This window comes from Ideonella benzenivorans (genome assembly GCF_020387415.1).
Taxonomy (GTDB): domain Bacteria; phylum Pseudomonadota; class Gammaproteobacteria; order Burkholderiales; family Burkholderiaceae_C; genus Ideonella; species Ideonella benzenivorans.
Genome location: NZ_JAGWCB010000006.1, coordinates 334,143 through 443,448, shown reverse-complemented (window position 1 = coordinate 443,448; position 109,306 = coordinate 334,143). Strand labels below are relative to the sequence as shown.

Annotated in this window: 104 protein-coding genes, 1 tRNA gene and 1 pseudogene (1 of these 106 running past the window's edge); 45 read left to right on the top strand and 61 right to left on the bottom strand. The window is 71.3% G+C overall.

Features of this window, described 5'->3' with window-relative positions; all coding sequences use genetic code 11:
- The first annotated feature begins 275 nt into the window (after positions 1-275).
- Positions 276-2,966: a TonB-dependent receptor gene (locus KGA65_RS02925; RefSeq protein ID WP_225861638.1), complete on the top strand. Its 2,691-nt coding sequence runs from the start codon at positions 276-278 to the stop codon at positions 2,964-2,966.
- A gap of 58 nt (positions 2,967-3,024) precedes the next feature.
- On the opposite strand, the gene KGA65_RS02920 is transcribed toward KGA65_RS02925, so the two are convergent.
- From KGA65_RS02920 to KGA65_RS02905, 4 genes are all read right to left on the bottom strand, one after another.
- A complete protein-coding gene (locus tag KGA65_RS02920) occupies positions 3,025-4,083 on the bottom strand; it encodes an ABC transporter substrate-binding protein (protein WP_225861637.1) in 1,059 nt (352 codons plus the stop codon).
- Between the two features lie 76 nt (positions 4,084-4,159).
- Positions 4,160-5,023 (bottom strand): SDR family oxidoreductase, encoded by an 864-nt coding sequence (locus KGA65_RS02915; RefSeq protein ID WP_225861636.1) that lies wholly within the window; start codon positions 5,021-5,023, stop codon positions 4,160-4,162.
- 106 nt (positions 5,024-5,129) lie between these two features.
- Positions 5,130-5,933 (bottom strand): ABC transporter permease, encoded by an 804-nt coding sequence (locus KGA65_RS02910; RefSeq protein ID WP_225861635.1) that lies wholly within the window; start codon positions 5,931-5,933, stop codon positions 5,130-5,132.
- On the bottom strand, positions 5,926-6,717 hold the full coding sequence (locus tag KGA65_RS02905; protein ID WP_225861634.1) for an ABC transporter ATP-binding protein: 792 nt from the start codon (positions 6,715-6,717) through the stop codon (positions 5,926-5,928). Before KGA65_RS02905 ends, KGA65_RS02910 begins: the two co-directional genes overlap by 8 nt.
- A gap of 38 nt (positions 6,718-6,755) precedes the next feature.
- Here KGA65_RS02905 and KGA65_RS02900 point away from each other — a divergent pair, with 38 nt between their 5' ends.
- Positions 6,756-7,619, top strand: coding sequence for an AraC family transcriptional regulator (locus KGA65_RS02900; protein WP_225861633.1), 864 nt, complete (start codon positions 6,756-6,758; stop codon positions 7,617-7,619).
- Positions 7,620-7,628: 9 nt separating this feature from the next.
- On the opposite strand, the gene KGA65_RS02895 is transcribed toward KGA65_RS02900, so the two are convergent.
- Entirely contained in the window at positions 7,629-8,543 is a 915-nt protein-coding gene (locus tag KGA65_RS02895; protein ID WP_225861632.1) for a LysR family transcriptional regulator ArgP, read from the bottom strand.
- Between the two features lie 96 nt (positions 8,544-8,639).
- Here KGA65_RS02895 and KGA65_RS02890 point away from each other — a divergent pair, with 96 nt between their 5' ends.
- From KGA65_RS02890 to kdpE, 9 genes are all read left to right on the top strand, one after another.
- On the top strand, positions 8,640-9,314 hold the full coding sequence (locus KGA65_RS02890) for a LysE/ArgO family amino acid transporter (protein ID WP_225861631.1): 675 nt from the start codon (positions 8,640-8,642) through the stop codon (positions 9,312-9,314).
- A 51-nt stretch (positions 9,315-9,365) separates the two neighbouring features.
- Positions 9,366-10,337 carry a DMT family transporter gene (locus KGA65_RS02885; protein ID WP_225861630.1) on the top strand — a complete coding sequence of 324 codons (972 nt, stop codon included), beginning with the start codon at positions 9,366-9,368 and terminating at the stop codon, positions 10,335-10,337.
- Positions 10,338-10,418: 81 nt separating this feature from the next.
- The gene (locus tag KGA65_RS02880; RefSeq protein WP_225861629.1) at positions 10,419-11,456 is read left to right on the top strand and encodes a GGDEF domain-containing response regulator; all 1,038 of its coding nucleotides are present in this window, start codon (positions 10,419-10,421) and stop codon (positions 11,454-11,456) included.
- A 122-nt stretch (positions 11,457-11,578) separates the two neighbouring features.
- On the top strand, positions 11,579-11,671 hold the full coding sequence (gene kdpF / locus KGA65_RS02875; RefSeq protein ID WP_225861628.1) for a K(+)-transporting ATPase subunit F: 93 nt from the start codon (positions 11,579-11,581) through the stop codon (positions 11,669-11,671).
- The gene (gene kdpA / locus KGA65_RS02870) at positions 11,668-13,461 is read left to right on the top strand and encodes a potassium-transporting ATPase subunit KdpA (protein WP_225861627.1); all 1,794 of its coding nucleotides are present in this window, start codon (positions 11,668-11,670) and stop codon (positions 13,459-13,461) included. Before kdpF ends, kdpA begins: the two co-directional genes overlap by 4 nt.
- Before the next feature lie 10 nt (positions 13,462-13,471).
- Positions 13,472-15,547 carry a potassium-transporting ATPase subunit KdpB gene (gene kdpB / locus KGA65_RS02865; RefSeq protein ID WP_225861626.1) on the top strand — a complete coding sequence of 692 codons (2,076 nt, stop codon included), beginning with the start codon at positions 13,472-13,474 and terminating at the stop codon, positions 15,545-15,547.
- A 15-nt stretch (positions 15,548-15,562) separates the two neighbouring features.
- Positions 15,563-16,198: a potassium-transporting ATPase subunit KdpC gene (kdpC, locus tag KGA65_RS02860; RefSeq protein ID WP_310740928.1), complete on the top strand. Its 636-nt coding sequence runs from the start codon at positions 15,563-15,565 to the stop codon at positions 16,196-16,198.
- A 6-nt stretch (positions 16,199-16,204) separates the two neighbouring features.
- A complete protein-coding gene (locus tag KGA65_RS02855) occupies positions 16,205-18,922 on the top strand; it encodes a DUF4118 domain-containing protein (RefSeq protein WP_225861625.1) in 2,718 nt (905 codons plus the stop codon).
- Positions 18,919-19,620 carry a two-component system response regulator KdpE gene (gene kdpE / locus KGA65_RS02850; RefSeq protein ID WP_225861624.1) on the top strand — a complete coding sequence of 234 codons (702 nt, stop codon included), beginning with the start codon at positions 18,919-18,921 and terminating at the stop codon, positions 19,618-19,620. The genes KGA65_RS02855 and kdpE overlap by 4 nt, the downstream gene beginning before the upstream one ends.
- Positions 19,621-19,623: 3 nt before the next feature.
- Here the strand turns inward: kdpE and KGA65_RS02845 are convergent, their stop codons facing one another.
- The 3 genes from KGA65_RS02845 to KGA65_RS02835 all read right to left on the bottom strand — a co-directional run bounded on the left by KGA65_RS02845 (position 19,624) and on the right by KGA65_RS02835 (position 21,982).
- Complete coding sequence (locus KGA65_RS02845; protein WP_225861623.1) at positions 19,624-19,986, bottom strand: 6-pyruvoyl trahydropterin synthase family protein; 363 nt, start codon at positions 19,984-19,986, stop codon at positions 19,624-19,626.
- Positions 19,987-20,024: 38 nt separating this feature from the next.
- Entirely contained in the window at positions 20,025-20,657 is a 633-nt protein-coding gene (queE, locus tag KGA65_RS02840) for a 7-carboxy-7-deazaguanine synthase (RefSeq protein WP_225861622.1), read from the bottom strand.
- A gap of 89 nt (positions 20,658-20,746) precedes the next feature.
- A complete protein-coding gene (locus tag KGA65_RS02835; RefSeq protein WP_225861621.1) occupies positions 20,747-21,982 on the bottom strand; it encodes a hypothetical protein in 1,236 nt (411 codons plus the stop codon).
- A gap of 209 nt (positions 21,983-22,191) precedes the next feature.
- On the opposite strand from KGA65_RS02835, the gene KGA65_RS02830 reads away from it, so the two are divergent.
- Positions 22,192-23,079 carry a hypothetical protein gene (locus tag KGA65_RS02830; protein WP_225861620.1) on the top strand — a complete coding sequence of 296 codons (888 nt, stop codon included), beginning with the start codon at positions 22,192-22,194 and terminating at the stop codon, positions 23,077-23,079.
- Between the two features lie 27 nt (positions 23,080-23,106).
- On the opposite strand, the gene KGA65_RS02825 is transcribed toward KGA65_RS02830, so the two are convergent.
- The 12 genes from KGA65_RS02825 to KGA65_RS02770 all read right to left on the bottom strand — a co-directional run bounded on the left by KGA65_RS02825 (position 23,107) and on the right by KGA65_RS02770 (position 35,501).
- Entirely contained in the window at positions 23,107-23,727 is a 621-nt protein-coding gene (locus KGA65_RS02825; protein WP_225861619.1) for a glutathione S-transferase family protein, read from the bottom strand.
- A 58-nt stretch (positions 23,728-23,785) separates the two neighbouring features.
- Positions 23,786-25,075 carry a glycolate oxidase subunit GlcF gene (gene glcF / locus KGA65_RS02820; protein ID WP_225861618.1) on the bottom strand — a complete coding sequence of 430 codons (1,290 nt, stop codon included), beginning with the start codon at positions 25,073-25,075 and terminating at the stop codon, positions 23,786-23,788.
- A gap of 22 nt (positions 25,076-25,097) precedes the next feature.
- On the bottom strand, positions 25,098-25,817 hold the full coding sequence (locus tag KGA65_RS02815; RefSeq protein WP_225861617.1) for an LrgB family protein: 720 nt from the start codon (positions 25,815-25,817) through the stop codon (positions 25,098-25,100).
- The gene (locus KGA65_RS02810) at positions 25,814-26,188 is read right to left on the bottom strand and encodes a CidA/LrgA family protein (RefSeq protein WP_225861616.1); all 375 of its coding nucleotides are present in this window, start codon (positions 26,186-26,188) and stop codon (positions 25,814-25,816) included. The genes KGA65_RS02815 and KGA65_RS02810 overlap by 4 nt, the downstream gene beginning before the upstream one ends.
- A gap of 12 nt (positions 26,189-26,200) precedes the next feature.
- Positions 26,201-27,313, bottom strand: a complete 1,113-nt coding sequence (gene glcE, locus KGA65_RS02805) for a glycolate oxidase subunit GlcE (protein ID WP_225861615.1) — start codon at positions 27,311-27,313, stop codon at positions 26,201-26,203.
- Positions 27,314-27,315: 2 nt separating this feature from the next.
- Positions 27,316-28,827 carry an FAD-linked oxidase C-terminal domain-containing protein gene (locus KGA65_RS02800; RefSeq protein WP_225861614.1) on the bottom strand — a complete coding sequence of 504 codons (1,512 nt, stop codon included), beginning with the start codon at positions 28,825-28,827 and terminating at the stop codon, positions 27,316-27,318.
- Between the two features lie 163 nt (positions 28,828-28,990).
- Positions 28,991-30,649, bottom strand: coding sequence for an L-lactate permease (locus KGA65_RS02795; RefSeq protein WP_225861613.1), 1,659 nt, complete (start codon positions 30,647-30,649; stop codon positions 28,991-28,993).
- A 202-nt stretch (positions 30,650-30,851) separates the two neighbouring features.
- A complete protein-coding gene (locus tag KGA65_RS02790) occupies positions 30,852-31,733 on the bottom strand; it encodes a LysR substrate-binding domain-containing protein (protein ID WP_225861612.1) in 882 nt (293 codons plus the stop codon).
- Positions 31,730-32,917, bottom strand: coding sequence for an FIST signal transduction protein (locus tag KGA65_RS02785; RefSeq protein WP_225861611.1), 1,188 nt, complete (start codon positions 32,915-32,917; stop codon positions 31,730-31,732). The genes KGA65_RS02790 and KGA65_RS02785 overlap by 4 nt, the downstream gene beginning before the upstream one ends.
- A 9-nt stretch (positions 32,918-32,926) precedes the next feature.
- Positions 32,927-33,529, bottom strand: coding sequence for a PhaM family polyhydroxyalkanoate granule multifunctional regulatory protein (locus tag KGA65_RS02780; RefSeq protein WP_225861610.1), 603 nt, complete (start codon positions 33,527-33,529; stop codon positions 32,927-32,929).
- On the bottom strand, positions 33,526-34,434 hold the full coding sequence (locus KGA65_RS02775) for a TraB/GumN family protein (RefSeq protein ID WP_445666951.1): 909 nt from the start codon (positions 34,432-34,434) through the stop codon (positions 33,526-33,528). The genes KGA65_RS02780 and KGA65_RS02775 overlap by 4 nt, the downstream gene beginning before the upstream one ends.
- 119 nt (positions 34,435-34,553) lie before the next feature.
- Positions 34,554-35,501 (bottom strand): fumarylacetoacetate hydrolase family protein, encoded by a 948-nt coding sequence (locus KGA65_RS02770; protein WP_225861608.1) that lies wholly within the window; start codon positions 35,499-35,501, stop codon positions 34,554-34,556.
- A gap of 54 nt (positions 35,502-35,555) precedes the next feature.
- Here KGA65_RS02770 and KGA65_RS02765 point away from each other — a divergent pair, with 54 nt between their 5' ends.
- Together KGA65_RS02765 and KGA65_RS02760 are read left to right on the top strand one after the other, a co-directional pair.
- Entirely contained in the window at positions 35,556-36,704 is a 1,149-nt protein-coding gene (locus tag KGA65_RS02765; protein ID WP_225861607.1) for a DUF3108 domain-containing protein, read from the top strand.
- Between the two features lie 56 nt (positions 36,705-36,760).
- Complete coding sequence (locus tag KGA65_RS02760; protein WP_225861606.1) at positions 36,761-37,039, top strand: BTH_I0359 family protein; 279 nt, start codon at positions 36,761-36,763, stop codon at positions 37,037-37,039.
- 17 nt (positions 37,040-37,056) lie between these two features.
- Here the strand turns inward: KGA65_RS02760 and KGA65_RS02755 are convergent, their stop codons facing one another.
- Positions 37,057-38,160 carry a 3-deoxy-7-phosphoheptulonate synthase gene (locus KGA65_RS02755; protein ID WP_225861679.1) on the bottom strand — a complete coding sequence of 368 codons (1,104 nt, stop codon included), beginning with the start codon at positions 38,158-38,160 and terminating at the stop codon, positions 37,057-37,059.
- A 131-nt stretch (positions 38,161-38,291) separates the two neighbouring features.
- Between KGA65_RS02755 and KGA65_RS02750 the strand changes: the two genes are divergently transcribed.
- A complete protein-coding gene (locus KGA65_RS02750; RefSeq protein WP_225861605.1) occupies positions 38,292-38,591 on the top strand; it encodes an antibiotic biosynthesis monooxygenase family protein in 300 nt (99 codons plus the stop codon).
- A gap of 86 nt (positions 38,592-38,677) precedes the next feature.
- Here the strand turns inward: KGA65_RS02750 and KGA65_RS02745 are convergent, their stop codons facing one another.
- From KGA65_RS02745 to KGA65_RS02715, 7 genes are all read right to left on the bottom strand, one after another.
- Positions 38,678-39,250: a YceI family protein gene (locus tag KGA65_RS02745; protein WP_225861604.1), complete on the bottom strand. Its 573-nt coding sequence runs from the start codon at positions 39,248-39,250 to the stop codon at positions 38,678-38,680.
- A gap of 72 nt (positions 39,251-39,322) precedes the next feature.
- Positions 39,323-39,889 (bottom strand): YceI family protein, encoded by a 567-nt coding sequence (locus KGA65_RS02740; RefSeq protein WP_225861603.1) that lies wholly within the window; start codon positions 39,887-39,889, stop codon positions 39,323-39,325.
- 54 nt (positions 39,890-39,943) lie between these two features.
- Positions 39,944-40,501, bottom strand: coding sequence for a cytochrome b (locus tag KGA65_RS02735; RefSeq protein WP_225861602.1), 558 nt, complete (start codon positions 40,499-40,501; stop codon positions 39,944-39,946).
- Positions 40,502-40,635: 134 nt separating this feature from the next.
- Complete coding sequence (locus KGA65_RS02730; protein WP_225861601.1) at positions 40,636-41,580, bottom strand: NUDIX hydrolase; 945 nt, start codon at positions 41,578-41,580, stop codon at positions 40,636-40,638.
- The gene (locus KGA65_RS02725; RefSeq protein WP_225861600.1) at positions 41,567-42,013 is read right to left on the bottom strand and encodes a hypothetical protein; all 447 of its coding nucleotides are present in this window, start codon (positions 42,011-42,013) and stop codon (positions 41,567-41,569) included. The genes KGA65_RS02730 and KGA65_RS02725 overlap by 14 nt, the downstream gene beginning before the upstream one ends.
- Before the next feature lie 71 nt (positions 42,014-42,084).
- Positions 42,085-42,483, bottom strand: coding sequence for a YkgJ family cysteine cluster protein (locus KGA65_RS02720; RefSeq protein ID WP_225861599.1), 399 nt, complete (start codon positions 42,481-42,483; stop codon positions 42,085-42,087).
- A complete protein-coding gene (locus tag KGA65_RS02715) occupies positions 42,480-43,136 on the bottom strand; it encodes a nucleotidyltransferase family protein (protein WP_225861598.1) in 657 nt (218 codons plus the stop codon). Before KGA65_RS02715 ends, KGA65_RS02720 begins: the two co-directional genes overlap by 4 nt.
- A 20-nt stretch (positions 43,137-43,156) precedes the next feature.
- Here KGA65_RS02715 and KGA65_RS02710 point away from each other — a divergent pair, with 20 nt between their 5' ends.
- From KGA65_RS02710 to KGA65_RS02660, 11 genes are all read left to right on the top strand, one after another.
- Positions 43,157-44,149: an XdhC family protein gene (locus tag KGA65_RS02710; RefSeq protein WP_225861597.1), complete on the top strand. Its 993-nt coding sequence runs from the start codon at positions 43,157-43,159 to the stop codon at positions 44,147-44,149.
- Positions 44,150-44,217: 68 nt separating this feature from the next.
- A complete protein-coding gene (locus tag KGA65_RS02705) occupies positions 44,218-45,225 on the top strand; it encodes a LysR family transcriptional regulator (RefSeq protein WP_225861596.1) in 1,008 nt (335 codons plus the stop codon).
- Between the two features lie 109 nt (positions 45,226-45,334).
- On the top strand, positions 45,335-46,306 hold the full coding sequence (locus tag KGA65_RS02700) for an isopenicillin N synthase family dioxygenase (protein WP_225861595.1): 972 nt from the start codon (positions 45,335-45,337) through the stop codon (positions 46,304-46,306).
- Positions 46,307-46,310: 4 nt separating this feature from the next.
- Positions 46,311-47,084, top strand: coding sequence for an alpha/beta fold hydrolase (locus tag KGA65_RS02695; RefSeq protein ID WP_225861594.1), 774 nt, complete (start codon positions 46,311-46,313; stop codon positions 47,082-47,084).
- A gap of 49 nt (positions 47,085-47,133) precedes the next feature.
- Positions 47,134-48,114: an ABC transporter substrate-binding protein gene (locus tag KGA65_RS02690; RefSeq protein WP_225861593.1), complete on the top strand. Its 981-nt coding sequence runs from the start codon at positions 47,134-47,136 to the stop codon at positions 48,112-48,114.
- A gap of 14 nt (positions 48,115-48,128) precedes the next feature.
- The gene (locus KGA65_RS02685) at positions 48,129-48,914 is read left to right on the top strand and encodes an ABC transporter ATP-binding protein (protein ID WP_225861592.1); all 786 of its coding nucleotides are present in this window, start codon (positions 48,129-48,131) and stop codon (positions 48,912-48,914) included.
- 7 nt (positions 48,915-48,921) lie between these two features.
- Positions 48,922-49,683: an ABC transporter permease gene (locus KGA65_RS02680; RefSeq protein WP_225861591.1), complete on the top strand. Its 762-nt coding sequence runs from the start codon at positions 48,922-48,924 to the stop codon at positions 49,681-49,683.
- Between the two features lie 36 nt (positions 49,684-49,719).
- Positions 49,720-50,235, top strand: coding sequence for a nucleoside deaminase (locus KGA65_RS02675; protein WP_225861590.1), 516 nt, complete (start codon positions 49,720-49,722; stop codon positions 50,233-50,235).
- Positions 50,236-50,246: 11 nt separating this feature from the next.
- On the top strand, positions 50,247-51,032 hold the full coding sequence (locus KGA65_RS20990; protein WP_310740927.1) for an FAD binding domain-containing protein: 786 nt from the start codon (positions 50,247-50,249) through the stop codon (positions 51,030-51,032).
- A gap of 11 nt (positions 51,033-51,043) precedes the next feature.
- Positions 51,044-53,329, top strand: coding sequence for a xanthine dehydrogenase family protein molybdopterin-binding subunit (locus KGA65_RS02665; protein ID WP_225861589.1), 2,286 nt, complete (start codon positions 51,044-51,046; stop codon positions 53,327-53,329).
- Complete coding sequence (locus KGA65_RS02660) at positions 53,326-53,814, top strand: (2Fe-2S)-binding protein (RefSeq protein ID WP_225861588.1); 489 nt, start codon at positions 53,326-53,328, stop codon at positions 53,812-53,814. Before KGA65_RS02665 ends, KGA65_RS02660 begins: the two co-directional genes overlap by 4 nt.
- Here the strand turns inward: KGA65_RS02660 and KGA65_RS02655 are convergent.
- The 4 genes from KGA65_RS02655 to KGA65_RS02640 form a co-directional block, all read right to left on the bottom strand.
- The gene (locus KGA65_RS02655; RefSeq protein WP_225861587.1) at positions 53,808-54,386 is read right to left on the bottom strand and encodes a cytochrome b; all 579 of its coding nucleotides are present in this window, start codon (positions 54,384-54,386) and stop codon (positions 53,808-53,810) included. The two genes, KGA65_RS02660 and KGA65_RS02655, sit on opposite strands and share 7 nt — an antisense overlap.
- 73 nt (positions 54,387-54,459) lie before the next feature.
- Entirely contained in the window at positions 54,460-55,290 is an 831-nt protein-coding gene (locus tag KGA65_RS02650; protein WP_225861586.1) for a DODA-type extradiol aromatic ring-opening family dioxygenase, read from the bottom strand.
- Between the two features lie 90 nt (positions 55,291-55,380).
- Positions 55,381-55,956 carry a hypothetical protein gene (locus KGA65_RS02645; protein WP_225861585.1) on the bottom strand — a complete coding sequence of 192 codons (576 nt, stop codon included), beginning with the start codon at positions 55,954-55,956 and terminating at the stop codon, positions 55,381-55,383.
- A gap of 30 nt (positions 55,957-55,986) precedes the next feature.
- On the bottom strand, positions 55,987-56,673 hold the full coding sequence (locus tag KGA65_RS02640) for an alpha/beta hydrolase (protein WP_225861584.1): 687 nt from the start codon (positions 56,671-56,673) through the stop codon (positions 55,987-55,989).
- A 230-nt stretch (positions 56,674-56,903) separates the two neighbouring features.
- On the opposite strand from KGA65_RS02640, the gene KGA65_RS02635 reads away from it, so the two are divergent.
- Positions 56,904-57,803: a LysR family transcriptional regulator gene (locus KGA65_RS02635; RefSeq protein ID WP_225861583.1), complete on the top strand. Its 900-nt coding sequence runs from the start codon at positions 56,904-56,906 to the stop codon at positions 57,801-57,803.
- Between the two features lie 17 nt (positions 57,804-57,820).
- Here KGA65_RS02635 and KGA65_RS02630 read toward each other — a convergent pair whose 3' ends face one another.
- Positions 57,821-58,591, bottom strand: a complete 771-nt coding sequence (locus KGA65_RS02630; RefSeq protein ID WP_225861582.1) for a YdcF family protein — start codon at positions 58,589-58,591, stop codon at positions 57,821-57,823.
- A 110-nt stretch (positions 58,592-58,701) separates the two neighbouring features.
- Here KGA65_RS02630 and KGA65_RS02625 point away from each other — a divergent pair, with 110 nt between their 5' ends.
- Positions 58,702-59,802 (top strand): Acg family FMN-binding oxidoreductase, encoded by a 1,101-nt coding sequence (locus KGA65_RS02625; RefSeq protein WP_225861581.1) that lies wholly within the window; start codon positions 58,702-58,704, stop codon positions 59,800-59,802.
- 97 nt (positions 59,803-59,899) lie between these two features.
- Here the strand turns inward: KGA65_RS02625 and KGA65_RS02620 are convergent.
- A tRNA-Phe gene (locus KGA65_RS02620) sits at positions 59,900-59,975 on the bottom strand.
- Between the two features lie 249 nt (positions 59,976-60,224).
- Here KGA65_RS02620 and KGA65_RS02615 point away from each other — a divergent pair.
- A complete protein-coding gene (locus tag KGA65_RS02615; protein ID WP_225861580.1) occupies positions 60,225-60,845 on the top strand; it encodes a hypothetical protein in 621 nt (206 codons plus the stop codon).
- A 229-nt stretch (positions 60,846-61,074) separates the two neighbouring features.
- Positions 61,075-62,619 carry a hypothetical protein gene (locus tag KGA65_RS02610; protein WP_225861579.1) on the top strand — a complete coding sequence of 515 codons (1,545 nt, stop codon included), beginning with the start codon at positions 61,075-61,077 and terminating at the stop codon, positions 62,617-62,619.
- Positions 62,620-62,690: 71 nt separating this feature from the next.
- Here KGA65_RS02610 and KGA65_RS02605 read toward each other — a convergent pair whose 3' ends face one another.
- From KGA65_RS02605 to rsmB, 4 genes are read right to left on the bottom strand one after another with little or no spacing between them, the layout of a single operon-like run.
- Positions 62,691-63,404 carry a response regulator gene (locus tag KGA65_RS02605; protein WP_225861578.1) on the bottom strand — a complete coding sequence of 238 codons (714 nt, stop codon included), beginning with the start codon at positions 63,402-63,404 and terminating at the stop codon, positions 62,691-62,693.
- Positions 63,405-63,414: 10 nt separating this feature from the next.
- Positions 63,415-65,685 carry a sensor histidine kinase gene (locus KGA65_RS02600; RefSeq protein WP_225861577.1) on the bottom strand — a complete coding sequence of 757 codons (2,271 nt, stop codon included), beginning with the start codon at positions 65,683-65,685 and terminating at the stop codon, positions 63,415-63,417.
- A gap of 26 nt (positions 65,686-65,711) precedes the next feature.
- A complete protein-coding gene (locus KGA65_RS02595) occupies positions 65,712-66,311 on the bottom strand; it encodes a DUF4390 domain-containing protein (protein WP_225861576.1) in 600 nt (199 codons plus the stop codon).
- Complete coding sequence (gene rsmB / locus KGA65_RS02590) at positions 66,311-67,666, bottom strand: 16S rRNA (cytosine(967)-C(5))-methyltransferase RsmB (RefSeq protein ID WP_225861575.1); 1,356 nt, start codon at positions 67,664-67,666, stop codon at positions 66,311-66,313. Before rsmB ends, KGA65_RS02595 begins: the two co-directional genes overlap by 1 nt.
- A 90-nt stretch (positions 67,667-67,756) precedes the next feature.
- Here rsmB and folE point away from each other — a divergent pair, with 90 nt between their 5' ends.
- Both folE and KGA65_RS02580 read left to right on the top strand, forming a co-directional pair.
- Positions 67,757-68,494 carry a GTP cyclohydrolase I gene (gene folE / locus KGA65_RS02585; protein ID WP_225861574.1) on the top strand — a complete coding sequence of 246 codons (738 nt, stop codon included), beginning with the start codon at positions 67,757-67,759 and terminating at the stop codon, positions 68,492-68,494.
- Positions 68,495-68,499: 5 nt separating this feature from the next.
- Positions 68,500-68,922 carry a BLUF domain-containing protein gene (locus tag KGA65_RS02580; protein WP_225861573.1) on the top strand — a complete coding sequence of 141 codons (423 nt, stop codon included), beginning with the start codon at positions 68,500-68,502 and terminating at the stop codon, positions 68,920-68,922.
- Positions 68,923-68,937: 15 nt separating this feature from the next.
- On the opposite strand, the gene KGA65_RS02575 is transcribed toward KGA65_RS02580, so the two are convergent.
- The 3 genes from KGA65_RS02575 to KGA65_RS02565 are packed head-to-tail and all read right to left on the bottom strand — an operon-like array spanning position 68,938 to position 71,406.
- A complete protein-coding gene (locus tag KGA65_RS02575) occupies positions 68,938-69,594 on the bottom strand; it encodes a LemA family protein (RefSeq protein ID WP_225861572.1) in 657 nt (218 codons plus the stop codon).
- On the bottom strand, positions 69,594-70,331 hold the full coding sequence (queC, locus tag KGA65_RS02570) for a 7-cyano-7-deazaguanine synthase QueC (RefSeq protein ID WP_225861571.1): 738 nt from the start codon (positions 70,329-70,331) through the stop codon (positions 69,594-69,596). Before queC ends, KGA65_RS02575 begins: the two co-directional genes overlap by 1 nt.
- A 55-nt stretch (positions 70,332-70,386) precedes the next feature.
- A complete protein-coding gene (locus tag KGA65_RS02565; protein ID WP_225861570.1) occupies positions 70,387-71,406 on the bottom strand; it encodes a Rieske 2Fe-2S domain-containing protein in 1,020 nt (339 codons plus the stop codon).
- Between the two features lie 110 nt (positions 71,407-71,516).
- Between KGA65_RS02565 and KGA65_RS02560 the strand changes: the two genes are divergently transcribed.
- A complete protein-coding gene (locus KGA65_RS02560; protein ID WP_225861569.1) occupies positions 71,517-72,449 on the top strand; it encodes a LysR family transcriptional regulator in 933 nt (310 codons plus the stop codon).
- A gap of 7 nt (positions 72,450-72,456) precedes the next feature.
- On the opposite strand, the gene KGA65_RS02555 is transcribed toward KGA65_RS02560, so the two are convergent.
- Positions 72,457-73,710 carry a glutamate-5-semialdehyde dehydrogenase gene (locus KGA65_RS02555; RefSeq protein ID WP_375142602.1) on the bottom strand — a complete coding sequence of 418 codons (1,254 nt, stop codon included), beginning with the start codon at positions 73,708-73,710 and terminating at the stop codon, positions 72,457-72,459.
- A 241-nt stretch (positions 73,711-73,951) separates the two neighbouring features.
- On the opposite strand from KGA65_RS02555, the gene KGA65_RS02550 reads away from it, so the two are divergent.
- Complete coding sequence (locus tag KGA65_RS02550; protein WP_225861567.1) at positions 73,952-75,889, top strand: PhoX family protein; 1,938 nt, start codon at positions 73,952-73,954, stop codon at positions 75,887-75,889.
- Between the two features lie 97 nt (positions 75,890-75,986).
- Here the strand turns inward: KGA65_RS02550 and KGA65_RS02545 are convergent, their stop codons facing one another.
- Positions 75,987-78,581: a DNA topoisomerase III gene (locus tag KGA65_RS02545; RefSeq protein ID WP_225861566.1), complete on the bottom strand. Its 2,595-nt coding sequence runs from the start codon at positions 78,579-78,581 to the stop codon at positions 75,987-75,989.
- 98 nt (positions 78,582-78,679) lie between these two features.
- Here KGA65_RS02545 and KGA65_RS02540 point away from each other — a divergent pair, with 98 nt between their 5' ends.
- Genes KGA65_RS02540 through KGA65_RS02530 form a run of 3 tightly spaced genes read left to right on the top strand, consistent with a single transcriptional unit; the run spans position 78,680 to position 80,727 of the window.
- A complete protein-coding gene (locus KGA65_RS02540; RefSeq protein ID WP_225861565.1) occupies positions 78,680-79,195 on the top strand; it encodes an SET domain-containing protein in 516 nt (171 codons plus the stop codon).
- A gap of 7 nt (positions 79,196-79,202) precedes the next feature.
- Positions 79,203-80,057 carry a biotin--[acetyl-CoA-carboxylase] ligase gene (locus KGA65_RS02535; RefSeq protein WP_225861564.1) on the top strand — a complete coding sequence of 285 codons (855 nt, stop codon included), beginning with the start codon at positions 79,203-79,205 and terminating at the stop codon, positions 80,055-80,057.
- Position 80,058: 1 nt separating this feature from the next.
- Positions 80,059-80,727, top strand: a complete 669-nt coding sequence (locus tag KGA65_RS02530; RefSeq protein WP_225861563.1) for a hypothetical protein — start codon at positions 80,059-80,061, stop codon at positions 80,725-80,727.
- On the opposite strand, the gene KGA65_RS02525 is transcribed toward KGA65_RS02530, so the two are convergent.
- From KGA65_RS02525 to tkt, 4 genes are all read right to left on the bottom strand, one after another.
- Positions 80,669-82,561, bottom strand: a complete 1,893-nt coding sequence (locus KGA65_RS02525; protein ID WP_225861562.1) for a S8 family serine peptidase — start codon at positions 82,559-82,561, stop codon at positions 80,669-80,671. The two genes, KGA65_RS02530 and KGA65_RS02525, sit on opposite strands and share 59 nt — an antisense overlap.
- Before the next feature lie 119 nt (positions 82,562-82,680).
- A complete protein-coding gene (locus KGA65_RS02520; RefSeq protein WP_225861561.1) occupies positions 82,681-84,600 on the bottom strand; it encodes a S8 family peptidase in 1,920 nt (639 codons plus the stop codon).
- A 244-nt stretch (positions 84,601-84,844) separates the two neighbouring features.
- The gene (gene gap, locus KGA65_RS02515) at positions 84,845-85,846 is read right to left on the bottom strand and encodes a type I glyceraldehyde-3-phosphate dehydrogenase (protein WP_225861560.1); all 1,002 of its coding nucleotides are present in this window, start codon (positions 85,844-85,846) and stop codon (positions 84,845-84,847) included.
- A gap of 61 nt (positions 85,847-85,907) precedes the next feature.
- Positions 85,908-87,965, bottom strand: coding sequence for a transketolase (tkt, locus tag KGA65_RS02510; protein ID WP_225861559.1), 2,058 nt, complete (start codon positions 87,963-87,965; stop codon positions 85,908-85,910).
- A gap of 116 nt (positions 87,966-88,081) precedes the next feature.
- On the opposite strand from tkt, the gene speD reads away from it, so the two are divergent.
- Both speD and murU read left to right on the top strand, forming a co-directional pair.
- Complete coding sequence (gene speD, locus KGA65_RS02505; protein ID WP_225861558.1) at positions 88,082-88,471, top strand: adenosylmethionine decarboxylase; 390 nt, start codon at positions 88,082-88,084, stop codon at positions 88,469-88,471.
- A complete protein-coding gene (murU, locus tag KGA65_RS02500) occupies positions 88,468-89,184 on the top strand; it encodes an N-acetylmuramate alpha-1-phosphate uridylyltransferase MurU (RefSeq protein ID WP_225861557.1) in 717 nt (238 codons plus the stop codon). The genes speD and murU overlap by 4 nt, the downstream gene beginning before the upstream one ends.
- On the opposite strand, the gene KGA65_RS02495 is transcribed toward murU, so the two are convergent.
- The 9 genes from KGA65_RS02495 to KGA65_RS02455 form a co-directional block, all read right to left on the bottom strand.
- Positions 89,168-89,305 carry a hypothetical protein gene (locus tag KGA65_RS02495; RefSeq protein ID WP_225861556.1) on the bottom strand — a complete coding sequence of 46 codons (138 nt, stop codon included), beginning with the start codon at positions 89,303-89,305 and terminating at the stop codon, positions 89,168-89,170. The two genes, murU and KGA65_RS02495, sit on opposite strands and share 17 nt — an antisense overlap.
- A 10-nt stretch (positions 89,306-89,315) precedes the next feature.
- Positions 89,316-90,296 (bottom strand): potassium channel beta subunit family protein, encoded by a 981-nt coding sequence (locus tag KGA65_RS02490; protein WP_225861555.1) that lies wholly within the window; start codon positions 90,294-90,296, stop codon positions 89,316-89,318.
- Between the two features lie 38 nt (positions 90,297-90,334).
- The gene (locus tag KGA65_RS02485; RefSeq protein WP_225861554.1) at positions 90,335-92,086 is read right to left on the bottom strand and encodes a diguanylate cyclase domain-containing protein; all 1,752 of its coding nucleotides are present in this window, start codon (positions 92,084-92,086) and stop codon (positions 90,335-90,337) included.
- Positions 92,083-93,120, bottom strand: coding sequence for an ABC transporter substrate-binding protein (locus KGA65_RS02480; protein ID WP_225861553.1), 1,038 nt, complete (start codon positions 93,118-93,120; stop codon positions 92,083-92,085). The genes KGA65_RS02485 and KGA65_RS02480 overlap by 4 nt, the downstream gene beginning before the upstream one ends.
- Before the next feature lie 213 nt (positions 93,121-93,333).
- On the bottom strand, positions 93,334-94,956 hold the full coding sequence (locus KGA65_RS02475) for a flavin monoamine oxidase family protein (RefSeq protein ID WP_225861552.1): 1,623 nt from the start codon (positions 94,954-94,956) through the stop codon (positions 93,334-93,336).
- 13 nt (positions 94,957-94,969) lie between these two features.
- Positions 94,970-96,577, bottom strand: coding sequence for a polyamine aminopropyltransferase (locus KGA65_RS02470; protein WP_225861551.1), 1,608 nt, complete (start codon positions 96,575-96,577; stop codon positions 94,970-94,972).
- Positions 96,574-96,801, bottom strand: coding sequence for a DUF350 domain-containing protein (locus KGA65_RS02465; RefSeq protein WP_375142599.1), 228 nt, complete (start codon positions 96,799-96,801; stop codon positions 96,574-96,576). The genes KGA65_RS02470 and KGA65_RS02465 overlap by 4 nt, the downstream gene beginning before the upstream one ends.
- A 34-nt stretch (positions 96,802-96,835) precedes the next feature.
- The gene (locus tag KGA65_RS02460) at positions 96,836-98,455 is read right to left on the bottom strand and encodes a DUF4178 domain-containing protein (RefSeq protein ID WP_225861550.1); all 1,620 of its coding nucleotides are present in this window, start codon (positions 98,453-98,455) and stop codon (positions 96,836-96,838) included.
- 19 nt (positions 98,456-98,474) lie between these two features.
- On the bottom strand, positions 98,475-99,503 hold the full coding sequence (locus tag KGA65_RS02455) for an SPFH domain-containing protein (protein WP_225861549.1): 1,029 nt from the start codon (positions 99,501-99,503) through the stop codon (positions 98,475-98,477).
- Between the two features lie 97 nt (positions 99,504-99,600).
- Here KGA65_RS02455 and KGA65_RS02450 point away from each other — a divergent pair, with 97 nt between their 5' ends.
- A complete protein-coding gene (locus tag KGA65_RS02450; RefSeq protein ID WP_225861548.1) occupies positions 99,601-100,845 on the top strand; it encodes an FAD-dependent monooxygenase in 1,245 nt (414 codons plus the stop codon).
- Between the two features lie 19 nt (positions 100,846-100,864).
- Here the strand turns inward: KGA65_RS02450 and KGA65_RS02445 are convergent, their stop codons facing one another.
- Positions 100,865-101,872 carry a SphA family protein gene (locus KGA65_RS02445; RefSeq protein WP_225861547.1) on the bottom strand — a complete coding sequence of 336 codons (1,008 nt, stop codon included), beginning with the start codon at positions 101,870-101,872 and terminating at the stop codon, positions 100,865-100,867.
- Positions 101,873-102,003: 131 nt separating this feature from the next.
- Between KGA65_RS02445 and KGA65_RS02440 the strand changes: the two genes are divergently transcribed.
- Together KGA65_RS02440 and KGA65_RS02435 are read left to right on the top strand one after the other, a co-directional pair.
- Positions 102,004-102,624, top strand: coding sequence for a chalcone isomerase family protein (locus tag KGA65_RS02440; protein WP_225861546.1), 621 nt, complete (start codon positions 102,004-102,006; stop codon positions 102,622-102,624).
- Between the two features lie 156 nt (positions 102,625-102,780).
- Positions 102,781-103,317: pseudogene (locus KGA65_RS02435) on the top strand (HDOD domain-containing protein); the annotation flags it as partial.
- Positions 103,318-103,365: 48 nt separating this feature from the next.
- Here KGA65_RS02435 and KGA65_RS02430 read toward each other — a convergent pair.
- Genes KGA65_RS02430 through KGA65_RS02415 form a run of 4 tightly spaced genes read right to left on the bottom strand, consistent with a single transcriptional unit; the run spans position 103,366 to position 106,847 of the window.
- Positions 103,366-104,469 carry a DUF535 family protein gene (locus KGA65_RS02430; RefSeq protein ID WP_225861545.1) on the bottom strand — a complete coding sequence of 368 codons (1,104 nt, stop codon included), beginning with the start codon at positions 104,467-104,469 and terminating at the stop codon, positions 103,366-103,368.
- Entirely contained in the window at positions 104,469-105,725 is a 1,257-nt protein-coding gene (locus tag KGA65_RS02425) for a beta-ketoacyl-[acyl-carrier-protein] synthase family protein (protein WP_225861544.1), read from the bottom strand. Before KGA65_RS02425 ends, KGA65_RS02430 begins: the two co-directional genes overlap by 1 nt.
- Positions 105,725-105,985 (bottom strand): acyl carrier protein, encoded by a 261-nt coding sequence (locus KGA65_RS02420; protein ID WP_225861543.1) that lies wholly within the window; start codon positions 105,983-105,985, stop codon positions 105,725-105,727. Before KGA65_RS02420 ends, KGA65_RS02425 begins: the two co-directional genes overlap by 1 nt.
- Positions 105,966-106,847: an alpha/beta hydrolase gene (locus tag KGA65_RS02415; protein ID WP_225861542.1), complete on the bottom strand. Its 882-nt coding sequence runs from the start codon at positions 106,845-106,847 to the stop codon at positions 105,966-105,968. The genes KGA65_RS02420 and KGA65_RS02415 overlap by 20 nt, the downstream gene beginning before the upstream one ends.
- A 143-nt stretch (positions 106,848-106,990) precedes the next feature.
- On the opposite strand from KGA65_RS02415, the gene KGA65_RS02410 reads away from it, so the two are divergent.
- The 3 genes in view from KGA65_RS02410 to KGA65_RS02400 are tightly spaced (at most 42 nt apart) and all read left to right on the top strand, a layout consistent with a single transcriptional unit that may run on beyond the window.
- Positions 106,991-107,656 carry a response regulator transcription factor gene (locus KGA65_RS02410; protein ID WP_225861541.1) on the top strand — a complete coding sequence of 222 codons (666 nt, stop codon included), beginning with the start codon at positions 106,991-106,993 and terminating at the stop codon, positions 107,654-107,656.
- Between the two features lie 2 nt (positions 107,657-107,658).
- Positions 107,659-109,074, top strand: a complete 1,416-nt coding sequence (locus tag KGA65_RS02405) for a sensor histidine kinase (protein ID WP_225861540.1) — start codon at positions 107,659-107,661, stop codon at positions 109,072-109,074.
- Between the two features lie 42 nt (positions 109,075-109,116).
- Positions 109,117-109,306: the beginning of an AEC family transporter gene (locus KGA65_RS02400; RefSeq protein ID WP_225861539.1), read on the top strand. The gene runs 824 nt beyond the window's last position; only the first 190 of its 1,014 coding nucleotides appear in the window; its start codon is at positions 109,117-109,119; the stop codon falls past the right edge of the window.

Here is a 109,306-nt window from a genome sequence, read left to right as displayed (position 1 = left end):
AAAGAAGATGTCGCTTGGCCGCAAACCGGGCGACGGTCTTGGTGTGCGGACCACAGCCAGTTGCACCCAGGCGACGCCAAGTTGCGCTTTCGCGACGGCCCGGTGACGGCACCGTGACCGGCAGGGCCCTGGCTTCCTAGACTCCGGACACCCACAGACACACCGGCTTCACACAGCCCCGGAGGGATTCCATGGCCCGCACCGTGTCGGCACACCCGTGCCGCCGTTCTCCCTGTCCGCGCCCCCGCCTGGGCGTCCTCGCGGTGCATGCCGCTTTGCTGACACTGGTCGCCACCGGAACCGGTGCCGCCCTGGCCCAAAGTGAGACCGACACCGCGGCCAAGCCGCAGCGCATCGAAATCACCGGTTCGGCCATCAAGCGCATCGACGGCGAGACCGCCCTGCCGGTGCAGGTCATCACCCGCGACCAGATCGACAAGGCCGGGCTGACGACGGCGGCGGAGATCGTGGCCCGCCTGAGCGCCTCGGCCGCCAACATGACCGATGGCGCCAGCATCGGCACCGGCGGCTTCCATGACCAGATGGGCATGAATGCCGCCAACCTGCGCGGCCTGGGCGTGTCCTCCACGCTGGTGCTGCTCAACGGCCGGCGCATGGCCAACTTCGCCTCGCCGGGCGACGCCAGCGGCGTGGACCTGAACAGCATCCCCGCGGCTGCGATCCAGCGGGTGGAGGTGCTGCTGGACGGCGCCTCCTCGCTGTACGGCAGCGACGCCATCGGCGGCGTGATCAACTTCATCACCCGCAGGGACTACCAGGGCGCCGAGGTCAACGTCTCCTATGGTGACACCAGCGAAGGCGGCGGCGGCAAGAAGACGGCCTCGCTGGCCGGCGGCTTTGGCGACTACGGCCTCGACGGCTTCAACATCTTCGGTGTGGTGGACCTGCAGAAGACCCAGAGCCTGAACGCCAGCCAGCGCCGTTTCATCAAGGACCTGAACATCCCCGGGCGCCTGCCCGACCTGCTGTCCAGCGCCGGCTTCCCGGCCAACATCCGGCTGGACCGGGAGGACGGCCAGACCCAGTTCGACACGCTGGTGGCCGAAGGCTTCTCGACCAATGGCAAGACGGTGATCGACAGCACGACGATCAACCCGGCCGCGGCCACCGGCTGCAACCCGCCCGCCACCCTCTACCTGCCCGACGGCATCGGCGGTGTGGACGGCTGCACCTACGACTACATGCGGGACATCGAGCTCTACCCGGAGTCGGAGAAGACCAACCTGTTCGGCCGGGGTGTGCTGGACCTGGGCGGTGGCCACCAGCTGTTCGCAGAAGCCTCCTATGCGCGGGCCCGCACGCTGTACTCCGGCACCCCGAACCGGGTGGATGCGACGATGGACGTGTCGCTGGTGCCGGCCCTGGCGGGTACCAGCCTGGCCAGCCTGCCGGCCGACGATGTCAACCGCATCGTCAACGTCCGCCTGCGCCTGGCCGAGGCCGGCGCGCGCGAGAGCGAGCTGGTCTCCACCACCCAGCGCTATGTGGCCGGCCTCAACGGCACCTTGGCCAACTGGGATTACGAGCTGGCGTTCAACCACAGCCTGAGCACCGTCTCCGACCGTGACCACCAGGGCTACCTGAACGAGCAGATGGTCCTGGACGGCTTTGCCAACGGCACGCTCAACGCCTTCGGCCCGTCCAGCGCGGCCGGCCTGGCCCTCTACGAGGCCGCCCAGATCCGCGGCGAGGTGCGGCGCGCGGTGGGGGTGATGGACAGCCTGGACTTCAAGGCCAGCCGGCCACTGATGGCCCTGGCCGGCGGCGATCTCAGCCTGGCGCTGGGCGGGGAGTTCCGCCGCGAGACCCAGCGTTACCACCAGTCCCAGGCGCTGGCCGATGAACTGATCCTCGGCGAGGCCTCCGCCGGCAGCGACCTGGACTTCGGGCATGGCCGCAACGTGGCCGCGGTCTTCACCGAACTGAGCGCCCCCCTCTCCAAGACGCTGGAACTGACCGCCGCGCTGCGCTACGAGAAGTACCAGGTGACTGGCAGCGCCACCAGCCCGAAGGTCGGGCTGAAATACCTGCCAATGAAGGAACTGCTGCTGCGGGCCTCGGCGGGCACCGGCTTCCGCGCTCCGAGCCTGTCGGATCTGTACCGCCCGGTGAGCCAGAGCACGGCTGCCACGCTGGTGGACCCGGTCTGCATGGCGCAGAGCCCGGACAACACCGTGACCGATTGCTCGGACACCTGGACCACCTACCAGTACAGCAACGCCCAACTCAAGCCGGAGCGCTCGCGCCAGTTCTCGCTGGGCGCGGTGCTGGAACCCACCGCCGGAGTCAACCTGAGCCTGGACTACTGGAACATCGCCAAGCGCGACCTGATCAGCACCCTGGGTGCCGACGTGATCCTGGCCAACCCGGACAAGTACGGCGATCTGGTGCACCGCGATGACACGGGCTGGATCGACCACATCGACCTGGTCAAGGAGAACCGCGGCCGGCAGTTCATCTCGGGCCTGGACCTGGGCGCCGGCATCAGCGGACTGCGCAGCGGCTTCGGCACCCTGGGCTTCCGGCTGAACGGCACCTGGACCCTGAAGTCCAAGCAGCAGACCGGCAACGGCGACCCGTACGTCAGCAACCTCGGCCACTTCATCAACGATGGCGTGGTGCAGCGCTGGCGGCACACGCTGGCGGTGGATTGGGAACAGGGCCCTTACAGCGCCACCCTGTCCAACAGCCACCTGTCGGGCTACACGGACCAGAGCATTGTGGGCAAGCCCGACCGCCGGGTCGGGGCCTACTCGCTGTGGGACCTGACCGGCGCCTGGACCGTGAACGAGGCCTTCACGCTGCGTGGCGGCGTCAAGAACCTGTTCGACGCCGCCCCGCCGTTCTCACAGCAGGCCTGGTTCTTCATCTCGGGCTACGACCCGAGCTACACCGACCCGCGCGGTCGCTTCTTCTACATCGGCGCCCAGTACAAATTCAAGTGACCCCCTGAACCACGCTGGATGCCCGGCCCCGCAGCGATCCTGCGGGGCTTTTTCATGCTCAGGGCTTCTTGGGGGCGCGGGCCGGGGCCAGCAGGCGCTTCTTCTCGTCCAGCCCCAGGCCGTGGTTGACGAACTGGAAGGTGGCGACCTTCTTCAGGTCCACCTCGCCCGGCCGGTACAGGCCGGCGCGCACCATCTTGTCGTAGAAGTCCTGGATGCGCTCGGGTTTCATCGCGCCGATGCCGGCCGTCAGGCTGTCGCCGCTGTCGACGATGCCCAGCGACTTCATCAAGGCCACCGACTGGTCGATGGTGGCCTGGTCCATTTCCGGGTTGTCCTTCAGGATCAGCGCGTCGGCGGCGCGCCGGTCGCCGTAGAGGTAATGCACCCAGCCCAGGATCGAGGCCTCGACGAAGCGCTTGACCAGGTCGGGCTTCTTCTGCACCGTCTCGACCCGGGTCTCGATCGTCGTGCTGTAGGTGCTGTAGCCGTGGTCGGCCAGCAGGAAGGTCAGCGGCGCGAAGCCGCCCTGCTTGCGGATGCTGATCGGCTCCTCCACCGCATAGCCCTGCTGGATGCTTTTCGGATTCGCCAGGAAGGGCCCCAGGTTGTAGTTGTAGGGCCGCAGCTGCTCGTCCTTGAAGCCCTGCTCGGCCTTCAGCCAGGCCCACCAGGAGAACTGCGCGTCCTTGGCGATGTAGGCCACCGGCGCCTTCTTCAGGTCGGCCCAGGTCTGGTAGCCCTGGCCCGGGTGGGCCATCAGCGCCTGCGGGTCCTTCTGGAACAGGCTGGCCACCGTGATGACGGGCACGCCGTTCTTCACGTTGTCGAAGCTGTGCAGCAGGTTGCCGGTCATCAGGAAGTCGATCTTGCCGGCCGGCAGCAGCGGCCGGTTGTTGACCTGCGGCCCGCCCTGGCGGATCTCCACCGCCAGGCCGTAGCGGGCATAGGTGCCATCGGCCTGCGCCTGGTAGAAGCCGCCGTGCGCGGCCTGCGCTTTCCAGTTGGTGGCAAAGACCACCTTGTCCTGCGCGCCGGCCACCCCGGCCCACCACAGCGACCCCAGCGCCACCCCCAGCAGCACGGCCCGGCGGGCCCCCCGTTGCATCCGCGTCATCGCGACATCCTCCTGATGGCGGCACATGGTAGCGAGGGCCGCCGGCCGCTGCGGCGCCAGGGACTTGGGCCCCGGCTCAGTGCGTCCAGTCCTCGCTGTGTTGCCACAGCGCGCGGGCCAGGGCTTCGTCGCGCCCGGCGGGGCTGGGCTGGGCCGGCGCGCCGTCGCTCCAGTACAGGCCGGACTGGCCGGCCAGCGCGGGGTCGGTGGCGCAGCGCAGCGGCGTGCGGGCGCCCTCGTCCACCGTGATCATGCGGCGCAGCCAGTGGAACAGCGGGCGCAGCGGCGCCGGCACGGTGCGCCAGATGTCCGAGGCCACCACGCCGGGGTGGACCGCATAGGTGGCGACGCCGCTGCCCGCCAGGCGCCGCCCCAGTTCGGCGCTGAACAGCAGGTTGGCCAGCTTGGAGACGCTGTACTCGGGGATGCCGGTGGCCGAGCGGGTCGGCTCGCGCAGGTGTTCGAACGGAATGCCGTCCACCCGGCGGTGGGCGCGGCTGGCGATGGTGACGATGCGCGCGGCCCCGGCGGCCCGCAGCGCCGGCAGCAGGCGCTGGGTCAGCAGGAAATGCCCCATGTGGTTCACGCCGAAGGCCATCTCGAAGCCCGAGCGCGTCAGGCCACGGGCCCCGGCCAGGCCGGCGTTGTTGACCAGCAGGTGCAGCGGCAGGCCCTGGTCGAGGAAGCGCTGCGCGCAGTCGCCCACCGAGGCGAAGTCGCCCAGTTCCAGCGGCAGCCAGGGCGCGGGCCGGGCCCCGGGCAGGGCGTCGATCTCGGCCTGCACCTCGGCCGTTCGCTCGGCGCTGCGGCAGGCCAGGAAGACCCGCGCGCCCTGGCGGGCCAGCTCACGGGCGATCACGCGGCCGATGCCGGTGTTGGCCCCGGTGACCAGGGCCACCTGGCCCGCGAGGGGAAGGGAAACAGGAGGGAGGGTGTTCATCGTGGCCCGCAGGCTAGCCATGCCAGATGACAGCTCATCCGGGCCCGGCGCGGTTTGAGGGTTTCGCCTCGGTCACCGTGTGTATCCGGCGGTGTCTGCGGGGCGTTCAGTCCCGCGCGCTGTCGTGCCAGCGCCGCAGCAGCCAGCGGCCCAGCAGCTCGAAGCCCAGGTGGATCAGCACCCCGGTGGCGGCCACCAGCAGCAGGGCCGCGAACATCTTCGGGATCTCGGTGCGGAAGGCCGCCTCCAGGATGCGCGAGGCCAAGCCGGTGTTGCGGCCGGCAGCGCCGGCGGTGAACTCGGCCGCCACCGCGCCGATCAGGCTCAGGCCGCCGGCGATCTTCAGGCCAGCCAGGAAGTACGGCAGGGCCGACGGGATCAGCAGAAAGCGCAGCGTCTGCCAGCGGCTGGCCTGGTAGAGGCGAAACAGCTCGCGCAGGCCGGCGTCGGCGCTGCGCAGCCCGGCCAGCGTGTTGGCCAGCAGCGGGAAGAAGGCGACGATCCAGGCGCAGATCAGCACCGTGGCCTCGGCGCTGTCGGTCAGGATCATGATCAGCGGCGCCACCGCGATCACCGGCGTGACCTGCAGCACCACCGCGAACGGGGTCAGGCTCCACTCCAGCCAGGGCGACAGCGCGAACAACGCCGCCAGCCCCACGCCGCCGGCGCAGGCCAGCGCCAGCGCGCTGAAGGTGATGCGCACCGTGACCCACCAGCTCGCCAGCAGCGAGCCGGCGTTGGCCCACAGCGTCTGCAACACCAGCAGCGGCCCCGGCAGCAGGTAGGGCGGGATGTCCCAGACCCGCACCGCGGCCTCCCAGCCCGCCAGGGCCAGCCCCACGGCCAGCGTGGGGGCCAGCCAGCGGGCGCGGCGCGCCCGGCGGCCAGACCCGCGCCCGGTGTCAGCCAAGGACCGCTTCCCCGGCCGCGCGGGCCAGCGCTTCGCTCAGCCGGGCGCAGGCGGTGGCAAAGGCCTCGCTCTGGCGGAAGGCCGGCGTGCGGTGGGCCGGACCGTCCACCACCACCTCGTCGAGGATGCGGCCGGGACGGGCGCTCATCACCAGCACGCGCTGGCTGAGGAACACCGCCTCGTACACGCTGTGGGTCACGAACACGGTGGTGAAGGCCGGGGCCTGGCCCTCGGGGTGCCAGAGGTCCAGCAGGGCCTGGTTCAGGCCGAAACGGGTGATCTCGTCCAGCGCGGCGAAGGGCTCGTCGAGCAGCAGCAGCGCGGGCTGCGTGACCAGGGCCCGGGCGATGGAGGCGCGCATCTTCATGCCGCCAGAGAGCTCACGCGGCATGGACTGCGCGAAGTCCAGCAGGCCCACGCGCGCCAGCGCCGCCCGCGCGGCCTCGGCCCGGGGCTCGGCCGCCACCCCTTGCAGGCGCAGCGGCAGTTCGACATTGCTTTGCACGTCCGCCCAGGGCATCAGCGTCGGCTCCTGGAACACGAAGCCGGTGTCGCGCACCGGGCCGCGCACCGGCTGGCCGGCCCGCAGCACCTGGCCGGCGCTGATCGGGTCCAACCCGGCCAGCACGCGCAGCAGCGAGCTCTTGCCGCAGCCCGAGGGGCCCAGCAGGCTGACGAACTCGCCCGGGGCGATGCGCAGGTTCACGTCCTGCAGGGCCTGCAGCCCGGTTTCGTAGCGGCGGTCCACCGCCTTCAATTCGATCAATGCTTGAGGAGACTTCACGGGCGAGACTGTACGCGACGTGGGAAGATGCCCCCGCCATGCCCACCCTGGAGGTCGTGCCCGACCGCTTCCCGCACGCGAGCGATCGCGCCAGCTTCCGCCGCCCGGCCGCGCTGCCCGGGGTGGAGCTCTACCGCGCCCGCATCCTGCGTCATGCCTTCGACCCGCATGCCCACGATGGCTATGGCCTGGGCATGGTCGAGGCCGGCGCCCAGCGCTTCCACTACCGCGGCCAGGACCACGAGGCCCCGGCCGATGCGCTGGTGCTGATGCAGCCGGGCGAGCTGCACACCGGCGCCCCGGCCTGCCCGCAGGGCTGGACCTACCGCATGCTCTATGTCGACGAGGCTGTGCTGCAGGCCCACCTGGGCGAGGCGGCCCCGGCCTGGCACTTCCGCGAGGCGGTGCGGCGCGACGCCCGCCGGGCGCAACGCTTCGGCCAGGCGCTTGGGGCCCTGTGGGAGGCCACCGACGCCGGCGACATCGGCCTGCAGGACGATCTGCTGGCCCGGTGCCTGGACCTGCTGCAGCCGCTGGCCGAGGCCCGGGGCCCCACGCCCGGCCTGGTGGCCGACTTCCGGCCGCTGCTGGCCCGGCTGCGGGACGACCTGGCCCATGCCTGGCGCCTGCCCGAGATGGCGACGCTGGCCGGCATGAGCCCCTGCCACTTCCAGCGCAGCTTCAGCGCCCACCACCAGGTCAGCCCGCACCAATGGCTGATGGCCCAGCGGCTGGCCGAGGCCAAGCGCCTGCTGGCCCGGGGCCAGGCCCCGGCCGAGGCCGCCGCCGCCGTGGGCCTGACCGACCAGGCCCACCTGACCCGGCGCTTCGCGGCGATGTACGGCATCACGCCGGCGCGCTACCAGCGCGAGATCGGCGTGCGCCCCACCCCGCGGGGCTGAGGCCCTGCGTCAGCGGCTGGGGGCCGCGCTGGCCGGCAACACCGCGGCAGCGGCCGCCAGCACCTCACGGGTCAGCGCCGCCGCCACCGGCAGGCCTTGCCGGCACTGCCAGTACAGCGGCACCCCCAGCGGCCGGCCCGGCACCAGCTCCTGCAAACAGCCCTGGGCCAGCGCCTCCCGCACCAAGGGCTCGGGGTTCATGCCCCAGCCCAGGCCGGCCAGGCTGGCGTCGACGAAGGCCTGGGTGGACGGCAGCCAGTGCGTGGGCAGCGCCGGGGCCTCGGCCGTGCCCAGCCACTGGGCCACCCACGCGGTCTGCAAACGGTCGCGCCGGCTGAAGGTCAGGCTGGGCGCCTGGGCCAGGGTGGCGGCATCCACGCCGGCCGCGAACCAGCGCGCGCAAAAGGCCGGGCTGGCGGTGGCGCGGTAATCCAAGGTGCCCAGCGGCACGCTGCGGCAGCCCGGCACGGGCTTGTCCAGCGCGGTGACGGCGGCCACCACCTCGCCGCGGCGCAGACGCTCGGCGGTGTGGTCCTGGTCCTCCAGGCTGATGTCCAGCAGCAGGTCCAGCCCGTCGGCGATGCGGGCGGCGGCCGGCACGAACCAGGTGGCCAGGCTGTCGGCATTGACCGCGATCGGCAGCGTGACCCGCTGGCCGCCACTCGGCCCGGCGCCGGGCAGCTCGGCCGCCAGCGCCCGCTCCAGCAAGGCCACCTGCTCCTGGTGACGGCACAGCCGGGCGCCGGCCTCGGTCGCGCGGGTGGGGGTGTCGCGCACCACCAGCACCTGGCCGGCGCGTTCCTCCAGCAGGCGCACCCGCTGCGACACCGCCGAGGGGGTGAGGTGCAGGGCCCGCGCAGCCCGCTCGAAACTGCCTTCGCGCACCACGGCGGCCAGGGCTTCGAGCAGGGTGTAGTCGTACATGGTGCGCGGGTAGAAAAGAGGCGGTTCAGCCACGCTACCGCGGCTGAAGCAAGTCTAACTGGCCCCCTGGCGGCGGGCCGGGCATGCTGCGCGCCCATGATGTCTTCCGTCCTGCTTCCCGTTCCGGCACCGGCCGGTGCCGCGCCGCTGTGGAACGCGGCCAGCCATGGCCTGGCCCTGTCGCTGGGCCTGATCGTCGCCATCGGCGCCCAGAACGCCTTCGTGCTGCGCCAGGGCCTGCAGCGGGCCCATGTCGGCCCGCTGGTGCTGGCCTGCGTGGCCGCCGACGCGCTGCTGATGGCCGCCGGCGTGGCCGGTCTGGCCGGCCTGATCGGCGGCCACCCCACCCTGGCCCGCGTGCTGGCCGGCGCCGGCATGCTGTTCCTGCTGGCCTACGGCCTGCGGGCCCTGTGGTCGGCGCGCCGGCCCGGCAGCCTGCAGGCCGGCGCCACGGCCCCGCTGAGCCGGCGCCAGGCCCTGCTGCAGCTGGCCGGTTTCACGCTGCTGAACCCGCATGTCTACCTGGACACGGTGCTGCTGGTCGGCTCGGTCGGGGCGCAGCAGCCGAGCTGGGCGGCGCGCGGCGCCTTCGTGGCCGGGGCGGCCAGCGCCAGCGCGCTGTGGTTCACCACCCTGGGTTATGGCGCGCGCTGGCTGGCGCCCTGGTTCGCCCGGCCCCGGGCCTGGCAGCTGCTGGACGGCCTGATCGGCGCGATGATGCTGGGGCTGGCCTGGCAGCTCTGGCCGCTGGCGCGCGGCCTGGCCGGCTGAGCAAGACGGTACAAGACCGCCCGGACCGGAACGCCTAAGCTCGCGGCCATCATGGGAATGGGAATCTTCTTCGCGCTGGCCGCCGGCCTGATGTGGGGCTTGGTGTTCGTCGGCCCGCTGTGGCTGCACGACTACCCGGCCGTGATGCTGTCCTTCGGCCGCTACCTGGCCTTCGGCCTGATCGCGCTGCCGCTGGCCTGGCTGGACCGGGCCGAGCTGCGCCGGCTCGGCCGGGCCGACTGGCTGGAGGCCGCCAAGCTCTCGCTGGTGGGCAACATCGTCTATTACCTGTTCCTGGCCTCGGCCCTGCAGCGGGCGGGCGGGCCCTTGCCGACGATGATCATCGGCACCCTGCCGGTGGTGATCGCGGTCAGCGCCAACCTGCGCGACGCCCGGCGGGACGGCCGCCTGCCCTGGCGCAAGCTGCTGCCCTCGCTGGCCCTGATCGCCACCGGCCTGGCGCTGGTCAACCAGGTGGAGCTGGACCACCTGCGCGCCGACCCGCAGGCCGACCTGGGCCGCTATGCGCTGGGGGCGCTGCTGGCCGGGGGCGCCGTGGTCTGCTGGACCTGGTATCCGCTGCGCAATGCCGACTGGCTGCGCGCCCATGCCGAGCGCAGCCCGCGGGCCTGGGCCACGGCGCAGGGCCTGGCCACGCTGCCGCTGGCGGCGCTGGGCTTCGCCCTGACCTGGGTCGTCTTCGCCCTCGCCGAGCCGGCCTGGCCGATGCCGCTGGGGCCACGGCCGGGGCCCTATGTCGGGGCGATGTTCACGATCGGCCTGCTGGCCTCCTGGCTGGGCACGCTGTGCTGGAACGAGGCCAGTCAGCGCCTGCCCACCACGCTGGTGGGCCAACTGATCGTGTTCGAGACACTCTCGGCCCTGGGCTATGCCTACCTGCTGCGCCAGCAGTGGCCGGCCCCGGCCACGCTGGCCGGCATCGGGCTGCTGGTGGCCGGGGTGGTCTGGGCGCTGCGGGTCAAGCCCGAACCGGCCCCCGCCCAGACGCCGGCCGCCTGCTGACTCAAGTTTTCCCCGGTCCGAGCCGATAAGCAGGGACATGCGGGGTATCTCCCCCGCTCACGCACGCCCCTGCTGTACCCCATGGCCCGCCCCGACGCTGTCCGTCTGAAGGTGTTGCTGGTTGACGACCAGCTGTCCCACCGCGCCGCACTGAGCGCCGAATTGCAGGCCATGGGCCATGACGTGGTGGAGGCCGGCAATGCCGAGGACGCGGTCGCCCTGTTCACCAGCCTGCGGCCCGATGCCGTGCTGCTGGACGTGGCAATGCCCGGCCACAACGGCCACTGGGCCGCCCAGCAGATCCGCCAGGCCGAGCCCGAGGGCTGGACGCCGATCCTGTTCTTGTCGGGCTGCGTGTCGGACGTGGACCTGGCCGCCGGCATCGAGGCGGGTGGCGACGACTACCTGTTCAAGCCGGTCTCACCGGTGGTGCTGCAGGCCAAGCTGCGCGCCATGCAACGCCTGTGGAGCCTGCACCACCAGCTGCAGATCCTGACCGACCAGCTGCGCGCCAGCAATGCCGACCTGCAGGTCCAGTCGCTGCACGACCCGCTGACCGGGCTGGCCAACCGCCGTGGCCTGGACATCCGGCTCGACGAGGCCTTGCGCACCGCCCGGCGCGAACACCAGCCGCTGACGCTGATCCTGTGCGATGTGGACAACTTCAAGGCCTACAACGACACGGCCGGTCACCTGCAGGGCGACCAGTGCCTGATCCGCATCGCCCAGGTGTTGGGGGAGACCTCCCGCCGCCCGCGCGACCTGGCTGGGCGCTTCGGCGGCGAGGAGTTCGTGATCCTGCTGCCGGGCACCTCGCACTCCGGCGCGATGTACTTCGCCAAGGGACTGCAGCGCCTGATCCACCAGCTGGCCCTGCCGCACCCGGCCACCGATGGCCGGACCTGCGTCACGCTGTCCGGTGGCATCACCACCGTCGTGCCCGATGGCAACACCACCATCGAGTCGCTGCTCTCGCGCGCGGATGCGGCGCTCTACACCGCCAAATCGCTGGGCCGGGACCGCTTCTTCTGCTTCGAGACCCAGACCGACACCCGCACCGGCCTGGCAGAGGTGCCCGACTACGACCGCGAGCAGGGCAGCACCGCCACGCTGTTCTGAGCGCCGGCCGCGACGCCGGGAGGCGGGCGCGTCTTGATGGTTTCTTGACGCCGGCCGCGGGAATCTTGTCCGCGCCTTGATGCGGCGCTTCCTAGCATTCCTCCAACACTTTGGAGGATCTCATGGACCCGCTGGAATGGACAGCCGCCGCCCTCGCGCTGGCGCTGCTCGTCTACCTCGTCGCCGCCCTGCTGCGGCCGGAGGACTTCTCATGACCGCCGCGGCCTGGATGCAACTGGCCGCCTTTCTGGCGGTGTTGCTGGTGGCCGCCTGGCCCCTGGCACGCTGGATCGACGCGGTGATGGCCGGGCGCTTCCGGCCTGGCCACAGGGTGGAGCGCCCGCTCTACCGCCTGGCCGGCGTGCGCGCCGACCAGGAATCGGGCTGGCAGCGCTACACCCTCGGCCTGCTGCTGTTCAACGCGCTGGGGGTGCTGGCCGTGTTTGCGCTGCAGCGGCTGCAGGACGTGCTGCCGCTCAACCCGCAGGGCCTGCCAGCGGTGGCCCCCGACCTGGCCTTCAACACCGCGGTCAGCTTCGTCACCAACACCAACTGGCAGGCCTATGGCGGCGAAAGCACGATGGCCTACCTGACCCAGATGCTGGCACTGACGGTGCAGAACTTCCTGTCGGCGGCCACCGGCATCGCGGTGGTGGTGGCGCTGGTGCGCGGCTTCGCGCGCCATTCGGCCCAGGCCATCGGCAACGTCTGGGTGGACCTGACCCGCGCCACGCTGTGGGTGCTGCTGCCGCTGTCCTTCGTGTTCGCGCTGGCCATGGTCGGCCAGGGCGTGATCCAGAACCTCCGGCCCTACGCCACCGTGCAGACGGTCGAAGCCTTCCAGTGGCAGGAACCCCGCCTGGGCGAGGATGGCCTGCCCGTGAAGGACGCCCAGGGCCAGACGGTGCTGCAGGACAAGCAGGACCAGCACCAGACCCTGGCCATGGGCCCGGTGGCCTCGCAGCTGGCCATCAAGATGCTGGGCACCAACGGCGGCGGCTTCTTCAACGCCAACTCGGCCCACCCCTTTGAGAACCCGACGCCGCTGGCCGACTTCCTGCAGATGCTCGCCATCTTCCTGATCCCGGCCGCGCTGTGCTTCGTCTTCGGCCGGATGGTGGGCGACCCTCGCCAAGGCTGGGCGGTGCTGGGCGCGATGACGGCGATGTTCGTCGTGATGGCGGTGCTGGCCACCGCGGCCGAGCAGCAGGGCAACCCCGGGCTGAGCGCCCTGGGCGTGGACCAGCAGGCCAGCGCCCTGCAGAGCGGCGGCAACATGGAAGGCAAGGAGGTGCGCTTCGGCATCAATGCCTCCAGCCTGTTCGCCACCATCACCACCGCCGCCTCCTGCGGCGCGGTGAACGCCATGCACGACTCGTTCACCCCGCTGGGCGGCGCCGTGCCACTGGTGCTGATGCAGCTGGGCGAGGTGGTGTTCGGCGGCGTCGGCTCCGGCCTGTACGGCATGCTGGTGTTCGCCATCATGGCGGTGTTCATCGCCGGGTTGATGATCGGCCGCACGCCCGAGTACCTGGGCAAGAAGATCGAGATCTTCGAGATGAAGATGGTGGCGATCGCCATCCTGGTCACGCCGCTGCTGGTGCTGGCCGGCACCGCGGTGGCGGTGCTGACCGACGCCGGCCGGGCCGGCCTGGCCAACCCGGGGGCGCACGGCTTCTCGGAAGTGCTCTACGCCTTCAGCTCGGCGGCCAACAACAACGGCAGCGCCTTTGCCGGCCTGTCGGCCAACTCGCTGTTCTACAACCTGATGCTCTCCGTCGCGATGGCGCTGGGCCGCTTTGGGGTGATCGTGCCGGTGCTGGCCATCGCGGGCTCGCTGGCCGCCAAGAAGCGCCTGGCCGTGACCGAGGGCACGCTGCCCACCCACGGTCCGCTGTTCATCGTGCTGCTGATCGGCACGGTGCTGCTGGTGGGCCTGTTGAACTACGTGCCCGCCCTGGCCCTGGGGCCGGTGGTCGAGCACCTCGCCCTGTGGGCACATTGAAGGAGCCCCCATGTCCCGTACAACCCTGACCCTGTTCGACCCGGCGCTGGTGCGCCCGGCCCTGGTCGATGCCGTGAAGAAGCTGGACCCGCGCGTGCAGTGGCGCAACCCGGTGATGTTCGTCGTCTATGTCGGCAGCGCCTTCACCACCGCCCTGGCCGCCGCCCAGCCCAGCCGCTTCACGCTCGGCGTGGCGGTGTGGCTGTGGTTCACCGTGCTGTTCGCCAACTTTGCCGAAGCCCTGGCCGAGGGCCGCAGCAAGGCCCAGGCCGCCAGCCTGCGCGGCCTCAAGCGCCAGACCTGGGCCAAGCGCCTGACCGACTACCAGCGTGGCACGCCGCAAGGCCAGCTCAAGTGGCACCCGCTGGAGGCCGATGCGCTGCGCAAGGACCAGCATGTGCTGGTGGAAGCCGGCGACGTGATCCCCGCCGACGGCGAGGTGGTGGACGGCGTCGCCTCGGTGGACGAGAGCGCCATCACCGGCGAATCGGCCCCGGTCATCCGCGAATCCGGCGGCGACTTCAGCTCGGTCACCGGCGGCACCCGTGTGCTGTCGGACTGGATCGTGGTGCGCGTCACGGTGAACCCGGGCGAGACCTTCGTCGACCGCATGATCGCGATGGTGGAGAACGCCAAGCGGCAGAAGACGCCCAACGAGATCGCGCTGACCATCCTGCTGGTGGCGCTGACCATCGTCTTCCTGGGCGTGGTGGCCACGCTGCTGCCCTACTCCGTCTTCAGCGTGCAGGCCTCCGGCGCCGGCCAGCCGGTGGGCCTGGTGGTGCTGGTGGCCCTGCTGGTCTGCCTGATCCCGACCACCATCGCCGGCCTGCTCTCGGCCATCGGCGTGGCGGGCATGAGCCGCATGATGCAGGCCAACGTCATCGCCACCTCCGGCCGGGCGGTGGAGGCCGCCGGCGACGTGGACGTGCTGCTGCTGGACAAGACCGGCACCATCACGCTGGGCAACCGCCAGGCCGCCGCCTTCGTGCCCGCCCCGGGCGTGAGCGAGATGACACTGGCCGATGCGGCCCAGCTGGCCTCGCTGGCCGATGAAACCCCCGAAGGGCGCAGCATCGTGGTGCTGGCCAAGCAGCGCTTCCAGCTGCGCCAACGCGAGCTGGCCACGCTGCAGGCCGAGTTCGTGCCCTTCACCGCGCAGACCCGCATGAGCGGGGCCGATCTGCCGCAGGCTGGCGGCACGCCCCGGGTGCTGCGCAAGGGCGCGGCCGACGCAGTGCGCCGCCATGTCGAAGCCCTGGGCGGCGACTGGCCCGCGGCGCTGCAGACCAGCGTGGAGGACGTGGCCCGCCGCGGCAGCACGCCGCTGGTGGTGGCCGACGGCCGCCAGGCCCTGGGTGTGGTCGAGCTCAAGGACATCGTCAAGGGCGGCATCCGCGAGCGCTTTGCCGAGCTGCGCCGCATGGGCATCCAGACGGTGATGGTGACCGGCGACAACCGGCTCACCGCGGCCGCCATCGCCGCCGAGGCCGGGGTGGACGACTTCCTCGCCGAGGCCACGCCCGAGGCCAAGCTGGCCCTGATCCGCGAACACCAGGCCGCCGGCCGCCTGGTGGCCATGACCGGCGACGGCACCAACGACGCCCCCGCGCTGGCCCAGGCCGACGTGGCGGTGGCGATGAACACCGGCACCCAGGCCGCCAAGGAGGCCGGCAACATGGTGGACCTGGACAGCAACCCCACCAAGCTGATCGAGATCGTCGAGACCGGCAAGCAGATGCTGATGACCCGCGGCTCGCTGACCACCTTCAGCATCGCCAACGACGTGGCCAAGTACTTCGCCATCATCCCGGCGGCCTTCGTCAGCACCTACCCGGCGCTGGGCGCGCTCAACGTGATGCACCTGGCCAGCCCAGGCTCGGCCATTCTGTCGGCGGTGATCTTCAACGCGCTGATCATCGTCGCGCTGATCCCGCTGGCCTTGAAGGGCGTGCCCTACCGCGCGGTGGGTGCGGCCGTGCTGCTGCGCCGCAACCTGCTGATCTACGGCCTGGGCGGCGTCATCGTGCCGTTCATCGGCATCAAGGCCATCGATCTGCTGATCGCCGGCCTGGGCCTGGCCTGACCCCAAGGAGTCTCCATGAACACGCTCACTGCAACCCCGGCCGCCGCGCCCATGTCCAACGCCGAAGGCCTGTGGCGCCCGGCCGTCGTGCTGTTCGCCGCCCTGTCGCTCGTCACCGGCCTGGCCTATCCGCTGGCCGTGACCGGCGTGGCCCAGACGGCCCTGCCCGCGCAGGCCAACGGCAGCCTGATCCAGCGCGGTGGCCAGGCCATCGGCTCGCGCCTGATCGGCCAGCCCTTCAGCGATCCGGCACACTTCTGGGGCCGCCCGTCGGCCACCAACCCCATGCCGAACAACGCCGCCAATTCCGGAGGGTCCAACCTGGGCCCCAGCAACCCCGCCCTGGTCGACGCGGTGAAGGGGCGCATCGCCGCCCTGAAGGCGGCCGATCCGGGCCAGACGGCCGCGGTGCCGGTGGACCTGGTGACCGCCTCCGCCAGCGGGCTGGACCCGCACATCAGCCGCGTCGCCGCCGACTACCAACTGCCCCGCATCGCCCGGCTGCGGGGCCTGCCCGAGAACGCCTTGCGCGCCCTGGTCGAGGCCCACACCGAGCGCCCCTGGCTGGGCTTCCTGGGTGAGCCGCGGGTCAATGTGCTGCAGCTCAACCTGGACCTGGACGCCAGCCACCCGCTGCCGCCCCGGTCCTGATCCGGCATGAATGGCGACCCCCGCCCCGATCCCGACGCCCTGCTGCGCCAGGTCCAGGCCGACGAGGCCCAAGCCCGGCGCGGCAAGCTGAAGATCTTCTTCGGCGCCTGCGCCGGCGTGGGCAAGACCTACGCCATGCTGGCCGCCGCGCGCAGTGCGCTGCAGGCCGGCACCCCGCTGGTGGTCGGGCTGGTGGAGACCCATGGCCGCCCGGACACCGAGGTCATGGCCCGCGACCTGCCGCAGCTGCCGCGCCGCAGCGTGCCCTACCGGGGCCGACAGCTCGACGAATTCGACCTGGACGCCGCGCTGGACTTCGGCCGCACGCACGCGGGCGCGCTGGTGCTGCTCGACGAGCTGGCGCACAGCAATGCCCCCGGCTCGCGCCACCCCAAGCGCTGGCAGGATGTGGAGGAACTGCGCGACGCCGGGCTGGACGTCTGGACGACGATGAACGTCCAGCACCTGGAGAGCCTCAACGACATCGTCAGCGGCATCACCGGCATCCGGGTCTGGGAGACCGTGCCCGACACCTTGTTCGACGCCGCCGACGAGGTGGTGGTGGTGGACCTGCCGCCCGACGAGCTGCTGGACCGGCTCAAGGCCGGCAAGGTCTACCTGCCGCAACAGGCCGAGCGCGCCGCCGCGCACTTCTTCCGCAAGGGCAACCTGCTGGCCCTGCGCGAGCTGGCGCTGCGCCGCACGGCCGACCGGGTGGACGGCCAGATGCAGGACTACCGGCGCCGCAGCGCGGTGCGGGTGGTGTGGCCCAACCGCGAGGCCCTGCTGGCCTGCGTGGGCCCGGGCGATGGTGCCGAGAAGGTGGTGCGCCGCTGCGCCCGCCTGGCCGCGCAGCTGGACGTGCCCTGGCATGCGCTGCATGTGGAGACGCCCGCCCTGCGCCGCCAGCCCGATCGGCAGCGCGAGCGCCCACAACAGGTGCTGAAGCTGGCCCAGGACCTGGGGGCCAGCATCGCCACCGTGCCGGCCACCGAACTCGGCCCGGCGCTGGTGCGCTATGCGCGCGAGCACAACCTTTCGCGCCTGGTGATCGGGCGCCGCCCGCGGCGCTGGCCCTGGCCGCCCACGCTGGCCGGCCAGGTCGCCGGGCTGGCCGAGGATCTGGACGTGCTGCAGGTGGCCCTGTCCCCGGCGGCGGGCACGCCGCTGCGCCCTGCCGCACCCACGCCGCGCAGCGGGCCGCCCGAATGGCGCGGCTATGCCGCCGCACTGGCGGCCTGCGCACTGATCACCCTGCTGTGCACGCCGCTGGCCCGGGTGCTGGAGCTGAGCAACATCGTCATGCTGTTCCTGCTCGGCGTGGTGGGCGTGGCGCTGCGCCACGGGCGCGGGCCGGCGGTGCTGGCCGCCTTCGTCGGCGTGGGCCTGTTCGACCTGTTCTTCGTGCCGCCGCGCTTCTCGTTCGCGGTCAGCGACGTGCAGTACCTGCTGACCTTCGTCGTGATGCTGGTGGTCGCCCTGGTGGTCGGCCAGTTGACGGCCGGGCTGAAGTTCCAGGCCGAGGAGGCCCAGCAGCGCGAGCACCGGGTGCGCCGGCTCTATGAGATGGCGCGTGACCTCTCGGCCGCGCTGATGCCCGCGCAGGTGTCGGACATCGGGGCGCGCTTTCTGGCCGCCGAGTTCGGTGCCCGCGCCACCTTGCTGGTGGCCGACGACGACGGCCCCTTGCAGGCCCTGCCCGGCGGCCAGGCCACGGTGGACCTGGCCGTGGCCCAATGGGCCTTCGACCGCAGTGAGCCCGCTGGCCACGGCACCGACACGCTGCCCGCCAGCCCCTGCCTGATGCTGCCGCTGCGCGCGCCGATGCGCACCCGCGGCGTGCTGTGCGTGGAACCCGGCCGGCCCGGCGTGGTGGGGCTGGAACAGCGCCGCGTGCTGGAGACCTGTGCCTCGCTGCTGGCGATCTCGCTGGAGCGCATCCACTACATCGAGGTGGCCCAGGCCAGCACGCTGCAGATGGAGTCGGAGCGGCTGCGCAACTCGCTGCTGTCGGCCATGTCACACGACCTGCGCACGCCGCTGGCCTCGCTGCAGGGCCTGTCCGAGACCCTGGAATGGACCGCGCCGCCGCTGGCACCGGCCCAGCAGGAGATCGTGCAGGCCATCCAGCAGTCGGCCCGGCGCATGAGCGCACTGGTCAGCAACCTGCTGGACATGGCCCGGCTGGAGGCCGGCACGGTGCAGCTGCGCCGCGACTGGCAGCCGCTCGAGGAGGTGGTGGGCAGTGCGCTGGCCGAATGCCAGCCCTTCCTGGGCGAGCGGCCGGTGCAGGTCCAGCTCGACGAAGGGCTGCCGCTGCTGGCCCTGGATGCAGCGCTGTTCCAGCGCGTGTTCGTCAACCTGCTGGAGAACGCCGCCAAGTACACCCCGGCCGGCAGCCCGGTGGAGATCCGCGCCCGGCGGGAGGACACGCAGGTGGTGATCGAGGTGGACGACCACGGGCCCGGCCTGCCGCAAGGCCGCGAGGAGGCGCTGTTCGAGAAGTTCGAGCGCGGCCAGCGCGAGAGCGCCACCCCCGGCGTGGGCCTGGGCCTGGCGATCTGCCGCGCCATCGTGCAGGCCCATGGCGGCACCATCACCGGCGAGAACCGTTGGGAGGACGGCCGGTTGGCCGGCGCCCGCTTCACGCTGCGCCTGCCGGTGGGTCAGCCCCCGGGCGACGATGGCAGCCTGACCGCCACCCCGCTAGCATCGGCCCCATGAGCGAGCCCCTGCCCCATGTGCTGGTCGTCGAGGATGACCCCGACATCCTGCGCTTCGTGCGCCTGGCGCTGGAAAGCCAGGGCCTGGAGGTGCACACCGCCGACGGCGTGCAGCGCGGCCTGATCGAGGCCGGCACCCGCCGCCCGGAGCTGATCGTGCTGGACCTGGGCCTGCCCGATGGCGACGGGGTGGACCTGATCCGCGACCTGCGTCAGTGGTCGGCGGTGCCGGTCATCGTGCTGTCGGCGCGCAGCCAGGAGACCGACAAGATCGCGGCACTGGATGCGGGCGCCGATGACTACCTGGTCAAGCCCTTCGGCAGCGGCGAGCTGCTGGCCCGGGTGCGGGCGCAACTGCGCCGCCACAGCCAGCAGACCGCCCAGGGCGAACCCACCCAGCGCTTTGGTGACATCGCCATCGACCTGGTGCACCGCACCGTCACCCGCGCGGGCGAAGCGCTGCACCTCACACCCATCGAGTACCGGCTGCTCACCCACCTGGCGGCCCAGCCCGACCGGGTGGTCACCCACCAACAGCTGCTCAAGGCCGTCTGGGGCCCCGGCCACACCGAGGACACCCACTACGTGCGGGTGCACATGGCCAACCTGCGCAAGAAGATCGAGGCCGACCCCTCGCGCCCGCGCCACCTGATGACCGAAACAGGCATCGGCTACCGGCTGGTGGCGCAAGCGCGCTGAGCGTCAGCGCGTGAGCCGGCAGCGGTCGCCGCTGGCCTCGCGGCGCACCTCGACACAGACCAGCTTGGCGCCGTAGACCAGCTCCATCGCACGCCAGAGGTAGGCGCACAGATTCTCCAGCGTGGCCGGGCCCAGGCCGGCCACCTCGTCGAGGAAGCGGTGGTCCAGCTCGCGGCGCAGGGTCTCGATGTTGCGGCGCAGGTAGCCCAGGTCCACCACCATGCCGCCCTCGTCGGGCGCACCGCCCAGCGTCACCTCGGCGATGTAGGTGTGGCCGTGGATGCGCAGGCTGGGCTCCACATCCACCGTGCGGTGCAGGGTGTGGGCAGCTTCGAAATAAAAGGTCTGGCTGAGTTCGTACTTCATGGTCAATCTTCGTCGGGAGGTCGTGGACGGCGGTCGGGTCAGCGGATGCCCAGCACCTTGTGGGTCTGCACCGAGAGCCGCCAGCGCGGATCGGCCAGACAGCGCGCGGTGGCCCAGGCGGTGTTCTCACGCGCCAGCGGGCCGTCCATCGCCTGCAGGAAATGGTGCTCGAACGGCAGCTCGGCCAGTGACCCCAGGTCCAGGCCCGGCTGCGGCACCACCACCTTGAGCTCCTGCCCGGCGCGCAGCACCAGGGTGCTGCCGGCCTTGGGGCTGACGCAGATCCAGTCCAGCCCGGGGGGCGGCGCCACGGTGCCGTTGGTCTCGACGGCGATGCGGAACTGGCGCGCGTGCAGTGCGTCGATCAGCGCGGCATCGACCTGCAGCAGCGGTTCGCCGCCGGTCAGCACCACCAGCCGATGCCCGGCCCCGGCCGGCCACTGGGCTGCGATCTGCTCGGCCAGGGCCTCGGCGCTGGCGTACTTGCCGCCCAGCGTGCCGTCGGTGCCGACAAAGTCGGTGTCGCAGAACTGGCAGACGGCGCTGGCGCGGTCTTCCTCGCGGCCGCTCCAGAGGTTGCAGCCGGCGAAGCGGCAGAACACCGCCGGGCACCCGGCATTGGCACCCTCACCCTGCAGGGTGTAGAAGATTTCCTTGACGCTGTAGGTCATGGCGGGGCCGGGTGGCTCGCGAAACAGGCGAGGCCCGGGACAGAGAGTCGAACGACCCGCGATTGTCCGACATCCCGCCCGCCGAAGCCTCAGCCCACGCCGGCCAGGTGCAGGGCCGCCGTGTCGGTCAGGCCGGACAGCCGGTCGCACAGCAGGCGTGCCCAGGCGTCCGGGGGGACGCTGTCGTGCGCCGGCAGGCCCAGCAGCGCCGGGTCGGTCCAGGCCCGGTGCCACAGGCGCTGCAGGGCCTGGCGCCCATCGCTGGCGGCGGCCTGCGCCGGTGGCCAGCGGGTCCAGGCCTGCGTGACCACCGCCTGCAACTGGGCCAGGAAGGCGTCGGCCGGGGCGATCCACTGCGCCCGGTGGTGCAGCAGGGGCTCGTCCAGCGTGGCGTCGGCCTCCACCTCGACCGAGATCAGCATCGCGTTGACCAGCGTGCCGATGGCCCCGCGGCGCGCCGGCCCGGCACCGCCGAACAAGGCCTCGGCCAGCCGATCCGGGTCCAGCGCCACCGCCTCGGCCCAGACCGGCTCGGGCTGCACGCGGGCCCATTCCTCCCGCCGCACGGCGCCGGCGGCCAGCGCGTCGTCCAGCCCATGCACCGCCTGGGCCACCGCCTCGGCCAGCCTCACGAGGCTGGCATCCAGCGTCAGCGCCTGGCTGGCCGCGGCCGGCCGCACCGGGCCCAGCAGGACCTGGCGGTCACGGTCGCTCAGGGGCTGCAGCAGCCACTCCTGCCAGGCCAGGCAGGCGGCATCCCGCCCCGGAGTGGGCAGCGCCAGCATGGCCCGGTGCAGCAGGCCCATCAGCGTGCGACGGGTCAGGTCCAGACCATGGCCCTCGGTGTGCGGCTCCAGCCACTGCACCAGGCGCAGAGCCTGCCAGCCAGGGTGGAAGCCGCCGTGCGGCTGCATCAACACGGCCAGCGTCTCATCGCCGGCCGCGCCGAACGGGGCGTGGCCCAGGCTGCGGCCCAGCGCGATCGCCTCCAGCAGGTTCACGTCGGGCAGGCTGTCCAGCCAGGGCTCACCGTGCGCATGCAGGTGCTGCAGCGCGCGCAGCATGCCGCGCGAGAGCTGCGACACCTCCAGCACATGGGTCTGCCAGGAGCGCGGCAGCATGGTCTGCAGCAGCCCCGGCACCTGCGACTTGCCCATCAGCCGACGGGCCGCCGCGGCGTGCAGCAGCCGCGCCCGGTCACGGGCATACGGGTCGCGGTATTCGCTGGAGCGGGCCCGCAGCAGGTCCTCGCCCGAGTGGCGGGCCCGCCAGACCCAGCGGCTGCCAGCGGCCAGGCCGGCCGGGAAGGGATGACTCAGGTCCATGGTCGGCTCCTTGGGACACAGGGGTCTGCGCACGCTAGGCCGCCGCCGCCCACGCCGGGCCTGGGTGCAACCCATGGATGCAGTGCACCAATGGCTCCGGGTGTGACAGGTTGCCGGTTTTCGAGGGGGCCACCGTCCCCTGCCGGGGTGACGCCGGACCTGCCGGACCGACGCATCATGCAGCGCTGGTCCTCTCTGCTGGAGTCACGATGGACACCCTGACCGTCATCCCGGCCGACACGCTGTTCGGCGCCAATCCCCCCGACCTGGGCGGCTACGGCCGCCGGCTGCTGGCCGAGGGCGATTCCTGGTTCACGATCGGCGCGCTCAACCCGTTTCGCAGCAGCAACCTGCTGCTGAACCTGAAGGTCACGCAGTCGACCGTGGTCATCAACTGCGCCTATCCCGGCGACACCCTGGTGCAGATGGTGGACCATGTGCACGACCCGCATTTCGACCGCCTGCTGCGCTACCCCAACTTCGCCAGCCGATGGGAGGGCATCCTGCTCTCGGCCGGGGGCAACGACCTGATCGCCGCCGCGCAGCAACGCCCCCGCCACCGGGACGGCCACGCCGCCGCCTGGGACGAGCGCCTGCTGCTGACCCCCGCCGAGGCCGCGCAGGTCCACCCCGGCGTGACGGGCCCGGAGCGCTACCTGAGCGAGCCCGGCTGGCAGCGCCTGGCCGGCTACCTGGTGAGCAACCTGACCGAGCTGGTGCAGCGGCGCGACCAGGGCATGAACCGGGGCGTGCCGCTGCTGCTGCACACCTACAGCGCGCCGGTGGTGCGGCCCTGCGGCGTGCTGACCGCCCCGCAGGGTTGGCTGTGGCCCGCCTTCGAGGCCTTCGGCATCCCGGTGGTCGACCGGCAGGCGGTGTCGGACCGGCTGTTCGAGCGCCTGCGCCGGCTGTGGCTGGACAGCGCGCCCACCCTGCCCCAGGTGCAGGTGTTCGACAGCGCGGCCGTGCCGCTGACCCCGGCCCAGCCGGGCAGCACCCAGCCCTCGGGCGACTGGGTCAACGAAATCCACCTGACCCGCGCGGGCTACGCCAAGCTGGGCCGGGCCATGGGCCCCTGGATGGAGGCCCGGCTGTGACGCCGCGGGCCCGGCTGCGCCGTTCGGTCAGGTTTGCGGACAGGCGCGGAAGGCCGCCAGCCCCTCGGCCTCGGCCGTGTGGGCGGCGAGTGCCGGGTGGGCGAGCGCATCGAAGCGGCCCGGCAGCACCAGGTTGGCAAAGCTCCACGCCACCGCGGCCGTGATGCCGTCCTGCTGGATGTGGGGCGTGCCCATGGCCAGCGGGTGGGCCGTCATCTCGGCCTCCAGCAGCGCAAAGGCGCGCTGAGCCTGCTCGCTGACCCGGTCCAGCCAGGGGCCGTGCCGGTGCTCGGGCGGGCGCAGCTGCATCTCGTAGACGATCTGCACCGTCTTCTCACAGGCGGCCAGGGCCAGGCCCAGCACGCGCAGGCATTGACGCGCGGCGACCGGCTCGCTGGGCATCAGCGGCCGGGCCAGCGGGGTGCCGACGATCAGCGGCAAATGGTCCAGGATCAGGCTGGAGTCCATCAGCACCGTGCCGTCATCGGTCACCAGCGTGGGCGCCTTGACCAGCGGGTTGATGGCCTCGAACTCGGCCTTCTGACGGAAGACCGAGATGGAATGGTGCTCGAACGGAATGCCCAGCAGCTGCAGCGACACCGCGACGCGGCGCACATAGGGCGAATCCAGCATGCCAATGAGTTGCATGGCGAGGGTCCAGTGCAAAGAGGAGGGCCGACCAGTGTAGGGGCCGGCCTCGCCCCTGTCAGGCCCGGGGGCGTTCGTCCAGTGCCTCGTCCAGCACCTCGATCCAATGCCGCACCGGCCGCTCGCTGGCGGAGGCCAGGTGCTGGATGCAGCCGATGTTGGCCGACACCACCGTCTCGGCCCGAACCGGCGCCAGAGCCTTGAGCTTGCGGTCGCGCAGCGCGGTCGACAGCGCGGGCTGCAGCACCGAGTAGGTGCCGGCCGAGCCGCAGCACAGGTGGGCGTCCACCGGCGCGGTGCGCACGTCGAAGCCCAGCGCGGCCAGGTGGGTCTCCACCCCGCCGCGCAGGCGCTGGCCATGCTGCAGCGTGCAGGGCGGGTGGTAGGCCAGCGGCAGCGGCGGCGCGTCGGCCGGCTCGTTGCGGCGCGCGCGGGCACGGGCCAGCAGCGGCTGCAGCCGCGACACCAGGTCGGGCAGCAGTTCGCTCACATCCCGGGTCAGGGCGCTGATGCGGCGGGCCTTCTCGGCGTAGGCCGGGTCGGCCGCCAGGGCCAGGCCGTATTCCTTCACCGACAGGCCGCAGCCGCTGGCGTTCATCACGATGGCCTCGACCTGGCCGGTTTCGGTCAGGCCCTCGACCATCGGCCACCAGGCGTCGATGTTGCGCCGCATGTCGGCCAGGGCCCCGGTGTGGTCGCCCAGGTGGTCGCGGATGGCGCCGCAACAGCCGGCCTCGTCGGCCACCACGGTCTGGATGCCCGCGGCGTCCAGCACCCGCGCGGTGGCCGAGTTGATGTTGGGCATCAGCGTGGGCTGCACGCAGCCCATCAGCATCAGCACCTTGCGCGGGTGGCTGCGGGTCGGCCAGCGGTGGGCATCCTTGCCAGGGGCCGGGGTGACCTTGGCCTGCAGCTTGGCCGGCAGCAACGGGCGCAGCGCGCGGCCCACGGCAATGGCCGGCGCGAAGGCCGAGGAGGTCAGCCCCTCGCGCAGCAGCCAGCGCACCGCGCGCTGGCCGGCCGGGCGCTGCACCCGCTCGTCCACCACCTGGCGGCCGATCTCGACCAGCCGGCCGTACTGCACGCCGCTGGGGCAGGTGCTTTCGCAGTTGCGGCAGGTCAGGCAGCGGTCCAGGTGGGCCTGGGTGGTGACGGTCACCGGCGCGCCTTCGAGCACCTGCTTCATCAGGTAGATGCGGCCACGCGGGCCGTCGAGCTCGTCCCCCAGCAGCTGGTAGGTGGGACAGGTGGCGGTGCAGAAGCCGCAGTGCACGCACTGGCGCAGGATGGCCTCGGCGGCCTCGCCTTCGGGCGTGCCGGCGAATTCGGGGGCGAGATGGGTTTGCATGAGAGAAAACTCGGTCGTCGATTCAGAAGGCCAGCCAGCGCGCGGCCAGCGGCAGCAGCAGCGCCGCCAGCAAGGCCTGCAGCCCCAGGGCCAGGCCGGCGTAGGCCCCGGCCTCGGGATGCTCCTGCAGGGCGCGCGCCGCGCCGATGCCATGGGCGGCCGTGCCCAGCGCAAAACCGCGGGGCGCCTGGCTGCGCACGCCCAGGGCGTCGAACAGGAACTTGCCGGTCAGCGCGCCGGTCAGGCCGGTGATCAGGGCCGCCACCGCCGCCAGCGCGGGAATGCCCCCCAGGCGCTCGGCAATGCCCATGGCCACCGGCGCGGTGACCGACTTGGGCGCCAGCGAGGCCAGCACCTCGCGCGGCAGGCCCAGCGCATGGCCGATCAACACCGCGCTGAGCGCGGCCACCGCCCCGCCGGTCAGCGCCGCCAGCAGCAGCGGCACCCAGCGGGCGCGCAGCTGGGCCCGGCGCTGCCACATGGGCCAGGCCAGGGCCACCACCGCGGGGCCCAGCAGGAAGTGGATGAACTGCGCACCGGAGAAGTAGCTGGGGTAGGAGGTGCCGGTGAGCAGCAACAGCAGCGACAGGGCCAGCACCGTCCACAACACCGGGTTGGCCAGCGGCGGGTGGCCCAGCCGGTGGCTCATCATCTGCGCCAGCACATAGGCCGAGACGGTCGCGGTCAGGCCGAACAGCGGCGTGGCGGACAGGTAGACCCAGAGTTCGACGAAGGAGCTCATCGGCCCGTCTCCCCGATCTCGTCACCCTCGTCGCCGGCCGGCAGCAGCGCGCGCAGCACCAGCGCCGTCACCGCCAGGCCCAGCCAGGTGGACAGCACGATGGCCAGCAGCATGTGCACGCCATAGGCGCCCAGCAGGTCCAGATGGGTGATGACACCCACGCCCACCGGCACGAACAGCAGCGACAGATGGCCCAGCAGGCCGTTGGCCGCCACGCCCACCGGCCCCTGCAGCGGCGCCCAGCGCAGCAGGCCCAGCAGCAGCACCGCGCCCAGCACCGGCGCCGGCAACGGCAGGCCCAGCAGGCGCACCAGCGCCTCGCCGGCCGACTGGCTCAGCAGCAGAAGGGCGAAGCCTTGCAGCAGCGGCACGGGCGGTCTCCGTCAGAACGCCGGGTGCAGGCGCTGGCGGTTGAAGATGCCCGCCGGGTCGAAGGCCTGCTTGAGCCGGTGGTGGATGCGCAGCAGGGCCGGCGACAGCGGGCTGAAGACCTCGCCGCCGCGCTCGCCGCCCCACCAGGCGGTGGCATGGCCGCGCGCATCCTGCGCGGCGGCGCGCACGGTCTCGGCGCTGTCGCGGCTCACCAGCCAGCGGCAACCGCCGCCCCACTCGATCAGAGTGTCGCCGGCCAGGGCGATCTTGGGCGCGGTGGGCGCCACCGACAAACGCCAGAGCACGGCCCCGTCGGCCACCGCCGCGCGGGCGGTGCTGAAGAACTCGTCGCGCTGGTCGCGCAGATCCGTCCAGAAGCGCGCCGCCAGGGCCGGGTCGATCAGCTCGCCGCCCAGCTTCTGCGCCGCCGACCCGACCGCCGCCGCGGCGCCGCCCAGGCGGACGACCAGCGCGCCTTCCCACCAGGCGCTGGCCTGCAGCGGCAGCGGCTGGCCGGCCCAGTCGTTGACCCGCTTGAGGGCATTGACCTGGTCCAGGTCGAAGCGCAGCGTGGCGCTGGCCGGCGGCACCGGCAGCACCTTGAGCGAGACCTCGCAGATCACGCCCAGCACGCCCATGGAGCCCGCCAGCATGCGCGAGACGTCGTAGCCGGCCACGTTCTTCATCACCTGGCCGCCGAAGCTCAGCAGCTCGGCCTGGCCGTTGAGCAGCGTGGCGCCCAGCATGTAGTCGCGCACCCCGCCCAGCGCGGCCCGCGCCGGGCCGGCCAGGCCGGTCGCCACCATGCCGCCCACGGTGCCGCCGCCCGGCGTGTGCTCGAAGCGCGGCGGCTCAAAGGGCAGCCACTGGCCCTTCTCGGCCAGCGCGGCCTCCAGCTCGGCCAGCGGTGTGCCGGCGCGCGCCGTCACCACCAGCTCGGTGGGCTCGTAGGACGAGATGCCGCGCAGCTCGCCCAGCGGCAGCGGCTCGCCGATCAGCGGGCCGCCGTAGAAATCCTTGCTGCCACTGCCGCGGATGCACAGCGGCTGGTGGCGCTCGGCCGCCTCGCGCACCCGGGCCACCAGATGGGCCAGCGCGGGGTCTTGGGTCGTTGGTTCGGCCACGGTCAGAAACGCTCCAGTTCGGGGAAGGGCAGCAGGCCCTTCTTCACATGCATGCGGCCGTATTCGGCGCAGCGGTGCAGCGTGGGCAACACCTTGCCGGGGTTGAGTCCGCCCGCCGGGTCGAAGGCGGCCTTGAGGGCGAACATCTGGGCCCGCTCCTCGGGGCTGAACTGCACGCACATCGAGTTGAGCTTTTCCACGCCCACGCCGTGCTCGCCCGTCACCGTGCCGCCCATCGCGACGCTGGTCTCCAGGATGTCGGCGCCGAACAGCTCGCAGCGGTGCAGCTGGTCGGGGTCGTTGGCATCGAAGAGGATCAGCGGGTGCAGGTTGCCGTCGCCGGCGTGGAAGACGTTGCAGCAACGCAGCTGGTACTTCTTCTCCATCTCGGCGATGGCCAGCAGGATGTCGGCCAGGCGCTTGCGCGGGATGGTCGAGTCCATGCACATGTAGTCGGGGCTGATGCGGCCCGAGGCCGGGAAGGCGTTCTTGCGCCCGCTCCAGAACCTCAGGCGCTGGGCCTCGTCCTGGCTGACCTCCATGCGGGTGGCGCCGGCCCCGGCCAGCACCGCCTTCATGCGGCCGATCTCCTCCTCCACCTCCTCGGGCGTGCCGTCGCTCTCGCACAGCAGGATGGCGGCCGCATCCAGGTCATAGCCGGCATGGACGAAGGCCTCGACCGCGGCGGTCATCGGCTGGTCCATCATCTCCAGCCCAGCCGGGATGATGCCCGCGGCGATGATGGCGGCCACCGCCTCGCCGGCCGAACGCACGTCCGGGAAGCTGGCCATGATGCAGCGCGCCACCTGCGGCTTGGGCGTGAGCTTGACCGTGACCTCGGTGACCACGGCCAGCATGCCCTCGCTGCCCACCAGCACCGCCAGCAGGTCCAGGCCGGGCGCGTCGTAGGCGTCGCCACCGAACTCCACCGGATCGCCCTCGACGGTGTAGCCCTTGACCTTGAGCACGTTGTGGACGGTCAGGCCGTACTTCAGGCAGTGCACGCCGCCGGAGTTCTCGGCCACGTTGCCGCCGATGGTGCAGGCGATCTGGCTGGACGGATCGGGCGCGTAGTACAGGCCCAGCGGCGCCACCGCCTCGGAGATCGCGAGGTTGCGCACCCCGCACTGGACCACCGCGGTGCGGCTGGCCTTGTCGATCTGCAGGATGCGGTTGAACTTGGCCAGCGCCAGCGTCACGCCGTCCGGGTTGGGCATGGCGCCCCCGGACAGGCCGGTGCCCGCGCCGCGCGCCACCACCGGCACGCCCAGGCCATGGCAGACCCGCAGCACCGCGGCCACCTGCTCGCCGGTTTCCGGCAAGGCCACGGCCAGCGGGCGCTGGCGGTAGGCCGACAGGCCATCGCATTCGTAGGGAGTGGTCTCCTCGCTCTGCCACAGCAGCGCGTGGGCCGGCAGCACCGCGCGCAGTGCGGCCACCACCTCGGACTGGCGCGCCGCACGCCGGGCGGAGTCCAGGGAAACGGAAGGAGCGTCGGTCAGGGGGGTCGTCATGGTCGCGAGGGGGCGGTTCGGCAAGGCCGAAGGGCCGACAAAGGGGACATGGGCAGCCCGAAGACTGTACCGCCGGCCGGCCGCGTTGCCCTCGGGAAGAACGCGGCCCGGCCGGCAAAACAGCTGTGACCGGCAGCGGGGCAATCCCGCCGCCGGCCGGGGCTCAATGCACCATCAGCGTGAACGGCGGCACATAGGCCTGCAGCGTCACGAACAGGCCCACCAGACAGGCCAGCGCCACCGAGTGGAAGAACACGTAGCGCAGGATGTCGCCTTCATGGTTGAACCAGCGGGTGGCGGTGGAGGCCACGACGATGGACTGCGCGTCGATCATCTTGCCCATCACGCCGCCCGAGCTGTTGGCCGCGCCCATCAGGTTGGGGTTCAGGCCCAGCTGGTCGGCCGCCACCTTCTGCATGCCGCCAAACAGCACGTTGGACGCGGTGTCGGAGCCGGTCATCGCCACGCCCAGCCAGCCCATCAGGGTACCGAAGAAGGGGTAGAGCACACCGGTGTTGGCAAAGGCCAGGCCCAGCGTGGTGTCGGTGCCCGAGAAGCGGGTCAGCGTGCCCAGCGCCAGCATCAGCACGATGGTCACGAGCGACATGCGCACCAGCCAGAGCGTGCGCAGGAAGGTCTTGACGATGGCCACCGGGCCGTAGCCCATCACGAAGGCGCCCACGATGGCCGACAGCAGGATGCCGGTGCCGGTGGCCGACAGCAGGTTCAGCACATAGACGGCCGCCTCCTTGTGCGGGCTGTTGACAACCGGCGGCACCTTCTCGACCAGGTTGTTCAGCCCCTCGATCGGGAACTTGGCCAGGAACAGGCTGTTGAGGTAGTCCTTCACCGGCGGCAGGCCCCAGACGAAGACAAAGACCGTCAGGATCAGCCAGGGCGTCCAGGCGCGCAGCAGCTCCTGGCTGCTGTAGGCCACCATGGTCTTGGGGCGCGGCGGCTCGCCGCCGTCCTGCTCATGGCCCTTCAGCGAGGGCGAGGTCCAGATCTTCTTGGGTTGCCAGACCTTCAGGAAGCTCACCAGCGCCACCATCGACACCAGCGCGGCGATGATGTCCACCAGCTCGGGGCCGATGAAGTTCGACACCAGGTACTGCGGAATGGCAAACGACAGGCCGGTCACCAGGATGGCGGGCCAGATCTCCATCATCGCCTTGCGGCCGGCAAAGGCCCAGATCAGCCAGAACGGCACCAGCAGCGAGAAGAAGGGCAACTGGCGGCCGATCATGGCCGTCACTTCCATCAGGTCGTAGCCATGCACCTTGGCCAGCGTGATGACCGGTGTGCCCAGCGCGCCGAAGGCCACCGGCGCGGTGTTCGCGATCAGCGACAGACCCGAGGCGGCCAGTGGCGAGAAGCCCAGGCCGATCAGGATGCCGGCCGTCACCGCCACCGGGGTGCCGAAGCCCGCCGCGCCCTCGAAGAAGGCGCCGAAGCAGAAGGCGATCAGCAGCAGCTGCAGGCGCCGGTCCTCGGTGATGCCCGAGAGCGAGTCCTGCAGCACCTTGAAGCTGCCGTTGCCCTCGGCCAGCTGCTGCAGAAAGATGATGTTCAGAACGATCCAGCCGATCGGCAGCAGGCCGGTCAGCCCGCCGTAGATGGCCGCGTTGCCGGCCAGGCCGGCCGGCATGCCGTAGCCGAACACGGCCACGCAAAAGGCGGCGGCCAGGCCCATGCCGGCGGCAATGTGCGCCTTGATGTGGAAGAAGCCCAGGGCCACCAGCATCACCACCACCGGCACGGCGGCCAGGGCGGTGGAGATGAACATGTTGCCGAAGGGGTCGTAGATCTGCTGCCAGGCCATGGTGGGTTGTCTCCTCGTACTGCGGTCGTCGTGCCTGCGAACACACCGCGGCCCCGGGCATGGTTGGCACGCCCGGGGCCGCGAATCGGCTGCGACTGTAGGGAGACGGGGCGCCGGGGCGATTGAAACTTGCTGCCCGTGCGCGTGAGAGTTCTTCAATTCGAGGGTTAACCCTCGGCGCTGTCCGCGGCCTCAGCCCGGTTCAGGCCAGGGCGGCCTTCAGCCAGTCCACGAAGGCCGCGCACTCCCAGCGTTCCATCGCCCCGGGCTTCCAGCACAGGTGGTGGGCACAGGGCGAGGGCACGGCCTGCGGCGACAGCCGCACCAGGCGGCCCGAGTCGACCCAGCTCAGGCCCAGCTTGGTGCGCATCAGCGCCACCCCGAAGCCGGCCGCGGCCGCATCCAGCACCAGGCCCACGTCGTTGAACTGCGAGCCCACCCGCGGTTCGGGCAGGGCGATGCCGTGGGCCTGGAACCAGGTGCTCCAGGGGTCCAGCGGGCTGCGGATCAAATGGGCCCGCGTCACGTCCTCGATGGTGTCGAAGCCCCCGAAGGGGCCGAACTCGTTGAGGTAGTCGGCGCTGCAGACCGGCGTGACCTCGTCGCGAAGGATGCGCACATGCTCCACATCCGAATAGGGGCCGGTGCCGTAGCGCACCTCCAGGTCGGCCTCCTCGGCCTTCACGTCGGCCAGCGGAATGGCGACCTGCAGGATCAGCTCGATCTCCGGGTAGGCATGGCGGAACAGCGCCAGCCGCGGCAGCAGGATTTGGCGCGAGAAGGTGGGCGTGACCGCCAGCCGCAGTCGCACCGAGCGGCTCGTCTCGGGTGCCTGCCCGGGCACCTGCTGCAGCGCCCGCAGGCCCTCGCGCACGGGGCCCAGGTAGGCCGCCCCTTCGGCGGTGAGGCTGAAGTCGCGCCCGAACAGCTTCAGCCCGAGCTGGCCCTCCAGCTGGCGGATGCGGTGGCTGACGGCACTGGGCGTGACGTTCAGCTCGTCGCCCGCGGCGGTGACGCTGCGCCGCCGGGCCAGGGCCTCGAAGGCCAGCAGGCACTGGATCGGCGGAATGCGCGGCGGGGTCATGCCCCCGCCTCGGTGGTGAACACGGTCAGCACCCCGGTGTAGCTGACCAGGTGGTGGCCGGTGATCTCGCCAGCGGCGAAGAAGCCCACCAGCGGCACCTCGCCCAGCGCATGGCGCAGGATTTGCAGCTCGGCCGAGGGCCCGCCGAAATGCGCCCCGCCGCGGCCGGTGCAGCTGATGTAGACCGCGCCCACCAGCTGGCGGGGCGGCACGCCCTCGGCCTCGTCACCGGCCAGTTCCTCGCGGATCTCGGCGCACAGCCGCACCAGGTCGCGCCGGGCGGCGGCCACGTCCCGCTGGCAGAAGGCCAGCTGCTGGCCGGTCATGACCCAGTCGGCCACGGCCTGCCGCGCCGGGTCCAGCCCGACCAGGTGGCGCACCCGGGTGTCGATGCCGAACTGCCCGCCCCGGCCATGGGGCCGGTCGCCGGCATCGGTCAGCCCGGCCAGCACGCTGCGCAGCCGGCGCACCAGCTGTTCGGGCGGGTCCAGGGGCATGTCCAGATCGGCCAGCAGGGCCGGCAGCGCCGGCTGCCCGTCCAGTTCAAACACCAGGTTGCGTTCCGAGGCGGTGATGCTGCGGGTCGGCCCGATCGGCTGGCAGCCCTGTGTCATGCGCGAGACCAGACCCACCCAGGGCCCGAAGGCCACCCCGGACAACCCGCCCGTGTAGACGCCGTTGGCCAGCTGCACCGGCCGATTGCGGGCACTGGCCACGCCGCCGAAGAGCTGGCCGCTGCCGGTGCGGCCGGCCTGCTCGCCGATCAGCTCGGCCAGGTCGGGCGTGCTCGGGTCGGCATGGACCAGCGCGGTCCAGTGCGCAGCCGCCCCGGCTTCGGCCAGCGGCTGGCGACCGCTGAAGACGCTGAACTGCGCCCGCGGCAGGTCCATCAGCAACAGGGCCAGGGCCGGCTCGTCCCAGTACTCGGCATCGCCAGCGGCAATGCCCACCCCCACGGTGCCGACCACCTGCACCCCGGGCCAGCGTTGGCCGACGTCGGCCAACAGGGCTTCGGCCTGCGGCGCATAGGCCTCGGTCAGGTAGAACAGGGCCAGCGTCGGCTGGAAGCCCGGCCGGGACGCACGCTGGGCGTCGATCTGGGCCGCCGCCAGGGCCAGGGCCATGTGCGGATCTGGATGGGTGGCATGGCCTTGCAGACAGGCCAGCGCAACGGTGGCGCTCATGGGCGCGGCTCAGCGCGGCGCCGCCGGCTTCTTGCGGGGCGCGGCCTTGCGCGGTGCGGCGGGGGCCGCCGGGCGCGCCGCCGCCGGCGCGGGCCGAGGGGCGGCCGGCCGGGGCGCCGGGGCGGGACGGGCCGCCGCCGGCGCAGCGGACGGGGCCTCCTGCATCGCCTGCGCGGCGATCTGGCCGAACTGCTGGGTCAGCGCGCCCCACCACTGCATCGGGTCCACCATGCCGGCCGGCGGGGCCGCAGGCGGCTCGGTCTCGGCCGCCGCCGCAGCCGGCGCAGAGGCCGGCTCGTCCGCCGCCGGCACGGGCGGGATCGACATCGCATCGCGCAGATCGCCCATCGAGACGTTCATCGTCTTCAGGGTGGCCAGCGTCATGCGCTGCACCTCCAGCGCCTGGATCGTGGTCGCCAGCAGGCGGGCGTTCTGCTCCAGCCAGAACTGCACGGTGCGCAGCTCGCTGATGCGCTTGTCCAGCTCCTCGGGGTCCAGCGTCGGGGCGATCCACTGGTTCATGCCCGGCAGCGCCGCGCCGGCCTGGCGCACCAGCCCCTGCAGAAAGTCGAAGCCCGGCATCAGGCCAGGGAAAGGGGAACGCTCGCTCATCGGGTTGTCTCCTGCGGGCCACTGGCAGCGGCTTCAGGCGCCGATTCTGCGCCTGAAGCGGCCTGCGGTGCGACCGGCCAGCTGACGCGCTCGACCGTGAAGCCGCGCGCCGCCAGCAGGGCCGGCAGGCCCTGGCTGCCCACCATGTGCAGGCTGCCCACGGCGACGAACACCGGGCCGGCCGTGCGATGCAGCTCGGCAATGCGATCGGCCATCGGGCCGTTGCGCTTGTCCAGCAGGCGGTGCATCAGCGTGCGGTCGAAGGCGGTGTTCAGGCACTGGCACCACTGCGGGTAGGTTTCCAGCTCATCGAGCCGGCCGTCGGCCCAGGCCTGGGCCAGCCGGCGCAAGGTGGCGCGTGCCTGGCCGTTCTCCAGCTCGTCCAGCGTGGTGTCCACCATCTCGGCGGCCTGGGCCGCGTCGGGCTGCAGGATGATGTCCATCTGCTGCTCGGGCGTCTCCAGCGCCTGCACCGGCAGGTTCAGGCCGTGGGCCAGGCCGGTCAGGAAGCCGTCCACGCCCCAGGCCGGGTCCAGGCCCTCGTCGCGCAAGGCCATCACGCTGAGGGTCGTGACCCGCATCTCCGGCCGCCAGCGGCGCAGGGCCCCGCCCACGCAGGCGGCTTCCTCCTGGCGCTGCAGGCGGGCTTCCAGCGCCGCCGGCAAGGGGTTGGGGCCGTTGAGCTGGGCCAGCCGGGGCAAGGCCGCCATCGTGGCGGGGTCGGACATGTCGACCTCGACCACCAAGCGTTGCGCCCGGCTCAGCGCCGACAGCACCGCCGGCCCGGGGTACATCCAGGCCTGCCGGGCCACGTGCACCGTGCCGTACAGCCAGGAGCGGCGCCCGTCGCGTTCGATCTGCCACAGAAAGCCGTGGTTGCGGGCCTGAGCCAGGCCCTGGCGCACCGCGTCGGCCGTGGGTGGCACGGCCGGCGGCGGGCAGGCGGCCTGCACCGGTCCGCACCATCCAGCCAGCCCCCCGACCAGCAAGGCCACGACCCGTTTTTTCCACCCGTTCCACGGCGTCATGCAACCTCCACCACGGTCTGGGTGATGGCCCCGAACACCGATGGACCATCCGGGCCCGTGAGCTCGATGCGCACGGTGTCGCCGAACTGCAGCCCGGCCGGCGCTTCCGGCAAGGCCGCCAGACTGGCCACCCCCTGGCCGGTGCCATCGGCCACCGGCCCGCTGCCCACCACGGTGCCGGCCTTCACCGGGCGGTGGCGGGCCAACTGGGCCAGCAGCTGGCCCATGTGCCAGGCCAGGCCGGTCCCGGTGTCGCACGGCCCCAGGGCGCGGCCGTTCCACTGCACCTGCAGGCGGGCGCGCAGCACGCCGGCCTGCCAGCCCTCGCCCAACTCGTCGGGCGTGACGGCCACCGGCGCAAAGGCCGTGGCCGGGCAGGACAGCACTCGGCCGGCGCCGCGCTGGCGCTCCTCGGCCTCGGGGCCGCGCAGGGTCCAGTCATTGGCCAGCGCCAGCAGGCGCACCGCCTCCAGCGCCTGGGCCGGCGGGGCGCCGCGGGCCAGGTCGCCCGTGATCACCGCCCACTGGGCGCCGAAGTCCGGCCCGTCCTCCAGGCGGTCCACCGCGAGCTCCGCCGTCGGCCCGGTGAAGCCGTCGCTGGTGCCAGGCTCCAGCCAGGGCTGGGCCAGTGCGGCCTCCGGCACCGCCCCGTCGGGCCAGCCCAGGGCCAGCTGCGCCCGGTAGGCCCGGCTGCGCACCCACTGGCCGCTGCGCGGCAGCGGGGCCAGGCATTGGGCCGGATCGAAGGCGAAGGCATGGCGGGCCTTGCCGTGGTTGAGCTGGCGCGACAGGTCTTCCAGTTGCGGGGCCAGAAAGCCCCAGTCATCGAGCACCTGCTGCAGCCGGGTGGCGATGCCGCTGGCGAAGTGGGCCGAGCGCAGGTCCCGCGAGACGACGACCAGTTGGCCGTCGCGGGAACCGTCCTGATAGGTGGCAAGTTTCATGGTGTGGCGACAATGCGAGCAGCTATTGTGTCCAAAGCCGCCCGCCCCGCCCCCATGCGCCGCCCCATTTCCGTCCCGCCCCGCCACCGTTGGGTCCTGGTGGGCATCGTCCTGGCGGTGCTGACCGTGCACGGGCTGCTGCTGGGGCCGGCCTGGCGCGCCTGGTCCGTGGCCGACGGCGCGCCCCCGCCCAGCGCGGGCCGGCCCGTGCCGGTGCAGCTGGTGATGCGGCCGCCCGCTCCACCCATCCCCCCGACGCCACCCGCCCCACCGGAGGAGCTCCCGCCTGCGGAACCGACGCCGGTGCAGCCCCCGGCCGAGACGGAGGCCCCGGCCCCTCGCCCGGCCCCGGCATCGCCCCCGCCCGCCACCGCCGAGGCCACGGCCACGCCGGCGGACCCTGCGCCCCCCCCCGAGCGCAGCGGGGAGCCCACGGTCAACGCCAGCGACGACCGCAGCGGGAGCGAGGCCACCCCCTTCCCCGATGGACCCACCGCCGACGACGCCGCCCATGTGCTGCAGCCGCTGCCGGTCATGCCGCCGCTGCAGCTGGTCTACGCGGCGCAGAAGGGCGGCGCGACCGGCCAGGCCCGCCTGGGCTGGCAGCCCCGGCCCGAGGGCGCCGGCTACCGCCTGAGCTGGTCCCTGGCGCTGGACGGCCGGGAGGTCCAGTCCTGGCTCAGCCAGGGCCGGCTGGGCAGCACCGGCGTGGAGCCGCTGCGCATGGTGGAACAACGCCGCGGGCGGGACGTGGCCGCCGTCAATTTCCAGCGCGACAAGGACCTGGTGACCTTTTCCGGCCCGTCCGGGGCGCTGCCGATGACCGCCGGCGCCCAGGACCGGGCCAGCTGGCTGGTCCAGGTGCCGGTGCTGGCCCAGGTCATGTCGAGCCACTGGGCGCCCGGCCGCGCCACGCTGAGCCTGGAGGTCTACACGGTGCGCGGCGAGGGCCAGCGCTGGCGCTTCGAAGTGGCCGAGGCGGTGACCCTGCCCGGCCCGGACGGCCAGCCCCTGCGCTGCTGGCTGTTGCGGCGCGAGCCGCTGATGCCCTACGACAGCCGCATCGAGGTCTGGCTGGCGCGCGACCACGCGATGGTGCCGGTACAGCTGCGCATGACGCCGGTGCCGGGCGACCAGGCCCTGACCTTGCGCCTGACCGACGGCCTGCCGCCGGCGCAAATGCCGGTGGAACTGCACCCCTGAAGGGCTTGAAATCCACCGGGGTGTGCCCACCTGCGGGGTATCTTCAGGAGACCGCCATGCAAATGCTCTACAACTCCGACAGCTTTTCCGTGCTGGAGATCGAGTGGGCCGACGGCCCCGCGCCGGCGGATGAGGCCGTGCCGACCGTCACGCAAGGCGGTTACGAGATCGTCGACAAACTCGCCGGCAAGGGCATCTTCCTGAATGGCGAGCTGGCCCGCCACTTCCGCGAGCAGGCCCTGGCGCTGAGCCAAGGCGAAGCCGACGAGGACGTGGTGGACGACTTCATCGCCGGCTACGCCGGGCTGGCCCAGCAGCCGGTGGTGCTGCACTGAGCTGAGCCCGGGCGGGCTCAGCCGCGGGCGCGCCGCGCCGCCACCGCATGCGCCAGCTGGCGCAGCAGCGGCTCGGTGTCGGTCCAGCCCAGGCAGGCGTCGGTGATCGACACGCCATACTGCAGCGGCTGGCCGGGCAGCAGGTCCTGCCGGCCCTCTTCCAGGTGGCTTTCGATCATCACGCCGGTGATGCGGCGCTCACCCGCCTCAATCTGGCCCGCCACATCGGCGGCCACCGCGATCTGGCGGCGGTGCTGCTTCTCGGAATTGGCGTGCGAGAAGTCGATCATCACCTGCTCGCGCAGGTGCGACTTGCGCAGCCCGGCGCAGGCGGTCTCGACGTCCTCGGCGCTGTAGTTGGGCTTCTTGCCACCGCGCAGGATCACGTGGCAGTCGGTGTTGCCGCGGGTCTCGAAGATCGCGGCCTGGCCCATCTTGGTCATGCCCATGAAGGCGTGCGGCGCGGCCGCGGCCACCACGGCGTCGGCCGCCACCTTCACGCCGCCGTCGGTGCCGTTCTTGAAGCCGACCGGGCAGGACAGGCCCGAGGCCAGCTGGCGGTGGGTCTGGCTTTCGGTGGTGCGGGCACCGATCGCGCCCCAGCTCACCAGGTCGGAGATGTACTGCGGGGAGAGCAGGTCCAGGAACTCGGTGCCGGCCGGCAGCCCCATTGCGGTCAGGTCCAGCAGCAGGCGGCGCGCCTTGCGCAGGCCTTCGTTCATGCGGAAGCTGCCGTCCAGACGCGGGTCGTTGATGAAGCCCTTCCAGCCCACCGTGGTGCGCGGCTTCTCAAAGTAGACCCGCATCACGATGACCAGGTCCTGGGCCAGTTCCTCGCGCAACACGCGCAGCTTCTGGCCATAGGCCAGGGCCTGTTCATGGTCGTGGATGGAGCACGGCCCCACCACCACCACCAGACGGTCGTCCTCGCCGGCCAGCACACGGGCGATGTCGGCCCGGCTGCGCTCCACCACCGCTTCGGACTTGCGCGTGAGCGGCATCTCGTCCTGCAGCAGGGCCGGCGAGATCAGCGGCCGCACGGCGCCGATGCGCAGGTCATCGACGCGCGTCGTGTCCTGGGTGTGGTCGAGCGCGCCCTCTTCCTCGGAATTCAGCGGCATGTTCACGGCTTCGGGACGGTTCACGACTCACTCCTGGCGACAACCCGGCGGGAAAAACTGGAATTATCCCCTGGCCCGGCCGCCCGGGCCGGGATGGCACACTGCCGGCCTCTGTCACGAGGAGACCGTCCATGATTCTGGAGATTGCCGACTTCCGCATCGCCCCGGGCCAGCAGGCCGCCTTCGAGGCGGCCGTGGCGCGCGGCGTGGCCGAAGCCATCAGCACCGCCAAGGGCTTCAAGGGCTACAAGCTCAACCGCTGCATCGAGACGCCCGAGCGCTTCGTGCTGATGATCGACTGGGACACGCTGGAGGACCACACGGTGGGCTTCCGCGAATCGCCGGCCTTCACGGCCTGGCGCGCCATCGTCGGCCCCTTCTTCGCCGCCCCGCCGGTTGTGGAGCACTTCGAGCTGGCCTCCAAGTCCTGAAGGCAAAAAAGGGCGGCGCCCCGCGAGGAGCGCCGCCCAGATCGTCGTGGGAACGACGATAGGACAATCAAAAAGAGGTCGGCGGCTTACTGCTTCACGCCTTCGACCTGGATCACGACGCGCACGGCGTCGGGGAAGCCCCAGTTCAGGCCGTAGTCGATGCCGTACTGGCTGCGCACGACGGTGGCTTCGAAGTCGCCACCGCACACTTCACGCTTGACCATCGGGTTCATGTAGCAGTTGAAGTTCAGCGCCTTCAGCGTGACCGGGTGGGTCTTGCCGTGCAGGGTCAGCTGACCGGCAATCTCGGTGACCTTGTCACCGTTGAAGCTGAACTTGTCGCCGACGAACTGGGCGGTCGGGTACTTGGCCGCATCAAAGATCTCGGCGCTCTGCAGATGCTTGTTGAAGGCGTCGTAGCCGGAGTCGATCGAGCTCATGTCGATCGTCACGTCCACCTTGCCGGACTTGGCGGCCTTGTCCAGCACGACCGAGCCTTCCTTCTTGTCGAAGCGGCCGCGGTTGGTCGAGGTGCCGAAGTGGGCGATCTCGAAGGTGGCGTAGGTGTGGGTGGGGTCCAGCTTGTAGGTGACCGGCTCGGCCTGGGCGGCGGTGGCCAGCAGGGCCGCAGCAGCGGCGGCGATCAGGGAGATCTTCATGGTGTGTTCCTCAGGGGGTCTCAAGGGGGTTGAACGAAAGAAGGTCCGGAAGTTCCGGCTGCGGAAAGAGGCTCAGAGTGCCGCCATGCCGGTCACGGCCAGCTTGAAGTGCACTTCGACGTTGTTGGCCACGGTGGCGGTGTCGGCCCATTCGCCTTCGCCGATCTTGAAATCCAGCCGCTTGAGGGTGAAGGTGCCGGTGGCGGTGGTGGTGCCGCCGGTCTGCTTCAGGACCACGGGCACGACGACGTTCTGGGTCGCGCCCTTCACGGTCAGCTGGCCGCTCACCGCGTACTGGCCCTTGCCCGTGGCCTTGATGGCGGTGGACTGGAAGGTGGCCTTGGGGAACTTGGCGACGTTGAACCAGGGCGCCTTCGGCACCTCGGCGTCGGTCTCGGGCACGCCGAAACTGGCGCTGCCGGTGTCGATGGCGAAGCTGACCTTGCCCGCTTCCGGCTTCTTCGGATCGAAGCTGATCTGCGCGGTCCAGCTGCGGAACTTGCCGTCCACCGGCACGCCCATCTGGTGCGAGGTGAACGAAATTTCACTCTGGGCGGGGACCACCTTTTGCTGGGCGAAGGCCGGCGCCGCCAACACGGTCGATGCCAGCAGAGCGGGGGCGATGAACGAACGGATCATGGTGTGAACTCCTGTGGGAGATGTCTGGGAAGTCGCGCAGCAGGCGGGTGACGCTCAGCCGCGGCCGGGACGCATGCGGTTGAGCAGGCCGTCCTTGTCGATGAATTGATGCTTGAGGGCAGCGCCGGCGTGCGCCACCACCAGCAGGGCCAGGGTCCAGGCCAGGGTTTCATGCCAGGGCTTGATCAGCTGGGCCAGCTCGGCGTTCTTGGCCACGAAGCTGGGCAGCGGCAGCACGCCGAACAGCACGATGGGGAAGCCCGCGGCCGAGCTGTAGGCCCAGCCGACCAGCGGCACTGCGAAGAACAGCCCATACAGCAGGTGGTGCATGCCGTGGGCCGCCAGACGCTGCCAGCCGGGCATCGGCACGTCGGCGGGCGGCTGGTGCGTCAGGCGCCAGACCAGGCGCAGCACCGCCAGGGCCAGCACGATCACGCCGGCCCACTTGTGGTAGTTGAAAAGCTTCAGCCGTGTCAGCGACATCGGCAGGTCGGCCATGTAGAGGCCCAGGAAGAAGACCCCGGCAATCAGCAGGGCCATCAGCCAGTGCAGCCAGATCGCGGGGCCGGTGTAGCGCCCCGTCGACGGGATGGAAGTGGAAACGGAAGACATGCGTGACCTCGTGCGAGCGGCCCGGTGGGGCCGGTTCGCGTGGATTCGATGTCACCCAGTGTCGGCAGGACGGAAGGCCCTGCGGTTCAGCCCACTTGAAGGCAATGATGCAGTTTTTCTGAACGACGGCGCGCTCAGACGGTCGCCGGGACCGGGGGATCGATGCGTTCGGCGCGTTCTGGCGCCACCCACAGCCCCGCCGTCGCCTCGGCCAGGGCGGCGGCCTCGGCGGCGGGCAGCAGCCCGTGGCGCAGCGCGAAATCCAGCGTCGCCAGCGCGGCGTCGACGGTCATGTCACCGCGGGCCGCATGGTCCAGCGCCTGGGCCACCGGCATCAGGCGGTGCCAGGCCACCTCGCCGTCCTGGTTCACCGGCTGCAGCCCGGGGGGCAGGGCCAGGTCGTAGACGTGCAGCCATTCGCGCTGCAGGCCTTCGGGGATGTCGCAGCACAGCTCGATCACCCGACCGCGGGCGATGCCAGCCATCTGGCCCGGGGTCAGGCCGGCCTCTTCCCAGGCCTCGCGCAGCAAGGCCTCGCGCGGGGTCTGGCCATAGGGCACGCCGCCGCCGATCAGGTTGTCCAGCCGGCCGGGGTCGGTGGGCTTGTCCTCCGCCCGCCGGGCCACCCACAGGTGGCTGGGCCGGCCGTCCGGCCCCCGCACATAGCCGTTGCAATGGGCGCCAAAGGTCAGACACCCCCAGAAGCGGGCGGACGCGCGTTCGATCACGGCCTGCAGCCGGCCCTGCGCGTCCAGCAGCGGATAGGGTTCGTCACGCCAGGCGCGGATCACGCCCGCGTCGCGCAGCCGGCCATGGAAGGCGGCCAGCGCGGCATCGCGCCCGTCGCGCGGCAGGGTCAGCACCAGGCCGGCCGGCCCCTCGGCCAGCGGCCAGCCGGTGTCACGCAGCCAGGCCAGGTGCGTGCGGTCAACCGAGCCGATGGAGGCGGACGCCTCGCCGGGCGCCGCCAGCCCGACCGGGACCCGGTCCTGCCGGGTGTGGCGCGCCAAATGAACACAGCCCCAGGTGGGGCTGTGGGTCCGGTCTGAGGCCACCGATCGGTCGTCAGTGCTTGTCATGCCCCCGGCCATGTCCGTGGCCGTTGCCATGGCCCGGGCCGTCATCACGGCCATGGTCCCAGTCGCCACCGCGCTGCGGCGGGCCGTTGCGGCGCTCGTCATAGCGGTCCCGCACCCAGCGCTCCTGCACGAAGTACACCGGCTGGCCGCAGGCGTTGTAGCGGCCGCAGTACTTGCCCCAGTGCTTCTGGTGGCCGGGCGGCACATAGAGATAGATCGGCCGTTGCACCACCGCCACCGGGCCCGGGGCGATGACCATCGGCTGGGCATAGACCACCGGCGGTGGCGCCGTGTTGCCGATGTCGACGCGCCCATAGACGCCCGGTTGGACCACGCTGATGGAAACGCCGACATTGGTGCCGGCCTGCGCCGACAGCGCTGCACCGGCCAGGGCGGCGGCCCCCGCGAGCTGGAGGATGGACTTCGTGTTCATGCCGCCAGTCTAGGGCAAGACGCCCGCCCCCCGGTGTAGGACAGCACCCCGGCCCGGCGTCGGCCGCAGGCTCATTCGGCGCGGGGCCCGAAGGGACAGTGGCCGGGCTTGGGCCCGACCTGGGGATGCTTGCGGCAGGTGTCGGGCCGCTGGGCGTAGACGGTGCAACGCCGGGTCTGGGCATCCAGCAGGGCGCAGTCGCCGCTGGCCCGCCGCGCCAGCGTGAAGATCTCGTGCTTGCCGTTGAAATGGTCCACCCGGCCGGCCTTCTGCAGGCGGCGGGCGATCTGCTTGGGCGCCTCGTGCTCGGCCTCGAAGGGGTCGACCCAGCCCAGGCGAACCAGGTCCGCCAGGCGCACCTCCACCGGCATGGTGCAGCAGTGGGCGGCGCAGCGATCGCACAGCCCCGGGCGGTAACGGGTCCAGGTTTCACAGCGGTCGACATCGACCCGGTGCAGCAGCATCGTCATCCTTTCACCAGCCCGCCCCGGCCCTCGTGGCGCAAGCGGGCCTCGGCGGCCGCCAGGGCCGCCGGCGTGTCCACATCCTGCACGCAGCCGGGGTCGGCCACGTCCAGCCAGTGCAGGGTCCCTTCGGCCTGGGCCTGGGCCACCAGGGCCCGCGCGCCGGCCGCGGCCTGCAAGCCCAGCAGCGCGGCCCGCCAGCCCGGCCCGAACCCCACCGGGTGCCCCGGCTGCCAGTGCCCGGCGTCATCGGCCACGCGGGGGCGCACCACCGCACGCGGCGCGGCCTCCCGCTGCAGACGCTGGGCGACCGCCTGCAACAGCGCGGGCGACACCAGCGGCAGGTCCCCCGGCAGCACCAGCCAGCCCGGTGCCCGCGGGGTGGCGGCCACGCCGCGGACAATGGAGGCCCCCATCGGCGCCGCCTCGATGCCCGTGCCAGCGGCGGGATCGGCCGTCACCACGGTCCAGGGCAGGCCGCTGGCCTGGACGGCCGCCAGCGTCCAGTCCAGCACCGGGTGCCCGGCCAGCATCGCATGCAACTTGCTTCCGACCCCACCGGCAACCCGGAAACGTCGTCCCGCCCCGGCGGCCAGCACCAGCACCACCGGCAGCGAGGCCCCCGACGCACCGGAGGGAACGGACGAACACGACGACATGGCGTTGAATTGTAGGAATCATGCACACCCCTGACATTGCCTGCCTGCGCGCGGCCGTGGCCTGGCGTCAAACCGGCCACCGCATCGCGCTGGCCACGGTGCTGAGCACCTGGGGCTCCTCGCCCCGCCCGGCCGGCTCGCTGCTGGTCATCCGCGACGACGGCCGCATCGAAGGCTCGGTCTCGGGCGGCTGTGTCGAGGACGACCTGATCGACCACGCCCGCGGCCGCATGGCCGAGGCCGACGCCCGGCCCGAGGTGCGCCAGTACGGTGTGGGCCCGGAGCAGGCCCGCCGCGCCGGCCTGCCCTGCGGCGGCCAGCTCAGCCTGCTGCTGGAGCCCGACCCGCCCGCCGAAGCCCTGCAGGAACTGCTGAACGCGCTGACCGAAGGCGAGCGGCGCGTGCGCCGGGTGGACAGCCTGTCCGGCCAGTGGCTGCTGCTGCCCGCGATGGGGGCCGGCCAAGCCGTGCGCTGGGACGGCCGGCGGCTGACCCAGACCCTGGGCACGCAGTACCGCCTGCTGCTGGTCGGAGCCAACCAGATCGCCGGCTACCTGGCGCCGATGGCGATGAGCTGCGGCTTCGCGGTGACCGTCTGCGACCCCCGGCCCGAGATGGAGGACGACGCGCTGCCGCCCAACGTGCCGCGGGTGCGCGACATGCCCGACGACGCCACCCTGGCCTTCGCCCCCGATGCCCACTGCGCCGTGGTCACGCTCACGCACGACCCCAAGCTGGATGACCTGGCCCTGATGGAAGCGCTGGCGACGCCGGCCTTCCTGGTCGGCGCGCTGGGCTCGCAGCGCAGCAACGACGCCCGCCGCGCCCGGCTGCGCGAACACTTCGGCCTGACCGACGCCCAGCTGGCCCGGCTGCGCGGCCCGGTGGGCCTGCCGCTGGGCAGCAAGCGCCCGCCCGAGATCGCGGTCAGCATCCTGGCCCAGCTGCTGGCCGAGAAGAACCGGCAGCTGGCCCCCGCCCCGGCCAGCAACTGCGCCTCGGCCCTGGCCTGATGCCGATCCGGCAGCGCTGAGCCGCCAGTGATGCCGAGCCTGGCACGGCCTCTGCAGGCCGGCTGGGCATGCATGTCCACGCCCGCGCCATCACCTACTTCGACATGATCCGCCGCAGCGGCTCGATCCGCGAGGCGGCCCGGCGGCTGCATGTGGCCTCCTCGGCGGTCAACCGGCAGCTGCTGCAGCTGGAGGACGAGATCGGCACGCCGCTGTTCGAGCGCATGTCCACCGGGCTGCGGCTGACGCCGGCCGGCGAGGTGTTCTCGCGCCATGTCATCACGGTGCTGCAGGACGAACAGCGCCTGAAGACCGAGCTGGAGATGCTGCGCGGCGTGCGCCGCGGCGCGGTCAGCGTGGCGGCGGTGGAGGGCCTGAACGCCGACCTGATGCCGGCGGTGCTGACCCAGATGCATCGGCGCTACCCCACGATCCAGATCCAGGTGCGCACCTGCGGCTCGGAACAGGCGGCCCTGGCGGTGATCCAGGGCGAGGCCGACGTGGGCATCGGCTTCTCGATCCGGCGCCACGACAGCCTGCGCCAGTGCACGGTGGGCCGCTTCGCGCTCGGCGCCATCGTGCCGCCGGAGCACCCGATCGCCCGCCTGCACCGGGTGGACTTCGCCACCTGCGCCAGCTACCCGCTGATCCTGCCGGCCGCCGAGCTGTCGATGCACGGCCTGCTGCAGCCCCTGATCGCGCACCACAAGCGCGCGCTGCAGGTGCTGCTGGAGACCTCGTCGATCGAACTGGCCAAGAGCCTGGTGGAGCGCGGGGTCGGCCTGTTCTTCCAGAGCCGGCTGGGCCTGGAGCGCGAACTGCGCGAGGGCCGCCTGGTGCATGTGCCCTTGGACACGCCAACACCGCTGTGCTCCGAGCTGGGGGTCTATGTGCGGGCCGGCCGCACCCCGCCGGCGGCGCTGGACGCCTTCAACCGCATCGTGGCCGAGGCCATCGAATGGCGCGAGGATGAGGAAAGCGTCGCGCTGCGACAGCAACGATCTGGTGCATCAGGCACCACGATCGAACACATCGACCCGCTCAATGCACCACCGGAGGACAGGCACTTGACCTGACGCACGGGCCGATCTCTTTTTGGCATCGCCCTGCACCAAATTCAGCGCTATCCGACGCAGGAGCCGCTTCCTACACTGGCCCGCATCGCCTCTCCCGCCCCCTGCTGCCGTGCCTTCCGACACCTCCCCTGCCGCTTCCGCCCTGCCGCTGATCGACATCCGCGGCCTGCGCAGCGCGGACCCCGCGGCCCAACGCGCCGTGGCCGACCAGCTGCGCCAGGCCTGCCTGGAACACGGCTTCTTCTACATCACCCACCACGGCATCGACCCGGCCCTGATCGATCAGGTCTTCGCCGCCAGCCAGCGCTTCTTCGATCTGGGCCTGGACGACAAGCTGGCAGTGGACAAGCGGCTCTCGCCCTGCAACCGCGGCTATGAGCCGCTGAAGGCGCAGACGCTGGAAACCGGCGCCCCGCCGGACCTGAAGGAGAGCTTCTACATCGGCGCCGAGGTGCCGGCCGACGACCCGCGCGTGCGGGCCGGCCGCTTCAACACCGGCCCCAACCAGTGGCCAGCCACGCTGCCGGACTTCGCACCGGTGATGAACCGCTATTACGCCGCCGCGCTGGACCTGGGCGAGACCCTGGTGCGCGGCCTGGCTCTGTCGCTGGACCTGCCGCCCGCCCACTTCGACGCCTACCTGGACGACCCGTCGGCCACGCTGCGCCTGCTGCACTACCCCCCGCAGCCGGCGAACCCGCAACCGGGCGAGAAGGGCTGCGGCGCCCACACCGACTTCGGCGGCATCACGCTGCTGCTGCAGGACGCCGCGGGCGGCCTGCAGGTCTGGGACACCCGGCAGCAGTGCTGGATCGACGCACCGCCGGTGCCCGGCGCCTTCGTGGTCAACATCGGCGACCTGTTCGCCCGCTGGACCAACGACCGCTATGTCTCGACCCTGCACCGGGTGATCAACGTCTCCGGCCGCGAACGCTATTCGGTGCCCTTTTTCTTCACCGGCAACCTGCAGCACCCGGTGGCATGCCTGCCCACCTGTCTGGCCCCCGGCGAGACGCCCAAGTACCCGGTCGTGACGGTGGAGGAACACCAGATCGCCTGCTACCGCCGCACCTACGGTTGAGCCCATGCCCCACATTGTTCTGATCCACGGGGCCTGGCAGGGCCGTTGGGCCTTTGCCGCCTGGACCCCGCTGCTGGAAGCCGCCGGCTGGACCGTGCATGCGGTGGACCTGCCCGGCAACGACGCCCAGCCCGAACAGGCCACCGAGGCCAGCCTGGCGGGCTACACCCGGCATGTGGTCCGTCTGCTGGAACAGCTGGAGGAGCCGGCCGTGGTGCTGGGCCACAGCGGCGGCGGCATCACCGCCTCGCAGGTGGCCGAGGCCGCGCCCGAGCGGGTGCGCGCGCTGGTCTACCTGGCCGGCATGATGCTGCCCAGCGGCATCGGCTATGGCGATGTGATCGACCAGTGCCGGGCCGCGGACCCGGCCTTTCAGTACACCGGCATCGACCCCTTCCTGCAATGGTCCGCCGACGGGCAGACCAGCTGGGTGCCGCCGGACGCCGGGGTGGCACTGTTTATGCACGACTGTCCGCCAGAAGCGGCACGCCAGGCCAGCCTGCGCCTGTGTGCCCAACCCGAAACCGGCCGCGTCATGCTCAACCAGCTCAGTCCCGAACGCTTTGGCCGCATCCCGCGGGTCTATGTGGAATGCCGGCAGGACCGCTCGGTCACGCTGCCGCTGCAACGCCGCATGCAGGCGCTCAGCCCGGGCGCCCTCGGCATCAGCCTGGACTGCGGCCACGTGCCACAGCTGGCCTGCCCCGAGGCCCTGACCGGCGCCCTGCTGCCCTTGCTGGACCAGTTGCTGCGGCCGCCGCAGGCCCGGGCCGCCTGAACCGCACCGCCCCTCTCCCATCCGTCCCTTGTTTTCCCAGGAGTTCCCCATGACCTTGCGTCCCCTCTTCGCCTCGCTGCTGGTGGCCTTCTCCGCCGGCGCCATGGCCGCCGACAAGCTGACCGTGCAGCTGGACTGGCTGCCCGGCGGCGACAAGTCCTTCGTCTACGCCGGCGTGCAGGAAGGCTTCTTCAAGGCCGAGGGGCTGGACGTGAAGATCGTGCCGGGCCGCGGCTCCTCCGATGCGGTGACCAAGATCGGCGCCGGCGCGGCCGACGTGGGCTTTGGTGGCATCTCGGCGCTGATGATGGCCGCCGCCGAAAGCGGTGTGCCGGTCAAGGCGGTGATGTCGCTCTACTCCAAGGGTCCGGACGCGCTGTTCACCCGTGCCGACACCAAGATCAAGACCCTCAAGGACGTCGAGGGCAAGACGGTGGCCATGCCCACCTTCTCGTCGTCCAACCAGCTCTGGCCGGTGGTGCTGCAGAAGAACGGCGTGAACCCGGACAAGGTCAAGATCATCAAGGCCGACCCCGCCACGCTGGCCCCGATGCTGGCCCAGGGCCGTGTCGATGCGACGATCAACTGGGTCACCGTCGCACCGGGCTTCAACGCGGTGCTCAAGCAGGCCGGCAAGGAGCTGCATGTGCTGCCCTGGTCGCAGTTCGGCCTGGACGGCTATGGCTGGTCGGTGATGGCCAGCGACAAGACCATCAAGGAACGCCCGGAGGTGCTCAAGCGCTACCTGAAGGCCCTCAACAAGTCGCTGGCCTTCGCGATCCAGAACCCGCAGAAGGCCGCCGAGGACCTGAAGGCCCAGGTGCCCGAGACCGACGTGGCCGTGGCCAAGGCCGAGTTCGAGGCCTCGATCCCGCTGCTGCACAACGAGATCAGCAAGCGTGACGGCATGGGCAAGTTCGAACCCAAGCTGCTGGGCGAGACCTGGCAGTGGGTGGCCAAGTCCATGAACTATGCGCCGACCAAGGTCGATCCGGAAAAGCTGGTCGACCGCAGCTTCCTGGCCAAGTAAGGCGGATCATCCGGATGCCCGCAGCCCCTGCCCCGGTCATTGACCTGAACGCGGTCACGCAGACCTTCGTCTCCAGCGACGGCAGCCCCGTGACGGCCCTGCAGGAGGTGAACCTGCACCTGCACCGGCACGAGTTCGTCTCGCTGATCGGGCCCTCGGGCTGCGGCAAGTCCACCATCCTGCGGCTCATCGCCGGGCTGCTGCGGCCCACGTCCGGCGAGGTCCGCATCTTCGACCTGCCGGTGACCGAGCCGCGCGACGAGATCGGCATGGTGTTCCAGAAGCCCACGCTGCTGCCCTGGCTCAGCGTGCTGGACAACATCACCTTCCCGATGAAGCACAAGTACGGCCGGGTCGATGCCAAGGACCAGGCGCGGGCGCGCGAGCTGCTGGCGATGATCGGGCTGCAGGACTTCGGCCACAAGCGGCCCGATGAGCTCTCGGGCGGCATGCAGCAGCGGGTGTCCATCGCCCGCTCGCTGCTGCACGACCCCGAGATCCTGCTGATGGACGAGCCCTTCTCGGCGCTGGATGCGCTCACCCGCGACGAGATGAGCTTCGAGCTGCTGCGCATCTGGAACGAGCGGCCCAAGACCGTGGTCTTCGTCACCCACTCGATCCAGGAGGCGCTGCTGCTGTCGGACCGCATCGTCGTGATGAGCGCCCGCCCCGGCCGCGTGGCCGACATCATCGACGTGCCGCTGGCGCGCCCGCGCACCCTGGCCACGCTGGCCGATCCGCTGTTCACGCAGATGGCCAACGACATCCGCGTGCAGGTCTTCAGCCGCAAGCCCGAATGAGGACGCCATGCCCGCCCTGCTGCAACGCCATGTCTCGCTGATCGTCTTCCTGCTCGCGCTGGCCGGCTGGGAGGCCGCCTGCCATCTGCTGGCCGTGCCCGAATACATCCTGCCCGCGCCCAGCGTGGTCTGGCACGCAGCCCTGGACCTGGGGCTCAGCCGCTGGCTGGACCACCTGGGCGCCACGCTCTCGGTCGCGCTGGCGGGCTATGCGCTGGCCATCGCGCTGGCCCTGCCGCTGGCGGTGGCCATCACCCGCTCGGCCCTGCTGTCGCGCATCATCATGCCCTGGCTGGTGGTGATCCAGTCCACCCCCATCGTCGCCATCGCGCCCATCATCGTCGTCACGCTGGGCGCCGGCGTGCTGCCGCGGGTGGTCATCACCACGCTGATCTCCTTCTTCCCGCTGGTGGTCTCCACCGCGCTGGGCCTGTCCTCGGTGCCGGCCGAGCTGATCGAGCTCTCACGCTCGCTGCGCGCCACCGGCACCCGGCAGTACTGGCAGATCCGCATGCCCTTTGCCGTGCCCTATGTGTTCTCGGCGCTGAAGGTGTCGATCACGCTGTCGGTGGTCGGCGCGGTGGTGGCCGAGTTCGTGGCCGCCGAGAAGGGCCTGGGCTACCTGATCCTGTTCTCCACTTCCTCCTTCAAGGTGCCGGTGGCCTTTGCCGCGCTGGCCCTGCTGGTGCTGTGCAGCCTGACGCTCTATGGTCTGGTGCAGCTGGCCCAGCGGCGTCTGTTCCCCTGGAGCCAGCGCGCACAGGCCTGAGCCGCGCGCGGTCCCCTCCCGTTTCCGAGCCGATCCATGACCGACCCGACCCCACTGCCCGCCCAGGGCCTGCCCCCCACCGCCGAGCAGATTCACCGCCATCTGCGCCATGCGCAGCGGGTGGCCGAACGCGCCATCGCGCTGGGCCACCACCCGTTTGGCGCCATCCTGGTGGGGCCGGACCAGGAGACCGTGCTGCTGGAGCAGTGCAACATCGACAGCGTCAACCACGCCGAATCGACCCTGGCACGGGTGGCCGCCACCAACTACACGCCGGAGTTCCTGTGGGGCTGCACGCTCTACACCACGGTGGAGCCCTGCTGCATGTGCGCCGGCACCGCCTACTGGGCCAACATCGGCCGCGTGGTCTTTGGCATGACCGAGGCCGCGCTGCTGGCGCACACCGGCAGCCATGCCGAGAACCCGACGATGAGCGTGTCCTCGCGCTATGTCTACGACCACTGCCAGAAGCCGGTCGAGCTGATCGGCCCGGTGCCCGAACTGGAAGCCGAGTTCGCCGCACTGCAGCAGCGCTTCTGGGCCACCCGCTGAGCCCGAACGCGATGGAGCTCGTCACCCCGCCCAGCCCGCAGGCCGCCCAGGCCCTGGCCGACCGGCTGGGCCCGCGCGCCTGCTTCATCGCTGGTGGCACCGTGCTGCAACAGGGTTGGGACGAGCCGCGCCTGGCGCCGGACGGGGTCTGCTTCATCAACCTGCAGGCCTGGCCCGAGACCCAGCAGATCACGCTGGACGACCACCACCTGCACATCGGCGCCGGCGCGCGGCTGGAGACGGTGCGCACCGACCCGCGGGTGCGCGCCCAGGCCCCGCTGCTCAGCGAGGCCCTGGGCCAGTTGGGCGCCCTGGGCGTGCGCCGCCTGGGCACGCTGGGTGGCAACGTGGGCTGGGGCGTGGGCGACACCGGCCCGGTGCTGCTGGTGCTGGACGCCGAGGCCCGGCTGGCCGACGGCACGCACGCGCCGCTGGTCGAGGTGCTGCAGCGCCCGGTGCTGCCGCTGCTGCTGGGCTTTCGCCTGCCGCGGGCCGATCGCCGCCCCGTGCACACCGCCTTCGAGAAGGTGGGCTACCGCGCCGCGTTCTCGCCCGCCCGGGTGCGGGTGGCCTTGCGCTGGGCCCGGCCCGAGCGGGGCCTGAGCCTGCTGCGCGCCGCCGCCGGCGCACCAGGCACGCCCATCCGCCGGCTGACCGCGGTCGAGGCCCTGCTGGATCAGCCCGGTGCGGTGACGCCCGACCTGGCCGCGGTGCGCCGCGCCTGCCAAGCCCATCTGCCTGCCGAGCTGGCCCTGATGGTCAGCCGCCTGATCGCCGGCCACTGTGGCCTGCTGTGACCCGCCAGCCCATGCCCGACGCCTTCGACACCCCGCACCAGCTGCTGCGCCCGGTCGAGCAGCTGCCCCATGACGTGCGGCCCGACGCGGCCGCCAAGCTCAGCGGCCAGCCCGGCTTTCTGACCGACCGCATCGCGCCCGGCCAGCTGCGCGGGCTGATCCTGGGCAGTCCGCACCCGCATGCGCGCATCCTGCGCATCGACACCTCAGCCGCCCGTGCCCTGCCCGGCGTGGTGGCGGTGCTGACCCATGCCGAGATCCCCGGCGTGGCCGACTACGGCCTGCGCAAGGTCGACCGGCCGGTGCTGTGCCGCGACAAGGTGCGCTACGTGGGCGACCCGGTGGCCGCCATCGCCGCGGTCGACCTGCCCACCGCCTACGCCGCGCGGGACCTGATCCGTGTGGACTACGAGGCGCTGCCGCTGGTCGACGACCCCGCCGCCGCGCTGGCCCCGGCGCTGCCACCCGCCGCCTGGGTGCATGCCGGCGGCAACCTGCTGCATGCGGTGCAACACACCCACGGCGACCCGGCCGCTGCCGAAGCGGCCACCGTGCACTGGGTGGAGGACACCTACACCACCCCGCGCCAGATGCACGCCTTCCTGGAAACCGAGGGCGGCGTGGCCGAGCCCGATGGCCAGGGCGGGCTGCGCCTGTTCTTCGGCGGCCACAACCCGACGCGCGAAGCCCAGGTCATCGCCGACCTGCTGGCCCTGCCCCGCGACAAGGTCCAGTCCACCGCCACGCCGGTGGGCGGCTCCTACGGCGGCAAGGACGAGCTGACCGTGCAACCCATCGCCGCGCTGCTGGCCTGGGCCACGCAGCAGCCGGTGCGCCTGCACCTGAGCCGGCCGCAGTCGACCGACTTCGGCGTCAAGCGCCATCCGATGCGCATCCACATGCGCACCGGCTGTGACGCCGCCGGCCGGCTGACCCTGCACCAGGTGGACATCCTGGCCGACACCGGCGCCTACGCCACCCACGGCCCCGAGGTGCTGGACGCGGCGGTGGAGCACGCGCCCGGCCCCTACCGCCACCAGGCGGTGCGGATCAACGCGCGCCTGGCCTACACCAACAACGGCGTGGCCGGCGCCTTCCGCGGCTTTGGCGCGGTGCAGGTGCAGTACGCGCTGGAGCAGCAGATGGACCGGCTGGCCGCCCGGGCCGGCCTGGCGCCGGACGCCTTCCGCGCCCTGAACCTGGTGGCACCCACCGACCCGGGCCCGCTGGGCCAGCAGGTCCTGCCCTTCGATGGCCCACAGCGCGCGCTGGACGTGGCCCGTCAGCAGCCGCTCTGGCGCGACGGGCCACACCACTGGCGCAGTGCCGACGGCCGCCACCGCCGCGGCGTGGGCCTGGCCCTGGTGCACCGCAGCGACGGCTTCGGCAAGAACGGCCCCAGCGCCAGCCGCATGACCCTGGCCCTGGCCGAGGACGGCGCGATCGAGCTACGCACCAGCTTCACCGAGCTGGGCCAGAACCTGGTCGGCGTGATCCGCGCCAGCTGTGTCACCCACCTGGGCTGCGGCCCGGCCGATGTGCGGCCGGTGCTGGGCGACACCCGGCGCGCCCCCGATTCTGGCCCGGTGGCCGCCTCGCGCGCGACCACGCTGGTCTGGCGCACGGTGACGCAGGCGCGCCCGGCCTGGCAGGCGGCCCTGTTGGGCGCTGCCGCCGCGCGGCTGCAGGCCCCGGTGAACACGCTGCACCTGGGCCCGGGTGGCGTGCACGATGCCGACGGCCTGCGCCTGGGCTACGCCGCCTTGGCCGCGGCCATGGGCCCCGATCGCCCGACGCTGTGCATCGAACTGCCGCCCGAAGACCCGGCGGACAACGCGCCCGATGTGCATTTCGTCTTCGGCGCCTGTACCGCGGTGGCCCAGGTGGTGGTGGACAGCTGGAGCGGCCTGGTGCGGGTGGAGAAACTGGTGATGTGCACCGCGCTGGGCCCGGTGGTGACGCCGCAGGGCTACCTGGGCCAGATGGAAGGCGGCGCCGTGATGGGCCTGGCCATGGCCACGCAGGAGGACCTGCGCTGCGAAGGCGGCCACTACACCGCCCGCAACCTGGACGCCTACCTGGTGCCCACGCTGGCCGACGCGCCCGAGATGGACCTGATCGCGATCCAGAACCTGCCCGAGGGCGACCCGGTCGGCCCGCGCGGCGCGGGCGAGATCAGCGTCAACTTCGCCACGCCGGCGGTGGCCAATGCGCTGGCGGCCGCCCTGCAGCACCCGATCACCCGGTTGCCGCTGCTGCCGGCCCAGGTCATCGCCATCCTGGAGCAGACCGCATGAATGCCGCCCCCACGCCCGAGAGGCTGATCACCGTCACGCTGCAACTCAACGGCCATCCCGTGCAGGTGGAATGCCGTCCGGACACCCGGCTGCTGACGCTGCTGCGCGAGCACTGGGGCCTGACCGGCGCCAAACCCGGCTGCGAGGTGGGGCGCTGCGGCGCCTGCATGGTGTGGCTGGACGATGCGCCGGCCAATGCCTGCCTGCTGATGGCCTACCAGCTGGAGGGGCGCGCGGTGCGCACCATCGAATCGGTGGCGGCCGACCCGGCCAGCCTGCCGGTGCGGCAGGCGCTGGCCGAATGTGGCGGCGTGCAGTGCGGCTACTGCAGCGCCGGCATGGTGATGACGATGAGCCACCTGGCGGGCCTGCAGCCCCGGCCCTCGCTGGCCGAGGCCGAGGCCCTGATGTGCGGCAATATCTGCCGCTGCACCGGCTACGGCGGCATCCGCCGCGCGCTGGTGCGGGTGTTCGACGCTCAGTGAGTGCCGCGCCCCGGCGGCAGCATCGACTTCAGCACGCCATCCTTCAGCATCACATGGTGGTAGATGGCGGCGGCGGCATGGCCACCGGCCAGCCAGAGGATGGCGTCACCCAGGAAACCATGCACCTCGCCCCAGTCGGCCGCCTCGGCCAGCGGGCTGTTGGCGATGAAGGGCATCTGGTCGACCCGCAAGCCGCCCAGCAGCGTCAGCGGATGGCCTTCGCTGCCCAGCGCCAGCAGCGCGGTGATGGGCAGCAGCAGCATCAGCAGCCACAACGCGCCTTGCACCATGCGCGCGGCGCGCTGCATCCAGGGGTTCATCTCGAACTGCGGGGCTGCCGGGCGCAGGGCCACCCAGAGCAGGCGCAGCAGCGTCAGCACGAAGACCGACACGCCCAGGCTTTCATGCCAGACGATGTCCCAGCGGGTGGCCGGGTCCAGCCCCTCGCGCATCTGGCGGCCGAAATGCTCCGGGCCCAGGGTGAAGGCCGCCACGATGATGATCGCGGTGAGCCAGTGGAAAGCCCGGCTGACCGTGTCGAAATGGGTCGCCGGCGTGGTGGTGTTGTTCATGAGACCGTGTCTTCGTCAGAAGTCGTGAGGGTTTCATTGTCCGTCGCCCAGCGGCCTGCGGTGCGCCCCTACCTTACCCGAAGCTGAAGGCCGACAGCGTGGTCTCCATCACCCGATCGGAGAAGGTCTTCTGGCCCCGGTCCTCTCCCGCGGCGCCGGCCACCACCATCAGCGGCAGCAGGTGCTCCTCGGCGCGCGGCGGGTGGCACCAGCGGGCCATTGGCGCATCGGCCCAGGTGGTCAGCGCGGCATCGCGCTCGGCGGCCGGGGCCTGCACGGCCTCGGTCAGCCAGGCATCGAAGGTGTCGGACACCGGGCCGAAGCGCGGGTCGCCGTAGCCCCGCATGTTGTGAAAGCTCATGCCACTGCCCACGATCAGCACGCCCTCGTCGCGCAGCGGCTGCAGCGCGCGGCCCAGCGCCAGGTGGGCGCCCGGGTCCAGCGACACGTTCAGCGAGAGCTGCACCACCGGGATGTCGGCCTGCGGCACCATCAGCAGCAGCGGGACGAACATGCCGTGGTCGAAGCCGCGCCGTGCGTCGATGTGCGAGGGCAGGCCGGCCTGCCCCAGCAGCGCGGTGATGCGCTCGGCCAGGGCCGGCTCGCCCGGGGCCGGGTACTTCAGTTCGTAGGTGTGCGGCGGGAAGCCGTAGTAGTCGTAGATCAGCTCAGGCTGGGCGCCGCCGGTGACGGCGAAGTCGCCCTCCAGCCAGTGGGCCGAGACCATCACGATGGCGCGGGGCCGCTGCGGCAGGCCGTCGACGATGCCGCGCAGGTAGGCCGCGGTCTTGTCCCAGGCATGCGGTGGGTTCCAGTCCATGAAGAAGCAGGGGCCGCCGCCGTGCGGGATGTACACGGTGGGCAGGCGGCCCGGCGAGGTGGTGACGGTGTGCTCGGTGCTCATGGTTCGACTCCGGAAACAGGCGAGAAAGGGGTAGAGGAAAGGGGGGCGCCCAACGCCAGCGGGACACGGGCTTGGCCGCCGATGTCCATGTCAATCCTGGGTCAGGGTCTGTGGCCGGGCCACGGTGAGGGTGGCCTGCGGCAGGTGGTGCAACCATTCGCGCAACACCAACAGCGTGGCCGCAAAACGGCCAGCGACAGGCAGCGCATCCTGGCTGGTGGGCCGGCCCAGGGCCAGCGCCGCCCAGCGGTTGAACAAGGCTTCCACCGTCTCGCGGTCCAGCGTGACAGGCCCGGCGTCCAGGGCGAGGCCGGCCTGGACGGCCACCTCGGCCACCGCGGCATCGGTGCTGACCAGCAGCGCCTCGGCCGGCAGGGCCGCACGCAGCGGCATGATCACGTCCTCGACCTCGGCGATGGCCATCTCGATGGCGGCCTCGCCCGGCCGGTCGGACGTGAAAAAGCGCCGCGCCAACGTCGCCAGGCCCAGGTCCACGGCGATCACCTGCGCCGGCCGGACCGCGGTGCCCAGCGCCAGCGCGGCGGCCTCGTCGCCCAGGTGCAAGGCCAGCCAGGCGGGTGCTGCAGGGCATGCGGCCCGCGCCCTGGCGTAGCTGGCCTCCGCCGCGCGGCGGGCCGAACTCAGTGCGTCATCGCTGGTGGCCATGATCGGATGCCTCGTTGAACGGCCGGCGCCTCAGGCGAGGGCCTGCCACCAAGCCAGAAAGTCGCCCTGCATCTCGGCGCTGATGCCATGGTCGATCGGGTAGAGCTTCAGCACATGGGGCACGCCGAGCGCGTCCAGCCACTGGTGGGCCCGGTGCGCCCAGTCCACCGGCAGCTTGCTGTCGTACTCGCCATGGCCGACAAAGCCACGCAGGCCGGCCAGGGCCGCCGGCGGAGCCAGATGGGGTTCCAGCTCCGGCAGGATACGCCCGGACAGCAGGCCGAAGCCCGCCACCGTGGCCGGTGCCGACAGGGCCACACTGGCACTCATGATGCCGCCCTGGCTGAAACCGGCCACCACCGTGTGCGCCGGCGCCACGCCATGCACGTGCTGCAGCTCGGCGATCAGGGCGATCAGCGCCCGGCGGCTGTGCTCGGCCTGCTCCGGCACGATGCGCGGGCCCTGCGCCGTGAAGGCCACCTGGAACCAGGCGAACTGCTGCGGCCCCAGCGCCAGCGGGCCGCGCACCAGGGCCACCAGCGTGTCATCCGGCACGCCATGGGCCAGGCCGGCCACCGACTGCTCGTGGCCGCCCACGCCGTGCAACAGCACCAGCAGTCGGCGGGGCGCCGCAGGGGCCGGCTGCAGCAGGCGAAAACTCAGGCCCGACACCGGATCGATCTCGACCGGCCCCGGGGAAGGCATCAGGGAACTCATCATTCGGCTTTCAGCAGCTCAGTCTGCGCGACGCCCTCAGGCGCGGTGGATCCAGATCGGGGCGATGGTGGCGTGACGGCCCTGGCCGAAATCGGCCCGCGTGGCCGGCGCCGATCACGGTGACTTTCATGTCCATTCCTTGGGGTTCAGTGCATGGCGTTCACTGTATTGATTCGAGCTTCGCCGATAAACTCCGATTCGATTGATTGATTGTCACGAGATGCGAGACAGTGGACCGCTTTCTGGAAATGCAGAGCTTCAACACCGTGGTCGAGGCAGGCAGCTTCGTCGCCGCGGCCGAGACGCTGAACCTGTCCAAGGCCGCGGTATCGCGCCATGTGGTGGAGCTGGAGAACCGGCTGGGCATCCGGCTCTTGCACCGCACGACCCGGCGTGTCTCGCTGACGCCCGAGGGCCAGGTGTTCTATGCCCGCAGCAAGGAGCTGCTGGCCGAGCTGGTCGATGCCGAGACTGAAGTCACCTCCAACCGCGAGGCCGCCTGCGGCCTGTTGCGCATCAACGCGCCCTTCACCTTCGGCATCCTGCACCTGGCGCCGCTGTGGGGGCGCTTTCGCGCCCTGCACCCGCAGGTCACGCTGGAGGTGACGCTGGCCGACCGGCTGGTGGACCTGGTGGAGGAAGGCTATGACCTGGCCATCCGCATCGCGGCGATGGAGAACTCCTCGCTGGTCAGCCGGCAACTGGCCACCACGCGCCTGGCCCTGTGCGCCTCACCGGCCTACCTGGCCGCCCACGGCACGCCACAGCACCCGGCCGAGCTGACGCAGCACCAGGTCATCGCCTACAGCTACTTCGCCACCAAGGACGAGTGGCACTTCACCGGGCCGCAGGGGCCGGTGAGCGTGCGCACCCGGCCCTGGATGCACACCAACAACGGCGAGACCTGCCTGGCCGCCGCCCTGGCCGACCAGGGCGTGATCCTGCAGCCCACTTTCCTGGTGGCGCCGGCCTTGGCCTCGGGCTCGCTGGTGGAACTGATGCCCAGCTACTGCGCGCACGAGATCGGCATCCACGCCGTCTACCCCAGCCGCAAGCATGTGTCGGCCAAGGTGCGGGTGCTGATCGACTTCCTGGTCGAACAGTTCACCGGCCAGGATGCGCGCTGGTGATGGTCTGAGCAACAGGCTCAGCGCGTGAGCCGATAGGCGGCCAGGCCGATCCATTCGTGCAGGGCCAACTGCCAACGATGCAGGCTCTCGGTCAGCGAATACTCGGTCCAGGGCGTGTCGGCCCCGGTGCGGAAGTCCACCGGATAGGGCGTGACCTGGCAGCCCACCGTCTGGAACTCGGCCACCGCGCGCGGCATGTGCCAGGCCGAGGTCACCAGCAGCCAGCGCTGCTCGCGGCAGCGCGGCCCCAGCAGCGCGGCCACGCGCTGGGCGTTCTCGCGCGTGGAGCGCGAACGGCTCTCCAGCACCACGTGGGCCATGTCCAGCCCCTGCTCGGCATAGAAGCGGCGGGCCAGCTCGGCCTCCGACACGCCGGTCACCCCCACCAGTCGCCCTTCCCCGCCGGTGAACACCAAGGTCATCGCCGGGTGCTGGCGCAGCCAGGGCAGGGGCACGGTCATGCGCTCGGCCGCGTCATTGAGCGGCACCTGGCCATGGGTGACGAAGCTGGCCGGGTGATCGAAGGCACCGCCCAGCACGATCACCCCCGCGTGCTGACCGATGCGGGCATCGGGAGGAACCGGGTAGCGGTCCTCCAGCGAACGCAGCAGCGCATCCGGTCCCGCCTGCACCCCCAGCAGCACCAGCCCACCCAGCCCGCCCCACAGCATGGACAGCGCCGCCCGACGGTGGCGCTTCAGCAGCCACAGAGCGATGATCCACCACAGCCCCAGCCAGCACAGGGGCTGGGTGATGGCCGACAGGAGCTTGGAGAGGGCAAAGAGCATGCGCCCATTCTGCCCACCTGGGTCAGTCGACGCCTGGCCCGCCTGCGGCGGATCAAAGACAGCGCCCCGCCACGGCGGCAAGCTCGCCGGCAGTCTTCCAGGGAGTTCCCATGAACCGCCGTCAACTGAACCATGCAATTCCCCTGGCCTGGCTGGCAGGCGGGCCCGCCACGGCCGCGGCCTGGAACCCGGGCGAGGACGACTACGACGCGGCCGTGCAGCAGATCTGGCGCACTGGCACCTTGCGCGGGCTGGAGGGGCGGGCCCTGAGCCTGGAACTGGTGCGTTGCGCCACCCTGGCGCCCAGCAGCCACAACACCCAGTGCTGGCGCTTCGCCATCGCGCCGCACACCATCACCGTGCTGCCGGATTTCAGCCGCCGCTGCCCGGCGGTGGACCCGGACGATCACCATCTGTTCGTGTCGCTGGGCTGCGCCACCGAGAACCTGGTGCAGGCGGCCGGCGCACATGGGCTGCAGGCCGAGGCCCACTTCGAGCCCACGCCTGCGGCCGTGCGGGTGACACTGACCCGCGGCACGCCGCAAGCCGGTGCCCTCTACACCGCCATCCCGGCACGCCAATGCACGCGCGGTGACTTCGACGGACGTCCGCTGGCGACCACCGAACTGAGACAGCTGGCCGCCGCGGCAGCGGGCCCCGGTGTGCAGTGCCATCTGTTCACCGAACGCGCGACGCTGGAGCGCATCCTGTCCTTCGTCGTCGAGGGCAACACCACGCAGATCCGTGACCCGGCCTTCGTGCGGGAGCTCAAGCAGTGGCTGCGTTTCAACGCGGCCGATGCCGTGCGCCTGGGCGACGGGCTGTACACCGCGGCCTCGGGCAACCCCACGGCGCCGGCCTGGCTGGGGCGGCTGCTGTTCGATCTCTTCTTCACCCCGGGTGCAGAAGCCGACCGCTATGCCCAGCAGGTGCGCAGTGCCGCCGGTGTGGCCGTGTTCGTGGCCGAACAGGCCGATGCCGCCCACTGGGTGGCCGTGGGCCGCGCCTACCAGCGCTTCGCCCTGCAGGCCACCGCCCTGGGCGTGCGCAACGCCATGCTCAACCAGCCCGTGGAAGTGGCCGCGCTGCGCCCCCGGTTCGCCACGGCGCTGGGCCTGGGGCCGCTCAGGCCCGACCTGGTGGTGCGCTTCGGCCGCGGCCCGGCCCTGCCCCGCTCGCTGCGCCGGCCGGTGTCGGCGGTGCTGGTCTGACAAGAAGACCGGGCCACCGAGCACCGCGCAGACGCAAAAAAGCCCGGACAGGCCGGGCTTTTGAGGCGCCTCGCGCAGGACACGCAAGACAGGTGTTTGGTGGCCTGGGGCGGAATCGAACCACCGACACGCGGATTTTCAATCCGCTGCTCTACCAACTGAGCTACCAGGCCGGGAAGCTGCGCAGTATAGCAGTGTTTCGGCGGAGCCTGCAACTGCCGCGCCGTGGAACCTTGTGCAAGCCCAAGAGCCGCCGCGATCCACACTGGATATTTCCCACCAATGCCTTCATGCTCAATCGCAGGAGGGTCAAGGATGTGAAGTCCTGTCCTCCGCTTCGGGCGTTCTGCCGCGCCACCCCGAGCAGGAACGCGGCGCCGCCGGGGGCCCATTCCAACGGAAGAGGAAACGAGGAACAAGCCATGAAACACACGAACTTCAAGCGTCTGCTGCTGGTGACCGCGTTGTGTATCGGAGGAGCCAGTGCACTGTCGCCGATGGCCTGGGCAGGTCCTGGTGGCGGTGGCGGCGGTGGCGGCGGTGGCGGCGGTGGTGGCGGTGGGGGCGGTAGTGGTGGGGGCAGCGGTGGCGCTGGCGGAGGCAGCGGGATGGGACCAGGGTCTCCTTCGACGCAGGCCACCACGGCACGCCAACAGACCCAGACCATGAGCCAGGAGCAGATGCGCACGCAGACGCGCGAGCAACTGCGCACGCAGGAGCAACTGCTGGTACAGACGCGCACGCAACTGCGCCAGCAGGAAGAAGCGCTGACGCAGACACGCACCCAGTTGCACCAGCAAGAACAGATGCTGCAAGCCACGCGCGCGCAGGTGCGCACCCAAAGCCAACTGACCACGCAACAGCGCGATCAGTTGCGGGAACAGGAGCGGCTGCAACAGCGCACCCTGGACCAGCTTCGAGACCAGGAACACCTGCAGACCCGGTTGCAGACGCAGTTGCGGGACCTGGAAAAGCTGCAGGTGAAACTGCAGACGCAGTGGCAGGAGCAGGACCGCCTCCAGGAGCGGCAAAGCCAGCCTTAATAGGGACTAACCCTGGCAGCCTCCACTCACTTGACGCGCATCAAGTGCGCTGGTGCGTGGAGGCCAAGAATGAACATCGCAAACGGATACAGGTAGAGGTACTTGATCCGGTGATTGCGAGAAGGAGGAGTTTGGAATGTCTCAGCCGCACGCCACGACAGGAAGCCCCAAGGTTTCTCAGCGTTTTGATTCACAGAAGGCATGGTCTCCGATCTGTGCTGCCATCCTGATGCTGGGTTGCAGTGCTGCCGGTGCAGCCCCGCTGAGTTGGTCGACCGTGGCCAACAGCGCCGACGTCATGCCGGGCAGCAGCAAGACATTCAACAGCTTCAACCAGCCGTCTGTGAACACCAATGGGCTGGTGGTGCTGCGTGGGCGCAGCAAGGGTCAGGATGGGCAACCGGCCAAGGGCATCTATGCCCGTGACATGAGCCAGGGCGGGCAGGCCCTCCAGCTGGTGTTCGATGTCTCGAGCACCGTGCCCGGCCCCAACAACACCTCGTATGACGGGAAGCTGGCCAGCCTGACCGAATTCCCCGCCTTCCCGCGCATCGGTAAGGACAGTGCCACCATCGTCACGCGGGGTCAGTCCAACCCGGTGTGGACCTACACCGATGCCAACGGCGCGGACACCAAGGCTGGCACCAGCGGCGTCTATGTGAAGCACAAGGGCACGGCCAAGGCCGCGGAAACCCAGTTGGGCGCCGCGCCCGGCATGAACCAATACAGCGTGCCCGGCGCGCCCGCCGGCACCCGGTTCGACCAGTTCCCCGGTGCGCCGGCGGTGGGTGGCGACAAGATCGTCTTCAAGGGCAACTACACCTCTGGCACCTCGAGGACCGGCATTTACTTCCGCAAGATCGCTGACAGCGCCACCAACGCCAAGACGCGCGTGGTGGCCGACAGCACCATGCTGATTCCCGGTCAGGTGGAAGGCGGCGTGACCTTTGGCTCGACCGCGCCGCCATCGGCCAGCGCGGAGGATGTGGTCTTCCTCGGCCTTGACAACGAAGCCAGCCCAAGCCTGGGCGGCATCTACCGGGCCCCGCTGGCGTCCCGCCCGGCGCTGGAATCCCTGGTGATGCTGAGCGACGCGGTGCCCGGCGAGGTGGCGGGCACCACCTTCCGGCAGATCGGCGAGGCCCTGTCCTACGATGGCCGGTTCGTGGGCTTCTGGGGTGCCTGGGGCAACGAGATGCGCGACATCCTGCTGACCTGCCCCACCGATGGCCAAGCCGACGTGGTGGCCTATTGCCAAGCCACCTATCCGGACGGCTATGCCACCCAGGTACCGGTTCACCAAGGCTTCTTCGTGATGGACACGCAGTCGCGCCAGCTGTACGCCGCGGCCAAGACCGGCGCGACCTACCAGGACTTCCTGTACTGGACCTTCTCGGGCAAGCCGCCCGGCAAGGGCGATGCCGACGCGGAGGATCCGGAACCGCCCCGCTGGCGCTCCGCCGCCTTCGTGTCCACCGCCCACAAGTCGGGCGGCAAGGCCCAGGTCGCCTTCAAGGGCCATCTGGCGAGTGGCACGGTGGACGGGCTTTACCTGACCACGGTGCCGTCCAAGACCAGCAGCATCAGCACGCTGGTGGACACAACCACGGCCGCCCGACTGATCGACCCGGCGGCACCGGCGGGGGCGGTGGTGTCCTCGATCGGTCTGGAGCGGGAGGCCCTGCGTGGCCCGTGGCTGGCCATCACGGCCAGCATGCTGGACACGGTGACGGGCGAAGCCTGGGCGGGGGTGTACGTGACCCGCACCAAGTGATGCGCGGCTGACACCGCCCCACATGACAACGCCCGGCAAGCCGGGCGTTTCTCATGGTGGGGGTCAGCCGCTCAGGCCAGAGAGCCGCGCTTGTTGCGCGAAAGATCGACCCCCAGCTGCTTGAGCTTGCGGTACAGGTGGGTGCGCTCCAGCCCGGTCTTCTCGGCCACCCGGGTCATGCTGCCGTTCTCTCGGGCGAGGTGGAACTCGAAGTAGCTCTTCTCGAAGGCATCGCGCGCTTCGCGCAGCGGGCGGTCCAGGTCAAAGCTCTGCTCGGACTGCGGCCCCAACTCCACGGGCATCGGCACGGGCAGGCCCATGCCGCCGGTCATCGCGGCCTCCACGGTCAGGCCGGGTTCAGAGCGGTAGACACCGTTGCCGGACACGGCCGCCGCCCCCGGTGCCGCCGGCGCCTTGGGCACGGCGCGGGCCAGGCCCTGCTCCACCGCCCGCAACAGCTTCTGCAGCGTGATGGGCTTTTCCAGAAAGGCCATGGCCCCGAACTTGGTGGCCTCGACCGCGGTGTCGATGGTGCCGTGGCCGCTCATCATCACCACCGGCATGTTGAGCTGGCCGGTGGCCCCCCACTCCTTGAGCAGGGTGATGCCATCCACATCGGGCATCCAGATGTCGAGCAGCACCAGATCGGGCCGCATGCGCTCCCGGGCCGCACGCGCCTGTGCGGCGTTCTCGGCCAGCTCGATGGTGTGCCCTTCGTCGGTCAGGATTTCCGAGAGCAGGGCACGGATGCCCATCTCGTCGTCGACTACAAGTATCGTTGCCATGGAGGTCGCGTCAGGTCCCTGTCCCGGGTGGGTTGGCCGTGGGAGGTCCTGCAGGATCCTTCTGTTCAGTGATGCCCGAAAATGATAGCGAAACCTGAGCCCCGCCCGCCGCGCCAGCCTCCCCGGCTTCAGAGGAAAGGTTGACGATGCGTACGCGGGCTCCGTGTTCGTCCGCGATTTTCTTCACCACCGCCAGCCCCAGGCCGGTGCCTTTGCTTTTGGTGGTGACATAAGGTTCAAAGGCCCGCTTGAGCAGCTTCTCGCTGAACCCGGGGCCATTGTCCGACACTTTCAGACGCACGGTCGGCGCGCGACTGTCCTCGTATCGGACGACCTCGGTTTCCAGCAGCACCCGCGCGTGTTCCTGCGCCTCCACGGCGTCCAGCGCGTTCTGCACCAGGTTGTGGATGACCTGGCGCAGCTGGGTCGCATCGCCCTGCACCAGCGGCAGGGGCTCGGCACAGCGCGCGACCAGGCGCCCCTTCTCCTGCTGGTCGCCGTAGAGGGCCAGCACCTCGGCCACCAGCGCGTTCAGGTCGGTGGGCAGCAGCTTGGCTGCCGGCAGGCGGGCATAGTCGCGGAACTCGTTGACCAGCTGCTTCATGGCCTGCACCTGGGCGACGATGGTGGCCACCGAACGCTCCAGCATGGCCCGGTCCGCGCCCTCCAGCTTGGACGAGAGCTTGAACTGCAGCCGCTCGGCCGAGAGCTGGATGGGCGTGAGCGGGTTCTTGATCTCGTGCGCCAGGCGGCGGGCTACCTCCCCCCAGGCCTCGGTGCGCTGCGCGGAGACCAGCTCGGTGATGTCGTCGAACACCACCAGCCGCGCCTGCCCCGGCAGCATGGCCCCCCGCACCAGCAGGGTCACGGCACTGTCGGCCCCCGGCAGCTCGAACGACTCCTGCCAATGGTCGCGCTCGCCGGTTTCGGGGCTGTTCTCCAGCTGATCGAAGCGCTGCCAGATGGCGGTGGCGAAGTCGGCCAGGCCCGGCACCTCGCCCAGCGGGCGGCCGATGTAGGCCGACAGCGGCACCCGCAGGATGCGCGTGGCCCCGGGGTTGACCGTGTCGATGGCCTGCGCGCGGTCGAACATGATCACGCCCGCGGTCATGCTGTCCAGCATGGTCTGCAGCCGGGCCCGGGCGCCGTCGAGCTGACGCATGCTGCGTTCGGCCTGGGACCGCGCGCTGCCCAACTGCTCGGTCATGTCGGCAAAGCTGCGGGTGAGCTCGCCGATCTCATCGCGCGAGGTGAACACCGGCTTGGCCCCCAGGTCGCCCGCGGCCACCTGGCGCATGCCCTCGGCCAGTAGCAGCAGCGGTCGGGCCAGCTGGTTGCCCAGCAGCACGGCCAGCACCACCGCGCCCAGCACCGAGAGCACCATCGACAGCGTCAGCGTGCCGATGTACATGCGCCGCAACCCGTCGCGCGAGATGTGGCGCTGCTGGTATTCACGGTAGGCCGCCTGCACGATCAGGGCATTGCTGGTCAGCGCCCTGGGCAGGGGCTGCACCACCATCAGGTAGCGGTCCTCGCGCTGGGCCAGGCTGAAATGGGTGTCGGGCAGCCGGGCCAGCGCCCGCAGCTGGGCCTGGGGCGCCGCTTCGGCACTGGCCACGTCGTCCTCCAGCCCTTCGATCTGGCTGGCCGACTGCTGCAGCTTGGCCTGACGCAGCAAGGCGCTGGGCGGCCGGTCCAGGCCCAGCGAGGTGCTGGTGCTGGCGGTGGACAGCACCTGTCCCGCCGACGACACCAGGGCCACCTGGCGTGCGCCCAGCTGCTCGCGCAACCGCTCGAGCGTCAGCACCTCGGGATCGGCGGACTCGGCCAGGCGGTCGGCCGCATTGCGGGTCTTGGCCACCAGGTCGGCCGACAGGGCTTCCAGCGTGCCCTTGCCCAGGGCCAGGCCGGCGTCCAGCGCCCGCTCCACGCCAGTGTCGAACCAGGCCTCGACGCTGCGCGAGACGAACTGGTAGCTCACCGTGTAAATCAGGGCCCCGGGCAGCACGCCCACCAGGGCGAAGATGCCGGCCAGTTTGAACAGCAGCTTGCTGCCGAACTTGCGTTGGCGCAGCCGCACCCCCAGGCGCACCGCCGCCGCCAGCAGCACCGCCACCAGCAGCGCCGCCACCCCCACGTTGACCCAGAACAGCCAGACGAACTGCTGCTCGTAGCCCAGCGCCCGCTGACCCACCAGCGAGAGCACGAAGGTCAGCACCAGGCCGATGCCGGCCACCACCAGCAGGCCGATGACCCAGGCCCACAGCGTGGAGCGTTTCATGAGGGTGTGTGTTCCCGGCCGCTGGCTCAGTCGAGCCGAATCGTGCGCTCGACCGACAGCCGCCAGTCCGACTGCATCGTCAGGTCCAGTTGCAGCGGCCGTGGCAGCAGGCTGTTGTCCAGGCGGTAGCTGAAATCAACGTAATAGTGCTCGCCAGGGTCGATCTGGTCGGCATCGGCAATGTGCCAGGAACTGGCCCGCGACACCGCCCCCAGCGCCCCCGCCACCGAAGCGAAGGACTGGCTGAACGCGCCCAGGCTGACCCGCCAGGACGAGGTGAGCGGTTGATAGGAGACGCGCCAGGTGCGGGTGGCACTGGCCACGCGGTCGTCACGCCAGTACCAGCGCGGCCGGTAGACCCTGGCCTCGGCGGTGAAGTAGAGCGGCACGCCGCGGCGCAGCGCGTCTTCCACGGTGCGGCCCAGCGCCAGGCGGACCTCGAAGTCCAGGTTCAGCCCGCCGTCGGCCCGGCTGACGGCCAGCGACGGCAGCTCAATGCCCTGGGCCTGCGCCGGCACCCCGGCCAGCAGCCCCAGCGCCAGGACCAGCCAGGCCCACAGCCGCCACACCCCCCTCTGCCGCCAGGAACGGCAGGCATCGGAACGCGGGAGCCAGGACAGGGCCATCACGATGGATCAGGGGGCGAACAGAGCAGCGCGTAGAAAAAACCGTCCGCTGGGGCCACGGGGCCGGCGGCGGACGCAGAAGACCCATTGTCCGGCAGCGGCAGCAAATGCCCCGGTGACTGGGCCGAGACATGCGCCGGCGACAGGCCATGGCGTTGCAAAAATGCGTCGATCTGCTGCGCCCCTTCGGCCTTGAAGATCGAACAGGTGGCGTAGACCAGCCGCCCGCCCGGCTTCAGCAGCGGCCACAGCGCGTCCAGCAGCCCCGCCTGGGTGCGGACCAGGCTGTCGATGTCCTCGGGCCGGCGCAGCCAGGCGATGTCGGGGTGGCGCCGCACGATGCCCGAGGCCGAGCACGGCGCGTCCAGCAGGATGGCGTCGAAGGGCTGGCCATCCCACCAGCTTGCCACGGCACGGGCATCGGCGGCGCGGGTGCGGGCCTGCAGGCCCAGGCGCCGCAGACCCTCGTCGACCCGGGCCAGGCGTGTCGGGTCGGCATCCAGCGCCAGCAGGTCCAGGTCGGCCAGTTCGAGCAGATGGGCGGTCTTGCCACCGGGGGCGGCGCAGGCGTCCAGCACCCGGGCCCCGGCGGGCAGGCCGGTGCCGACCAGCAGGGGCGCGGCGCGCTGGGCCGCCAGGTCCTGCACCGACACCAGGCCCTCGGCAAAGCCGGGCAGGCGGTCCACCGGCACCGGCGCGTCGAGCACGATGGCGTGCTCCCAGCCCGGGCCGGCCACGGGCTGGCCGGACAGCCCGGCCTGGGCCAGCCGGGCCAGGTAGTCCGGCACGCTGCTGCGGCGGGCATTCACGCGCAAGGCCATCGGCGGACGCCGCCGGGCCTGCTCCAGCACGGTCTGCCAGTGCTCGGGCCAGTCCGCGCGCACCCGGTCGACCCACCAGGCCGGGTGGTTCCAGCGGGCCTCGGGGCGCTGGCGGGCCTGGGCGACCTGGGCCTCGCGCTCGCGCAGGAAGCGGCGCAACACCGCGTTGACGAAGCCCGCGGAGGCGGGCGCGGCCTTGCGCACGGCGGTCACGGCCTGGTCCACCAGGGTGTGGTCGGGGTAGGCCGGTGCCTCGTCGGGCCACAGCAGGGCCAAGGCACACAGCAGCAGCCCCTCCACGACCGGCGGCGGGCGGCGCGGCGCCAGCTGGGCCCGCAGCACCTCGGCCGCCCCCAGGCGGCGCAGCACCGCGAACGACAGGGCCTGAACCCCGGGGCGCACCGGCCCCGGCACGCCGGCCAGCACGTCGGTCAGCGAGCGGCCGGACCGCACGGCCTGCACCGCGCGGGCGGTGAGGGTCAGCAGGCGGGCCAGCGAGGGCCCGGCCGGATGGGGAACTGCAGCATCGGTCACGGCCGGCAGTCTAACCACCCCAGGCTGGCAAGGTGCTTGGCCCCTGTCCGACAATGGACGACTTTCCCGACCCGAGGCAAGGATCCCGGCATGTCCCATTCACGATCGGCCCAGGCGGCACCGGCCACGCTGTCGCCAGACGAGCTGGCCGCACGGCCGGCGTCGGAACGCATCCGCTACCGCCTGGTGCAGGCGGGACGGCGCCACCATGCCAATGACAACATCGCCGACTTCGTGCAGGCCGGCGAGCTCGACGAGCTCAAGGCCGAGGTGGCGGCCAAGATGGCCGAGGTGCTCAAGGCCCTGGTGATCGACACCGACAGCGACCACAACACGCATGAGACCGCCAAGCGGGTGGCCAAGATGTACGTGGACGAGGTGTTCCGCGGCCGCTTCCGCCCGATGCCGGACGTGACCGAGTTCCCCAATGTCTCGCGCCTGAACGAGCTGATGATCGTCGGCCCGATCACGGTGCGCAGCGCCTGTTCGCACCACCTCTGCCCCATCGTCGGCAAGCTGTGGATCGGCGTGCTGCCCAACGAGCACTCCAACCTGATCGGCCTGTCCAAGTACGCGCGCATCGCCGACTGGATCATGAGCCGGCCGCAGATCCAGGAAGAAGCGGTGATCATGCTGGCCGACACGCTGCAGGAACGGGTCAAGCCCGACGGCCTGGCCATCGTGATGGAGGCCGACCACTTCTGCATGCATTGGCGCGGTGTGAAGGACAATGATTCGGCGATGACCAACAGCGTGATGCGGGGGGCCTTCCTGAAGGACCCGAACCTGCGGCGCGAATTCCTGTCCCTGCTGCCCAAGAAGGGGTGAGTGCGATGCTTGTCCGCCTGATGTACGCCAGCCGCGCCGTGAATCCGCAGTCGCCCGAGGCGCTGCAGGCTCTTTTGCACCAGTCGCGCTCGGCCAACCCGGCCCAGGGCATCACCGGCGCGCTGTGCCATGCCAACGGCGTGTTCGTGCAGGTGCTCGAAGGCGGTCGCATGGCGGTCAACCGGCTCTACCAGCGCATTGCTGCCGATCCGCGCCACACCGACGTGGTGCTGCTGAGCTACACGGAAGTGGCCGAGCGCCGCTTTGCCGGCTGGTCGATGGGCCAGGTCAACCTGGCCCGGCTGAACCCGGCGCTGGTGCTGAAGTACTCCGAGACGGCGACGCTGGATCCGTACGCGCTGCCCGGCGAGGCCATGGCCGCCCTGTTCGACGAGATGCTGGCCACCGCGGCCATCATCCAGAGCTGAGGCCGCGGGCCGGCCTCACATGGTGGCGGCCGGCCGCAGCCGGAACAGCGGCACCAGCAGCTGGGTCGGGAATTCGCCCAGCGCATCGTTGTAGGCCTGCGCGGCCTGGTTGTAGGCCTGGCGGCCAAAGCCGACCCGCCCGTTGAGGTCCACCAGCTGCTGCAGCGCGCGCTGGGCATCCTCGCGGTCTTCCAGCTCGGGATGCTGTTCCAGCAGGGCCTGCAGACGGGCCAGCGGCGAACCCATCTCGCGCTCGGCCACCACCCAGGCCTGCACCGGCTCGGCCGCGTGGGGCCGGATGCGCACCGCCAGCGTGGTCTCGCGCTGGCGGGCCACCGCCTGCTCCAGCGCCTGCAGGCTGCCGGACTCGTGCTGCAAGGTGTCGCGCACCGCGGCCATCAGCATGTCCAGCGCGGCCGAACGCCGCATCAGGATGTCGTCCAACTGGCCCCAGGCCCGGGCGATGCCCGTGCGCAGCCGGGACAGCCGCCCCCAGGCGCCGACCATCCAGAAGACGATCACCAGGACCAGCGCCAGCTCCACCAAGGACCCAGCCCAGGCCTGCCAGAAGCCGGTCATGCCCTCGTCGGGCGGTGGCAAGGGCCAGGGATCCGGCAGCTCGGTGGCCGAACCCGTCTCGGCACCCGCGCTGGCGGCGGCCCCGGGCGTCATCAGGCCGCCCCGTGCGCCGCCACCCAGGCCGCGTGGCCATGGGCCCGCAGCTGGCAGGACGGACAGTCACCACAGCCATAGCCCCAGGCGTGGCGGTGGCCGCGGTCGCCCAGGTAGCAGGTGTGGGTGTGCTCGACGATCAGGTCGTTCAGGCGCTGGCCGCCCAGCTGGTCCGACAGGGCCCAGGTCTGGGCCTTGGTCAGGAACATCAGCGGCGTGTCCAACGTCATCGGGCTGTCCAGGCCCAGGCTGAGCGCCACCTGCAAGGCCTTCAGCGTGTTGTCGCGGCAGTCCGGGTAGCCGGAGTAGTCCGTCTCGCACATGCCGCCCACCAGCACGCTGGCACCGCGCCGGTAGGCCAGCGTGGCGGCAAAGGTCAGGAACAGCAGGTTGCGCCCGGGCACGAAGGTGTTGGGCAGACCATTGGCCTGCAGTTCGATGGCCCGCTCGCTGGTCAGCGCGGTGTCGGAGATCTGGCCCAGCAGGGACAGGTCCAGCAGGTGGTCGTCGCCCAGGCGCTCGGCCCAGGCGGGGAACTGCGCCGCCAACTCACGCCGCACGGTCTGGCGACAGTCCAGCTCGATCTTGTGGCGCTGGCCGTAGTCGAAGCCCAGGGTCTCGACCCGGGCGAAGCGCGCCAGGGCCCAGGCCAGGCAGACGGTGGAGTCCTGGCCGCCGGAGAACAGCACCAGGGCCGTGCGCGGGTCGACGGACGGCAGGGGATCGTGCGAAGTCATGTCACGGATTGTGCCGCGCCAGGCTGGCGGCCGCCTGGCCGGCACGCCTGCCGGCTCAATCCGCCTCGGTCACCACGCCGTAGCGCAGGCCCAGCTGCTTGAGGTAGCGGCGGTAGGCCAGCGACATGCGGTCCACCGGAATCGACATCTCCATGCCCGGCACCAGGGGCAGGCGCAGCGGGCTCTGGTTCTCCACGATGGGCTGGTCCTGCAGGAAGATGGTGTCCTGGAAGTGGCGCAGCTCGTCGTCGCTGCTTTCGAAATTGGTCATCGCCAGGATGATCCAGGCCCGGGTGCGGGTCTCGGTCATCGGCTGCAGGTGCAGGCTGATGGCCTCGTGGAAGCCGGCCATCACCGTCGGCACCTTGGTCAGGATGGCGGTGAGCGGGCGCACCACCCGGTAGGTGTACTCGACCAGGCTGCCGCTGTCCGACAGCTGGTTCGAGCGCGGCTGCCAGGCCTGGCACTGCACCGCCCGCACGCCACTGCCGTAGACGGGGTCGTCGAAGCTCTGCACCTCGTAGTCCGGGATCTCCGGGCGGGTCTTCTCACCCAGGATGTCGGTGTGCACCCAGGCGAAGTGCGACATGTCCAGGAAGTTCTCGACCAGGCGCGGCCCGCTGGCCGCCACCTCATAGGGACCGCACCAAACCTTGCGCAGACGCTCGTCGGCGAACTCCGGGAAGGGCAGCACGTCCTGCGCCGGCTGCCCCAGGCAGACCCAGACCAGGCCGTAGCGCTCCTGCACCGCGTAGGTGGTGACGCGGCCGGTCATGCGCTCGGGCGTCAGCTCGGGCATGGCGGGGATGTGCTTGCACTGGCCGTCCTCGCCGAAGATCCAGCCGTGGTACGGGCAGGTCACGCCGTCGGACTGCAGCGTGCCCATCGACAGCTTCATGCCGCGGTGGGGGCAGCGGTCTTCCCAGGCGTGCAGGCGGCCGTCCTGGCTGCGCCAGACCAGCACATGGGTGTCCAGCAGCAGGGTGGCCGTCTGCTGGCCCGGCGCCAGCTGGGCCGCAATGGCCACCGGATGCCAGTCGTTGATCAGCACGGGGTCACGCAGCGGCGCAGTCATCGGAAATCCTTCGGAAGATGGAACGGCAAAGCCTGGGTTGTACCCAGCCAGCGTTTCCCATGTAAGGGCCTGGGCGCAATGGCCTGTTCCATCTGTGGAACACTGGCCCCATGATCGACATCCGGCTGGTCGAGCACTTCGTGCTCTTGATGACCCACGGCAGCCTGACCCGGGCCGAAGCCGAGAGCGGTGTGCCCAAGGCCACGCTGAGCCGGCAGATCGCCCGGCTGGAGGCGGAGCTGGGCATGCCGCTGTTCGTGCGCACGCCGCGGCGCATGGTGCCCACCGAGGCCGCGCAGACCTACCTGCTGCACTGCCGCCAGGTGCTGGCGGACCTGGGCGCCGGGCTGGACCAGGCCCGGGTGGCGGTGCAGAACCTGGCCGAGGGCCTGTCGGGCGACCTGCGGGTGCTGACCAGCAACTACTTCAGCACCTCCTTCGTCTGCCAGGTGCTGAAGGCCTTTGCCGAGCGCCACCCGCAGGTGACCTGCCACCTGGACTTGGCCGGCGACGGCCTGCAGGACCTGCCCGAGGGGGTGGACTGCTATGTCTGCACCCACCTGCCGCGCCACCCGCACCTGGTGGCCAAGCGCCTGGGCCGGCTGGCCTATGGCCTGTTCGCCAGCCCGCGCTACCTGCGCCAGCATGGCGGGCCCAGCCACCCGGGCGAGCTGCCCCGGCACCGCACCATCTGGCTGGACGGCCCAGGCGCCGTGCCGGTCTGGTCGCTGATGTCCAGCGAACGGTCTTGCGAGGTCGCACTGAGCCAGCCCACCACCACCAACGACCCCTGGGTGCTGAAAACCTTCGCGCTGGACGGCTTCGGCATCGCCCTGCTGCCGGACTACTTCTGCCGGCCCGAGCTGGAGACCGGCGCGCTGGTGCCGGTGCTGCCGGACTGGCGCCCGCGGCCAATGCCGGTCTACGGCGTCTACCCCAAGCAGCGGGCGGTGGGCAAGAAGCTGGCCGCGCTGCTGGAGGTGATGGCCGACTGCTTCGCGCGCATCGACACGCTGCAGGTCTACGCCGGCCGGGGGGCCTGAACCCGACTCAGCTGCGCACCTCGCCCTGGCCCAGCACGATCCACTTCAGCGAGGTCAGGCCTTCCAGGCCCACGGGCCCGCGGGCGTGGAACTTGTCGGTGCTGATGCCGATCTCGGCGCCTAGGCCGTACTCGAAGCCATCGGCGAAGCGGGTGCTGGCGTTGACCATCACGCTGGCCGAATCGACCTCGCGCAGGAAACGCATCGCGTTCGGATGGTTGGTGGTCAGGATCGCGTCGGTGTGGTGCGAGCTGTAGCGGTTGATGTGGGCGATGGCCTCGTCCACGCTGGCCACGACCTTGACGCTGATGATGGGCGCCAGGTACTCGGTGGACCAGTCGGCCTCGGTCGCATCGGCCAGCCGGGCGCCCGGCACGTCCGACAGGATGGCCTTGGCCGCCGGGTCACAGCGCATCTCCACGCCCTTGGCCGCGAAGATGGCGCCGATGCGCGGCAGGAAGGCCACAGCGCTCTGCGCATGCACCAGCAGCGACTCGGTGGCGTTGCAGGGGCTGTACTTCTGGGTCTTGGCGTTGTCGGTCACCACCAGGGCCTGGGCGATGTCGACCTCGGCGTCCACGTAGGTGTGGCAGTTGCCGTCCAGGTGCTTGATGACCGGCACCTTGGCCTCGGCGCTGATGCGCTCGATCAGGCCCTTGCCACCGCGCGGGATGATCACGTCCACGTACTCGGGCATGGCGATCAGGCGGCCGACGGCGGCGCGGTCGGTGGTCTCCACCAGCTGCACCGCGGTGGCCGGCAGGCCGGCCTCGGTCAGCGCCTGCTGCACCAGCTTCCACAGCGCCAGGTTGGAGTGGATGGCCTCGGAGCCGCCGCGCAGGATGCAGGCGTTGCCGCTCTTGATGGCCAGCGAGGCCGCCTCAATGGTCACGTTGGGCCGGCTCTCGTAGATCATGCCGAACACGCCCAGCGGCACCCGCATCTGGCCCACGCTGATGCCGGTGGGGCGGCGCTTGACGCCGGTGATCTCGCCGATCGGATCGGGCATGGCGGCCAGCTGCTCGCAGCCCTCGGCCACGGTGGCGATGACCTTGGGCGTCAGGCGCAGGCGGTCCACCATCGGCGCGGCCAGGCCGGCAGCCTCTGCGGCGGCGATGTCGCGGGCGTTGTCGGTCTGCAGCGCGCTGGTCTGCTCGCGCAGCAGGCGCGCCAGCGCCAGCAGCGTGTCGTTCTTGGCGCGCGTGCCGGCGCGGGCCATGGCGGTGGCGGCCGCGCGGGCGGCCTGCCCCAGCTGGGCCATGTAGGCGGGGATGTCGTGCGTGCTCATGGCCTGATTATCCAGCGGCGGCCATGGCCTGCGGCGCCCCTCTTGACCGCGGGGTCAGCCGCCGCTCAGCCCCACGTCACAGGCGCGACAGCGTCGGGTCGTCATGAGCACGACACATGCGGCCCCTAGATTGTCGCCACGCTGCGGCAAGGTTGCCGCAGGTTTCGCCACACGTCCGGACGTTTGTCTGGCCACCCGAACGGACTCGACTCTCATGCACAACATCCAACTCTCCCGCCGCAGCCTGATCAAGGCCCTGGGCGGCGCCCCCCTGCTGCCCCTGGCCTCGTCGCTGAGCGCGGCCGGCCTGCTGTCCGGCTGTGACGACTCGAACAGCCCCAACTACGTCAGTGCGGCGTTCTCCAGCATGGCCGCTCCGAGCCTGAGCACGCCGGCCGACATGGCCACCACCTACACGGCCTCCAGCCTGACGGTGACCTTCGACGACAAGAGCACCCGCACCTTCGAGCTGGCCTACGCGCCTTTCTTCATCACCGGCGCCGAAGTCCCCGACGGCAAGGGCGGCAAGGTCATCGCGGGCGGCTACTACGACATCAACAACAACCCGATCATGGACGCCTCGGTGGCCGGCTCGGCGCGCCAGTTCTTCTCCGACTGCCCGGACGGCACCTCGCTGATCCAGCTGGACAAGACCACCGTCACCGGCATCAAGGGCAAGCCGGTCTTCGCCGTGGTCCAGTTCGAATACGCCACCCGCAACCAGGCCCAGGCCTCGATGTACGGCCTGCTGCCCTCGCCCATCGCCGTGCTGACGCTGGACCAGGACCAGGACACCGGCAAGCTGAGCCTGGTGAAGTACCACAACGTGGACACCTCGGGCGTCAAGGGCCTGTGGATCACCTGCGGCGCCAGCCTGTCGCCCTGGAACACCCACCTGTCCAGCGAAGAGTACGAGCCCGATGCCACGCTGGCCACCAACAGCCAGCTGCAGGGCTTCAGCCTGAACCTGTTCGGCAACGCCAGCACCGCCAACCCCTACGACTATGGCCACCTGCCCGAAGTCACGGTGAACGCCGACGGCACCGGCAGCATCCAGAAGCACTACTGCCTGGGCCGCATCTCGCACGAGCTGGTGCAGGTCATGCCGGACAACCGCACCGTGCTGATGGGTGACGACGCCACCAACGGCGGCCTGTTCATGTTCATCGCCGACGCCGAGAAGGACCTGTCGGCCGGCACGCTGTATGCGGCCAAGTGGACCCAGACCTCCTCCGTGGGCGCGGGCGCCGGCGACATCAGCTGGATCAAACTGGGCCATGCCACCAGCGCCGAAATCAAGACCCTGGTGGACGGCGGCATCAAGTCCACCGACATCATGGACGTGAAGACCAGCGACCCGGCCGACGCCAGCTACACCCAGATCTTCTTCAACGGCAAGAAGAACTGGGTCAAGCTCAAGACCGGCATGGAAAAGGCCGCCGCCTTCCTGGAAACCCACCGTTATGCTGCCCTGGTGGGCGCCTCGTTGGGCTTCACGAAGATGGAAGGCACGACGGTCAACGCCGCCGACAAGAAGGCCTACTCGGCCATGTCCTACATCTACAAGAGCATGGTGGCCGGCAATTCGGCCAACGAAGGCGACATCGCGCTGGACGCTGCGATCAACGCCGGCGCGGTGTACGAGCACACGCTGGCTGGCAGCCAGAAGGACACGGCCGGCAACGCGATCGCCAGCGACTGGGTCTCCACCCACATGGAGGCCCCGGCCGCCCTGGTCGGTGAGGACCTGGCCACGGCCGACGCGCTGGGCAACCTGGCCAATGCCGCCAAGATCGCCAACCCCGACAACATCAAGTTCTCGGAAAAGCTGCGCACCCTGTTCATCGGCGAGGACAGCGGCAACCACGTGAACAACTTCCTGTGGGCCTACAACGTCGACACGAAGACCCTGAGCCGCATCCTGTCGGTGCCCGCCGGCGCCGAATCGACCGGCCTGCAGGCCGTCGACGAGATCAATGGCTGGACCTACGTGATGAGCAACTTCCAGCACCCGGGTGACTGGGAGTCCCCGCTGCACGACGTGGTGAAGGCGACGCTGGACCCGATCATCCGCGAGAACTACGACGACCGCTTCGGCGCCGCCGTGGGCTACCTGACCGCCACCAGCGCGCAGATCCAACTGTCCAAGTAAGAACACCCGGGGCCGGCCCACGCGCCGGCTCCGGGCAGGGGAACCGGCTCCATCCTCGGCCACGCGCCTTTGCGGCGCGTGGCCTTTTTTCATTCCGTCATTCCGCCGCAGTGGTCTTGCGGGCCGCCTTCTTGGCCGGCACCTTGGGTGCGCGTGGTTCGAACTCGAAGACCACCTTGCCCTCCTTCTTGTCATAGGCCAGGAAGGCCTTGAACTTGCGCCGGGTCTTGTTGGAGACGAAGTTCTCCAGCAGGTCGGTCTTGCCGGTGGCCAGCAGCTTGCTGAACTGCTCGTGCGAGACCGGCTGGGTCAGGATGACCTTGCCGCTCTTGAAGTCGCAGGTGACGGGCGTGCCCACGGCATGCTCGCAGACGTAGTTGCTGCCGTGCTCGTACACATGGCCCTGGCACTTGGGGCAGGTGCCCAGGCTCTGCTGGGCGGAGAAATCCACCGGCTCGCCTTCCTCGGCCTGCTGGGTGTCCTCGCCGAAGTCGAACTCCAGCTTCCAGTTCTTCACTTCCTCGTCGTGCACCAGCTTGAGCTCGGCCGTGAAGGGCCAGCCCGCCTTGGAGCGGAAGCCCTCCAGCGGACCGATGTGCTTGTCACGCAGGAACTGCTCCACCTCGTGCAGCTCGAAGCTGCGCCCGGCCGGGATCTTGGTGATCGAGAAACCGCAACCCTCGCCGTGGCCATCGGCCCCGGTGCAGGTGAAGCGGCGGTAGTTCTCCTTCACCACGCCGCCGCAGTTCGGGCAGGGCGTCTGCAGCGTCGCGTAGTCGCCCGGGATGGTGTCGCGGTCGTACTCCTTGGCCTTCTTGACGATGCGCTCGGCCATCGCCGCGATGTCCTGCATGAACTTCTCGCGCGAGAGCTTGCCCTGCTCCATCTCGGCCAGCTGGTGCTCCCAGTTGCCGGTCAGCTCGGGCTTGGTCAGGTCCTCCACGCCCAGGCCACGCAGCAGCGTCATCAGCTGGAAGGCCTTGGCGGTGGGCAGCAGCTCGCGCCCTTCGCGCAGCATGTACTTCTCGGTGATCAGACCTTCGATGATGGCCGCGCGCGTGGCTGGCGTGCCCAGACCCTTTTCGGCCATGGCGGAGCGCAGCTCGTCGTCGTCGATCAGCTTGCCCGCCCCTTCCATCGCCGACAGCAGCGTGGCTTCGGTGTAGCGGGCCGGCGGCTTGGTGCGCAGCGCGGCCAGGGCCACGTCCTCCGTCACCACGCCCTCGCCCGGCTGCACCGGCACCAGGTTGGCATCTTCGTCCTGGGCCTCCTTGCCATAGACGGCCAGCCAGCCCGGGTTGACCAGCACCTTGCCGTTGGTCTGGAAGTGGTGCGTGCTGCCGCCGTCCACCGGCACCTTGGTGATGCGGGTGGTGACCAGGTACTCGGCCGAGGGAAAGAAGATGGCAATGAAGCGCTTGACCACCAGGTCGTAGATCTTCGCCTCGGCCTCGGTCAGGCTCCTGGGCGCCTGCAGCGTCGGGATGATGGCAAAGTGGTCCGACACCTTGGCGTTGTCGAAGATCCGCTTGCTGGGCTTGATGTAGCCCGCCGCCAGGCCCTTGCGCGCATGGGGGGCCAGGTGCTGCAGCGGGCCGGGCAGGTCCTCCTCGGCCAGCATGCCGAAGGTCTGCTGGACCACGCCCACATAGTCCTCCGGCAGATGGCGCGAATCCGTCCGCGGGTAGGTCAGCACCTTGTGCTTCTCATACAGCGCCTGCGCCAGCGACAGCGTGGTCTTGGCCGAGAAGCCGAAGCGGCTGTTGGCCTCGCGCTGCAGCGTGGTCAGGTCGTACAGGCCGGGGCAGGCCTGGCTGCTGGGCTTGGCCTCCTCGGTGACGGTGCCGTTGCGGCCGCGCACGGCCTCGACGATCGCCTTGGCCTGGGCTTCGTCCCAGAGCCGGTCGGCCCGCTTGTCGGCGTCGCCCGGGTCCTTCTTGAAGGCCGGGTCGAACCACTTGCCCCCGTACAGCCCGGCCTGGGCGGCAAACTCGGCCTTGACCTCCCAGTAGTCGCGCGGCACGTGCTTGCGGATCTTCTCCTCGCGCTCGACGACGATCGACAGCGTGGGCGTCTGCACCCGGCCCACGGTGGTCAGGAAGAAGCCACCATCGCGCGAGTTGAAGGCCGTCATCGCCCGCGTGCCGTTGATGCCCACCAGCCAGTCGGCCTCCGAGCGGCTGCGCGCCGCGTCGGCCAGGCCCAGCATCTGCTCGTTGCTGCGCAGCTTCTCGAAGCCATCCCGGATGGCCTGCGGCGTCATGCTCTGCAGCCACAGGCGCTGGATCGGCTTGTCGATCGGGCCCTTGGCACCCCCGGCGTACTGCACGATCAGGCGGAAGATCAGCTCCCCTTCGCGCCCCGCGTCACAGGCGTTGATCAGCCGGGTCACGTCCTTGCGCTTGACCAGCTTGACCACCGCCTGCAGGCGCGACTTGGCCTTGTCGATCGGCGCCAGGTCGAAGTGCGGCGGCACCACCGGCAGGTGGGCAAAGCTCCACTTGCCGCGTTTGACGTCGTATTCCTCGGGCGCCTTGATCTCCACCAGGTGGCCCACGGCCGAGGTGACGACGTAGTGGTCGTTCTCGAAATGGTCGGCCAGTTTTTCGAACTTGCCGGCCACCGGCGTGAGGGCTCGGACGATGTCCTGCGCCACGCTGGGCTTTTCCGCAATGATCAGTGACTTGCTCATCGGTGTTGTGTGTCTCTCGGGTCCGCCTCGGGCCATGCCTACAATCAGCCCGTCTCGCGCGTACACGCGCACGCGCGCTCATGAATTCAATGTACCCAATGAAGCCTGCCACGCAAGCGAAAGCCCCGCGCCCCGCGCCCGCCGCCACCGGGCGGCGCATCCAGGTCCGCCGCAGCGGGGTGCATGGCAAGGGCGTGTTCGCGCTGCAGCCCATCGAGCCGGGCGAGGTGCTGATCGAGTACACCGGGGACCGCATCGACTGGGACGAGGCCTTGCGCCGCCACCCGCACGACCCCTCCAACCCCGAGCACACCTTCTATTTCCAGCTGCGCACCGGCGAGGTGATCGACGCGCTCTACGACGGCAACGCCTCGCGCTGGATCAACCACTCCTGCGACCCCAACTGCGAGGCCGAGGAGACGGACGACGGCCGTGTCTTCATCAAGGCCCTGCGCCCGATTGCCCCGGGCGAGGAGCTCTCCTACGACTACGGGCTGACCATCGACGAGCGCTACACCCCGGCGCTGAAAAAGCGCTACGAGTGCCGCTGCGGCGCCCCGCACTGCCGCCACACGATGCTCAGCCCCAAGCGCCGGCCCGCCCGCAGGGCCTGAGACGACCATGGCCACTGCCAACCACTCCTCCATCCCGGCCGACCGCCACAGCGTCTGGGGCATTCACGCCCTGTGGGACGAGCTGCAGGGCGATCTGCCCGACCTGTCCATTGAGGTGGTAGACCGGCTCGATTCGACCAACGTCGCGCTGATGGACCGCCTGCGCCAGCTGACCGTGGCCGCCCAGGGGCGGCCGCTGCGGGCCAGCGACCTGGCGCCGTCATTGCTGGTTGCCGTGCAGCAGACCCAGGGCCGGGGCCGCCTGGGCCGCAGTTGGGAATCGCTGCCGGGCGCCTCGCTGACCTTCTCGCTGAGCCTGCCGATCCGCCGGCCCGACTGGTCCGGGCTGTCGCTGGCCGTGGGCCTGGCCGTAGCCCAGGCCCTGGACCCGCAAGGCCAGGCCATCGGGGTGAAGTGGCCCAACGACCTCTGGCGGCTGGATGCGCCCGGACGCGGCCGCAAGCTGGGCGGCATCCTGATCGAGGGCCTGCAGGTGGCGGACCAGCGCATGGCCGTCATCGGCATCGGCCTGAACATCGCCCCGCTGAGCCTGCCCGAGCCGGTGGCCTCGGTCAGCGAAGTGCTGCCCGGCCTGGACGCACCGGCGGTGCTGGCGCGGGTGATGCCCGTGCTGGCCCGGATGCTGGCGCGCTTCGAACAGGACGGCTTTGCCGGCCTGGTGGCCGACTATGCCCAGCGCGACCTGTTGCGCGGCCAGACCGTGACCACCACCGATGCCGCCTGCCCCCAGGGTCAGGCCGAGGGTGTGGCCGAGGACGGCGCCCTGCTGGTGCGCCGCGACGGGGCCCTGTACCGCATCGTCAGCGGCGAGGTGAGCGTGCGCCCGGTGCCTGCCGTCTGAGATGCAACGTGCGCTGCTGATTGTCCTGCTGCTGGCCAACCTGGCGGTCTGGGCCTGGCGGCAGCCGAGCGTGGCCCATGCCCTGGGCCTGCCCAGCCCGGACAGCCAGCGCGAACCCGAGCGGCTGAGCCGCCAGGTCAACCCGCAGGCCGTGCGGGTCGTCCCCCCCGCGGCCTCAAGCGCGGTGGCGGCGGCGGCCCCCGCCGAGCGCGTGTGCCGGCAGACCGGGCCGCTGGCCGAGGATGTCCTGGCCCAGGCCACCCGCCAGCTGACCGAGCTGGGCCTGAAGAGCGAGCAGTGGCAGGACCACCCCCAGGACAGCGCCGGCCGCTGGGCCGTGGTGATGGGCCCCTACAAGAGCCGCGAGGCGATGCTGCGCAAGCAGGAGGAGTTGCGCAATCTGAAGATGGCCAGCGATGAAATCGTCAACCGCCCTCGCCTGAGTCAGGCGCTGTCGCTGGGCCAGTTCAACAGCCTGGACGAAGCCCAGGCCCGCCAGGCCCAGGTGGCCCGACTGGGTGCCCGCACCGCCCGGGTCGAGACCCTGGTGGCCCCAAAGCGGCTGCACCTGCTGCGGGTGGAGACACTGACGGCCGCCCAGGCGGCCCAGCTCAGTGCCGCCGCGGTCGACGGGACGCCAGGCTGGCAACCCTGCGACGAGGCGCCCTGAGCCGCGACACGGCGGCCAACAACAGCCCCAGACCGGCCAGCTCGGCCAGGCCCAGCCCACCGCCTCCGCCCGTGCTGGCCGTCCCATCCGTGGTCGTGCTGGTCCCGGCGGCAGCCTCGCGGTCGGGACCCAGAGCCACGGCCTGACGCAACTCGGCGTTGTCGATCAGCACCTGCGGCCAGCGGGGCGCCTGGTAGCTCAGCCCGGCCGCGGCCGCCTGGGCCCAGCGCAGCGCCTCGTCGGCATCCAGGATGCCGGCGCCGCAGGTCGCGGTGGTGCACAGGCAGCGCCCCGGGTTGCTGCTGCTGCAGGCGGCCATCAGGGTCGACTGCACATGCGGCCGGGCGCTGGCCTGCAGCCCGGTCACCAGGTCGGCAGCGCTCAGCGTGGGCGCCAGCGTCAGCATCTGGGCCGCGACCGCGCTGACCACTGGCGCGGCAAAGCTCGTCCCCACATGCCGGTTGTAGATCCCGGCCCCGGCGGCCATGCCGCCGTCGTTGCCCAGGCTCAGCAGCCCGCCATCGGCCAGCAGGCTGCCCCAGCGCCCGCCGGTGTCGTCCCCCCCGACGGTGGCCAGGCCCAGGGCTGCGCCGAAGTTGGAGTAGTTGGCCTTGAAGCCGTCGCGGTTGAGCGCTGCCACGCCCAGCACATGGGTGCAGTTGGCCGGCCGGCTGGGGTCGCCATGGTCGTTGCCGCCCGCGGCCACAACCAGGATGCCCTTGGCCCACAGCTCGTCGACCGCGCTCTGGTAGGCGGCATTGCAGGCGGCCGCCCCGCCGAAGCTGATATTCACGATCCGCGCCGGCGTCGGGTTGGTGGGCGCCCACTGCATGCAGGAGCCATTCGGGTCCTGGCTGTCGGTCCAGCGCTGGCAGACCGCCAGCCCGGCCGCCCAGCGCATGCCGTCCACGATGTCGCTGACCGAGGCGCCGCACTTGCCGGCCACCCGCACCGGCAGCATGCGCACACCCCAGTTGGCCCCGGCCACGCCCAGGCCGTTGCCGCTGGTGGCGGCAATGATGCCGGCCACCGTGGTGCCGTGCCAGCTGCTGGACTGCACGCCGCAGTCGCCATAGCGCCCGGCATCCAGGGCCTGGTCACTGCTGCTCACCCAATCGCCCGGATCGGTGGGGTCGGCATCGCGGCCGTCGCCGTCGTTGGCATAGCCGCGGCCGGTCGTGCTGTCCCAGTCGGCCACCATGTCGAAGCCCGGCAGCCAGCGGCCGGCGGCCAGATCCGGGTGGCCGGTGTTGCCCGTGTCCAGCACCGCCAGCACCGGCCCGGCGTCGCCGGTGGTGCGTGACCAGGCGGTCTGGATGCCCGGCACCCCCCGCAAGCGGGCGGCCAGGGGCAGGCTGTCGCTGCCACTGACGGGCTGCAGCCACCACTGCCCCGTCTCGCCGGCGAAGCCGGGATCGTCCGGCGTGACGCTCTGCAACGCGGGCTCCAGCGTGTCCGGCACCACCCAGGCCACCTCGGGGCGCGCCGCCAGCCGGGCCTGCCACAGGCGCTGTTCCTGCACCGTCAGGGGGTGGTTCCAGGCCAGGCGCTGGGCCGAGGCCCCCACAACCTGCAGCCGCCAGCCGGCGTCCCGGTCCAGCCCGGTGCCCTGGGCCAGCTGCTGCCAGCGCTGACGCCACTGGCCCTGCTGTCGCAGCTGCGCCGCCTGCACGGACTGGGTCGTCGCCTGCTGGGGCCGGTGGTTGGCCGGCGCATCGCGCAACTGCACGATGAAACCGCGCACGGGCAAGCCGCTCGCACGGGCGCTGCCCGCGCCCAGGGTCACCATCGCCATCGCCACGCACAGCCCCGCCGTGCTTCGTCGCCAAGTCATTTTGCCCATGCCATCGCTCCGATCCTGACACGGTTATCGGCAGGCACGCGGGCAACCCAAGTGCTTCAAACGTGAAAAAGGGGGCCTCAGCCCCCTTTTCCCTGCCCCACAGGCGGGATTCAGACCGACCGGCGACGCAGCAACAGGCCCAGGGCCAGCAGCCCGGCCTGCCACCAGAGCGCCATGGCGCCCCCACCCCCGCCCCCACCGGAAAACGCGGCGGTGACCGTCAGCGTCTGCGCGGTGCTGGCGGACAGGCCGTGGCTGTCCGTGACCGTGAGCGTCACGGTCACCGTGCCCGCGCCGGTGGTCACCAGGCTGGCGGTGCTGCCGGTGGTGCCGCCCGAGAAGCTGGCCAGACTGCTGCCCTCGGTGATGGACCAAGCGTAGCTGACGATGCTGGCATCACTGACCGCCGAGGAGCCGCGACCATCCAGCGTCACCGTGCTGCCGGCCGGCACCGAGGCCGAGGCCAGGGCGATGCTGGCCGTGGGCGGCAGCACCGCGGCCGCCGCCGCAACCGCCGTGGCACTGTCCAGCATGCCGGCGCCGCAGGTGCTGGTGGTGCAGTAGCACTCCTCCTGCGTCGTGACGCCGTCCGAGGCGTGGCAGCTGGTGGCGGTGCGGTCCTCCGCACCGGTGGTCGGGAAGGCCCGTGCGCTGGCCTGCAGCAGGCTGCGGATCGTGGCCGGCGACAGGCTGCTGTTCGTCGAGAACATCAAGGCTGCGGTGCCCGACACCATCGGCGCCGCAAAGCTGGTGCCGATCGCGTAGTCCGTCGCATTGGTGTAGCTGCTGGTGCCGGCGCTGGTGGTGCCCGCGTTGGTGGCGGTCAGGATCCCATACTGGCACAGGGGGCCTGTCCCGCAGTTGCCCCCGGGCGCGCTGAGGGCAACGGCAGACCCGAGGCTGGAGTACCACGCCTTGGTGCCGGCATGGTGCAGCCCGCCCACCGCGATCACCCCACTGCAGTTGCCCGGGGTGTTCACGGCCAGGCTGTCATTGCCGGCCGCCGCCACCACCACGGCGCCGGCGGCGTTGATCGCACTGACCGCATCGGCATAGGCCGAGGTGCAGGAACCCGCCGAGCCCAGGCTCAGGTTGAGCACCTTGGCCGGATGGCTGTTGGAGGTCACCCCCGGCACGCTCAGCCCGGCGGCCCATTGCATGCCGGCGATGATGTCGGAGTCATAGCCGCCGCACTTGCCCAGCACCCGCACCGGCAGGACCATCACATTGGGGGCAATGCCGGCCATGCCGATGCCGTTGTCGGTGGCCGCGCCGATGATGCCCGCCACATGGGTGCCGTGCCAGGAACTGCTTTCCACCGTGCAGCCGGACAGCACGCTGTTCGTGTCGCCCGATTCCGCTGGCGTCACCCAGTCGCCCGGGTCGGTGGGGTCGCTGTCGCGCCCGTCGCCATCGTTGGCGATCACGGTGTCCGACACGAAGTCATGGCCCGACAGCAGCTTGCCGGCCAGGTCAGGATGTTCCGGCCGGATGCCGGTGTCCAGCACCGCCACCACGACGCTGCTGCTGCCTTCGGTCACGCTCCAGGCGCCGGACGCATTGATGGCCGAGACGTAGGTGCTGGTCGGGGCGCGCAGATACCACTGCCCGGCCGTCAGGTTGTTGACCGTGGCGGCCAGACCCTCCGGATAGAGCGGGTCGTTGGGCACCGCGGTGATGAAGCGGCGCCCATCGACCACCGCCCACTCCACATTGCTGTCCTGGGCCAGCCGCTTGGCCAGCGCCTGGCTGCCCAGGCTGGCGGATTTCAGCACCTGGGTGCGCGCGCCCAGCGCGCGGCCGTCGGTCAGCGTGAGGCCCAACCGGGCGCCCATGCGGCTGGCCGCCTGCACCCCCTGGATGGCGCCGCGGCTGGACTGGGCCGTGCTCAGCGTGGACGCGGACAGCACGCTGGCATCGGCCCGGTACTTGACGATGACCCGCCCTTGATCGGGCAGGGACTGGGCCGCCTGCCGGGCCACCCCCAGCTCGGCCCCATGCAATGCTGGCGGGGTCAGGACAGCGAGCATGGCAGCCAATGCTGCCAGCCACGGACGCTTCGAACACATGCTTCTACCTCTTCTCAGCGGGGTGCGCCAGGGTGCGCACGATGCACCAGTGTGAAGTCTAGACCGGCGCACATTGCTGGGACGTGTCCAAGCGTGCGTCCCGGCGCGCCGATCCCGGCATTGGTGGGCAGCCCAAAGCAAAACGCCCCGGGGCTCGAAAACCCCGGGGCGTGGGCACAGACGACGGACAAACCGTCGGCAGCGTTTACTTGGCGATCACGCGGGCCATCTCCAGGCACTTGTTCGAATAGCCCCACTCGTTGTCGTACCAGGACACGACCTTGACGAAGGTCTTGTCCAGCGCGATGCCGGCATCGGCGTCGAACACCGAGGTGCGGGCCTCACCGCGGAAGTCGGTGGAGACCACCTTGTCCTCGGTGTAGCCCAGCACGCCCTTCATCGCGCCTTCGGAGGCGGCCTTCATCGCGGCGCAGATGTCCTCGTAGCTGGCTTCCTTGTTCAGTTCGACCGTCAGGTCGACCACCGAGACGTCGGAGGTGGGCACGCGGAAGGACATGCCGGTCAGCTTCTTGTTCAGCTCGGGGATCACCTTGCCCACGGCCTTGGCGGCACCGGTGGAGCTGGGAATGATGTTTTCCAGGATGCCGCGGCCACCACGCCAGTCCTTGTTGGACGGGCCGTCGACGGTCTTCTGGGTGGCGGTGGCGGCGTGCACGGTGGTCATCAGGCCGCGCTTGATGCCGAAGGTGTCGTTGAGCACCTTGGCCACGGGCGCCAGGCAGTTGGTGGTGCACGAGGCGTTGGAGATGATGGCCTCGCCGGCGTAGGTCTTGTCGTTCACGCCGTAGACGAACATCGGGGTGTCGTCCTTGGACGGGGCCGACATGATGACCTTCTTGGCGCCGGCCTTCAGGTGCTTCTCGGCGGTTTCCTTGGTCAGGAACAGGCCGGTGGACTCGATCACGACCTCGGCGCCGACCTCGTCCCACTTCAGCTCGGCCGGGTCCTTGACGGCCGACAGGCGGATCTTCTTGCCGTTGACCACCAGGGTGTTGCCCTCGACCGCCACGGTGCCTTGGAAGCGGCCGTGCACGCTGTCGTGCTTGAGCATGTAGGCCAGGTAGTCGGGCTCCAGCAGGTCGTTGATGCCGACAACTTCGATGTCGTCAGCGAAGTTCTGCACCGCAGCGCGGAACACCATGCGGCCGATGCGGCCGAAGCCGTTGATACCGATCTTGATGGTCATTGGGATCTCTCCGGGTCAGTCAGTAAGGATGGGATGAACAGCGGAAGTGATCGGCGATGGCTTACTTGGCCAGCACCTTGCGCACGGTCAGCGCAATGTTCTCGGCGGTGAAGCCGAACAGCTTGAACAGCTCGCCGGCCGGGGCGGATTCGCCGAAGCGGTCCAGGCCCACCACGGCGGCGCAGCCGTACTTCCACCAGAAGTCGGTCACGCCGGCTTCGACGGCGATGCGCGGCAGCTTGGGCGGCAGCACCGCCTTCTTGTAGTCCAGGTCCTGGCGGTCGAACACGGTGGTCGAGGGCATGGAGACCACGCGCACCGGGATCTTCTTCTTGGCCAGCTCTTCCTGGGCGCGCAGCGCCAGCTGCACCTCGGAGCCGGTGGCGATGATGACCGCCTTGGGGGCCTTCTTGAGGCCCACCTCGGCCGGCTCGGCCAGGATGTAGGCACCGCGGGTGATCACGTCGGCGTCGGTCTTGGGCAGGTAGGGCAGGGCCTGGCGCGACAGCAGCAGCGCGCTGGGGCGGTGCTTGTTGGCCAGGGCCATGGTCCAGGCCACCGCGGTCTCGGTGGTGTCGGCCGGGCGCCAGACGTCCAGGCCGGGGATCAGGCGCAGGCTGGCGGCGTGTTCCACCGACTGGTGGGTCGGGCCGTCCTCGCCCAGACCGATCGAGTCGTGGGTGAAGACATGGATCACGCGCTTCTTCATCAGCGCGGCCATGCGGATGGCGTTGCGGCTGTAGTCGCTGAAGGTCAGGAAGGTGCCACCGTAGGGGATGTAGCCACCGTGCAGCGCCACGCCGTTCATGATGGCGGCCATGCCGAACTCGCGCACGCCGTAGTTGATGTGGCGGCCGATCTGGCCATCTTCCGTCTTGACCACTGCGCCCGCCTCATCGACCCGGAAGGCCGGGGTGCTGGGGGTGTTGGTCAGGTTCGATCCGGTCAGGTCGGCCGAGCCGCCCAGCAGCTCGGGCAGCTTGGCGGTGAAGTGGGTCAGCGCGATCTGACTGGCCTTGCGGCTGGCCACGGTCTCGGCCTTGTCATGGGCGTTGCCCACGGCCTCGACGGCGATCTCGGCGAAGTCGGCCGGCAGCTCACCGGCCATGCGGCGCAGGAACGCGGCGGCCAGCTCCGGGAAGGCCTGCTCGTAGGCGGCAAAGCGCTCGTCCCAGGCGGCCTGGGCGGCGGCACCGGCGGCGGTGGCGTCCCAGCCGGCCTTCACGTCGGCCGGGATGGTGAAGGGCTCGGCCGACCAGCCCAGGGTCTCGCGGGTCAGCGCGATCTCGTCGGCGCCCAGCGGCTCGCCGTGGGCCTTGGAGGTGTTCGCGCGGTTGGGCGAGCCCTGGCCGATGGCGGTCTTGCAGATGATCAGCGTGGGCTGGTCGGCGCTTTGCTTGGCCTGGGCGATCGCGGCGTCCAGCGCGTCCACGTCATGGCCGTCCACCGGGCCGATCACGTTCCAGCCATAGGCGGCGAAACGCTGGGCGGTGTTGTCGACGAACCAGGGCGTCACCTTGCCGTCGATCGAGATGCCGTTGTCGTCGTACAGCGCGACCAGCTTGTTGAGCTTCCAGGCGCCGGCCAGGGCGCAGGCCTCGTGGCTGATGCCTTCCATCATGCAGCCGTCGCCCAGGAACACATAGGTGTGGTGGTCGACGATGGCATGGCCGTCACGGTTGAACTCGGCGGCCAGCAGCTTCTCGGCCAGCGCCATGCCCACGGCGTTGGTCACGCCCTGGCCCAGCGGGCCGGTGGTGGTTTCCACGCCCGGGGTCACGTCCACCTCCGGGTGGCCCGGGGTCAGGCTGTGCAGTTGGCGGAAGGCCTTCAGCTGCTCGATCGGCAGGTCGTAGCCGGTCAGGTGCAGCAGCGCGTACAGCAGCATCGACGCATGGCCGTTGGACAGCACGAAGCGGTCCCGGTCGGCCCAGTGCGGCGCGGCGGGGTTGTGCTTGAGGTGGCGGGTCCACAGGGCCTGGGCCATCTCGGCCATGCCCATCGGGGCGCCCGGGTGGCCGGAATTGGCCTTCTGGACGGCGTCCATGGCCAGGGCGCGGATGGCGTTGGCCAGGGTGTGGGTGGACAGGGCAGAGGTGCTGGGGGTGTCGGAGGACATGGGCGGTGATCGGTGGACTTCGGGGACGGGAGGAGCCCGTGTGCAGCACGAACGCCGCGGACGAGCCAGCCTGGCAGGGAGCCCACCATTTTACCGGCGCCCGATAATGTGCGGCCATGCAGGGTCTGCACCTCACCGCCGATCTGGCCGGCTGCCCCTCCGAGCTGCCGGAAATGACCGACGCGGCCGCGCTGCGCCGGCGGTGCCTGGCCGCCGTGCAGGCCAGCGGGCTGCAGCCGGTGGGCGAGCTGTTCCACCGCTTCGCGCCCCACCCCGCGGTGGCCGGCCCGGCCGGCGTGACCGGCGTGGTGCTGCTGGCCGAATCGCACCTGGCGGTGCACACCTGGCCGGAACGCGGCGCGGTGACGCTGGACGCCTATGTCTGCAACTTCGGCCGCGACAACGCCGCTCGGGCCGAAGCCCTGCTGCAGGCCCTGCTGGACGCCTTTCAACCCACCCGGCAGCAGGTGCAGCGCCTGCAGCGGGGTTTTGCCGCCGACCGATGACCGCTTCCCTGCCCGCGCCGCGCGCGCTGATCCTGGCCGCCGGCCGCGGCGAGCGCATGCGCCCGCTGACCGACGCCACCCCCAAGCCGCTGCTGACCGTGCATGGCCAGCCGCTGATCGCCTACCACCTGGCGGCGCTGGCGGCGGCCGGCGTGCGCGAGGTGGTCATCAACACCGCCTGGCTGGAAGAGCAGTTTCCCGCCGTGCTGGGCGATGGGGCGCGCTGGGGGCTGAAGATCCACTACTCGATGGAAGGCCGCGACCACGGCGGCGCGCTGGAAACGGCCGGCGGCATCGCCAAGGCCCTGCCCTGGCTGGCGCCGCGGGGCGAGGAGCCGTTCTGGGTCGTGTCGGGCGATGTGTTCCTGCCCGGTTTCCCCTTTGCGGCGACCGAGGCAGCCGCTTTCAGCGCCGGCCCGCACTGGGCCCGGCTGTGGCTGGTGCCCAATGCGCCCCACCACCCGGGCGGGGATTTCGGCATCACCCCGCAGGGCCTGGCCAGCCGCGATGCGACTGAGAAGTTCACCTGGGCCAGCGTGGGCCTGTTCCGGCCCCGGCTGTTCGCGGACATCGCCCCCGGCACCCGGTTGGCGCTGCGCCCCAAGCTGGAAGCGGCGCTGGACGCCGGCCGCCTGGCCGCCAGCCGCTGGGACGGTCCCTGGACCGACGTGGGCACCGTAGCGCGCCTGGACGCGCTCAACGCCTCGGCCTGAGCCCGGCCGGCCGGGGGCCACCGTTCTGCGAGGCCCCGGCCTCCCGGTCCAGCACCTCGGCCGCCGCCTTCTGGTCCTTCTTCGGGTCGATGATGGTGACCACGAAGGCCGAGGGGACCACCGCTCGGGGCTCAGTCGGCCAGCGGGGCGGTGACCGCGTCGATGCGGGCCAGCAGCTCGGGAGTGAGGCGCTCGGCCACCGCCAGCGCGCCCAGGTTGGCTTGCAGCTGCGACAGGCGCGAGGCGCCGGTGATGACGCTGGACACCTGCGGATGCCGGACCACCCAGGCAATGGCCAGCTGGGCCGGCGTGGCGCCCAGCTCGGCCGCGATCGGGGCCAGCGCAGCCACCGCGGCATTGCGGGCCGGGTCGGTCAGCTGATCGCGCAAAAAGGCCAGGCTCTCCAGCGCGCCGCGCGAGTCGGCTGGGATGCCGTGCTGGTACTTGCCCGTCAGCAGGCCCGAGGCCAACGGGCTCCAGGTGGTCAGACCCAGGCCCAGGTCCTCGTACAGCCGGGCGTACTCCTGCTCAACCCGCTGGCGGTGGAACAGGTGGTACTGCGGCTGCTCCATCACCGGCTTGTGCAGGTGATGCCGCTCGGCGATCTCCCAGGCCGCGCGGATGTCGGCCGCGCTCCATTCGCTGGTGCCCCAGTACAGCGCCTTGCCCTGGGTGATGATGTCGCTCATCGCCCAGACCGTCTCCTCGATCGGCGTGTGCGGATCGGGGCGGTGGCAGTAGACCAGGTCGATGTGCTCCAGCCCGAAGCGGCCCAGCGAGCCGTCGATGGCCTGCATCAGGTACTTGCGGTTGAGCGTGTCGCGCCGGTTGATGCCAGCGCCCTCGCGGTCCAGGCCCCAGAAGAACTTGGTGGAGACCACGTAGTCCAGCCGCGCCCAGCCCAGGCGCCGCAGGGCCTCGCCCATCACCGTCTCGCTCTGGCCGTTGGCATAGACCTCGGCGTTGTCGAAGAAGTTGACCCCCGCATCCCGGGCCGCGGCCATCAGCTCCACCGCAGCATCGACCTGGACCTGGTTGGCGTAGGTCACCCAGGAGCCCAGTGAGAGCGCACTGACCTGCAGACCCGAGCGGCCCAGACGACGGTATTGCATCAGCGTTCTTCCCTGTGAAGTGGATCCAGGCCTGGAGCTTAGCCGGCCGGCACGGACCTGAGGCCACTGCGGTCTTCATCCGGCGCCATCTGGCCGATGAAGCCCACCCCGCCGGCGCCCAGGGCCTTGATCGCATACATGGCCCGATCGGCATGGGCCAGCAGCTCGCTGGCGCTCTGCCCATCCTCGGGGAAGCTGCTGACGCCGATGCTGGCATCGACGGTCAGGCCCAGGCCGGCCACCCGCACCGGCTCCCGCAGCACGGCCAGCAGCTTGTGCGCCACGGTGCCGGCCGCCGAGGCGTCCATCGCGTCGCCCAGCAGCACCACGAACTCGTCGCCGCCCAGGCGCGCCACGGTGTCGAGCTCGCGCACCTGCTCCCGCAGCCGCTGGGCCAGGGCGCGCAGCACCTCGTCGCCGGCGGAGTGGCCGTGGTGGTCGTTGACCAGCTTGAAGTCGTCCAGGTCGATGAACAGCAGGAAGACCCGGCAGCCATGCCGGCGGGCATGGGCCAGGGCCTGCTCCAGGCGGTCCATGAAGAGCCGGCGGTTGGCCAGGCCGGTCAGGCTGTCGTGCTGGGACTGGTGGGCCAGTTCATCCTGCTTGCGGTGCAGCGCGTCGATCTGGCGCCGGATCTGGGCCTGCATCTCGTGCAGGCTGCGGGCCAGCGAGCCCAGCTCGTCGGCCCGCTGCAACGGCAGGCCGGCCATCTCATGCCCATCGGCAAAGCGCCGGGCCGAGGCGGCCATCGCATTGAGCGGCCGGGTCAGGGCGCGCCCCAGCAGCAAGGCCCCCAGGAGGACGACCAGGCTGGCCCCGCCGACGATGCGCAGCAGCATCCCGCCCATCTCGGTGGACTGGGCGAGCGCCACCGACTCGGGCTCCGACAGGCCCAGCACCAGCCGGTCGTGGTTGGCCGGCGAATAGAGCGACTGGACGACGAAGGCCGCGATCTGCGCCGGCCGTGGGCCCGCCGGCGCGTCCACCACCGCGGCGCTCTGCGGGCCGCGCAGCAGCGCGCTCACGGCGGGAAACTCGTCCTGCAGCAGCGCCCGCTGCCCGCGGTCGAAGGCGAAGGTGCGCGCCGGGTCGGGGTGGACCAGGATGTCGCCCGCGCCATTGGCCAGGTACAGCTGGTAGCTGTCGGGCAGATCGGCCGCCAGCAGGCGGAACAGGCCGTTGAGGTCGACGTTGACCACCACCACGCCCAGGGCCGGCCCGACATGCTCACGCACCGGGATGGCCATCTGCAGCATGGGCTGCCCTGCCCCCGCGCCGGTGGTCAGCTCGTGGTTGATCGAGATCTTCGACAGGTAGAAGACGTCATCCTGCAAGGGCAGTGCATCGGCCACATAGGGGAAATGCCCCTTCTCCTGCAGGCCTTCGCCACTGACGCGCTGCGGCACGCTGTGCACCCGGTCCACCCGCACCCGCTCCAGCCCATGGCGATCGGCCGCGATCACCCGCAGCTGCAGGTAGGAGGGGTTGGCGTCCAGCATGCCGGCAAACAACACCGCCAGCCGGTCGGCATCGACCGCGCTGTCGGTGCTGAGCAGGTGACGGGTGGACGGCAGGTGGGCGATCACCTGCAGGTTGCGCTCGATGGACTCCAGGTTCAGCGAGATCCGGCGCGCCAGCACCTGGGTCGAGGTCAGCAGCTCGCTGTGGGCCGACTGCCGCTCCAGCCGGCAGCTGGCATCCCAGGCGTAGTAACCGGTCAGCCCGGCGGCACCACAGCCCAGCAGGGCCAGCCAGACGGCCAGCCGCGATGCGATGCCCGGGCCCCTCATGGCGCCAGCACCCGATCCGGGCTGTCGCCCGCGATGATGCGCCGCCACAGCCGGTTGCGCCGCTCGTCGTCTTCCACCGGCTGCAGCCAGATCAGCCGGCCCGAGGCTGCCGGGGTCTCGCCATCGTGCGTGGTCGCGCCCAACCCCTGGTGGTCACGCAGCGCCACAGAAGCCTCGGGGGACAGCAGGTGGTCGATCCAGGCATGGGCCAGGGCCACCTCGGCGGCCTGGCGGGGAATGGCCCAGCAGTCCAGCCAGGCCAGCGCGCCTTCCTGCGGCAGGGTGTAGCGGACGTCCAGCCCCGCCCGCTGGAACAGCTGAACCTGCTGGCGACCGTAGTTGGCCAGCATCAGCCAGGCGCCGCGGCGCCGCCAGAGGTCCAGCGACTCCTCGGGCTCGGTGTAGAAGCCGGTGACATTGCGCCGCAGCGCCACCAGCGCCCGGACCAGGGCCGGCCACTGCGCGGGCGGAATCTGGAACGGCGACGCCAGCCCCAACCGCAGAGCCGCCAGCGAAAAGGCATGCGTGCCGCCGTCATAGGCCAGCACCCGGCCCTGCAGGCGCGGATCCCACAACGCGGCCAGCGAGGTCGGCGGCTGCGTGAACCGGTCGGGGTTGTAGATCAGCCCCATCTCGCTCCAGGCATAGGGAATGCCGTGGGCGCGCCCCTGGTGCCACAGGCCGGGAATGCCCGCCAGGTCCTGGAAACGCGCCAGCTGGCGGGCCCGGCTGGGCAGGCGTTCCAGCTGCAGCGGCTGCATCCAACCCCGCTGGGTGTGGCGCTGCAGCTCGGCGGTGTTGAGGGCCACCACATCGAAAGCCCGGCCGGTCGACGCGCTCTGCAGGTGGCGGGCCAGGGCCTCGTCGGTGTCCACCACGGTCAGCTCGACGGTGACCCTCTGGGTCTGCTCGAAGCGGCGCACCAGATCGGGCTCGGCATAGCCCGGCCAGGCCAACACCCGCAGCACACGGTGCGCCCCCGCCCGCGCCGGCAGGCCCGCGGCACAGGCGGCCGCGCCCAGCAGGCGGCCCAAGTCACGGCGACGCCTGTCGCGCAACCGACTCGCCCCGCAGAGCCCTCGCACCGTGGATGACATCGACATGAAGCCCGTGTGGCGTCCCGCCCGGATCGACTGCCCGGGTCAGCGCACTGTGGCGGCAGACATTCCCTGTAGGCGGGATCCTACCGGGAGCGTCGCACGGACACCACGTGAATCTGTCGCATTCCACCCGCCCTCGGCCTCCGGTCAAGCCCGCATGGCGGCCGCCCCGGCCCGGCAGCCCAGGGTGAAGGCCTCCTCGAACACCGAATAACCCGCCAGTTCCGCATGGGCGAAACGCAGCCGGCCAGGGGCCTCGCGCAAGGCCAGCAGGGCCGCCGAGCCCCGGGTGCCCGGGGTGGGAATGCGCATGGCGTGCCCATGGCGCATCAGGTCGGCCGCCTGCAGGCGCCGCGACAGGTCCGGGTGGACGGGCGCCAGATCGGCCAGCACCCGCTGCAGCCAGAACGCCGCCGGCTGGTCGCGCAGGACCGGGCGGTCGGCCTCGGCCAGCGCGTGGTAGACCGTCCAGACCGGCGGCACCGGCCGCGGGTCCAGGCGCTGGTGGGTGGCGTCCACATAGCCCAGGCAGCGGGTGCTGCCGGCCGGGGCGTAACCCACGTTGTCCCAGGCCGGCGGGAAGCCCGGGCGCGGCAGCGGCGCTTCGTCCAGCGCCAGGTTGCTGACCAGCCAGGGCGCGTAGCGGGCCCCGGCCACCGCAGCCCCCAGGGCCGGCGGCGGGTTCACCAGCACCCGGGCGGCGATGAACAGCGGCAGGGCCAGCACCGCCTGCGGCGCCTGCCAGGCCTCCACCCGGCCGGCCGCCTCGTTCCAGACCGTGACGCTGACGCCCTGCCGCCCCTCCTCCACCGCCAGCACGGTCTGGCCGGTGTGCAGGCGCTCACTCAGCGGCTGAGCCAGACGTTGCGTGAGCCAGCCATTGCCCTCGGGCCAGGTGAACAGGCCCGGATCGGCCTCGGCCGGCTCACCGGGCGCGTCAAAGCCGTGTCGGCTGGCGAAGTAATGCAGCCCGGCCCAGGCCGAGACCGTGTCCAGCCCGGCGCCGTAATCGTCGCGGCAGGCGTAGTCCAGGTAGGCCCGCAGGCGGGCGTCATCCAGGCCCTCGGCAGTCAGCCAGGCGGCAAAGGTCTGGCCGTCCAGCGCGGCGTGGGCCGGCGTCCAGGGTGCGCGCCAGGTGGGCAGGGCAAAGCCCAGGCGACGGGCTTCGGCCACCCGCCGGGCAAAGCGGCGGTACTGGTCCAGCGTCTGCGGCCGGCCGGCCGCCGAAGGCAGCTGGCCCTCCTGCCAGGCGCCGTCGATGAACAGGCGCTCCTGTGGCGCGTGACACAGATAGCGCTCGTCGGGCCGGCTGGCGCCGCGCAGGCCGTCCCACTGCAGCAGGCCGATCTCGTGCAGCCATTCGCCCACCTCATGGGCCGTGTGCCCCGGCACCGGCAGGTAGTGGGCGCCCAGCGGGCAGCCCTGCCCGGCCAGCCGATGGCCGCGGGCATTGCCGCCCACGGTGTCCTCCAGCTCCAGCAACTGGGCATCGTCCACCCCGGCACGCACCAGGGCCCGCAGGGCCGACAGGCCCGCTACCCCGCCGCCCAGCACCAGGGCACCGGCGCGGCGGGTGAGGGCCGGCGCGGGCCAACCGCCGGCCTTGCGCTCGCGCAAGCGGTGGCCGCGGTCCAGCCGGGCGCCGACCCAGCGCACCGGAAGATCGACCGGCAGGGCGTCCGTCGTGTGCGGCGTGCAGCCCGGCAGGGCCCCGCCGGCGGCCAGCGCCAGACTGCCGCCCAGCCAGCGGCGGCGGGTCGGGCCGTTCATCGCGCCGCGGCCCTCACGGCTGGTGCACCTGGCCCCACTCCTCCTCGAAGGTGTGGACCAGGCCCTGGGTGGACAGGCGGTTGGGCTCGGCCGGCACCCGGGCCATGTCGGGCGGGAAGTCGAACAGCGCGGGCAGGCCCGACAGGGTCAGGAAGCGCAGGCCCGGCGGCAGCGCGGCCGGCGCGTGCCAGGGCCGGTGGCTGGCCAGGATGAAGCCCCATTCGCCGAAGCTGGGCACGTCGGCGTGGTAGGGGGTGGTGGTCAGGCCCACCGCCTCCAGCGTGGCGGCCACCGTCCAGAAGCTCTTGCGCGCCACCAGCGGCGAGGTGGTCTGCACCACCGCGTAGCCATCGGCCGCCAGGTGCTGGTCCACCAGGGTGTAGAAGGTGGTGGTGTAGAGCTTGCCCAGCGCGAAATTGGTCGGGTCGGGGAAGTCGATGACGATGACGTCGAACACGTCCTCGGGCCGGTCGTGGGCGGCCAGCCAGCCGAAGGCGTCCTCGTTCACCACCTTCAAGCGCGGGTCGGTGAGCGCGCCATGGTTGAGCGCCGTCAGCAGCGGCTGGGTGGCGAAGAGCCGCGTCATCTGCGGGTCCAGCTCCACCAGGGTCACCTGCTGCACCGAGGGGTACTTCAGGATTTCACGCGCGGCCATGCCGTCGCCCCCGCCCAGCACCAGCACCTTCCTGGGCGCGCCCTGGGCCGCCATGGCCGGGTGCACCAGGGCCTCGTGGTAGCGGTACTCGTCGCGCGAGTGGAACTGCAGGTTGCCGTTGAGGAACAGGCGGATGCCCGCCCGGCTGCGGGTGACGACCACACGCTGGTAGGCGCTGGTCTCGCGCAGCAGGATGGTCTCGCCGTAGAAACGGTCCTCGGCCCAGGTGGTCAGGCGCTCTGCCCCGGCCAGGCCGGCCAAAAGGACAAGAACCACTGCGGCGCAGGCCAGCGCATGGGCGCGCCAGTGGCGCAGGCTGCGGCGGAACAGCCACAGCGCCCAGACCGCCACGCCCGCGTTGAGCAGGCCGAAGAAGAAGCCGGTGCGGATCAGCCCCAGGTGCGGCACCAGCAGCAGCGGAAAGGCCAGCGCCACCACCAGCGCGCCCAGGTAGTCGAAGGTCAGCACCTGCGAGACCAGGTCCTTCAGCCCGTAGCGGGCCTGGAAGTGGCGCTTGAGGATGCGCATGACCAGCGGGATCTCCAGCCCCACCAGCACGCCCACCAAGACCACCAGCGCGTAGAGCAGCACCAGGAAGGGCGCCTGCGCCGCCACTGGCAGGCTGGAGTGGGCGGTGAACAGGGCCGCCGGCAGCGTGCCGCCCACCACGCCCACCAGCAGCTCGATGCGCAGAAACTGCGCCACCAGCTGCCGGTCGATGAAGCGCGAGAGCCAGGAGCCCACCCCCATGGCCGCCAGGTAGGCGCCGATGATGGTGGAGAACTGCAGCACCGAGTCGCCCAGCAGATAGCTGGCCAGCGCGCCGGCGCTCAGCTCATAGACCAGGCCGCAGGCGGCGATGACGAAGACCGAGGCCAGCAGCAGCACCTCGGCGGCCGAGGCGGTGCTCGGCGCCTCGTCGGGCGCGGGGGCGCCGGACGGGTTCTGGGGGACAGCAACGGTCATCCGTGGATGGCGGCGGCCACGATCTGGCCGATGGCGATGAACATGCCGGCCACCACGATGCCCAGCGCCACGTTCTTGTGCTCGACGATCTCCTCCCACAGCTTGTAGGGCGTGATCTTGTCGATCACCGCGAAGCCCACCCACAGCAGGGCCATGCCCAGCAGCGCGTACAGCACCGAGCCCAGCACCACGTCGGGGTGCAGCCAGTCCCAGGTCATGATCATCGTTGCATCCTCCGCAAAAGCCGGGGCGCGGCACTCACTTGTGCCCACCTCCGCCGGTTGAGAAACCGCCGAACGAGCCACCGCCCGTGCCGACATGAAAGCCGCCCGAGCGCTGCTGGCGCGCCAGGCACTGCTGGTACTCGGTGCTGGCCTGGCCGAAGGTGGCCCGCTCGTCGCTGCAGGCATCCTCGCTGCCGCAGCGGCTCATCAGCAGCATCACCACGATCACCACCACCAGGATGACCACCCCTTGGCTGAGCCCGCCGCCCTTGCCGGCCAGCGGGGCGGCGTCGCGCCGCAGCGCCGCCGCGGCCGGGCCGCTCAGGCCGAAGGCGGTCTGCACCGCGGTTGCGTCCAGCGCCTGTCCCAGGGACCAGACCACCTCGCGCCCGGTTTCCTCACGCGACAGCATGGCCCCGCCCGGGCCGTCGTAATCGGTGACGGTGGCGCGCTCGTCGCGCTGCACCCGCCAGTAGAACTCGCCCTGCACCCAGGTGACCTTGGCGTCGTAGCGCCAGCGCTGACGGAACACCCGGCCCGCCACCATGGCCTGCTCGCCGCGCACCACCGGCACGCCGGTCATCGGCCGCACCCAGCTCCAGCCGTCCTCGGCATCCACCAGGAAGGCGAAGCCCGCGGTGCGGTGGTAGAGCAGGTACTCGCGCCAGAAGGTCTGCTCGTCGTCGCTGCCCGGCGCGGGCAGGTCGCAGCGCTCCTGGTAGCCCACCACCTGCCAGTCCAGCGGCCCTTCCGCGCCCAGCGCCAGCCGGCCGGTGCGGCCCAGCGGGATCTGCGGCGCCAGCCCGCCCACGCCGCTGTTGGCCTGGGCGTAGCAGGCCAGATCGGCCCCCAGGCCCTGCGAGATGTCCACCACCGCGTGGCACTGGCCACAGGTGATGCTCTGCGTGGTCGCCAGCGTGGGTGCCATGGCGGCGCCGCAGCTGGGGCAGGCGAAGCTGCGGCCGGTCACTGTCTTCTCGCTGCCCTCCTTCAGCCCCTGCAGCGCCAGGTCGGCCAGCGCCACGCTGCGGCCGATGGCCCATTGCAGCGGCGTGCCGTCGGCATCGTCCAGCGTGCCCACCTCGCCGCGCTCGTTGCGCAGGTCCACCACGGTGAAGCTGCCCTGCAGCTTCGGTGGCCGGGGCAGTTCCCCTTGCGCGGCGATCAGCGAGGCCGTCTGCACCGAGGCCACGTTCCAGGCCCGCCCATCCACGAGCACCCGCTGGCCGGCGAACCAGCCGTCCAGCGCCGGCGGTTCGGCCAGCGGCGGCTGGTCGAAGCTCAGCACATAGGCGCCGTTGTCCTCGCTCAGCCAGGCCGGGCGCGGCGGTGCGTCGGCCCCGGCGTCGAACAGCAGGTGCCATTCGTTCCAGGTGCCTTCGGGGTAGCGGTACTGCAGCCGGCCCACCAGCGTGAAGCCCACGCCCTGGTGGCGGCCCGTCACCCCCAGCTGCAGCGGGCTGTGGTCGTCGAAGAGCTCGGCGCTGACACCGATGCGGCGCAGGGCCTCGCCCTCGCGCACCAGGGTGCTGCGGCAGAAGCTGCAGACGGCGCTGGCCGAGGCCGCCGAAGCGAACTCGACCGGCGCCCCGCAGTTGGGGCACAGCGCGCGCCAGGCCCGCTGGGGCCGCGGCGTGGAAGACGGCTCGGTCACGCGAACAACAACGGCGCGCTCAGACCAGCTTCTTCAGCAGCTCGGCCTTCTTGGCGGCGAATTCCTCGTCGGTCAGGATGCCCTTGGCCTTGAGTTCGCCCAGCTTCTCCAGCGTGGCCATGATCTCGTCGGGCTGGATCCCAACGGCCCCTGCAGCGGCGGTCGCCGCGCCGCCCAGGCCCTGCCCCAGCTGCTGCGCCAGCACCTGGCCCAGCGCCACGCCGGCCCCCAGGCCCATGGCGTCGCCCGCGATGCCCCCGCCCTGGCCCACGCCCTCGGCCAGCTTGGGGATGGCCTGGGCCGTCTGGTACTGCATGAACTGGCCCATGTTCTGGCCCACCATGCCCATGCCGATCTTCTGGTCCAGGATCTTCTGCAGCTCCTCGGGCAGCGAGACGTTCTGCACCGTCACGCCCTCGAGCTTCAGGCCCAGGGCCTCGAAGGAGGGCGCCGTGGCCTGCTGCAGCTGCTGGGCGAACTCGACCTGGTTGGCCGCCAGGTCCAGGAAGGGCACGCCGCTCTGCGCCACCGCGTCGCTGATGTGCTGCAGCATCAGGCCGCGCAGCTGGCCGTCCAGGTCGGCCGCGGTGTAGCGCTCGCGCGTGCCGGAGATCTCGGTGTGGAAGCGCCTGGGGTCGGTGATGCGGTAGCTGTAGTTGCCGAAGGCGCGCAGCCGCACCGCACCGAAGTCCTTGTCGCGCAGGGTGACCGGCTGGCTGGTGCCCCAGCGCTGGTCGATCTGCTGGCGGGTGCTGAAGAAGTAGACGTCGCTCTTGAAGGGAGACTGGAACAGCTTGTCCCAGTTCTTCAGGTTGGTCAGCAGCGGCAGGGTCTGGGTGGTCAGCGTGTGGCGGCCCGGGCCGAACACATCGGCCACCTGGCCTTCGTTGACGAACACGGCCATCTGGCTTTCGCGCACCGTCAGCGAGGCACCGTACTGGATTTCATGGTCGGCCATCGGGTAGCGCCAGGCCAGGGTGCCATCGCCCTCCTCGGTCCACTCGATGACGTCGATGAACTGTTTCTTGATGAAATCCATCAGGCCCATGCTCGGCTCCCAGGCATCCGCCGGCCCCTCGCCGGCGCGGCGAATAATACGCGTCGGGGCCGGAGCGTCCAGCCCCACTGTTTTTGTGCCGCTGCCCATGGAAGCTTCCGCCCCCACCCCCCCGTCCCCGCCGGTGCCCCGGCCGCTGCGCCTGGCCGTCATCGGTGCCGGCCCGGCCGGCCTGGCCCTGGCCCTGCTCGCCGCGCGCGAATGGCCCGAGGCGGCCGTCACCGTGTTCGATGCCCGCCCGGCCGACAAGGATGTCTCGGGCGACCCGCGCACGCTGGCCCTGTCGCTGGGCAGCGTGCAACTGCTGCAGCGCCTGAAGGCCTGGCCCGAGGGCGTGGCCCAGCCCATCACCCAGGTGCATGTGTCCCAGGTGCCGCCCACCTTCACGGGTCTGTTCGGCCGGCCGCTGCCGCAGGCCGAGGTGCGCATCACCGCGCTGGAGCAGGGGGTGCCCATGCTGGGCGCGGTGCTCGCCTACGGCCAGGTGGTGGCGCCGCTGCAGGCCGCCTGGGTGGCCGCCTGCGCGGCCCAGCCCGGGCGCTGCGCGATGCGCTTCGGCACCCCGGTCTCGGCCCTGAAGAACCTGCCCGAGGGGGCGGGCGTGGAGGTCGATGCCGGCATTGCCGAGACCTTCGACCTGGCGGTGGTGGCCGAGGGCGGCGTGTTCGCCGAGCAAGCCCGCAAGAGCGTGGTGCGCGACTACCACCAGAACGCCTGGGTCGGCCCGGTCACGCTGGCGGGCGAGGGCCCGAGCGGGCTGGCGATGGAGCGCTTCACCCGCCACGGACCGCTGGCCCTGCTGCCGCTCAAGCCGGCCGCCGACGGCACGCGCCGCGCGTCACTGGTCTGGTGCGTTCCCGGGGAGGACGACCCGGTGGCCGGGCTGGACGACGCCCAGCGCCTGACGGTGATCAACAGCCTGCTGCCCAGTGCCGTGGGCCGGCTGACCGGGGTGGGCCCGCTCAAGTGCTTCGCGCTGGGCCTGAACGCCGAACGCACGCTGGTCAACGGGCGTCAGGTGCGCATCGGCAACGCGGCCCAGACCCTGCACCCCGTGGCCGGCCAGGGCCTGAACCTGGGCCTGCGCGATGCCTTCGCGCTGGTGCAGGCGCTGCGCCACGCGCAGGACGTGGACACCGCGCTGCGCCGCATCGAATGGCAGCGCGCGCCCGACCGCTGGAGCATGATCGCCGCAACCGACTTCCTGGCCCGCAGCTTCACCTGGCAGTGGCCCGGCCTGGGCGCCCTGCGCGGCCTGGGCCTGGCGGCCCTGCAGGCCCTGCCGCCCGCGCGCCATGCGCTGGCGCGGCAGATGATGTACGGGCGGCGCTGAGAGCGCCCGCCCCTGCGGCTCAATCCAGCCGGAACATCAGCCGCACCCAGCTCGTCATCCCCTCGGGCCGGTTGCGGGCATGGAATTCCGGCAGCAGCTTGAGCTCGGCCGCGAAGTTGCCGTCCTCGGACTGGTAGCCCACGGCCGGGCCCAGCGCATAGGTCTGGGCCTTGTTGCCGTCGGCCGCCACGCCGGGCCCGGTGTCGCGGGTGAACTGCTTGACGGCATAGCCGTGCAGGCCAAGGCGCCACAGGTCGTTGTAGCGGTACATCAGCGAATAGTCGGCGTGCAGGTACTGGCCCGAGCGCACATGGGTCGCGCTGTTCACGCCGTTGAAGGAGTAGAGCATGCGGGTGCCGAACTCCATCCCGTTGTCCCAGGCCCGGCCGTAGACGAAGCCCGGCCGCCAGGTCCAGTAACGGCCTGAACCGGCGTTGACCGGCTCGGCCGGGTCGTAGTGGCCGGTGGGCGCGACAAAGGCGGCCATCAGCACCAGGCGCGAGGTGTCGTCCTGGTAGTCGACGAAGGGCGCCACCTCCATGTCGCCCTGGGCCGTGGTGCTGCCCGAGGCGCCTTGCGCGGCCAGGTCCAGCTGCGACTGCACCGCCTGGGCCATCGCCGACGGGAAGCCCTGCGGGAACCGACCGGTCAGCCGGGTGTGGGCCGTCAGGTCGATCAGCGGCAGGGTCACGGACACCCCCAGCCGGCCCTCGCCCAGGTAGGTCTCGCTCAGGTAGGTCAGGCGCGGCACCAGCACATTGGCCTCGATCGAGCCGCCCCGCACCGCCGTCACCCCATTGCCGACGTCGATCGCCTGGGCATGGCCCTGGCCGTCGCGGAAGGTGCTGGCGTCATAGCGCTGGACCCAGAGTTGGCCGTACCAGCCCGGGTTCTGGGGCACCACCAGTTCCTGGCCGGGCGCGCCCAGCAGGGCCCGCAGCTGCTGGTTCTCGGTGGCATGGCCCGGCAGGGCGCCGACGGCCAGCAGAGCGAGGCCGGATACACGGGAAAACAGGGACAACGGCATGGGAGGTGTTTCTGTACAGTCCGCGGCAAGGCCCTGACCTTACCGTGGCCCTCCAGTCCGAAGGGTCGAGAAAAGCCCTGTTCTGTCGGTAACTTGCCACAGTCACCCCCTATCCCGATCGTTGGAGCGTCATGACCCTGTCCCGCCGTCACGCCCTGGCGCTGCTGATGTCCGCCACGGCGGGTCGGTCGGCCTGGAGCCAGTCCGCCCCCGCCGCCGGGGCTGCACCGGTCGAGGTGGCCGGTTTCCGCTTCGACCCCACCTACACGCTGGCCGGCAAGCCGCTGCTGCTCAACGGCGCCGCGGTGTCCCACATCCTGTCGGTGCGCACCACGGTGGTGGCGCTGTACCTGGCCCGCAAGCAGACCAGCGTCGAGGCGGCGCTGGCCGAGGCCGGTCCCAAGCGGCTGTGTTTTTTCAGCCTGCGCGAGATCTCCGCCAAGGACCTGTCCAACACCTTCATCGACCGGCTGCGCAAGAACGCCAGTTCGGACGAGATCGCCGGCCATTTCATCCAGATCGCCCAGTTCGGCTCGGCCTTCAGCAACCGCAGCAAGCTGGCGAAGGGCGACTTCGTGACGCTGGACTACAACCCGGTCGCCAACCTCACCGAAATGACGCTGAACGGCCAGCGCATCGGCGAGGCCATGAGCGGCGAGCCCTTCTTCCGCATGCTGATGAAGATCTGGATGGGCCCCCGGGTGCGCGCCTCCACCCGGGACGGGCTGGTGGGCCAGCGGCAGGACGATTGAGGCCGCTGACGGCGGAAAACCGGGCGGACGGTGGCGGTTTTCCGGCCGCCACCCCTTGAAGGGAAGGCCGAAGATGGGGTCTCACCGCCCTGATCCGCCGGAGTTCCCGTGTCGCTCACCGATCCCTACGTCAAGAAGGCCGCCACCCTGCCCGCGATGCCGGAAGTGGCCTGCCAGTTGATGGACACCTTTGGCCGCGAGGACCTCTCCCTGGGCGAGCTCTCCGGCCTGATCGGCCGCGACCAGGCCCTGGCCGCGCGCGTGCTGCGGGTGGCCAATTCGGCCTGCTACACCCCCAGCCGCGAGGTCGACACCCTGCAGGACGCCGCCGCCCTGCTGGGCCTGCGCACGCTGCGCGAGCTGACGCTCTCGGTCAGCGTGATGGGGGTCTTCCCGGCCATGGAGGGGTTCGACCGCCTGGCCTTCTGGCGCGGCACGCTGGCCGTGGCCAGCCACGCCCAGGCCCTGGCACCGCTGCAGGGCGTCGACCCCGCGGTGGCCTACCTGGGCGGGCTGATGCTGCGCACCGGCCAGATCCTGATGGCGATGGTGGACCCGGCCGGCGCCGCCGAGGTGGCCCGCCACGCCCTGGCACCGGACAGCCGCATCGACTTCGAATCCGGCATCCTGGGCTGCGCCCACCCGGAAATCACCGCCGAGATGGCCCGCCACTGGGGCTTCCCGACCGGGCTGGTCACCGCCTTCGGCGCCGCCGTGGATCCGCTGGGCGCACGCCCCTTCTCACGCCTGGGCGCGGTGCTGCGCCTGGCCAGCGTGGTCACCGACCACTGCGAACTGGGGCTGGACCCGGTCCAGGGCCTGCTCGACACCCAGGAAGCCCTGGTCGCCCACCTCGGCCTGGACCTGGCGGACGTGACCGCCGTGCTGCCCGACCACCGCCTGGCCACCGCCGGCGCCGACGTGTTGATGCACTGAGCCCCCGGCACGCGGCCCGGCCAGCACCTGGGCCAGGCCGGCGTCCAGCCGGTCCAGCCAATCGTGGCGCGCCTGCAGCAGCGCGCGCTGCCCCGGGTCCACATCCTCCAGCGGGCGCCGCCCCACCACCAGGGGCAGCAGCCAGTGCCCGTCGGGCCGGCGCAGCCCGCCCGCGTCCTGCCAGAAGGCCGACAAGGGCGGGTGCCACGGCGGGCCGGCGGGAATTTGATGCCCCGGGTCCACACCCCACAGATCGCTCACCCGCCAGCGCTGGGCACACAGGCGCAGCAGCTGCAGCAGCAGGTGGTCTGGCGGCAGACCCAGGGCTTCGGCGGTCAGCCGCCGCACCAACCCGGGGTGACCGGCCAGCACCGGCGCCGGTGCGCCGACCGCGGCCCCCAGCAGCAGCGTGTCCGGGGTCAGGAAGCTGAACGGCAGGCTCAGCAGCACCTGCCCATGACCGACCAGGCGCAGGGCCCAGACCCCGCCCGCCCACGACGCGGAGGGACGGCCCAGCGCGATCTGCGTGCCCCCGGGCAGCGGCCCCAGGACCAGCGACTCGCCCAGCACCAGCGCGGCGGCGCGGTGCGCCCCCAGGGCCATGGCCATGCCGCGCAGGCTGTTCAGCAGCAGGTCGGCCCGCTGCCCCGCGTCCAGACGGTCGTCCACCAGCCCGGTCAACACCGGCTGCAGCCCCTGGGGCTGGAAACGCAGCAGCGCGTCCAGCGGCGCGCAGTGCTCCGCCTCGGCCAGCAGGCGCTGGCGCACCGCAGCCGCGCGGGCCCGGCGCAACCGGTCGGCCAGGCGCTCAGCCAGCGAGGGCGGCTGCCCGGTGAGCTGGCCGATCTCGGCCAGGCTGGGCCAGTGGCGGGGCGGCGCAAACCGGTCCAGCACAGACATCGTCGTCATCACGCGGCTCCCAGGCCCGGCCGGTCCACCGGCCGCACCACCAGGGCGACATTGCTGCCGCCAAAGGCAAACGAGTTGGACATCAAGGCCCCCGCCCGCAACGGACGGCCGCCCTCCGGCACCAGGTCCAACTGCTGACGCAGCACGGCGTCGCGCACATGGGCGCTGGCCGGCGCCCGGCCACGCCGCAGGGCCTGCACGGTGGCCACCAGCTCCAGCGCCCCGCTGGCCCCGATCAGGTGGCCATGCAGCGCCTTGGTCGCGCTGACCGCGACGCCGCGCACGCCGAACACCCGGGTCAGCGAGGCCGCCTCGACGGCATCGCCGGTGTCGGTGGCGGTGCCGTGGGCGTTCACATAGGCGACCTGGGCCGGCACCAGCCGGGCATCGGCCAACGCGGCCGTCATCGCCCGCACCTGTCCCTCCACCTCGGGGCGGGACAGGTGCACCGCGTCCACGCTGTGACCGTAGCCGGCCAGCTCGGCCAGCGGCTGCGCGCCGCGCTGGCGGGCATGGCGGGCCGTCTCCAGCACCAGGGCCGCGGCCCCTTCGCCCAGCACCAGGCCGCGCCGGCAGTCGTCAAAGGGGCGGCAGCTTTCGGCCGGGTCTTCCGGGTCGGGCGGCGCCATCACCCCCAGGGCCTGCCAGGCCAGCACCGACCCCGGGTTCAGCAGGGCCTCGGAGCCGCCCACCAGCGCCAGGTCGGCCCGGCCCTGGCGCAGCCACCACAAGGCCTCGCCGATGGCCTGGGCCGAGGAGGCGCAGGCATTGCTGAAGCTGATCAGCCCGCCCTGCAGCCGCCGATGGATGGCCAGCAGCGAAGCCGGCGAGTTGCCCATCACCCGCAGGACGGTGAACGGATGCAGGCGCGGCGCGGGGCGGGTCAGCAGCTCGGTGTAGGCCTGCTCCAGCGAGCCGGAGCCGCCCAGGCCCGTGCCCCAGGCGCAGGCCGCGCGTTCGGGCACCTCGGCGGTGTCCGGCAGGCCGGCCTGGCGCCAGGCCTCGTCCGCGGCCTGCCAGGCCATCAGGCTGTGCCGATCACACAAGGCCCGCTGGGCGGCGCCCAGGCCCTGGCCCAGCGGGGCCGTCACGGCCGCCGCGACAAACGGCGGCACGCCCTGCGCGGGCGCCCCGGCCTGCAGCCGCACGCCCGAACGCCCCTGCTCCAGCGCCTCGGCCAGCGCGGTGGCGTCCGCCCCGAGGGCGCTGCAGGCTCCCAGGCCGGTGATCCAGACGGGTTCGTGCGATGCGCGCATCACGCCGCCAGTGCCGTCGGGCGCTGGGCCATCAGCGCGTCAACCAGCCGTGCCAGCCCGGCCAGCGTGGGTTGTTCCAGCGCCCGGTCGTGGTCGATGCGGATGTCGAAGTGGTCCTCGACCTGGAACATGAAGTCCACCAGCATCAGCGAGTCCAGGCCCAGGTCGGCAAAGCCGGTGTGGACATCCACGGCCGTGTCCTCCGTGCCCAGTTGCTGGCTGGCCATCACCGTGAGTTGTTCAAGCGTGGAAAGCGGCATTCAAAACTCCTAGGGTGGGACGCAGCGGGGCCAGCGGGGTCGGCGCCGGCCGACCCGCGGGCGCCACGCGCTGCAGAAAATCACGCGCCGCCGCCGCGACGGCCACGCGCTCGTTGTCCAGGGTCAGCATGTGGTAGCTGTCGTGGAACCACTGCACCTCGGGCGGACGGCCCAGGCGCTGTTCCAGCGTGCGCACCGAACGCGGGCTGGTGACGTCGTCATGCACGGCCTGCAGGGCCAAGGCGGGCGCCTGGATGGCCGGCAGACGGCGATGCACCTGGCGCAGCAGGCGGCTGGCCTGGTGCAGCGCGGCGGCCGACAGACGCGCCGCCCCCGCCACCGACACCTGCTGGTGGCTCATCGCCTGCGCCACCCAGGCCTGCATCGACGGGTTCTTGATGCCGTAGGGCGGCTTCTCGCGAAAGCTCAGCCGCCCGCGCAGCGGCGGCAGGTAGGCCAGGGGCAGCAAGCGGCGCCAAGGCGAGACGTTCCAGCCATCGAAGTACAGCGTGGTGGACACCAGCAGCAGCGCCCGCACCGGGCGCTCGGCCGCCAACGCCAGCGCCAGCACCGCCCCCATGCACAGCCCGCCCACGATCACCGGGCCGTGCTGTGCGGCCAGCGCCTCGTGGTAGTCGCGCACCTGGGCCAGCCAGTCCTCGAAGCGCGACACCGGGGGCCGGCCCGGCGCGGCCTCCAGCGGCACGCCGTAGCCCGGCAGCGCCGGGATCTTGACCTCGTAGCCGGCCTCGCGCAGCGGCCGGGCCAGCGGCATCAGCTCCATCGGGTTGGCGCACAGGCCGTGCAGCAACAACACCGCCGGACGGGCGGCGGGCGCAGCGCAGAGCAGGCTCTTGTCCATGGCGCCAGTCTCGCCACCCGCCCCGTCCGCCACGTGTCTGCCAGCTTGCGCCAAGCTGTCCACGGCTGGCCGTCAGGGCCCGGACAGCCTGCAGCAAGCTTGCAAGGCCCAAAGGAGCGGGCTTGCCGCTATCCTGTGAGCCCATGCGAATCCTGCTCGTCGAGGACGATGAATGGCTGGCCGAATCGACGGCCCGGGCCCTGCGCTCCCAGTCCTGGGTGGTGCACACCAGCCCGCGCGGCGAGCCGGTGCCCTTGTCGCTCAACCAGGATCCCTACGACCTGCTGATCCTGGACATCGGCCTGGCCGGCATTGACGGCTTCGAGACCCTGCGCCGGGTGCGCGCCCAGGGCAGCCAGCTGCCGGTGCTGTTCCTGACGGCGCGCGACGCGATCGAGGACCGGGTGCGGGGCCTGGAAGGTGGCGCCGACGACTACCTGGTCAAGCCCTTCTCGCTCAACGAGCTGATCGCCCGCGTGCGGGCGCTGGTGCGGCGCAGCCAGGCCCGCACCGGCAACACCCTGCAGCGCGCCGCGCTGCGCATGGACCTGGAGGCCCGCCGCGCCTTCATCGGCGAGGAGCCATTGGCCCTGTCCGCCCGGGAGTGGGAGGTGCTGGGCTTTCTGCTGGCCCGCGCCGACAAGGTGGTGGCCAAGGAACAGCTGGCCCTGGCCAGCAGCGGCTGGGAACAGGGCGTGTCCGACAACGCGATCGAGGTCTGCATCTCGCGGCTACGGGCCAAGATCGAGCCCGCAGGCCTGCGCCTGCGCACGGTGCGCGGCCTGGGCTACCTGCTCGAAGAGGCCTGAGCGTGACGGCCGCGGTGCCGTTGGCGCCCCTGAGCCTGAAGCAGCGCCTGGCGCTGTGGCTGATCGTCCCGGTGCTGCTCACCACCCCGCTGCTGGGCTGGGGCCTGTACCGGCTGATGTACGACACCGCGATGGGCTGGCTGGACCAGTCGCTGGGCGACACCGCGCTGTCGCTGGTGCCGCTGGTGCATGCACGCCCGGACGGCTCGCTGGCGATGGAGGTCTCCGCCGCCACCGACCAGGCGCTGCGCTTTGACCGGCAGGACCGCGTCTATTACCTGGTGCTGGGCCCGGACGGCCAGGCCCTGCAGGGGGATGGCCCGCTGCGCGCACTGCCCCAGGCCCGCCAGCGGCTGCCCGCCGGCGGCTGGGCCTTTGCCTCGCCGCAGCTGGGCAGCGAGACGGTGCGGCTGGCCCACCTGGGGAGCCACTGCGGCCCGACCCAGGCGCTGTGCCAGGTGCTGGTGGCCGAGACCCTGCACAAGCGCGACAGCCTGCAGCGCCAGCTGTTCATCGCGATGGGCCTGGTCATCGCCATGCTGTGCGGCCTGCTGGTGCTGGGCAGCTGGCTGACCATCTGGCAGGGCCTGCGCCCGGTGCAGCGCCTGGGCCAGGAGGTGGAACGGCGCGACCTGGACCGGTTGGAACCGCTGGACACTGCCGTGCCCAGCGAGCTGAGCCCGCTGATCGCCGCCTTCAACCGGCTGTTCGGCCGGCTGGGCCAGGCCGCGGCGGCGCAGCGTGAGTTCCTGGCCAACGCCGCCCACCAACTGCGCACGCCGCTCACCTCGCTGCGCACCGAGATCGACCTGGCCCTGCTGGAGCCGCACGACCCGCAGGTCGACCCGCTGCTGCGGCGGCTGCAGCGCTCGGTGGACCGCACCGCGCGGCTGGCCCACCAGATGCTGTCGATGGCCCGGGCCGAGGCCGAGCCGCTGGCCCCGCCGCGCGCGCTGGACCTGCGCGATGTCGCGGCCCAGGTGGCCGAGGACTGGGTGCCGCGCATGCTGGCCAGCCAGCGCGAGATGGACTTCGACCTGCAACCGGCCCCCGTGCGCGGCCAGAGCTTCCTGCTGCGCGAGCTGCTGGAGAACCTGCTGCACAACAGCGCCAACTACGCGGGCACCCAGGCCGCCATCACCGTGCGCACCGGCCAGCAGGGCCCGCTGGCCTTCCTGGAGGTGGAGGACAACGGCCCCGGCATCCCGCCGGCCGAGCGCGCGCAGGCCTTGCAGCGCTTCCAGCGCGGGGCCGGCGCCCAGGGCCAGGGCAGCGGGCTGGGCCTGGCCATCGCCACCGACATCGCCCAGCGCCATGGCGGCCGGCTCTTGCTGCTGGACCCGCAGACGGGCCCTGGCCTGCGGGTGCGGCTGGAGCTGCCCGCCCAGCCCATGCCCGGGGAAACCCCCAAGGCATGACCGGCCCGTCGGCCCCATGACGCGGGCGATACTGCGCCGGTCGTGAACGCCATCCTGTCCATCACCGCCCCGTTCTTCGCACTGATTCTGCTGGGCTGGTGGGCCGCGCGGCGGCGCTGGCTGCCGGTCAGCGCGGTGCCGGGGCTCAACAGCTTCGTGCTGTACTTCGCGCTGCCGGCCATGCTGCTGCGCTTTGGCTGGCGCACCCCGCTGGCCACGCTGTTCGACCCGG

What these genes read in the sequence shown, in the direction of transcription:
- KGA65_RS02580 (WP_225861573.1), top strand. Translation starts at nt 68,500, where the DNA reads ATGCTTGTCCGCCTGATGTACGCCAGCCGCGCCGTGAATCCGCAGTCG.
- KGA65_RS02685 (WP_225861592.1), top strand. Translation starts at nt 48,129, where the DNA reads ATGCCCGCAGCCCCTGCCCCGGTCATTGACCTGAACGCGGTCACGCAG.
- KGA65_RS02845 (WP_225861623.1), bottom strand. Translation starts at nt 19,986, where the DNA reads ATGAAGTACGAACTCAGCCAGACCTTTTATTTCGAAGCTGCCCACACC.
- KGA65_RS02600 (WP_225861577.1), bottom strand. Translation starts at nt 65,685, where the DNA reads ATGAAACGCTCCACGCTGTGGGCCTGGGTCATCGGCCTGCTGGTGGTG.
- kdpE (WP_225861624.1), top strand. Translation starts at nt 18,919, where the DNA reads ATGAGCGAGCCCCTGCCCCATGTGCTGGTCGTCGAGGATGACCCCGAC.
- KGA65_RS02825 (WP_225861619.1), bottom strand. Translation starts at nt 23,727, where the DNA reads ATGCAACTCATTGGCATGCTGGATTCGCCCTATGTGCGCCGCGTCGCG.
- KGA65_RS02890 (WP_225861631.1), top strand. Translation starts at nt 8,640, where the DNA reads ATGATGTCTTCCGTCCTGCTTCCCGTTCCGGCACCGGCCGGTGCCGCG.
- KGA65_RS02830 (WP_225861620.1), top strand. Translation starts at nt 22,192, where the DNA reads ATGGACACCCTGACCGTCATCCCGGCCGACACGCTGTTCGGCGCCAAT.
- queC (WP_225861571.1), bottom strand. Translation starts at nt 70,331, where the DNA reads ATGACTTCGCACGATCCCCTGCCGTCCGTCGACCCGCGCACGGCCCTG.
- KGA65_RS02765 (WP_225861607.1), top strand. Translation starts at nt 35,556, where the DNA reads ATGCGCCGCCCCATTTCCGTCCCGCCCCGCCACCGTTGGGTCCTGGTG.
- KGA65_RS02440 (WP_225861546.1), top strand. Translation starts at nt 102,004, where the DNA reads ATGACCCTGTCCCGCCGTCACGCCCTGGCGCTGCTGATGTCCGCCACG.
- KGA65_RS02575 (WP_225861572.1), bottom strand. Translation starts at nt 69,594, where the DNA reads ATGACGCCCGGGGCCGCCGCCAGCGCGGGTGCCGAGACGGGTTCGGCC.
- KGA65_RS02885 (WP_225861630.1), top strand. Translation starts at nt 9,366, where the DNA reads ATGGGAATGGGAATCTTCTTCGCGCTGGCCGCCGGCCTGATGTGGGGC.
- KGA65_RS02785 (WP_225861611.1), bottom strand. Translation starts at nt 32,917, where the DNA reads ATGAGCGCCACCGTTGCGCTGGCCTGTCTGCAAGGCCATGCCACCCAT.
- KGA65_RS02780 (WP_225861610.1), bottom strand. Translation starts at nt 33,529, where the DNA reads ATGAGCGAGCGTTCCCCTTTCCCTGGCCTGATGCCGGGCTTCGACTTT.
- KGA65_RS02530 (WP_225861563.1), top strand. Translation starts at nt 80,059, where the DNA reads ATGCAACGTGCGCTGCTGATTGTCCTGCTGCTGGCCAACCTGGCGGTC.
- KGA65_RS02420 (WP_225861543.1), bottom strand. Translation starts at nt 105,985, where the DNA reads ATGCCGCTTTCCACGCTTGAACAACTCACGGTGATGGCCAGCCAGCAA.
- KGA65_RS02680 (WP_225861591.1), top strand. Translation starts at nt 48,922, where the DNA reads ATGCCCGCCCTGCTGCAACGCCATGTCTCGCTGATCGTCTTCCTGCTC.
- KGA65_RS02490 (WP_225861555.1), bottom strand. Translation starts at nt 90,296, where the DNA reads ATGCAATACCGTCGTCTGGGCCGCTCGGGTCTGCAGGTCAGTGCGCTC.
- KGA65_RS02675 (WP_225861590.1), top strand. Translation starts at nt 49,720, where the DNA reads ATGACCGACCCGACCCCACTGCCCGCCCAGGGCCTGCCCCCCACCGCC.
- KGA65_RS02430 (WP_225861545.1), bottom strand. Translation starts at nt 104,469, where the DNA reads ATGACGACGATGTCTGTGCTGGACCGGTTTGCGCCGCCCCGCCACTGG.
- KGA65_RS02800 (WP_225861614.1), bottom strand. Translation starts at nt 28,827, where the DNA reads ATGACGACCCCCCTGACCGACGCTCCTTCCGTTTCCCTGGACTCCGCC.
- KGA65_RS02720 (WP_225861599.1), bottom strand. Translation starts at nt 42,483, where the DNA reads ATGACGATGCTGCTGCACCGGGTCGATGTCGACCGCTGTGAAACCTGG.
- KGA65_RS02640 (WP_225861584.1), bottom strand. Translation starts at nt 56,673, where the DNA reads ATGAGTTCCCTGATGCCTTCCCCGGGGCCGGTCGAGATCGATCCGGTG.
- KGA65_RS02665 (WP_225861589.1), top strand. Translation starts at nt 51,044, where the DNA reads ATGCCCGACGCCTTCGACACCCCGCACCAGCTGCTGCGCCCGGTCGAG.
- tkt (WP_225861559.1), bottom strand. Translation starts at nt 87,965, where the DNA reads ATGTCCTCCGACACCCCCAGCACCTCTGCCCTGTCCACCCACACCCTG.
- KGA65_RS02750 (WP_225861605.1), top strand. Translation starts at nt 38,292, where the DNA reads ATGATTCTGGAGATTGCCGACTTCCGCATCGCCCCGGGCCAGCAGGCC.
- KGA65_RS02835 (WP_225861621.1), bottom strand. Translation starts at nt 21,982, where the DNA reads ATGGACCTGAGTCATCCCTTCCCGGCCGGCCTGGCCGCTGGCAGCCGC.
- KGA65_RS02790 (WP_225861612.1), bottom strand. Translation starts at nt 31,733, where the DNA reads ATGACCCCGCCGCGCATTCCGCCGATCCAGTGCCTGCTGGCCTTCGAG.
- KGA65_RS02455 (WP_225861549.1), bottom strand. Translation starts at nt 99,503, where the DNA reads ATGGGCCTGATGGATTTCATCAAGAAACAGTTCATCGACGTCATCGAG.
- KGA65_RS02545 (WP_225861566.1), bottom strand. Translation starts at nt 78,581, where the DNA reads ATGAGCAAGTCACTGATCATTGCGGAAAAGCCCAGCGTGGCGCAGGAC.
- KGA65_RS02755 (WP_225861679.1), bottom strand. Translation starts at nt 38,160, where the DNA reads ATGCCGCTGAATTCCGAGGAAGAGGGCGCGCTCGACCACACCCAGGAC.
- KGA65_RS02540 (WP_225861565.1), top strand. Translation starts at nt 78,680, where the DNA reads ATGAAGCCTGCCACGCAAGCGAAAGCCCCGCGCCCCGCGCCCGCCGCC.
- KGA65_RS02725 (WP_225861600.1), bottom strand. Translation starts at nt 42,013, where the DNA reads ATGAACACGAAGTCCATCCTCCAGCTCGCGGGGGCCGCCGCCCTGGCC.
- KGA65_RS02655 (WP_225861587.1), bottom strand. Translation starts at nt 54,386, where the DNA reads ATGAACAACACCACCACGCCGGCGACCCATTTCGACACGGTCAGCCGG.
- KGA65_RS02415 (WP_225861542.1), bottom strand. Translation starts at nt 106,847, where the DNA reads ATGGACAAGAGCCTGCTCTGCGCTGCGCCCGCCGCCCGTCCGGCGGTG.
- KGA65_RS02705 (WP_225861596.1), top strand. Translation starts at nt 44,218, where the DNA reads ATGCATGTCCACGCCCGCGCCATCACCTACTTCGACATGATCCGCCGC.
- KGA65_RS02740 (WP_225861603.1), bottom strand. Translation starts at nt 39,889, where the DNA reads ATGATCCGTTCGTTCATCGCCCCCGCTCTGCTGGCATCGACCGTGTTG.
- KGA65_RS02770 (WP_225861608.1), bottom strand. Translation starts at nt 35,501, where the DNA reads ATGAAACTTGCCACCTATCAGGACGGTTCCCGCGACGGCCAACTGGTC.
- KGA65_RS02550 (WP_225861567.1), top strand. Translation starts at nt 73,952, where the DNA reads ATGCACAACATCCAACTCTCCCGCCGCAGCCTGATCAAGGCCCTGGGC.
- KGA65_RS02630 (WP_225861582.1), bottom strand. Translation starts at nt 58,591, where the DNA reads ATGCTCTTTGCCCTCTCCAAGCTCCTGTCGGCCATCACCCAGCCCCTG.
- KGA65_RS02730 (WP_225861601.1), bottom strand. Translation starts at nt 41,580, where the DNA reads ATGACAAGCACTGACGACCGATCGGTGGCCTCAGACCGGACCCACAGC.
- kdpF (WP_225861628.1), top strand. Translation starts at nt 11,579, where the DNA reads ATGGACCCGCTGGAATGGACAGCCGCCGCCCTCGCGCTGGCGCTGCTC.
- KGA65_RS02650 (WP_225861586.1), bottom strand. Translation starts at nt 55,290, where the DNA reads ATGAGCACCGAGCACACCGTCACCACCTCGCCGGGCCGCCTGCCCACC.
- KGA65_RS02815 (WP_225861617.1), bottom strand. Translation starts at nt 25,817, where the DNA reads ATGAGCTCCTTCGTCGAACTCTGGGTCTACCTGTCCGCCACGCCGCTG.
- kdpA (WP_225861627.1), top strand. Translation starts at nt 11,668, where the DNA reads ATGACCGCCGCGGCCTGGATGCAACTGGCCGCCTTTCTGGCGGTGTTG.
- KGA65_RS02695 (WP_225861594.1), top strand. Translation starts at nt 46,311, where the DNA reads ATGCCCCACATTGTTCTGATCCACGGGGCCTGGCAGGGCCGTTGGGCC.
- queE (WP_225861622.1), bottom strand. Translation starts at nt 20,657, where the DNA reads ATGACCTACAGCGTCAAGGAAATCTTCTACACCCTGCAGGGTGAGGGT.
- KGA65_RS02660 (WP_225861588.1), top strand. Translation starts at nt 53,326, where the DNA reads ATGAATGCCGCCCCCACGCCCGAGAGGCTGATCACCGTCACGCTGCAA.
- KGA65_RS02900 (WP_225861633.1), top strand. Translation starts at nt 6,756, where the DNA reads ATGCCCACCCTGGAGGTCGTGCCCGACCGCTTCCCGCACGCGAGCGAT.
- KGA65_RS02855 (WP_225861625.1), top strand. Translation starts at nt 16,205, where the DNA reads ATGAATGGCGACCCCCGCCCCGATCCCGACGCCCTGCTGCGCCAGGTC.
- glcF (WP_225861618.1), bottom strand. Translation starts at nt 25,075, where the DNA reads ATGCAAACCCATCTCGCCCCCGAATTCGCCGGCACGCCCGAAGGCGAG.
- KGA65_RS02610 (WP_225861579.1), top strand. Translation starts at nt 61,075, where the DNA reads ATGCTGGGTTGCAGTGCTGCCGGTGCAGCCCCGCTGAGTTGGTCGACC.
- KGA65_RS02535 (WP_225861564.1), top strand. Translation starts at nt 79,203, where the DNA reads ATGGCCACTGCCAACCACTCCTCCATCCCGGCCGACCGCCACAGCGTC.
- KGA65_RS02605 (WP_225861578.1), bottom strand. Translation starts at nt 63,404, where the DNA reads ATGGCAACGATACTTGTAGTCGACGACGAGATGGGCATCCGTGCCCTG.
- KGA65_RS02745 (WP_225861604.1), bottom strand. Translation starts at nt 39,250, where the DNA reads ATGAAGATCTCCCTGATCGCCGCCGCTGCTGCGGCCCTGCTGGCCACC.
- KGA65_RS02425 (WP_225861544.1), bottom strand. Translation starts at nt 105,725, where the DNA reads ATGCGCGCATCGCACGAACCCGTCTGGATCACCGGCCTGGGAGCCTGC.
- speD (WP_225861558.1), top strand. Translation starts at nt 88,082, where the DNA reads ATGCAGGGTCTGCACCTCACCGCCGATCTGGCCGGCTGCCCCTCCGAG.
- KGA65_RS02525 (WP_225861562.1), bottom strand. Translation starts at nt 82,561, where the DNA reads ATGACTTGGCGACGAAGCACGGCGGGGCTGTGCGTGGCGATGGCGATG.
- KGA65_RS02565 (WP_225861570.1), bottom strand. Translation starts at nt 71,406, where the DNA reads ATGACTGCGCCGCTGCGTGACCCCGTGCTGATCAACGACTGGCATCCG.
- KGA65_RS02520 (WP_225861561.1), bottom strand. Translation starts at nt 84,600, where the DNA reads ATGCTCGCTGTCCTGACCCCGCCAGCATTGCATGGGGCCGAGCTGGGG.
- kdpB (WP_225861626.1), top strand. Translation starts at nt 13,472, where the DNA reads ATGTCCCGTACAACCCTGACCCTGTTCGACCCGGCGCTGGTGCGCCCG.
- KGA65_RS02475 (WP_225861552.1), bottom strand. Translation starts at nt 94,956, where the DNA reads ATGAACGGCCCGACCCGCCGCCGCTGGCTGGGCGGCAGTCTGGCGCTG.
- KGA65_RS02560 (WP_225861569.1), top strand. Translation starts at nt 71,517, where the DNA reads ATGATCGACATCCGGCTGGTCGAGCACTTCGTGCTCTTGATGACCCAC.
- KGA65_RS02915 (WP_225861636.1), bottom strand. Translation starts at nt 5,023, where the DNA reads ATGAACACCCTCCCTCCTGTTTCCCTTCCCCTCGCGGGCCAGGTGGCC.
- KGA65_RS02485 (WP_225861554.1), bottom strand. Translation starts at nt 92,086, where the DNA reads ATGAGGGGCCCGGGCATCGCATCGCGGCTGGCCGTCTGGCTGGCCCTG.
- KGA65_RS02450 (WP_225861548.1), top strand. Translation starts at nt 99,601, where the DNA reads ATGGAAGCTTCCGCCCCCACCCCCCCGTCCCCGCCGGTGCCCCGGCCG.
- KGA65_RS02625 (WP_225861581.1), top strand. Translation starts at nt 58,702, where the DNA reads ATGAACCGCCGTCAACTGAACCATGCAATTCCCCTGGCCTGGCTGGCA.
- murU (WP_225861557.1), top strand. Translation starts at nt 88,468, where the DNA reads ATGACCGCTTCCCTGCCCGCGCCGCGCGCGCTGATCCTGGCCGCCGGC.
- KGA65_RS02410 (WP_225861541.1), top strand. Translation starts at nt 106,991, where the DNA reads ATGCGAATCCTGCTCGTCGAGGACGATGAATGGCTGGCCGAATCGACG.
- kdpC (WP_310740928.1), top strand. Translation starts at nt 15,563, where the DNA reads ATGAACACGCTCACTGCAACCCCGGCCGCCGCGCCCATGTCCAACGCC.
- gap (WP_225861560.1), bottom strand. Translation starts at nt 85,846, where the DNA reads ATGACCATCAAGATCGGTATCAACGGCTTCGGCCGCATCGGCCGCATG.
- KGA65_RS02880 (WP_225861629.1), top strand. Translation starts at nt 10,419, where the DNA reads ATGGCCCGCCCCGACGCTGTCCGTCTGAAGGTGTTGCTGGTTGACGAC.
- KGA65_RS02615 (WP_225861580.1), top strand. Translation starts at nt 60,225, where the DNA reads ATGAAACACACGAACTTCAAGCGTCTGCTGCTGGTGACCGCGTTGTGT.
- folE (WP_225861574.1), top strand. Translation starts at nt 67,757, where the DNA reads ATGTCCCATTCACGATCGGCCCAGGCGGCACCGGCCACGCTGTCGCCA.
- KGA65_RS02555 (WP_375142602.1), bottom strand. Translation starts at nt 73,710, where the DNA reads ATGGCCCAGCTGGGGCAGGCCGCCCGCGCGGCCGCCACCGCCATGGCC.
- KGA65_RS02465 (WP_375142599.1), bottom strand. Translation starts at nt 96,801, where the DNA reads ATGATCATGACCTGGGACTGGCTGCACCCCGACGTGGTGCTGGGCTCG.
- KGA65_RS02595 (WP_225861576.1), bottom strand. Translation starts at nt 66,311, where the DNA reads ATGGCCCTGTCCTGGCTCCCGCGTTCCGATGCCTGCCGTTCCTGGCGG.
- KGA65_RS02690 (WP_225861593.1), top strand. Translation starts at nt 47,134, where the DNA reads ATGACCTTGCGTCCCCTCTTCGCCTCGCTGCTGGTGGCCTTCTCCGCC.
- KGA65_RS02735 (WP_225861602.1), bottom strand. Translation starts at nt 40,501, where the DNA reads ATGTCTTCCGTTTCCACTTCCATCCCGTCGACGGGGCGCTACACCGGC.
- KGA65_RS02715 (WP_225861598.1), bottom strand. Translation starts at nt 43,136, where the DNA reads ATGTCGTCGTGTTCGTCCGTTCCCTCCGGTGCGTCGGGGGCCTCGCTG.
- KGA65_RS20990 (WP_310740927.1), top strand. Translation starts at nt 50,247, where the DNA reads ATGGAGCTCGTCACCCCGCCCAGCCCGCAGGCCGCCCAGGCCCTGGCC.
- KGA65_RS02920 (WP_225861637.1), bottom strand. Translation starts at nt 4,083, where the DNA reads ATGACGCGGATGCAACGGGGGGCCCGCCGGGCCGTGCTGCTGGGGGTG.
- KGA65_RS02470 (WP_225861551.1), bottom strand. Translation starts at nt 96,577, where the DNA reads ATGACCGTTGCTGTCCCCCAGAACCCGTCCGGCGCCCCCGCGCCCGAC.
- KGA65_RS02710 (WP_225861597.1), top strand. Translation starts at nt 43,157, where the DNA reads ATGCACACCCCTGACATTGCCTGCCTGCGCGCGGCCGTGGCCTGGCGT.
- KGA65_RS02895 (WP_225861632.1), bottom strand. Translation starts at nt 8,543, where the DNA reads ATGTACGACTACACCCTGCTCGAAGCCCTGGCCGCCGTGGTGCGCGAA.
- KGA65_RS02760 (WP_225861606.1), top strand. Translation starts at nt 36,761, where the DNA reads ATGCAAATGCTCTACAACTCCGACAGCTTTTCCGTGCTGGAGATCGAG.
- KGA65_RS02445 (WP_225861547.1), bottom strand. Translation starts at nt 101,872, where the DNA reads ATGCCGTTGTCCCTGTTTTCCCGTGTATCCGGCCTCGCTCTGCTGGCC.
- KGA65_RS02645 (WP_225861585.1), bottom strand. Translation starts at nt 55,956, where the DNA reads ATGGCCACCAGCGATGACGCACTGAGTTCGGCCCGCCGCGCGGCGGAG.
- KGA65_RS02795 (WP_225861613.1), bottom strand. Translation starts at nt 30,649, where the DNA reads ATGGCCTGGCAGCAGATCTACGACCCCTTCGGCAACATGTTCATCTCC.